Below are 115343 nucleotides of genomic sequence, written 5' to 3' on the forward strand. Positions count from 1 at the left end.
ACGCCGATCACTTAACGGCGGCACCTTATATTAAAGAAAAACTTGGTGGCAAAATCGTTATTGGCGAAGGCATTCGTGAGGTTCAAAAGCACTTTGTCGACAAGCTTAATCTTGATGTCAAAGCCGATGGCAGCCAGTTTGATCTGTTGATGCGTGAGGGCGAAACCTTACCTCTTGGTGAATCAAACTTTAAGGCACACCCTACTCCTGGGCACACTAACGATAGTATGAGCTATGAAATCGAAGGTAATGTCTTTATTGGTGACACTTTCTTCCACCCCGATCTAGGCACTGCTCGCTGTGATTTTCCAGGTGGTAGCGCGGCTAAGCTATTCAAAAGCCTTCAGTTTTTACTTTCTTTCCCTGACGACTATAAACTATGGCTATGCCACGATTACCCAGAAGATCGCGAAGCTGTGGCGTGCACTACGGTTGCGGAGCAAAAGAACAATGTTCACTTTAAAAAGTCCGGTGGCGATCCTGAGGTGTATACCAAAATTCGAACCGAGCGTGATAGCACTCTGAGCGTGCCACGACTTATTTTTCCATCCTTACAGGTCAATATTCGCGCGGGGCAATTCCCCGACGATGAATCAAATGGTCGTAAGTATTTGAAAATGCCTCTTTCCATCAAGAAAAGCTGATTTTCGTTGCGCCCTTTGGCGGTGAGTTGCTAAACTTGCCGCCAACTTCAATTACCAAATTGTGTAGCCTTGTCCTTACCTCAGCTCAATCAACGTCAACAACAAGCACTCCTTAACACATCGGGTCCACTTTTAGTGCTAGCCGGTGCCGGCAGTGGTAAAACAAGTGTAATTACACGCAAAATCGTCTACCTCATTAAAGAGCGAAAAATCCCTGCGCGCAATATTGTCGCGGTAACTTTTACGAATAAAGCCGCGCGCGAAATGAAGCAACGTGTGGGCAAGATCGCTGGTCAGAACGCGACTAAAGGTTTAACGGTTTCGACCTTCCACAACTTTGGTCTTAACTTTATTCGTCGCGAATATAAAACCTTGCAAATGAAGTCCAACTTCACGATTTTCGACGATCAAGACAGTCTCGCACTCCTTAAAGACTTAGGCTTTAAAGAAGCAGAAAGTGATAAAGCATTATTATCACAGTTGCAAAACCAAATTTCGCAATGGAAGAACGATTTGATTCTTCCAGAGCAAGCAATCGCTGAAGCCAATACTCAAGAACTTTTGGTGTTCGCCAAGGTTTACGAAAAGTACGCGCGCAGCATGAAGGCTTATAACGCAGTCGATTTCGACGATCTCATTTTAATTCCAACACTACTGTTACGTGACAATGTTGAAATACGCGAAAAGTGGCAGAGTAAAATTAAGTATTTGCTCGTCGACGAGTATCAAGATACCAACACCAGCCAATATGAGCTGATTAAACATTTAGTCGGCCAGTTCGGTAACTTTACCGTGGTTGGTGATGACGATCAGTCGATATATTCATGGCGTGGCGCGCGACCTGAAAACCTTGATCAGTTAGCCAAAGACTTCCCTAACCTACAAGTCACCAAGCTCGAGCAAAACTACCGTTCTTATGGACGTATTTTGAAAGCGGCTAACGTTCTTATCGATAACAACCCTCACGTTTTTGAAAAGAAGCTTTGGTCAGACAAACCTTATGGCGATCCCTTGCGTGTTGTTACTTGTGCCAACGAAGATGACGAAGCGTTAAAAGTAGTCACCGAAATTATTTCGCGTAAAATCCGCACAAAAAATGGCAAGTATTCTGACTTCGCTATTCTTTACCGCGGAAATCACCAAGCAAAATTATTCGAAAAAGCTTTAATCGCCAACAAAGTTCCTTACAAAATTTCAGGCAGCACCTCCTTTTTTGGTCGTTCAGAAATTAAAGACATTATGGCCTATCTTCGTCTGCTTACTAACGAAGATGATGATAATGCTTTTCTAAGAATCGCTAATACTCCCAGACGCTCAATAGGCCCGACGACCTTAGAGCAGCTCGGCACTTATGCGCAGAAACGCCATATCAGTTTGTATGCGGCGAGTTTTGAGATGGGGCTTGAACAATATTTAACCGGCAAAGGTTTAGATTCGGTGCGCCGATTTACCGACACTATTTCTCGCGCGGCTGACAATGTTAAGCGTGGTGATAGTCTTGGCGTAATCCACGACCTAATTGCGAAAATTGGTTATCACTCTTGGCTACACGAAACATCTAGCACGCCTAAAGCCGCTGAATTTCGTTGGAATAATATCCAAGAACTCTTAGGCTGGGTTGAAAAATACGTTGACGAAAACGAACACGAAGACAACCCATTCGCGGCGGCTGTCGCTAATCTCATGCTTCGCGACATGCTAGATAGGAACGAAGAGGAAGAAGAAGACTCGAATCAAGTTCAATTAATGACCTTACATGCGGCTAAGGGTCTCGAATTTAACCATGTTTATTTAGTGGGCATGGAAGAAGAGTTTTTACCGCATAAATCGAGTATCGAAAATGACGATATCGAAGAAGAACGACGACTCGCCTACGTTGGTATTACCCGCGCACAAAAAACTCTAGTGTTCACTCTGTGTAAAAAGCGTAATAAATTTGGTGAGGTTATTAACTGTGAGCCAAGCCGCTTCTTAGAAGAGATCCCGGCCGAGGATTTAGACTGGGATATTAAAAGAGAACCATTATCGGAAACCGAGCAAGAAGAACTCGCGGACAGTAATTTTTCGATGCTGAAGTCTCTTTTTAACGATTAGCCTAATAATTGTGTTCCATAAATATTACAGCTTTAGTCTTTTTTAACTTTCTTACATTCTAGAACTTGCAAATACTCTATGGTTTTGCAAATAATGCTATTAGATACATTGCACAGGAGGTGGTAAATGTCGTTTTTAGAGTGGATTATCATTAGCATTGCTTGTCTGCTTGTTTTTTTAATTGGCTATGCTGGGGTTACGGGTCGTTCAATATTTTCTTTTAAAGAAGACAAGGATCATCACGGCCGGAAACAATAACCGATTTTTTGAGTAGCAATAAAAAAGACTTCCGAAGAAGCCTTTTTTACTTAATGTGCCTAGAGCTTAATTCAGTCTCTGGAACACGGTTGCGATACCTTGACCTAGACCGATACACATAGTCGCGATACCAAACTCCTTATCCTTGTCTTCCATCAAACGCAACAAAGTTGTTGATATACGAGAACCTGAGCAACCCAGCGGGTGACCTAAAGCAATTGCGCCACCATTTAGGTTGACCTTATCTTCAAAGTTACTACGTAAGCCCAGACCATCCAATACTGCAATCGATTGTGCGGCGAATGCTTCATTCAACTCAAACAAGTCGATATCTTCTATCTTCATGTTGGCTCGTGCCAAAGCTTTTTTCACCGCAGGAACTGGTCCAAAGCCCATGATTGACGGATCACATCCGGCAACGCCCATTGATACGATCTTAGCGATAGGCTCCAAACCTAAGCTCTCAGCTTTCTCTTTAGACATTACAAGCATAGCCGATGCACCGTCTGAGATGGCTGATGATGTTGCCGCTGTCACCGAACCATTTCTTGGATCGAATACTGGACGCAACTTAGCCAAGTCTTCAACCGTCGACTCAGGACGAATAACTTCGTCATAATCAAACAGTTTCAACTGACCTTTTTCATCATGGCCTTCCATCGCTAAAATTTCTTTAGCAAATCGACCTTCAACGGTCGCTTTATGCGCAAGCTGATGCGAGCGGTAACCGAACTCATCCTGCTCTTGGCGTGATACTTTATACATATTGGCGAGCATTTCAGCGGTCAAGCCCATCATGCCAGCGGCTTTAGCTGTGTATTTCGCCAACTCTGGATCAAAGTCGATACCATGGTTCATCGGCACATGCCCCATGTGCTCAACTCCACCAATGATGAAAACATCACCGTCACCGACCATGATCGAGCGTGTTGCTGTGTGTAGCGCTTCCATCGAAGAACCGCATAAACGGTTTACCGTTTGACCAGCGACATGATGCGGTAAATCGGTTTTTAGCATAGCGTTACGCGCAATGTTGAAGCCCTGCTCTAGTGTTTGCTGTACACAACCCCAGATTACGTCTTCAACGTCAGCAGGATCTAACTTGTCATTACGATCCAATAAACCTTGCATTAATCGAGCCGATAATTCTTCTGCTCGTGTATTTCTAAACATTCCGCCTTTCGAGCGACCCATTGGGGTACGAATGGCGTCTACAATAACTACTTCTTTCATCGTTAGCTCCCAGAGGCTCTCTTAAGATAAGTCCGATTGATAAAATTTCTTGCCATCTTTAGCCATGTCCAACATGCCAGCTGTCGGCTCATAAGCCTTGCCTAGGTGTTGGTATTTTTTAGCTAGCTCAACGATGGTGTCGATTCCTTGGCTATCGACGTACTTAAATACGCCACCACGGAATGGCGGGAATCCTAGGCCATAAATTAGCGCCATATCGCCTTCCGCCGGACTATCAATAATGCCTTCTTCTAAACAGCGAATCGTCTCGATAATCATTGGCAACATAGTGCGTGCAATAATCTCCTCATCACTAAAGTCTTTGCTTTCAGCGGCAATTTCTTTAAGTAGCTCATAAGCCTTTGGATCGGCTTCTTTTGTCGTACGGCCTTTCTTATCCTTGCCGTAAACGTAGAAACCGCTTCCTGTTTTTTGACCGTAACGATCGTTTTCAAACATGACGTCGATAGCATCTTTCTCGTCTTTGCTCATACGATCTGGGAAGCCTTCCGCCATCACTTCTGCGGCATGACGGCCTGTATCCATGCCCACCACATCTAGCAAATACGCAGGACCCATCGGCCAGCCAAACTTCTTGCTCATGACTTTATCGACTTGCTGGAAGTCTGCACCATCACGAACCAGTTTGGTGAAACCGCCGAAGTAAGGGAATAACACGCGGTTTACGAAAAAGCCTGGACAGTCATTCACAACCACAGGCGATTTGCCCATTTTGCTGGCATATGCAACTACGCTGGCAATAGTCTCGTCAGAGGTTTTTTCGCCGCGGATAATTTCTACCAATGGCATTTTGTGCACTGGGTTGAAGAAGTGCATGCCACAGAATTTTTCTGGACGCTGTAGCGATTGAGCTAGACGATCGATTGAGATGGTTGAAGTGTTTGAGCAAATAATGGCGTCTTCCGGCATTAAGCTCTCGACTTCTTTTAGTACCGACTCTTTGACTTTCGGATTCTCAACAACCGCTTCGACCACGATATCGGTGTGCTTGATTTCATCGTAGCTTAAGGTTGGTTTGATGCTAGCGATGCCTTTGGCCATTTTCTCGGTTGAGATTTTGCCGTATTTTAAGCCTTTACCAAATAGCTTAATCGCTTCATCCATACCCTGCTCTAGCGCTTCAGGGTTAATATCTTTCATGATTGCAGGTACGCCGCGCGACGCTGACTGGTAAGCGATACCGCCACCCATAATTCCTGCGCCTAAAACCGTTGCGTTTTTAACATCAACATTGGCTGTTTTAGCAGCAATCTTTGCTTTCTTTTTTAACACCTGATCGTTTAAGAACAGCTGAATCAATGACGAGGCTTGCTCGGTTTGAGCCATATCCGCAAATGCTTCGTGTTCAGCTTTAATCGCATCTTCAAGCTTCATGCCCGCGCTGTCTTCGATTAACTGCACGCCTCGAACGGGGGCTGGGTAATGCGGTCCCGCTTGGCTTGCGATATAGCCTTTTGAAGTCATAAACGACATGGTCGCTTCAGTTTTATTGAGTTGTAGCGGCGCTTTCTTTTCAGCGCGACGCGCTTGCCAATCCAACTTACCTTCTACCGCGTCCAATAGCATTTGCTCTGTGCTATCGACTAAGTGCTCAGAATCTACTACAGCGTCTAATACACCTACGGCCAATGCTTTTTCTGGCTTATAAGCCTTACCGGTCGATAACCATTCAAAGGCATTATCCGCACCAATGATTCTTGCTAGACGTACGCTACCACCGAAACCAGGCACTAAACCTAGTTTTGATTCTGGTAGACCAACTTGTGCTTTAGGGCTCGCCACGCGGAAGTCGCAGGTTAAGCACATTTCAAGACCGCCACCTAGCGCCATGCCATCAATCGCTACCGCTGTAGGGTATGGCAAATCTTCAAAACCACTAAAAACTTCATTTGCTTTCACTAACCAGCCCAATAACTCTTCACGGCTAGAAGCGAATAATTCATTAAATTCTGTGATGTCGGCGCCAACAATAAACACTGGCTTGCCACTTGTTGCCATAACGGCTTTGACATCTTTATGATCTCTCAACAGTTCGTTGACTTGTCGCCACTCATTTAAAGTGGCTCGGTCGAATTTATTCACCGACTCGTTTTTATTGTCAAAACATACTTCCGCGACACCTTTGTCACGCAGTCTGCATTGAATCGACTGACCTTCGAAAATCATTCTGTTTCTCCGTGTTGGTTTCAGATGATGGAGTTATACTTCAGACAGATCCGATTAAAGTATAGATTGGGGATTCGTTAATTCCCCAGTGTACTTCAAGGGACCTTCTAGTCTCAACCACATATCTACGGCTTATCTGGTCTGACCAATCATAACGAACTTTGTTCCCAAACAAAAGTTCTCATGCTTTCTTTGTGTTTATCCTTACCTTTTGCTGCAAAAGGATTCTTTCCTTGCTGAACCCAGTCTCGATCTGAAATAATGGTTGCCATTGTTTATTGAATATTATGGTAATTTTATGACTGACGCAGAGCTGAAACCTCTATACTCTGAGCACATTGATACAATTACGAAGCGTTATCAAAACGCCATGCAACGCCACGGCTTTGACCATCTTTTAATCCCAGCGGGTTCATTACACGGTATTTTCCTTGATGATATGTCCTACCCGTTTAAGTCAAACTTCCACTTTAACAGCTTTATCCCGCACGATGACTTGCACGACAGCACGGTAATCATCTCGGCTAAAGGCGATCGCACACTATGCTACTACCAACCTGTTGATTTTTGGCATAAAGTGGCTGGCGATCCGGATGGTTTCTGGGTCGAACACTTCGACATCAAGATGTTACGCAAAAAAGACGAAGTGCGTGCCTTTATGCCATCAAACGGCTCTATCGCCTTTATTGGTGAGATGACTTACCCATTTATGGACGAAGATTTCGATGCCATTAACCCTGGCAACTTGATTAACGAGATCAACTGGCACCGTGCGACTAAAACGGCTTATGAAATCGAGTGTTCTGCTCTAGCCAACAAACGTGCCGCCATGGGTCACATGGCTGCTCGCGATATGTTCTACAACCAAGGCTCTGAGCTTGAAATCCATTTAGCCTACTTATTAGCTAGCGGTCATCACGAAGCGCAACTTCCTTATAACAGTATCGTTGCCCTTAATGAAAATGCTTCGATTTTGCACTATATGCATTACGACGCTGAACGCCCAAGCGAGCACCGTACTTTCCTGATTGATGCAGGCGCGCGCTACAACAGCTACGACGCAGACATCACTCGTACTTACTCTTACGACAAAAACAACGAGTTTGCCGAGTTAATCGACACCATGGAAAAGCTTCACCTAAGTGTGGTCGATCGCGTTAAGCCTGGTCAATCGTACGTTGATTTGCATGTAGATACGCATTTAGAAATCGCTAAGGTATTGAACCAATTCAAGATTTCTAGCATGAGCCCTGAGTCTATGGTGGAAAACGGGGTCACTCGCACCTTCTTCCCGCATGGCCTAGGTCATCAAATCGGTCTACAGGTTCACGACGTGGGCGGCCACCAGTCGAACGCCGATGGCGATCCAGCGCCACCGCCACAAGAGCATCCTTTCTTGCGTAATACGCGCCCGATTGAGCAAAATCAAATTTTGACCATTGAGCCAGGTTTATATTTCATTAAGTCGCTGCTTGCAGATCTTAAAGAGAGCGAGCACAGCTCAAGCATAAATTGGGATCGCATCGAAGAATTCCGTCCTTATGGTGGTATTCGTATCGAAGACGATATCGCGGTTACTGAAACTGGTCATCGCAACCTTACTCGTGCTTATTTAAAATAAACACTCAGCCATGAGTAAATCTACGGCCGCTTACCGTGTTCCTAATCATACGGTAAGCGAGCCTTGTACCTTCGAAGAAATGATTAAGGGTAGCCGCTTCATTACTCGGCTGATCTATAGCCCCACCGTTGAAGACGCCAAATCCTATATAAAGCTCCTGAATACCCAAGAACCCGACGCTACTCACCACTGTTGGGCTTATATCGTTGGCAACCCTGACAGCACAACTTTAATCGCTTGCTCCGATGATGGAGAGCCAAGCGGTACTGCTGGTATGCCAATGCTGAACGTTCTACAGCACTCGGGTTTAGGTGATGTAACCGTTGTCGTGACTCGCTATTATGGTGGCACTAAGCTTGGTACTGGTGGTTTGGCACGCGCTTATAGCGCTGGCGTTAAAGGCGCTATAGAGAATGTAAGCACTCACTCCAAGATTTACACTACCGCTGTTGAGATCACCACGAGTTATGAGCTTCAAAATCAAGTTCGTTACCTTTTAGACGAGCATCAAGCGCTAAACATCACAGAAGATTTTAGCGATAAAGTCGTTATAATGGCCGATATTCCTGATGGAAAACTCGATTCTTTGTTAACATCGATTGAGGCATATCGAAACAAACAACAACTGACAATTAAGGTAGACCATGCAAGCGCTTAAACATATTCACATGACCCTAGCCATAATCACTATCCTTGGCTTTTTATTCCGCTGTGCTTTGTTGTTCAAACAGAGTCCGATGCTACAAAAGAAGTGGTTAAAAATTACTCCTCATATTATCGATACACTTCTTCTAGCGTCCGGTATCACCTTGTGGGTGACATGGTATGGCGCAGTTTCGATGCCATGGCTCAATTTCAAAGTTTTAATGATTATTGCTTATATAGTGTTCGGAATCATTACCTTTAAAACACAGACCAAAGCCTTACGTGGTATAGCTTTCACCCTTGCAATCGGTAGTTTTGCCACCATACTTTATATAGCTAGAACAAAAACGTTGCCTTGGTAACACTATTTAAGGGTATTTTATGATTGATCCGAAAAAGTTAGACGACATCGCAAAAAAGCTTTCTGACGCAGTCCCTGAGCGCGTAAAGTCGGCTAAAGACGAGATGGGCAAGCAGTTTAAACAGGTTCTCCAAACTCAGCTCGGTAAGCTTGACTTGGTTTCACGTGATGAGTTTGATACACAGACACAAGTTTTACTTCGAACTCGCCAAAAACTGGAAGAACTCGAAACAAAGATTTCAGAGTTAGAAAACAAATAGTTTTTAAGGGTGGCTAATGCCACCTTTTCAATCTTAATAGCCTTTACTAACCATCTTGTTGCTTAAAACTCCCTAGTTTCTACCCTTCTTTCTGCTACTTGCCTTTTGACGAAGTTCCTATAATCTGTTGATAAGGGAAAACAACAAAGACAGACTATGTTATTAATTGGCGGCAATCCTCAGCAACAACACATTCAGCTCAATCCCAAAATGGCCAACCGCCATGGTTTGGTAGCCGGTGCGACGGGTACCGGTAAAACCGTTACTCTGCAGATTCTAGCGGAAGGCTTTTCTAAGATGGGGGTTCCTGTCTTTACCGCCGATGTTAAAGGGGACTTATCTGGCGTAGCCACAGCCGCCGGTTCACATCCTAAGATTACTGAGCGTATCGAAAAAATAGGGATTAAAGATTACCAGCCACATGACAATCCCGTTATCTTTTGGGACGTATTCGGCAAACACGGTCATCCCGTGCGAACCACTATTTCTGAAATGGGGCCGATTCTTTTAGCGAACCTTTTAGAGCTTAATGATACCCAAGAAGGTGTCCTACACATTGCTTTTGATATCGCCGACGAACAGGGTCTTTTGTTGTTAGATATCAAAGACTTGCGCTCCATGTTGAATTGGCTTAGTGATAATCGCAAAGAGATTATGCGCGAGTATGGCAACGTTTCCTCACAAAGTGTTGCCGCTATTGTTCGCCGTTTATTGGTTTTAGAGAACTCTGGTGGCGATCAGTTTTTTGGCGAACCGGCGCTTAATATCAAAGATATGATGCGCACCGATACCAACGGGCGTGGCATGATCAATATTCTTCACAGTAAAGAGTTGATGCTTAATCCCCGCATTTACTCGACTTTTTTATTGTGGATGCTGTCTGAACTGTTTGAAGAGCTTGACGAAGTTGGCGATCCAGATAAACCTCGCCTAGTCTTTTTCTTCGATGAAGCGCACTTATTGTTTGAGCACGCACCAAAAGCCCTGCTCGAACGCATTGAGCAAGTGGTTCGACTTATTCGCTCTAAAGGGGTTGGTATTTTCTTTGTGACGCAACACCCTACTGATATTCCGGATGATGTACTTGGTCAACTCGGTAATCGTATTCAACACGCTCTGCGTGCTTTTACACCACGGGATTTCAAAGCGGTTAAAACTGCCGCTGAAACTTTCCGCCCTAACCCTGAGCTAGATACCGAATCTTTAATCACCCAGCTTGGCGTTGGTGAAGCTTTAGTGTCTGTTCTGGATGAAAAAGGTCGTCCTGGTATCGTTGAGCAGACCTTAATCTGTCCACCTGAGTCACGTATTGGCCCGCTTAAACCTAAAGAGCGAGATACAATTTTTAAAGCCTCACCTGTTCATGGTGTCTATGATACTGCTGTTGACCGTAAATCGGCTTACGAAATTCTTTTGGCTAAAGAAGAAAAGCTTAAAGAACGTCAAGAAAAGGAAATGAAGGAAGCAAAAAAGCTTCGTGAAAAAGAAGAAAAGGCTAAAGCTGCTCGGAAAAAAGTGGCTAAGAAAACATCTAGGAAGTCAAATCGACAAGGGATTGGTGAGACGTTTTTAAAAACTATTGCCCGTACCCTAGGTTCAAATCTCGGTAAAAAATTATTGCGCGGAATTCTCGGTTCATTAACCGGCAGTAAGTAGAAGTTTATTGCGGTTTAGGTTATTTTATAATTAAGGTGTCCCCATGGAACACCTTAATCTTTTGTTTCTTTAGTTTAGTCTTTTAGGATAAATGTAACTTTCAAGGTCACGCGGAATCCCACAACTTCACCATTTTCGATGACTGCTTGTTGATCCTTTACCCATGCAGCTTTTACCTGATCTAAGGTTCTGTTGGCTCTGCGCACCCCTTGAACGACTGCGTCTTCAAAGCTTTTTTCAGACTCTACAATAATTTCCGTTACTTTTGCTATTGACATATATTCCCCTTATATAAGTTTTGATTTAATAAGAACCCTTTTCATATTACTTATTTTTATTGTATAAACAAGGAACTAAAACATAAGTTTTGTAAATTATCCCAAAGGAGTTTTATGCTTACCGTCACTGATAGCCCTTACCTTGTGCCTTTTGATCAATCTTTTAGCTTAAGCCAGCACTCCACTGTAGTTGATGATTTACAAAAAAACTCTTTTTATAAAAAGCGTTACAAGGGCAATCGTAAGAAACTTTATAAACAGCAGCAGAAGCTCTACGCCGACAATAAGTTTTCGCTACTGCTCATCTTCCAGGCGATGGATGCCGCCGGCAAGGATAGTACCATTCGTCATGTCTTGCGCGGAGTTAATCCAGCCGGATTTCAAGTTTCTAGCTTTAAACAACCTTCTAAGCGCGAACTTGATCATGATTTCCTGTGGCGCACCACTAAACAGTTGCCTCAGCGCGGTCGTATCGGTGTTTTTAATCGTAGTTATTATGAAGAAGTGTTGGTTGTGAAGGTTCATCCACAATTTCTTAATTCCCAGCAACTCCCTGATATTAATGGTATTTCTCACAATACAGATAGTTTTTGGCAGAATCGCTATCGCTCGATTAATGAGCATGAGCATCACTTAGCGAATAACGGCACCATTATTCGTAAGTTCTTTTTGAATGTGTCTCGAGAAGAGCAACATAGACGATTTAAGAAGCGGATTGAGCAAGCGAGTAAAAACTGGAAGTTTTCGCCAGGTGATCTACGCGAAAGTGAGTTGTGGGATCAGTATATGGACGCCTATGAAGCCTGTCTTAACAACACATCCACCTCATGGGCGCCATGGTACTGTATACCTGCAGATAACAAACCAGCGATGCGTGCAGCCGTTTCAGACATCATTCTAGAAACACTGGAGAGTTTAAATTTAAGCTATCCCTCGCTAGATCCCGATATCCAAGAGAATTTAGTAACCTATAAAAAGCAACTTATCGCATAAATACTTGTTTGATCATTAATAAAGGGGCTTTATAGCCCCTTTTTTATGCAACGTTTAATCAGGTTAAAGATTAAATGTCCAAGTTTGATACCGCAAGCGCGTTACTTTCGATAAACTCGCGTCGTGGCTCAACATGATCACCCATCAGAGTCGTGAATAACTGATCAGCGGCAACCGCATCTTCAATTTTTACCTGCAACATGCGACGCGTCTCAGGATCCATGGTTGTTTCCCATAACTGCTCAGGGTTCATCTCACCAAGACCTTTATAGCGCTGGATTGATTGACCTCTGCGCGCTTCCATCATTAACCAGTCGAGTACTTCGCTAAAGGTTTCGACTTCCTCGATCTTCTCGCTACGTTTCACGAAGGCACCTGGTTCGATTAAGCTTTCCAACTGCTCGCCTAGTGTACTAATTTTCTTGTAGTCTTCTGAAACAAAGAACTCTTTTGAAAGTAAGTACTCACTCTCAACGCCATGATGATACATAGTTAAGTGTGGTAAGTAGATGTTTAGCTCATTATCTTTTCGGATCTTGAATTCATAGCGATGCGAACCACTTTTACGATCTTTGTTTAGCTTTTCTTCCAGATTTTCCATCCAATTCTTCACTTCAGATTCTTTCTCTAAATCTTCAGCTGTTAATGTCTTATGGTAAATCATGCTGTCTAGCATTTCGCGCGGTAGACGTCTTGCTACTCGGTTAATGGTTTTCTTAACTTCTCGGTACTCATTAACCAATGTTTCTAACCTTTCGCCGGTAATTGGTGGCGCATCTTTGCTAGTGAATAACTGAGTATTATTCAGGGCTAACGCCGTTAGAAATGCTTCTAACGCTTCATCATCTTTTAGGTAGGTTTCTTGTTTGCCCTTTTTCACTTTATACAACGGTGGTTGTGCGATATAGATATAACCACGTTCAATCAGCTCTGGCACTTGACGATAGAAGAAGGTTAACAGTAGCGTACGAATGTGCGCACCATCAACATCAGCATCCGTCATGATAATAATGCTGTGATAGCGTGTTTTATCTGCGTCGAATTCCTCACGGCCAATACCACAACCAAGAGCTGTAATTAAGGTTCCTACTTCTTGCGACGATAACATCTTATCGAAACGTGCTTTTTCTACGTTAAGAATTTTACCTTTAAGCGGTAATATCGCCTGGTTTTTTCTATCGCGGCCTTGCTTCGCCGACCCACCCGCCGAGTCACCCTCCACAATGTAGAGTTCTGATAGCGCAGGATCTTTTTCCTGACAGTCGGCTAACTTACCCGGCAAACCCGCAATATCCAAAGCGCCTTTACGACGTGTCATTTCACGTGCCTTTCTCGCCGCTTCACGAGCTCTAGCCGCATCAATCATTTTATTAATAACGGCTTTGGCTTCATTCGGGTTTTCTAGCAAGAAGTCTTTTAAGTGTTCGCCCATTGCCTGCTCAACAGCTGTTTTAACCTCGCTCGAAACCAGTTTATCTTTAGTTTGTGAGCTGAACTTTGGGTCTGGGACCTTGACTGAAACTACTGCTGTAAGCCCTTCTCTGGCGTCATCGCCAGTCGTACCGACCTTACCCTTCTTATTGTATCCTTCGGTATCCATGAAGCTGTTTAGCCCCCTAGTCAATGCTGAACGGAATCCGGCAAGGTGAGTACCGCCGTCACGCTGTGGGATGTTATTGGTAAAGCAGAAAATGCTTTCTTGGAAGCCATCGTTCCATTGCATCGCTACTTCAACGGTAATACCATCCTCTTCACGCTCAGAGGTAAAGTGGAACACGTTTTCATGTACAGGAGTTTTATTTTGGTTCAAGTACTCAACGAAGGCTTGAATACCACCTTCATACTTAAAGTGATCGGATTTACCGCTACGCTCATCAGTCAGTTTAATACTAACCCCTGAGTTTAGGAACGATAGTTCTCGCAATCTTTTTGCTAGAATATCGTACTTAAATTCAATATTGGTAAAGGTTTCGGCGCTTGGTTTAAAGCGTAGTTCGGTACCCGTTCGTTCTGTATCGCCAACTGCTTTTAATGGCTCGACTGGCACACCTAACTTATAGGTTTGCTCATAACGCTTACCAGCACGGCGAATTGTTAAGGTTAACAACTCAGAAAGAGCGTTTACCACCGAAACACCTACGCCGTGTAATCCACCTGATACTTTATAAGAGTTATCATCGAATTTACCACCAGCATGAAGTACTGTAAGGATTACCTCGGCAGCCGAAACCCCTTCTTCTTCGTGGATTTCTGTAGGAATACCACGACCATCATCACTAACAGAAACAGAGTTATCGTCATGTATTGTCACATTAATCTCTGAGCAGTGTCCCGCTAATGCCTCATCAATAGAGTTATCAACGACCTCAAAGACCATATGATGTAAACCTGTGCCATCATCGGTATCACCAATATACATGCCAGGACGTTTGCGCACAGCATCAAGCCCTTTTAGTACTTTAATACTGGAGGAATCGTAATTGTTATTTTCCGACATAGGGTTTCCTTTTAGATTGTTCATGCCTCATTTACTCAAGCTCACTTTTCGTTACTTCTTTAACCACACCATGTTCCACGTGGAACAATTTTAGATCGTCGCATTGACTAATCAGAGGTTTAAGAGGTTCAAGATGAACGCAAGTAATAAATATTTGTTGATTATTTGGCTGTGTAGCCATCAAATCTAGGAGCTGTTGTTGATGCTTTTGATCAAGTTCAGCGCCAATATCGTCTAGCAGAAATACTGGGGCTTGCTGCCCAAATTGCTGCATAACCTTCAGTTGAGCTAATTTAAAAGCTGTAATTAGAAGCTTTTGTTGGCCGCGCGATAAATAATCGCCGGCCAATTTAGAACCGTCAATCAAAAACTTCAAGTCTGCTTTTTGAATACTCGACTGGGTAAAACCTAGTTTTTTATCTTTTTCGAACTGTTCACGGTAGATAGCGCTTAAGCCAACAGAGTGTTTGTCTGTCCACCCAGGAAAAAGATCTAGCTTAATATCAAGCTGGCCTAGAAATTGCCGGCACAGCTTAATAAATAATGGGTTTATTTTATCACAATAAGCCTGTCTAAGTTGAGTAACTTGCTCGGATAAACTGACTAATTGCTTATCCCAGGCAGCAGCTTCGTTATAACCTGCACGTTGCTTTAGGAGCTTATTACGTTGTTGGAGAATCTTGTGAGCCTTTTGCCAAATACTTAATACAGAATGTTCCACGTGGAACACTCCCCAATCAAGTTGTTTACGACGGGCACTCGGGCCCTTTACCAATAAGTCATATTGCTCTGGCGATAGTATCTGAACCGGACAAAGCTTTGCGAGAGTAGATAACCGATTCACAGGTTCAGAGTTCAGTTTAATTGTGGTATCACCACTGCGTTGACGTTTAAAACCAAGTTGGTGATTAATACCAGAGGATTCAACTTTTGCGAAAAGGGTGAAATCTTGGTGCTGCTCACTGATGACTTTGTTGTGTTTAGCAGTACGAAAAGAACGACCGTTACCCAGAATATAAAGAGATTCTAGTATGCTACTTTTGCCAGCGGCATTGGGACCAAAGATAATGTTAAGACGGGGTGAGAAACTTATAGAAGGATTCTGTAAATTTCTCACCTGTGTTATAGATAACTGGTCAACACGCATGTATTACTCAATGGCGCGAACCGGAGATGATATGGTGGTAATGGAAAACCAATGATTAAAGTCTCATTGGCATCACAACGTACATACTTTGACCACCATCCACTTCTTCAATCAAAGTACTGCTGTTTGCATCGATAAAGGTTAATTTCACTTGCTCGGTCTTGATAGTGTTCATAACATCGATCATATAACTGACGTTGAATCCTATCTCTAGATCTGAACCGTTGTAATCGACGCTAAATTCCACTTCTGCTTCTTCTTGCTCAGGGTTGTTAGCATGTAAACGAACTTGCCCATCAGAAAGCATGAAACGGACACCACGGAATTTTTCGTTACACAAAATCGATGCGCGCGATAAGGATTCTTTTAACACTTCCCTATCGGCAATAACAATTTTATCGCCATTACGCGGTAATACCTTTTCGTATTCAGGGAAACGGCCATCGACTAGCTTAGAAGTGAACGAGTAATCACCGTTATGAATTTTAATGTGGTTGGAGCCTAAACTAAGGGTCAGTTCTTCATCACTGTGATCAAGTAGACGCCCCAGCTCGGAAACACCTTTACGCGGAATGATGGCATTTACTCTTTCGTTTAACTCAAGCTTTACAGATTCCCGAGAAAGTGCGAGGCGGTGGCCATCAGTGGCAACAGAAGTTAATGAATCTTCGTCAAATTCAAATAACATACCGTTTAGGTAATAACGGACATCTTGCTGCGCCATGGCAAACTGCGTCTTTTCGATAAGTTCTTTTAAGGTATGTTGAGAAACATTTAAGGAAGCTAAACTCGCCGTTTCTTCTAAACTTGGAAACTCAGAAGCAGGCATGGTTGAAAGATTGAAACGGCTACCTGGCGTGGAAACACGAAGGCGGTTTTCGCCCATCTCAAGTTTGACGTTTTCACCATCACCAAGACTCTTGATAATATCTAAGACTTTACGAGCGGGTACCGTAATTTCACCAGGTTCAAATTCGCCTTCAAGCTCAACTTGCGCCTTTAATTCGATTTCAAGGTCAGTCGCAGTTAGTGAGAGCTTACTATCATCAACAACCATTAATACATTGGATAGTATCGGTAAGGTTTGTCTCTTTTCAACGGCTCCACTCACCAGTTGAAGTGGCGATAATAGCTGATCGCGAGTCATGGTAAATCGCATATAAGTACCCTTATTGAATTCCTAATATTATTACTTTATGTCGATAAAGTTCTTAATAGATTAGAGTAATCTTCTTCAATATCAACACTTTCGTTTTTTAATTCTTCAACTTTACGACAGGCATGCAACACCGTGGTGTGATCGCGACCACCAAAAGCATCCCCAATTTCTGGCAAGCTATGATTCGTTAGCTTTTTGGCTAGCGACATTGCCATTTGACGAGGTCGTGTTATAGAACGACTGCGTCTCTTAGATAATAGATCAGAAACCTTAATCTTGTAATAGCTAGCGACGGTTTTTTGAATATTATCAATAGAAATTAATTTATCCTGAGCCGCTATAAGATCTTTCAAAGCATCTTTGACAAAATCGAGCGTGATAGCACGGCCTGTAAATTGTGCATTAGCAATGACTCGCTTCAAAGCCCCTTCTAATTCACGCACGTTAGAGCGAATACGTTTTGCTATAAAGAAAGCGACTTCATGCGGTAATTCAACGTTCGAGTGATTGGCCTTACTCATTAAGATGGCTACCCGCGTTTCAAGATCCGGCGGCTCGATAGCAACGGTGAGGCCCCAGCCAAAACGCGACTTTAGGCGCTCTTCGAGACCTTCAATTTCTTTAGGATAGCGATCACAGGTGATAATAACCTGTTTATTCTTCTCAATAAGGTTGTTGAAGGTATGGAAAAACTCTTCTTGAGTCCTGCCTTTATTAGCAAAAAACTGAATGTCGTCGATCAACAAAGCATCAACCGAGCGATAATAGTTCTTAAAGGCATCCATACTGTTGTTCTGTAACGCTTTCACCATATTGGCCATAAAACGCTCAGAGTGCAGATAAACAATTTTTGAATCAGGTTTATCTTTTAAAATTAGGTTACCCACAGAATGCATCAGGTGGGTTTTACCAAGACCGACACCGCCATAGATTAAAAGTGGGTTATAGGATACACCTGGATTCTCAGCTACCTGCTCAGCAGCTGCACGTGCAAGTTGGTTAGACTTACCTTCGACAAAGTTATTGAAGGTAAACTTGGTATTCAGGTTATTTTGTGGAAAAGCCGATGAACCAGAATGAGCGTTATAAGTGGGCTTGTTGAAATTACGATGGTTAGCAGGCGACACAGCTTGGCTGGTTTGTGCTATCGCAGCTGCACTAGAACGGTTGTCAGAGTTAGCCTCATTCGAAGCACCCTGTGAGGCAATATCAGCGTGGCCAACGTGTAACGATATATGAAGATTACGGCTATTGTCTTTCGCTGATACAAATTCGGTAATGCGATCGAGGTATTGCTGGCGGATCCAGTCAACAAAGAACGGGTTTGGTGCAAACAAAGCCATTTCTTTATCGGTTTCACGTACCTGCAAGGGTTTAATCCAGGTATTGAATTCAGTAACTGAAAGTTCCGATTGTAGTCGCTGCAGGCAATCGCGCCATAAGCTGCTAGACATAGTAGTAATTCCCAAATCCATAACCTGTTATTAATTGTTTTTTACTTATCGTTAGTAATATCAGTTAACAGGTAACTTTTCGTTGTATCTTTTGTTTTCGGTTAAGTGTTAATGATCACTTATAAGGAATAAACTTTGCTCTGTGTAAAGCTCATAAAAGACAGAGTTATTCACAACAGGAGCTAGTGTAGATCCATCTAAAAGAAATATCCACAAAAATAGTTAAATAAAGCTAGAAAAACTGAATAACTTAAAAAGTAGAAACCGGGGAGCTTTTGCACAATACAGAAGTTAAGCAGTATGAAAAGGATAAGTTGTGACTAAATAAGGTATAAAAACTCATCAAAACTGTGCATAAGCGTTAAAAAACGCCTCTAACGTGACTTATCCATTTTTTAGACACCCTGTTAAAGACACTTTATCAACCTCTTTGTACTTTTTATAAACTATTGAATTTAATGTAGTATAATTACTTATTAACAGCAAAAAGACTCAGTAATAATAATAATAAGATCTTTAAATACTTATTTATAATTATTAGTGACTAACTTTCTGAAAAAAGACAAAACAGATCGAGTAAAGGTCAAAAAATAGAGTTTTAGGGCTGATTCATGAATTTATCTAAGAAATAGAAACTTTTAGTGGATCTTATAGCGCCAAGGTGCTATAAAGTTATCCACAGTTCAAGCTGAGTTCTGTGATTAAAATACTAGATATAGTGGTTAAATAGCTAATTAGATACTAAATATCAGAAAACAATAAAAAATCGCTCCAACCCTTTAAAAAACAAGGCTTAGAGCATTGCAATCACTGGGTAATTACTATAAAATTCCGCGTCCTTGTCCTTAGAGTCGTGTAATAAATAGTTATTATACGAATTAATTAACTGTTGATGGGTTAAGCAGATGAAAAGAACATTTCAACCAAGCGTCATTAAGCGTAAGCGTACACACGGTTTCCGTGCTCGTATGGCAACTAAAAATGGCCGTAAAATTTTAGCTAACCGCCGTGCAAAAGGCCGTAAGCGTCTAAGCGCTTAATAGCGTTAGAAATTGAATTCCTTGATGTGAGCAATAAGGCGGTCTCTAGCGTAAACCTAGATTATGGTTTTCCAAGAAGTCGTCGTTTGCTCACAGCAAAGGACTACAAACAAGTCTTTGATAACAAACCAATCAAACTGGTTTGCCCTCCTTTTACACTATTAGTTATCCCTAACCACTCCGAACAATCTCGTTTAGGATTAATTGTTGCTAAAAAACACGTTAAGTCTGCGGTAAAACGTAATCGACTAAAACGACTATGCCGTCAATCTTTTCGCTTGGCACAGCACGATCTTCCTGCTGTGGATATTGTTTTATTAGCGCGTCGCGGTAGTAGTGATATGACTAATACGGTATTATTCGAACACCTCAACCGGCTTTGGTCACGAGTTCAGAAGAAATGCAGTGGTTACTCATAAAATTGGTCCGCTTGTATCAGTTGGTATTAAGCCCTGTAATGGGCAATCAATGCCGCTTTGCGCCGACCTGTTCCCACTATGCCATTGAAGCTTTAGAACAACACGGTGCTATTCGTGGAAGCTGGTTGACGATAAAAAGACTTGGCCGGTGCCATCCGGGATGTGAAGGCGGACTAGATCCTGTCCCTCATAATAATTCAGTAAAACAAACGAAAGCTGTAAAAGAGTAAATTATGGAATCAATGCGCGGATTTTTTATTCTGGGCCTAGCGGTCTGTACATTCTTATTGTATCAAGCCTGGCAAAAAGACTACGGCCCCCAACCTGCACAGCAGCAGGCTACGATTGAGCAAAATGGTGTCTCTGTTTCTTCGGGGAACACAGCTGCCAACAGCGATCAGTTAATCACTGTAGAAACGGATCTGGTCAGTTATCGCATCGACCCTGTCGGCGGTGATATGGTCTACGCCGAGTTGAAGAATTATAACGTAGAGCTTGATGAGGACGCTAAAAAGGTCGTCTTATTCGATTATCGTAATCGCATGTATCAGGCGAAAAGTGCTTTGCTTGGTCAGGGTGCACCTGATAATCAACTTCCACGCGCAAATTATCAAACGGACAGCAAGTCGTTTGTATTAACGGATGGCATGGAGCAAATAGAGGTTCCATTAACGTGGGTTAATGATAGTGGCGTTAGCTTCACAAAGACCTTCACCTTTACTCGTGGTCAGTACTTGGTCAATATGGAATACCGTATTAATAACCAATCGACCAACGACAGAACTTATAACTTTGTTGCTGAGCTTGCTCGCGATCAAAAACCTACCGGTTTAGAAGAGAAATCGTCTTTCGGAATGAAGCCTTTTATGGGCGTTGCTTATTCACCGGAAGAGAAAAAGTATGAAAAAGTAGATTTTGAAGATTTAGAAGAAGAGCCAATCAAAACTTCTCGTCAAGGTGGTTGGGTTGGCTTCCTACAGCACTACTTTATTTCAGCTTGGATCCCACCGCAAACTGAGCAAGTAACCATTACCAGTTCGATTAAAGCGAATAAAGACACAACCATTCGCTTTGTACAGCCATCGATTTCAGTATTAGCCGGAGAAGAGAAAGTTATCCTAGCTGACCTCTACGTTGGCCCTAAAGATTTAGAGCAATTAGAAGCCGCTGCTCCGGGCTTGGATAAGTCGCTCGATTTGAGTTGGGTTTGGTGGATCGGTCTACCGCTATACAAGTTAATGCAATTCTTCTTCAGTTTCTTAGGAAACTGGGGCTTAGCGATTATCTTAGTCACCATCGTTATCAAAACATTGTTGTACCCGCTATCAGCAGCGCAATATCGCTCGATGGCGAATATGCGTAAACTTCAGCCAAAAATGCAGCGCTTAAAAGAGCGCTATGGCGATGACAAGCAGCGCATGCAGCAAGAAATGATGAAAATGTATAAAGAAGAAGGCGCTAACCCATTCGGTGGTTGTTTACCGATGTTGCTTCAGTTCCCAATCTTTATCGCGCTTTATTATGTATTGTTTGAAGCGATTGAACTGCGCCACGCACCTTTCTTCGGTTGGATTCAGGATTTGTCGGTTGCCGATCCATATTTTGTCTTGCCAATTTTAATGGGCGGCAGTATGTTGTTGATGCAAAGACTTCAGCCTAAATCGCCAACCATGGATCAAATGCAGCAGAAGATCATGAGTTACCTCCCTATCGTATTTGCGGTATTCATGCTGTTCTTCCCTGCTGGTCTGGTCTTATACTGGTTGTGTAACAACTTGATTTCGGTGGCGCAACAACAATACATCACGAAAAAAGTAGAAAACGCGCCAGATAAGCCCAAAAAAGCGCTTAAGAAAAAGTAGCTTTAATATAGGAATCTAGAGTGTCAACCAATAGTACACAAGACACTATCGCAGCAATAGCAACGCCTCCCGGTCGCGGAGGCGTTGGCATTATAAGGGTTTCAGGCAAGCTCGCCGAAGTTGTTGCAGAAAAAATAGTTCGCAAATCACTAAAGGTACGTGAAGCTACCTACCTCCCCTTCATCGATCGGAATGATGATGTTCTTGATGAAGGTATCGCCATATTATTCAAGGCGCCCAACTCCTTTACCGGAGAAGATGTATTAGAACTGCAAGGTCATGGTGGCCCTGTGATTTTAGACCTGTTACTTAAAGAAGTGCTCAATCTCGGAGTTCGCTTGGCGCGCCCCGGTGAATTTTCGGAGCGAGCTTTTTTAAATGATAAGCTCGACTTAGCTCAGGCCGAAGCCATCGCCGACTTGATTGAATCCACCTCGGAGCATGCCGCCCGTTCAGCGGTTCGTTCGCTTCAAGGCGAGTTTTCGCAAAAAGTGCACGGTTTAGTTGAAGAGTTAATTCATCTTAGGATATATGTTGAAGCAGCGATCGATTTCCCTGAAGAAGAAATCGATTTCTTATCAGACGGCAAAGTACTGGCAGATCTGAATAACATCATCGAAGACATTACAAAACTGCAAAGTCAGGCGCAGCAAGGGTCGATTTTACGCGAAGGTATGACCGTAGTAATCGCGGGTAAGCCAAACGCAGGTAAATCGAGCTTGCTCAATGCGTTAGCAGGCAAAGACTCCGCCATCGTTACCGACATACCGGGAACGACGCGAGACGTTTTAAGAGAACACATTCACATCGATGGACTGCCAATCCATATTATTGACACAGCTGGGTTGCGCGAATCCGATGACAAAGTCGAGCAGATAGGGATAGAGCGAGCTTGGAAAGAAATTGAGCAAGCGGATCAAATTATCTTAGTCGCTGATTCGAGTGAAACTCAAGAGTTTACACCCCATGCCATCGATCCGGCCTTCGAGCGCTTCGAGCCGTTTAAAGACAAGCTATTAATCGTCGCCAATAAAATCGATGTGTCGCAGCTCGATACCAAAACCCTAGACTCAGACTATAAAACCATTGCGATTAGCGCTAAAGACGGAACAGGTATAGAGCAGCTTAAAGCCGAATTAAAACAAATTGTCGGATACCAACAGAACACCGAAGGCGCCTTCCTTGCCCGCCGCCGTCACCTCGACGCTATCGAGCGCGCGCTAGCCTTTTGTTATCAAGGAAAAGAGCAACTGATCGATTTTAATGCGGGCGAACTGCTAGCGGACGAATTGCGTCAGGCACAAAACTCCTTATCAGAAATTACCGGTGAATTTACCGCCGACGATTTGCTTGGAAGAATCTTTAGTAGTTTCTGTATTGGCAAGTAAGCGCTTACCAATACAGAATATTATTTAGAAAAAGCGGTGGAAACTGGTAGGGAAAGCTACCGACCTTGTCTGCAATATACCAGATATAGCGGTCTTGGAGTCCGCTAATCCCCGAAATAACCAAAAAGTCGACACTTGCAAAAAAAGAGTAGTAACAATAAGGTGTTATGGACGAATTCGTATAATAAAATGTTAGCTATCGTAGATAGCTATTCCAATTTGGATAGAGGTTATATAAAATTGCTTCTGAACGATGGTGTAAGGGAAAACACACTCCGCAAGGAGAGTATTTGTGAGGTTCGAATCCTCACCGTTAAAGCCTATTCATTGAGTGGGCTTTAACGGTGGTAATTCAAAATGCCTAGAAATCCTTCTAAAATATATAGTCAGCACGTTGCTAATTTACGAGAATTAGAGCTGGCTATAAGCCATACCGGCCGAATGGCCAAGTCAGAAATAGCCTCAAGAGACCCTCAACAGAGCTTAAGATCGCTACTGCGCCTTTACTCATTTTTGATCGGCGCTTGGGCTGAAACGAGGTTAAGAAAACTCCTTCATGAGGAGTTTGGTTTCAACGAAGCAGAAAGAAAGCAAATAACAGATCAGTCATCTCAACTCGATCAGTGGAAAGAAACGATAGACTTAGCCTTTCGGAAACATCACAAAATAACTAAAGCCCCACTTGATGAGCGCTCTTTAGGCGTAGCACATGCGGCCAGAAGAGGTGCGCTTCATGATGTTTTATCAAATGAGCTAAGAGTAATTATAGAAATCAGAAATAAACTTGCTCACGGTCAATGGGTATACCCATTTAACAGTGATGAGACTGCTGTTGAGCCAGATAAATACCAGTTAATAAACAAAGAAAATTATCAATCGTTGCAATTCAAACTGGCACTAATTGGTCATCTTGCAGACGCAATTCATGACCTTGTGGTGAGTCCCGCTACGTTCGAACGTGATTTTGAGAGTCACTTCAAAAAGTTATTTCAAGTTCGAACCAATCTAGTAACTAAAGATTATTCGAAATATGAAAATGGCCTAATAAAAAGTAGGGAGTCAGCGCGTGCCGCAAGAAAATCTAACAAGTAAAGCAACCGGACGGTTTCACCGCCGGTTCTTTAGGCGTTATGGCACAAAGGGAGTTCCAGATGTTTAAATGTATAAAGTTACTACTCTCTATAGATAAACCATAACAAACGCAGGCACAGCAGTACTGTCATGAAGAGAAAACTAGGAAGACTCCTTCGTTTCCGGAAGCGTTTTAGGTAAACTGAGCAAGGTGTCTAGAGGCATAGGGCGAGCAAAGTAAAAGCCCTGCAACAAATCACATTGATAGCGGCTTAGGTCCTTTAACTGCGCCGTCGTTTCGATACCTTCGGCTACAACGCACATATCCATGTGATGAGCCATAGTTATTATGCCCTGAACGATTGCTGCGATACGGTGGTCGTTACCTATATCTTTAATAAAGCTACGATCCAGTTTAACTTTGTGAGTTGGTAGGTCGCGTAAATAACTGAGGCTCGAGTATCCTGTGCCAAAATCATCCAGCGCCACTTGTACCCCCATTTTCTTTAAGTCTTCCAATAGTTCTATGACCTGCCAAGAGCCATCGAGTAATACGCTTTCTGTTATCTCAAGCTCGAGTAACTGTGGCGGCAAGCCAGTTTCAGCTAGGGCTTGCTGTACTTCTTCTAAGAAGCCATCTCGACGAAATTGTAATGAGGAAATATTAACTGCGACTGGAAGCGGTTGTTCTCTATCTGCATTGAAACGAACAATCTCCTTGCAGGCTTGTCTGAGTACCCAGCGACCGAGAGGGACGATCAACCCTGTCTGCTCAGCTAAAGGAATAAACTCTATAGGCGATACAAATCCACGGATCGGGTGGTTCCAACGAACCAGGGCTTCAACACTGGTTATGTGGCCAGTAACGGCATCCACTTGAGGCTGGTAATAAAGCTCTAGCTGGTCTTCGTTCAAAGCGTGGTGCAGATCATGGCGCAAAGTGACACTTTGCAGTTTTGCGGTAGTTTTTGAAATATCTTGATACCATTGCCAGGTGTTGCGTCCTTGGCGTTTAGCTTGTTGAAGAGCCTCATCGGCGTGCTGCATAAGCTCGTAGGGGACATCAACTGAAACTTTATTCGTAGCAATACCAATACTGGTGCTGAGCTGAATATTATTATCCATCACTGTTATCGGTTGGGATAAGCTTTCAAGAATCCGATCAGCCAGCTGCATTATTTTCGACTTACTCTCGCAAGTACTCCAAAGAATGCCGAACTCATCACCGACTAGGCGTGCGATTAAAGCTTCAGCGGGAACGACAGAGTTCAAGCGCTTGGCAATAGTTTTTAAAACCTCGTCACCAACCTTAAGACCGAGATCGTCATTGATGGGTTTGAAGCCATCAAGGTTTAGGCTGAGCACCACAACAAGCTGATCCGCTGTGGCATGCTCAAGCAGTTCAAACAGTTGCTCTACGAACACACTTTGGTTCGGCAAGTCGGTAAGAAGGTCGTGTTTTGTCTGATAATTTATCTTTTCTTCTTGTTCCTTTTGCCAAGTAATATCTTGCAGGCTACCGGTAAAATGGCTGCAGTTACCTTGGCCGTCAAAAACAGGACTGATTCGTAGTTGATTCCAAAATGGTTGGCCATCCTTGCGATAATTAAGCAGGACGACATTCACATCAGTGTGAGCTTTGATGCCGTCGCGGATTTTTTTTATAGTGGCGGGATCGGTGTTAGGCCCTTGCAAAACACGGCAATTACGACCAATAATTTCATCCTGTTGATAACCGGTCATGGCTGTAAATGCCGGATTGGCGTAGACAACTGGTAAATCAGGAGATTGTGCATCAGCCAAAAGGAAGCCGCTTGGGCTTGATTCGATACTTCGCTTAAGTAGCTTAAGCTCTTCATTTTGCTTTTTTTGGTCAGTGATTTCTCGGCAAACGCCGTAAACTCCGACTATCTTATCGTCAATGATTACCGGGAAATTAGTAATTTCCAAATGATAGGGATAACCTTCTGCATGTATGGCGGTTGCCTCGTAGGTATAAGACTCCCCGGCACAGGCCCTGTCAAAGTAAAACTGGGTCACTTTTTTATGTTCAGGTGCTACAACCTCATTAAAATGAATCCCTGTCAGTTGTTCTGCTTGATAACCACTGATTCTTTCGACAGCTGGATTACAGCTTTGAAAAACTCCCTCAAGGTCAAAGGTAAATACAGCTTCGGGGTGATTCTCGAATAAAGCGCGGTGCCACTCGGAGAGGGCTGTATGTGTGCTGATATCGCGGTGGCGCAGTAACGCAAGGGCTACCAAGCTTGCGGCACATTCTATGTTGTAGATATCATCTTCTGAGGGGCGGGTTGGAGTTCGATAGTAAGTCGCAAAGGTACCGAGTAACTCAGAATCTCCGCTAGTGATAGGTAAAGACCAGCAGGCTCTAAGATTTTCTTGAGCTGCAGCTTCAAGGAATGGTTCCCAATTCGGGTCTTGATGAATATCTTCAGTAATAACCAGCTGCTTGTGAAAAGCCGCGCTTCCACAGGTACCAATATTCGGGCCAACCGGTTGGTCCTGCATCAAAGAGACGTATTTAGGGGAGAAGTAGTTACTAGGAACCAGACTTAAGGTTTCGGATTTTGGATCAAAACGCATGATGGAAATTAGCGCATCCGGTAGCATCCGCCCTACCCACTTAGCGATGGTGTTTAGAGTTTCAGGCAAAGGTTGCTGCAGGGCAATTTTTTCAAGAATGGCCTGCTGTGCCTCTAGATGCGACAGTCTGTTCGTCAAGTAAATAACTCCATGCTACCAATCCGTTGCTTCTTATAACTTATGCTTTTATAAACCTATTATCAACAATTTATATTAAATTGATAGGCTAGCAAAGTTACCTTAAGTCGTTAGTATCGCCTGTCCTATGGCGCCAGTATTTAGAGAGCTTATTATAGGTGGTAACTAGATAGAGCCTTGAAATGTATCGCAGCTCGCGAAACTACCAGTATTAGCGCCACGATTAAACCAATCCATGCGCTCTTGAGCTGAGCCATGTGTGAAGTTTTCGCGACGTGGTGGCACACCAGCGCGTTTCATTATGGTGTCATCACCAACAGCTTCCGCGGCGGAGAGTGCTTCTTCTAAATCCCCTGATTCCAAAAACTGAGTGCGCTTCTGTGTATGATTTGCCCAAACACCAGCTAGGCAGTCAGCCTGCAACTCCATTTTTACTTGTAGCGCATTCTGCCCGACTTTGTTTGTCTGGCGCTGTGCTTGGCGAACTTTACTGGAAATACCGGTTACGGTTTGAATATGGTGACCAACTTCATGCGCTAGAACATAAGCTACAGCGAAATCACCGCTCGCTCCCATGCGCTGTAACTCACCCAAAAAACTTAAGTCGAGATAGATTTTTTTATCGGCGGGACAATAAAAAGGCCCTGATGCAGCTTGTCCTGTGCCACAAGCGGTAGGCGTTCTATCGCGATAAATAACTAAAATTGGCTCTGGATAATTGGAGTTTGATTGTTTAAAAAGAGCGCTCCATGTATCTTCGGTATCCGCTAACACGACGCTAACGAAATCATAGATTTCCTGCTCTTCGGCTGAAGCTTGATAGTTACTTTGCTGTGTCGAGCTCGTAGATTGCCCGCCAATAACACCAGATACTACCTGCATCGGATCTTGCTTAAAGACAAAAATAGCAATTAGCGCCATGATAATGCCACCAACACTGAGCTTAGCGCCGGACTTCATGCGTTGCCCGCGACGATCATCAACGTTGCTACTGCGTCTACGATTTCTCCACTTCATATGAATTCCTTTTTTATACAGGTGGCTTAAGAATAGACGAAATAGAGAAAATAAGGCAAGTTTATATGCTATTTATGAAGCAATATTACAAAAGGATGTTAAAGGTAGACCGGTTGGAATAGGTTAATTGGTAAAGGGTACTAAAAAAGCCATAAAAGGATGTGTGAACCCTTTATGGCTTTTTTTAGATGGAACCAATCGTTATTCTTTGGACTCAAGTTCGGCGCGTTTGACAGCTTCAGACTGAACTTCGCGACGCACTTGCAAGTTTTTGATCTCGTTAATTCTAAACGGCATTTCGAGGTAATTACCCGAAGAAATAGTAGTATTAATTCTAACCGTGGAGCCGCTTACAGAGTTTATGCGACCTCTATATTCTTTGCCGCGGTAACTGAAGCGCGCATCGTAACCAATATAAGAGCCTAAATTACTTGGCTCGGTTTGTTGAAGGGTCAACCCTTGCACAAGTGTCAAATTATCGTCCTCAACCTCAACCACTGTATCCAGCGGCGGTAGCTCAGAGCGCGAAGGTGGATTTCCGAACAACTGGCTAACGCGTTTATCGTTTAGGAAAACTCGCAAACTTAACGCATGAACTAAGCGTTGAGGCGACATTCCCATCATATCCATAGTGTTAATAGATTCAGATGGGAAGGTATCGAGTCGAATGCTGCGTGGCTGACGGATGTACTCTTGGTAACTGCTGTAAAACTCGTCGCTAAAGTGTAAATTGTTGTTGTAAAGCACGTGGCGCAGATAGTCCATGTGACGCGAATAATACTGCTCTAGCTCTAATCCTTCGAGCTTTGCACAGTGTTCAAACAGACGCTCCGTGAAAACCGGGTTTAAACTTTCCATGGTAATGGACTTTAGTTTAGGGTTTTGGACTAGGGCGTTTGGATTGATCTGATCGAGTAAAAAGTCGATGTTAAAACTACCTAAGTCACCAGCATTTAAATACATATTCCAGTTTGCTTGGTTGATATGCTTGTCGTAACTGAACTCGGTTGAAAAATCGAGGGTCACTTGCTTATAACCCATGTCGATCAAATCACTCACCTCAAGGTTATCCTTATTATCACAGCCGGCTAAGGTGATCTGAGTGAAGATATCAGGCTCGGTTTTAAAGTCAGACGAAGAGTCCATGCTAGACGTTAATGGGAACTGTAACTGAACCAATTCAGCGCTTACAGTATCAGCTGTACCGAAATATTGCCCCGTTTCGATACCGCGCACCATTTTAAAGGAGTCGAGCAAACTACCTGTGCCAAAACGAAACTCTTTTACGGTAATCTTTTGGGCAGTCCCTGGCATGGTGATTTCGATGCCTGTAGTGACCGATTTTCCGTCTAAGCTTACGTAGGTGGAGTCATAACTGGCCGAGGTTTGCATTTTTATCATCGAAAATGCATCGTCGATCATCTGTTTGTTCTTATACCAAATATAACCGTAGGCCATCCCTGCCAATATCAAAATAATGATCACTAGTCGTGTAAAAAATTTCACCAGCCACTCCTTCTTATAGTGTCAACAATCGTTCGCTTTAAATAAATTATACCAACATCAGAATACTGAGGTTATAACTGGCGTGGCATATAATGGGGTTAAGGATAGAACCACTGCGCTCACGGATGGCCGCAATAAATACCCCCAATACAAAAATAGCAGTTAATCCTACCCAGTAGTTATAATATTCTAGTAGGTGAAAAGCCATAAATACAACTGCGGATAGGAATATTGCCAAATATACACCAAACCGAGCGCGCATAGCATCATAAATCAGACCACGAAAAAGATACTCTTCGAATAAAGGGGCTAACACCACGGTTCCTATTATCAACAGGGCTTGGGCGTAAAAACCGCCGTTCTTAATTAATTCGAAAGTGCTGCTGCGACCGATTTCGGGAGGGTAAAGCTGGCTTAGCTGTAGAGTTACAACGGCCACAGCAAATCCGATAAGTAAAGAAACCAAGAACCATTTTATAGAGGTGGAAAACAGTTCTCGGACTACTTTATAAAGGTATTCTTTGGTTAAAAATAGCAATAACCCATAAGAAAATAAGATGGATATAATGAGGGCTACGATCAGGGTTAAGCCAGATGGTTGTCCAGCGTTGTCGCTAGCGACGTCGGAGTTTAAGGTTTCAACCAGGAATAACGCCAAACTGGTGGTTAGCGATAGTAGAAGTAAGGTTGCAAGCGCAAGCCAAAGGCTATAAATCACGTGGACATTACTGTTATTAGGCTGTTTTTTATCTTTTATCACTAGATATCGTTATTAAATTCCCTAAAGCATTGATTTTAAGGTTAACAGACAAGAAAAGATAGTCAAAAGCTGTTCAAAAGTTATACAAATCAGAGTATGATCTCGCCCCCTATCCTTAGAGGGTTTACAATAGCCTTCTTTGTTTGTGAATTTATTTAAGTAAGAGTTCGATTTATGCGTTATCCAGAAAATTATTCAGTCATTATTATCGGCGGCGGCCATGCGGGAACAGAAGCTGCTTTAGCCTCTGCGCGCATGGGCGTAAAGACGCTGTTATTGACGCATAATATTGATACTTTGGGGCAAATGTCTTGTAACCCAGCGATTGGTGGCATCGGAAAAGGTCATTTGGTCAAAGAAATCGATGCACTAGGCGGTGCTATGGCGCAAGCTATCGATCGCGCGGGTATTCAATTTCGTACGCTTAATGCCAGCAAGGGCCCTGCGGTTCGTGCTACTCGAGCTCAGGCTGATCGCGCGCTGTATAAAGCGGCTATCCGTGAAACCCTGGAAAACCAAGAAAACTTGGATATTTTCCAAAATGCGGTGGTTGATTTAATTGTAGAAAATGAATCGGGTGCTGGCTTAGCGGATCAAAAAGTCGTCGGCGTAAAAACCCAAATGGGCTTAGATTTTTATGCTGAAGCTGTGGTCTTAACCGTCGGTACTTTCTTAGGCGGTAAGATTCATATCGGACTACAAAACCACTCAGGTGGTCGCGCTGGCGATCCGCCATCAGTGGCGCTGGCCGATCGTTTGCGTGAACTGCCCTTCCGCGTCGATCGCCTAAAAACAGGTACGCCGCCACGCATTGACGCTAAATCTGTCGATTTTACACAGCTTGAGCAACAACCAGGTGATAACCCTGTTCCGACCTTCTCTTTCATGGGGGACGTGTCGCAACATCCTGAGCAAGTGCCTTGTTGGATTACGCATACTAGCGAAAAGACTCACGAGATTATTCGTGGTGGACTCGATCGCTCACCAATGTACTCCGGCGAAATTGAAGGTATTGGCCCACGTTACTGCCCATCGATTGAAGACAAGGTGATGCGCTTTAGCGATAAAAACAGTCACCAGATCTTTGTTGAGCCGGAAGGCCTTAACACCCATGAGTTATACCCTAACGGTATTTCCACCAGTTTACCGTTTGACGTGCAAATGAATTTGGTTCGCTCGATCAAAGGCTTTGAAAATGCGCATATCACACGCCCAGGCTATGCCATCGAGTATGATTTCTTCGATCCGCGTGACTTAAAAGCCTCTTTGGAAACAAAGTTTATTCAAGGCTTATACTTTGCCGGACAAATTAACGGCACCACAGGCTATGAAGAAGCTGGCGCACAAGGCTTGATTGCGGGTATGAATGCAGCGCTTCAAGTTCAAGGCAAAGAAAGCTGGTCGCCACGTCGCGACGAAGCTTATATCGGCGTATTGATAGACGACTTAATTACTCGTGGTACGCAAGAGCCTTACCGCATGTTTACCTCGCGCGCCGAATATCGACTGATCCTGCGCGAAGATAATGCTGATTTGCGTTTGACCGAGCGTGGTCGCCAATTAGGGTTGGTCAACGAAGCACGCTGGGTTGCTTTTAATCAGAAGCGTGACGCGATTGATAGCGAATTAAAGCGTATCTCGAAACTGGTGATCACCCCTGAAAGCGAGGCTGCTACAGAGCTTAATAAAGTGCTAGAAAAGCCGCTCAGTCGTGCATATAAAGCGCAAGAACTACTGCGCCGCCCTGATGTGAGTTATGATTTATTGATGTCTCAGCCAGAGCTAGGGCCAAAGGTCGAGGACGTCAAAGTTGCCGATCAAGTTCAGATCCAAACCAAGTACTCAGGTTATATCGAGCGACAAAAAGACGAGATCGAACGTAATTTGCGCAATGAGCATACTGAATTACCAAGCGATATTGATTACACCCAGGTCAAAGGCTTATCCAACGAAGTGGCGCAGAAACTGCAAAACCTAAAACCTGAAACCATTGGCCAAGCCAGCCGTATTTCAGGCGTCACACCAGCCGCCATTTCATTGTTGTTGGTGTATTTGAAGAAACGTAAGCATTTGAAGTCAGCTTAAAGTAACAGGTTACGGAAAATAACCCCGTAAACATTAGCTGAGCGAATTAAAATTATAGAGCGAATTAGGCAGGGATAGCCTAATTCAGTCAAAACGAGACAGGATGTCGAGTTTGACGGCTCGTGATAATTTTAAAGAGAGAAGGTAGCCTTTAGGCCTAATGTTTGGGGCGCCCTTTCTTTTCGCCCTTTTCTTTGGGCGTCAAAGAAAAGGGTAATAACTTATTAAGACCTTTTTAAAGGGATACAAACTATCAAGAGATTGCCGCGGCTTCTAAGAAGCCTCGCAATGACGGCAATGATTTAACAAAAGAGAAAAGTGTGAACCCTCAATTAAAACAACTTCAACCAGAATTTAACCAAGAGTGTGAAAAGCTTGGAATCACGGTAACTGATGAGCAGAGTGAGCAATTACTAACCTATTTGTCGTCGCTGCTAAAGTGGAACAAGGCATTTAACCTGACCGCAATTCGTGATCCGAAGGAGGGTTTATACCTTCATCTGTTGGATTCTGTGGTGGTATCGCCGGCGGTTGCGGAGTTTGATAGCTGTCTCGATGTGGGTACAGGTGGCGGTTTACCGGGTATTCCATTGGCGATACTTAACCCAGAAAAGTCATTTACTCTGCTCGATACTAATAGCAAAAAAACACGCTTTTTAAAGCAAGTGGTGTATGAATTAGGCCTTGAGAATGTCACTGTGGTCAACAAACGGGTGCAAGACTTCAACCATGAATCAGGGTATGCTTGCATACTTTCGCGAGCTTTTGCGTCCTTAAAAGATATGACGGATTGGACACAACACCTTATCGCGCCAGAGGGACAATGGTTGGCAATGAAGGGGTTATATCCGCAGGAAGAGATTGAGGAATTAGACGAATCGCTAAAATTAGTCGATTCCAAGCAAGTAAAGGTTCCCAATTTGGACGCAACACGGTATTTTATTTATCTACAAAAAGCAGGGTGACAGAGCTTTTGTAAAAACAGCCAGCACAATCGACGAGTCTCGCTGGACATCAAAAGTTATTAATAATAAATTTACCAGCTCTTATTATGACCCTGAAATAACAACAACTTGAGGTGACTTGTGGCTTATATTATCGCCATTACCAATCAGAAAGGCGGCGTTGGCAAAACGACCACCAGTGTGAATCTTGCGGCTTCGTTGGTTCAAGAAAAGCAACGTGTGCTGATGATTGATATGGACCCTCAAGGTAACGCCACCATGGGCTCGGGCATCGAAAAGTCCGAATTAGAGTTGTCGACCTACGACTCTCTGATGGAGCCGGAAGAAATAAAGAGCCATATCGTCAGTTCTGATGTGGCTGGCTATGATGTGTTGCCGTCGAACGGTGATTTAACGGCTGCTGAGGTCCATCTGCTCGAGTTTAACGATAAAGAAAAGCGCCTAAAGCAAGCATTACAATTGGTTGATGATTTATACGATTATATTTTAATCGACTGCCCGCCTTCGCTGAATATGCTGACCTTGAACTCGTTGGTAGCCTCTAACTCAGTGATCATTCCGATGCAGTGTGAATATTATGCCTTAGAGGGGTTGTCGGCGCTGTTGAACACCATTCGTCAGGTGCAAGAGCACGTTAACCAAGACTTAGTTATCGAAGGCATTTTGCGCACCATGTATGATCCGCGCAACCGATTATCCTTAGAAGTGTCAAGACAGCTCTTTAGTCACTTTTCGGACAAAGTTTACCGCACCGTTATTCCAAGAAATGTACGACTAGCGGAAGCGCCGAGCCATGGCGTGCCAGTATTGTTCTATGATCGCAGCTCCAGCGGTTCAAAAGCCTATCTAGCATTGGCAGGCGAAATCATTAAGCGTCGAAACGCAGCATAAGCAAAGAATTCAAGTATAGAGGATATCTCATGAGTAAACGTGGTTTGGGCAAAGGATTGGATGCATTACTGGGTAACAGCACCAGTAAATCAAAGGCTCCATCGAAAGAAGTAGGTTCAAACGCTGACTCAGAATCTCTTTTAAACCAAGACGGCGTTTTAAAAGAGATGCCGATTGAGTTTTTACAACCTGGCCAATATCAGCCACGCCGAGTCATGACCGAGGAAGGTCTCGAAGAGTTAACCGACTCGATCCGCGCCCAGGGTATGATTCAGCCGATCGTTGTGCGCCCTATCGCAAAAGAAAAATACGAAATCATTGCGGGAGAACGTCGCTGGCGTGCTGCACAGCGAGCTGAATTACACCAAGTTCCTGTAATCATTAAAGAAGTTCCCGATGAAGCCGCCATAGCGATGGCGCTGATCGAAAATATCCAACGTGAAGATTTAAACGCGATGGAAGAGGCCAATGCGCTACATCGCCTGAAGGAAGAATTTAACTTGTCGCACCAGCAAACCGCAGACGCGGTGGGTAAAAGTCGTACTACAGTGACTAATTTACTGCGTCTAATGCAGCTGACGGAGGCCTGTAAGACGTTACTGGAGCGTGGTGACCTCGAAATGGGTCATGCCAGAGCTCTGCTTGCTCTTGAGGGCGAGAAACAAGCTGAAACTGCGAAAACCGTGGTGCAGAAAGGGTTAACCGTTCGTGAAACGGAAAAGCTTATCCGCAATATTAACGATCCGAAACCAAAACCCAAAAAAGAAGCTAAAGATCACCATATCGTGAGCCTTGAGCAACAGCTGGCCGATAAAATTGGTGCAACGGTTGCCATCAATCATGGCGCCAAAGGTAAAGGCAATTTGGTGATAAATTACCATAGCTTGGATGAGTTGGACGGTATATTACAACATTTGGGTATTGAGTCAGACTAAAACACAAGGTATGGGTGTTGGTCTAAGTTATTGACTATTGTCGAAAAAAAAAACAGCTTTGTGATAGTCGTTTGGTTGATAAAAGGCGGGTAAATCTTTATACTTGCCGCCCGAATTGTGGTGAAACTGGTATAAATGGCATGAGTCAATCATTAGCTCGGAAAGGCCGTATGCAGGCTTATAAAATGGTTCTCGTGCAGCTAATCATCAGTTTTATCTTGTTCCTGATTGGCTTGATGATCTCAGGAACGGTCAGCCTTTCTCTAGGGGTTGGAAGTCTAATTGTAGTTGTGGTGAACTTTATTTTTGCCACAATCGTATTTCGCAAAGCTGGCGCGCAAGCGGCACTAGATATAAAAAAAGCACTAAATTTAGGCGAAAGCTTAAAATTAATGTTGGCTGCAGCGTTAATGGCATTGGCATTTATAGTATTACCGGTGGAAGGCGCCCCACTACTGATTGGATATTCAATCATAGTGCTATCACAGTGGTTTGCACCGTTAATTATTAAAAGTGATTGAAGGGACGCTTTACTTGAGGTACAAAGTAAAGCGTTTTACTTGATTAAAAAGTATAGGGTTTAAGAAGCAATGGCATCTTCAGAAAATCTAGATAGCGTTGGTTATATCAAGCACCACTTGCAAAACCTGCAAGTGTGTAAAACTGATCAAGGTTGGGTGTGGAACCAGTGTCAAGACGCCGGTTTTTGGGCAATCAACGTCGATAGCTTACTTTTTGCATTCCTACTAGGTGCCCTATTTTGCTTTAGCTTCTGGCGTGTCGCTAAAAACGCAAAAATAGAAAACCCAGGCAAATGGCAGTCAATCGTAGAAATGATTGTCGAGTTTGTAGACAAATCCGTTAAAGATACCTTCCACGGCAAAAACCCATTAATTGCACCATTAGCGTTAACCATTTTTATGTGGGTTATCCTGATGAACATGATGGACTGGATCCCTGTAGATCTTCTGCCTTGGGTCGCTGAACAGACTAACGTTCATGTATTAGGCAACGAGCCTCATACCTCATACTTAAAATTCTTGCCGACAGCTGACGTCAATATCACATTCAGCTTATCGATAGGCGTGTTCTTACTAATCCTTTTCTACAGCGTTAAAGTGAAAGGCATTGGTGGCTTCGTCGGTGAACTCACCTTGCACCCGTTCTCAAGTAAGAACAAGTTCGTGCAGGTGCTACTAATCCCAGTTAACTTGTTGATGGAAACTATTGGTCTAATCGCTAAACCGATTTCACTAGGTCTACGTTTATTCGGAAACTTGTATGCAGCCGAGCTGCTATTCATCTTGATCGCGATCTTGATGTCGACTGGTATCGGTGGCTTTGTGGGTGGCTTTATCAGTTACATGGGTTGGGCAATTTTCCACATCCTAGTAATTCCGCTACAAGCATTCATCTTCATGATGTTGACGATTGTTTACTTAAGTCAGGCGCATGAAGATCACTAATCGGAAGTCTTTGATAGCTGAAATTGAGACCCCGTTTAGTAAAGAGTTTTAAGTTTTAAAGTTTAGTTTTTTTATTTTTAGTTTTTAACATTTAACCATTTCTCGATTGGAGGAAAACAATGGAAACTTTGTTCGCGTTCACAGCATTAGGTGTGTTGTTAGTATTAGGTCTTGGTGCTTTAGGTACTGCGATTGGCTTCGGTCTACTAGGTGGTAAATTCCTAGAAGCTTCAGCTCGTCAACCTGAGTTAGCTCCTATGCTACAAACTAAAATGTTCCTAGTTGCTGGTCTTCTGGATGCGGTAACCATGATCGGTATCGGTATCGGCATGTGGTTCACATTCGCAAGCCCATACGTTGGTCAATTGCAGACTTTAGTAGCAGGTTAATAAGTTTGCACGCTGGTATTTATACCAAAACCATGACTAACTACTAGAGAGGGGGAATCAAAGTGAATGTAAACTTGACCCTAATTATCAACATGATTTTCTTCGCGGTCTTCGTGTGGTTCTGCATGAAGTTCGTGTGGCCCTACATTATGGGCGCCATCGAAGAACGTCAGAATAAAATTGCCGAAGGTCTTGCTGCTTCAGAAAGAAGTCAAAAAGACCTAGAGCTTGCTCAAGAAAAAGCAGCTGAGATTTTACGTGAAGCAAAGAGCCAATCTGCTGAGTTAGTAGATTCTGCGAAAAAGCGTCACACTGAGATCGTTGATTCTGCGAAAGATGATGCGCGTGCCGAAGCAGACAAAATTAAGTCTGGTGCACAAGCTGAAATCGAGCAAGAAGTTAACCGTGCGCGTGAACAGCTACGCTCTAAAGTAGCGACTCTTGCAGTTGCTGGTGCTGAGAAAGTTATCGAGCGTAACATCGACGAAGCAGCGAACAATGACATGTTCGATAAGCTAGTCGAAGATTTATAAGGGTTAACTATGGCAGAGCTATCTACTATTGCAAGACCATACGCAAAAGCAGCATTCGAATATGCTCTTGGTTCTCAGACTGTGTCTGAGTGGGCAAGCATGTTAGATTTTGTCGCTCAAGCCGTTAGCAATGACAAAGTTGCAGCATTAATTACTAACCCTGCCCTTTCTTCTGAACAGAAAGGTGATGTGGTGTTAAAAATTGGTGAAGGCCACTTAGTCGATAAAGTACAAAACTTTATTAAACTGCTTGCAAGAAACAATCGCTTAGAAGCATTGCCAGCGATTCGCCAGCGTTTCGACGTATTAAAAGCGAATTACGATAAAACTGTTGATGTAGAAGTTACATCAGCGATGGCGTTAAGCGACGATCAATTGCAGCGACTAACAGACAAGTTGACGACAAAACTTGGTCGTAAGGTTAACATTGAAACACAAGTAGATTCTTCAATGATTGGTGGACTGGTTATCAGAGCCGGAGACATGGTTATTGACGGATCAATACGCGGTAAGCTCAACAAGCTTTCCGAAACGCTAAGAGCTTAGTGAGGAAGAAGCATGAGTGTGCAACTGAATCCATCTGAAATTAGCGAGCTGATCAAAAAGCGTATCGACTCTTTTGAAGTTGTGAGCGAGGCTCGTAATGAAGGTACAATCGTTAGTGTATCTGACGGTATTTTACGAATTCATGGTCTAGAAGAAGTCATGGCTGGTGAGATGATTGAACTCCCTGGCGGTAAATATGGTATGGCTTTGAACCTAGAACGTGACTCTGTCGGTGCGGTAGTACTTGGTGACTACACAGACATCGTCGAAGGTATGACTGCTAAATGTACGGGTCGTATTCTAGAAGTTCCTGTTGGTCGTGGTTTGTTAGGTCGTGTTGTTGACGCCCTAGGTAACCCTATCGATGGTAAAGGTCCAATTGAAAATGACGGTTTCTCTCCAATCGAGAAGATTGCACCTGGTGTAATCGCACGTCAATCGGTTGACCAGCCAGTACAAACTGGTATGAAATCTATCGATGCGATGATTCCAGTAGGTCGTGGTCAGCGTGAGTTGATTATTGGTGACCGTCAGACTGGTAAAACAGCAATCGCAGTAGATGCTATTATCAACCAAAAAGGCACAGGCGTTACTTGTGTATACGTAGCGGTTGGCCAAAAAGCATCAACAGTAAACAACATCGTTCGCAAGCTAGAAGAGCACGGCGCTATGGACCACACTATCGTGGTAGCAGCAACAGCCGCTGATGCAGCTGCATTGCAGTTCATCGCTCCTTTCTCAGGTTGTTCGATGGGTGAATACTTCCGTGACCGCGGTGAAGATAGCTTAATCGTATATGATGATTTAACTAAGCAAGCTTGGGCATATCGTCAGATTTCATTGCTACTTCGTCGTCCTCCAGGTCGTGAAGCATATCCTGGTGACGTATTCTACTTGCACTCGCGCTTACTAGAGCGTGCAGCACGAGTAAATGCGGATCACGTAGAAAAGATTACAAACGGTGAAGTTAAAGGTAAAACAGGTTCATTAACTGCATTACCAATCATCGAAACTCAAGCGGGTGACGTATCTGCTTTCGTACCAACTAACGTAATTTCGATTACTGACGGTCAGATTTTCCTAGAAACTGACTTGTTCAACGCTGGTATCCGTCCTGCGGTAAACGCGGGTCTATCGGTATCGCGTGTAGGTGGTGCGGCACAGACTAAGATAATTAAGAAGCTTGGTGGTGGTGTTCGTCTAGCATTGGCTCAGTATCGTGAACTTGCGGCTTTCGCACAGTTTGCATCTGACCTTGATGACGCAACGCGCGCACAGCTAGAGCACGGTCAGCGTGTTACTGAGTTAATGAAGCAGAAGCAATATGCTCCGTTATCAGTAGCTGAGATGGCTGTATCTTTATACGCCGCTGAAGAGGGTCATTTGAAAGATGTTGAAATCAACAAAATCGGTGACTTTGAAGATGCATTGCTAGACTACTTCAAGAATCAGCAAAGCGACTTGTTGAATGAAATCAATGAAAAATGTGATTACAACGACGAAGTCAAAGCTAAGCTTGAAGAAGCTGTAACTAAGTTTAAGTCTACGCAAACTTGGTAAGAATTGTAATGAAGGGTGCTCTATGCGCCCTTTGCTACTTACCAAACACTAATTTTAGACTGGAAATAGAGTATGTCAGGCGCTAAAGAGATTCGTACAAAAATTGGATCGATTAAGAATACGCAAAAAATTACTTCTGCGATGGAAATGGTTGCAGCAAGTAAAATGCGTAAAGCGCAAGATCGTATGGCATCATCACGTCCTTACGCTGACAAAATCCGTACAGTAATTAAGCATATTGCGCAGGGTACTCCAGAGTATCACCACGCATACATTACTGAGCGTGACGTCAGACGTGTGGGTTATATCGTAATATCAACGGATCGCGGTTTATGTGGTGGCTTAAACATTAACTTGTTTAAAAAAGCCCTAAACAGCATGAAAGAATGGTCTGATCAAGACATCGAAGTTGATATGTGTCTAATCGGCAGCAAGGCTACTGGTTTCTTTAAAAGAGTCGGTGGTTCAGTTGTTGCTAAGACATCAGGTTTAGGTGATACACCTGAAGTTGAAGATCTAATTGGCGCAGTAAAAGTGATGTTGAAAGCCTACGATGAAGGTCGCATCGATCGTTTATTTATCGTAACTAACGAGTTTGTGAACTCGATGACGCAAGAGCCTAAAGTTGAGCAGTTATTGCCTCTTCCAGTAGGACAAGATGATGAATTGCGTCACCATTGGGATTATCTATATGAGCCAGAAGCAAAGCCGCTACTGGACAAATTGATGGTTCGCTTTATTGAGTCACAAGTTTATCAGGCAGTTGTTGAAAACATCGCCTGTGAGCAAGCCGCACGAATGGTAGCGATGAAAGCTGCTTCGGATAACGCGGGTGATCTTATTGATGACCTTGAGCTTGTTTACAACAAAGCACGTCAGGCAGCCATTACTCAAGAATTGGCTGAAATTAGTGCTGGTGCAGCTGCGGTTTAATCCATTGCTTTTGCGTGAATACGTTTGCGTAAAATAGAAAGATAAGTTTTTAGAAGCTTAAGATTGAGGAAATCAATATGAGCACAGGTAACATTGTAGAAATTATCGGCGCGGTTATCGACGTTGAGTTCCCGCGTGATAGTGTTCCTAAAGTTTATGATGCACTTACAGTAACCGATACTGGCTTAACTTTAGAAGTTCAGCAACAGTTAGGTGACGGTGTTGTACGTTGTATCGCGATGGGAGCTTCAGATGGTTTACGTCGTGGGCTTGAAACAACTAATACTGGCGCGCCAATCCAGGTTCCTGTGGGTACTGAAACCCTAGGCCGTATCATGGACGTGCTTGGTAACCCAATCGACGAAAAAGGCCCTATCGGTGAGAAAGAGCGTATGTCTATTCACCGTAAAGCGCCTTCAATTGAAGAGTTAGCACCAGCTAACGAACTTCTTGAGACAGGTATTAAAGTTATTGACTTGGTTTGCCCATTTGCGAAGGGTGGTAAAGTTGGTCTGTTCGGTGGTGCTGGTGTAGGTAAAACCGTAAACATGATGGAACTTATCCGTAACATCGCGATTGAGCACTCAGGTTTCTCAGTATTCGCTGGTGTTGGTGAGCGTACTCGTGAGGGTAACGACTTCTACCACGAAATGACTGACTCTAACGTAATCGACAAAGTATCACTAGTATACGGTCAGATGAACGAACCACCGGGTAACCGTCTGCGTGTTGCTTTGACTGGTTTGACGATGGCGGAAAAATTCCGTGATGAAGGTCGTGACGTACTATTGTTCGTTGATAACATCTATCGTTATACACTAGCAGGTACTGAGGTATCGGCACTACTAGGTCGTATGCCATCAGCGGTAGGTTACCAGCCTACTCTAGCTGAAGAAATGGGTGTTCTACAGGAGCGTATTACTTCAACTAAGACTGGTTCGATTACTTCGATTCAGGCGGTATACGTACCTGCGGATGACTTAACTGACCCATCTCCAGCAACGACGTTCGCACACTTAGATGCAACGGTTGTACTTTCTCGTCAGATCGCCGAGCTAGGTATTTACCCTGCGGTTGACCCACTTGACTCAACTTCACGTCAGCTTGATCCATTAGTAATCGGTAACGAGCATTATGACGTAGCACGTGGTGTTCAAGGTGTATTGCAGCGTTATAAAGAGCTTAAAGATATTATCGCGATTCTTGGTATGGATGAGCTTTCTGAAGAAGATAAGCAAACTGTATCTCGTGCGCGTAAAATCCAGCGTTTCTTATCACAGCCATTCTTCGTAGCAGAAGTATTTACTGGTGCTCCTGGTAAATATGTATCATTGAAAGATACTATTTCTGGCTTTAAAGGCATTCTTAACGGTGAGTATGATCACCTGCCTGAGCAAGCGTTCTACATGGTTGGCTCGATCGAAGAAGCGGTTGAGAAAGCGAAAAACCTTTAACCAGCCCTGCTTAATTGTAAAGACTAATTGTTAAGAGGGGGGAGACCCAATGGCAATGACTGTACATTTGGATATCGTTAGCGCAGAAAGCTCAATTTTCTCGGGAATTGTAGAGCGTTTAGTTGCGACAGGTGATTTGGGTGAGCTAGGTATTGAGCCTGGCCACGCTCCCCTGCTAACGTCCCTAAACCCAGGCCCAGTTAAAGTAACTTTGCCAGGTGGAGAGGTTGAACTGTTCTTCGTTTCAGGTGGAATGTTAGAAGTTCAACCACACATGGTAACGGTTTTGGCTGATACAGCGGTACGTGCGGAAGATGTCGACGAAGCGAAAGCTTTAGAAGCAGAAAAAGATGCGCGTGAAGCTTTGGCTGATCAAAGTTCTGAAATTGAGTACTCAAAAGCTGCTGCTGAATTAGCAGAAGCGGTTGCTCAGTTACGCACATTACGTGCCATTAAAAAGAAAGCTGGTAAGTAATTCTTTTTAATGCAGAGTGATTTAAAAAAGGTGGCTTAGGCCACCTTTTTTATTAGCTATAAGAAGTATAAATTAAACTGGAAATGCTTAAGAGTTCGTACTGTTTATTTATTAAAACAACAAAAACAGTTCAAATGTAAAAAAAGCGAAGTGTTGCGAAATTTGATAGGCAAAGAAAGCAAAAAGAAACACTAAGTGTTAAAATAAGCGCTTAACTTCAACGAATTAGAATAATTATGGCACTCAGTGTAGTCATTTTAGCTGCGGGAAAAGGAACTCGCATGCGCTCTAACCTACCTAAAGTATTGCACCCTATTGCTGGCCGCTCTATGTTGGAGCATGTGATAAGTACAGCCCAGGAGTTACAACCTCACAAAATTGTTGTTGTGGCTGGCCATGGTATCGAGCAAGTCGAAAAGCAACTAAAAGAAATACCGGTAACAATTGTGGAGCAAGCACAGCAGCTAGGTACCGGTCACGCCGTAGATCAAGCGTTACCAGTGATCGACGACAAAGACCAAGTATTAGTACTGTATGGCGATGTTCCATTGATTAAGGGCGAGACATTAAAAGCACTAACACAGGCGCAACCAGAAAACGGTATAGGTTTATTGACTGTAAAGCTTGATGATCCTATCGGCTATGGCCGCATTATCCGAGACAGTGAAGATAACGTGGTTGCAATTGTTGAACAAAAAGATGCTAACGATGAACAGCTTAAAGTTAATGAAGTGAATACAGGTATCCTTTGTGCAAACGGTGGGCAGCTAAAAGAATGGTTGTCTAACATCGACAATAATAATGCCCAGGGGGAGTATTACTTAACAGACTGTATTGCTATGGCGGCTGAATCAGCCTTAGAAGCGAGCGGTGTTGTCGCTTGTCATCCAGAATCAGCGATAGAAGTAGAGGGTGTTAATAGTCGCGTTCAATTAGCACAACTTGAAAGACGCTACCAAGAAGCTAAGGCGCAAGCTCTATTAGAGCAAGGCGTAACCCTAATTGATCCAGCTCGATTAGACATTCGCGGTGAACTTAACTGTGCTAGCGATGTCTTGATTGATGTTAATGTGATTATAGAAGGTAATGTCACTATCGAAAGCGGTGCGACAATTGGTGCCAACGTTATTTTAAGCGACTGTACGATCGGTGCGCACACCACAGTTAAGCCAAACAGCATGGTAGAAGGCGCAACTATCGGCAAGAGTTGCCAAGTAGGTCCTTTTGCTAGAATAAGGCCTGGCACCCTTCTAGAAGACGAAGCGTTTATAGGCAACTTTGTTGAAACCAAGAAAACAACGCTCGGCAAAGGTAGCAAAGCCAGTCACCTGACCTATCTTGGCGACGCTAATATTGGTGAAGGAGTTAATGTTGGAGCCGGTGTGATTACCTGTAACTATGATGGCGCTAACAAGTTTGTAACCACCATAGAAGATGGTGCTTTTATTGGTTCAGACAGTCAACTTGTAGCTCCTGTGACAATTGGTAAAAATGCCACAGTTGGAGCTGGTACTACCGTAACCAAAGATGTTGCGGCGGAAGAATTATGTATAAGTCGTGTAGCCCAAAAAAGTATTTCGGGTTGGCAAAGGCCAGTAAAAAACACGAATAAAAGCAAAAAGAACGAGGAATAAAGATAATGTGTGGAATTGTTGGTGCTATTGCGCAGCGTGACGTTAGCGATATTTTAGTTGAAGGACTAAAGCGACTTGAGTACCGAGGTTATGACTCTGCTGGTGTTGCCATTTATCATGATGGGCAGGTTGAGCGTATCCGTCGTGCAGGAAAAGTATCAGAGTTAAAAGATGCGTTAGCTAATAGCCCTATAGCGGGCGGTCTTGGCATTGCACATACGCGCTGGGCGACCCACGGTGAACCTACCGAGAAGAACGCACACCCGCATATGTCCAAAGACAATATCGCGCTGGTACATAATGGCATTATTGAAAATCATGAAGAGTTGCGCGAAGAATTAAAGTCGAAAGGATACGTATTTAAATCAGATACTGATACAGAAGTGATCGCGCATTGCTTGCATGAAGAACTAAAAAAACACGAAACCTTATTGGCTGCCTTACTAGCGACCACCAAAAAACTTAAAGGTGCTTATGGTACCGTCGCTATTGACGCAAACCAGCCTGACAAGATGGTTGTGGCACGCTCTGGCAGCCCGCTCGTTATAGGTAAGGGTATTGGAGAATACTTTGTAGCCTCAGATCAATTAGCATTGCTACCAGTAACTCGTGACTTCTTGTATTTAGAAGAAGGTGAAGTAGCTGAAGTAAGACGTGACGGCATAACACTACTCAACAGTGATGGTGAGCAAGTAGAACGTGAATTTGAAACATCAAATATTCAGCACGATGCTGTTGATAAAGGCAACTTCCGTCACTTTATGCTTAAAGAAATTTTTGAACAGCCTTCAGTCGTGGCGGACACTTTAGAAGGTCGTATTGTCGATAATCAAGTGTATATTGAAACTCTTGGTGACAATGCAGCGAAAGTCTTTGAGCAAACCGAAGCACTACAGATTATAGCTTGCGGCACTAGTTATAATGCGGCTTTAGTTGCTAAATACTGGGTTGAGCATTACCTTAATATTCCATGCTTAGTAGAAATAGCGAGCGAGTATCGCTATAGAACAACGGCGACTATCCCGAATAGCTTATTCATCACCATTTCACAATCTGGTGAAACAGCCGATACTTTAGCAGCTCTAAGCAAGGCTAAGAACGAAGGCTATTTGGCGAGTTTAACAGTATGTAACTCCCCTGCTTCTTCAATGGTTCGTGAGTCTGACTTTACCCTACTAACTCGAGCTGGTACAGAGATCGGTGTCGCTTCGACTAAAGCATTTACCGCCCAGTTGGTATCATTGTTGTTACTCACAATATCTATCGGTAAAGCAAAAGGCTTAGCTAAAGAGACTGAGCACGATATCGTAAAAGCGTTGGAGCATTTGCCAAGTGAGATCCAAAAAGCATTAGATCAAGCTGATGATATTGATAAATTATCAGAAGCTTTTTCAGAAAAACACCACACCCTATTCTTAGGGCGTGGCCAGCAATACCCTATTGCGATGGAAGCAGCGTTAAAGCTGAAAGAAGTGTCTTATATCCACGCCGAAGCGTATGCGGCGGGCGAGTTAAAGCATGGTCCTTTGGCCCTGATTGATAAAGATATGCCGACAGTCGTTGTCGCACCAAACGATAACCTGTTAGAAAAATTAAAATCCAACATCGAAGAAGTCCGCTCGAGAGGCGGTAGTTTATTTGTTTTTGCAGATAAGTCAGCTAAGATTCAGGATTCAGACGGTATAACGGTGTTCCCTGTAGATAGTAGCTACAGTGTGACGGCCCCAATAGTCTATACGGTTCCATTACAACTGTTGTCCTATTACGTCGCTGTGATAAAAGGAACGGATGTGGATCAGCCGAGAAACCTCGCAAAATCAGTAACGGTCGAGTAACTAGGAGTTATTAATGAATTTGAAAGCAATTACAACAGGCTTAATGGCAGTGGCGTTATTTGCGCTAACGGCTTGTAATAACGAGGGTGCGGATAAAACTAAAGCCGCAAGTGAAACAAAATCTCAAACCAAAGAAGAAGTTACAGTTAACCAAAAGGAAGACAAAAAACCTGTAAAGAGTGAACCTGTAAAGGGTGAGCCAGTTAAGGTCGAGCTTAAAGAAGGCGTTGACTACATCGAGTATACCAACCTAGAGGCGAGCGAAGAGCCGCTGGTTTATGAGTTCTTTTCATACACCTGCCCTCATTGTTATAACCTTGAGCCAGTAATGATCGAGTGGAAACGTAATTACAAAGCTGAAGAAGTAACATTTAGACAAATACCCGTATTCTTGCCACAAGTACCTCACCTTACCTATGGGTTTTATACTGCTGAAGAGTTAGGTGTGCTCGAAGAGTTTCACTTAACCATGTTTGCAGAGTGGCATGAAAACAATAATCGTATTATTGATAAAAATGGCTTAGTTCCTTTGTTTGAGAGCATTGGTGTAAGCAAAGAAAAGTTTGAACAAGCCTACACTTCGGAAAGCGTTGAGAAGAAAGTTGAAGAAGCAAAAGCCTTAATGGCTAAGTTCCAAGTAACAAGCTTCCCGTTGTTAATAATCAACGAAAAGTACAAAGTAAATTCTTACGAGAATTTACAGCGACTACTAGGTAGTTTCGCAATAACAAATACTAAAGAATCTTAATTTAGAAGCATTTAGAGAGGATGTTTATGAAGGTAAAATATATTTTAACGCTAGCACTAGCATCAGCCTTAGCGTTTGGCGCCACCTCAGTTAGCGCCGCAGTAAAAGAAGGTCAAGACTATAAAGTGTTGAGTGGCGCTGAAGCAAGCTCAAAGCCCATTGTGCACGAGTTTTTCTCGTATCACTGTGGTGCTTGTTATTCTTTTGAGCCAATGATTCAAAAGTGGAAAAAGAACGATCGACCAGAAGGCGTTAAGTTTGAACAAGTACCTTTATACATGAGCCGAGCGCCGCACCTAACTTATGCTTTCTATGTTGCAGAAGCGTTAGACGTCAGTGATAAAGTACATCCTGCGATTTTCCATGAATGGCATGCTGAGAAAAATGTTCTTTCAACAAAAGACTCACTAATTCCAATCTTTAAAAAAGCTGGAGTGAGCGAAGAAGATTTTGAAAAAGCTTATACATCGTTTGGTGTAAACAGCAAGGTTCAGTACGCGAAGAAACTTGCTCGTGATTTAAAAATCATTAAAACGCCTACGGTTATCGTTAATAAAAAATACGAGGTAACAAGTTATAACAACTTGAATGAATTGTTGGGTACTTTCGCTTTAGAAAATACCAAATAATTTAGGCGCCTTTAGTAAGTAGAAAATGCCAGTGTTCACTGGCATTTTTTATGGGTATACTATTGTTAATAAAAATAATAAGCGTTGAATAGTTTTAACATTATCTCAATTTATAGTTGTGTGCCGAAGTATGACAAATCCCACTGATAAAAAACAAAGCAAAGGTAAGGTTGTAGAGTCGAAACCTATAAAGGTAAAGATAATCTGTGCAATCATCGGGCTTTTTGCCAATATGCCTGAATTTATCGGCAGGGTATTTGCCTGGATCTTTGCACAGTGTTCAAGACTCTTTAAAACCAGAGGCTATCGCACAACTATTACCAATCTCGAACTTTGCATGCCAGAACTTGATCAGAAGGCGCGTAAGCTGTTGGCTTATAAAAGTTTGAAGCACACTGGGCGTTTGTTTATTGAGGCCGCTAAAATTTGGCGTAAGTGTCAGGGCGAGCGCTATATTGGCAACATTTACGGTGATGCAGAAGTAAAAGCTAGTCTAGCTCAAGGTAAAGGTGTGTTGTTTACAGGTTCTCATATCGGCAACTGGGAAGTAGCGCTCTATTACTTGGGTAGCAATTATACATTCCACTGTATGTACCGCCCTCCTCGTCAGCAAGAGATGGATGAAGTAATTAGTAGCGGTCGTTGTCAAAACAGTACCGCTATGGTGCGTGGCGACAGTCGTGGAGTGATGCACCTGATTAAAATATTAAAAGCCGGTGAGGTAGCTGCCGTACTTAGTGATCAAGAGCCGGGTCGTGGCGCAGGGGTTTTTGTACCTTTTTGCGGCAAAAAAGCTTTGACCATGACGTTAGTACAAAAGATCCAACAGAAAAGTAATGCTAATTTGTTTGAGATTGCGGCTATTAAGAATGCAAATGGTCAGTACGATGTTCATTTAAAACCACTTGAAATAGACCAAGATTTGGATGAGCTGGAGTATGCAACTGAAGTGAATAAGTGCTTAGAGCAAACCATCCGACGTTATCCTGAGCAGTATCAATGGTCTTATAAACGATTTAAAACCACTGAAAACGGCGAGCCTAACCCCTACCGCTAGATTATTTGCGCCAGAAATAAGGTGTGAATAATACCAATAGCGTGAAGATTTCTAAACGTCCCAATAACATCGCGAAACTAAGAACGTACTTGGTAAGATCGTTCAGCGAACTGTAGTTTTGTGCAACCTCGCCTAATCCAGGGCCTAAGTTATTCATACTGGCCGCAACCGCTGAGAAAGCTGTAACCTGATCGAGACCTTGCGACAGTAAAATAAACATTAAAATGACAAAGAACATGATGTAAGTGGCGAAGAATCCCCAGACGGAATTAACCACTTTGTCATTCACAGACTCTTTGCCGAGTTTAATAATAAAAACCCCGTTAGGGTGAATTAAGCGTTTAATCTCACGAAAACCCTGCTTAAACAGCAGTACGATTCGTATAACCTTCATACCGCCAGAGGTTGAGCCAGCGCTACCGCCTGGGAAGCTGACAAAAATTAGAAGCACCGATACAGCCAGTGGCCAAGCATAATATTCCGCAGTGGCAAAGCCAGAGGATGTGGCAAACGATACCGTATGGAAAAGTGTGTGTAAAAATGCTTCGTAGAAAGAGCTGTAATTATAGTCAATTAGTAAAATGATGGCGCCAATTAAGCCCACCGTTAATAGAATCAAGGTGTACACACGAAATTCTGTGTCCTTTAAATAGGGCGTCATACTCAATTTTCGCACAGCGAAAAAATGCAGTGAAAAATTAATGCCGCCGAGGAACATAAAGAGAATACAGATCATTTCGATAGTATCGTTTTGGAAAAAGCCAATACTGTCGTTATGAGTGGAGAATCCGCCAGTAGCGACAGTACTGAAACTGTGACCAATCGCATCGAACGCCGACATACCCGCTAACCAATAGGAGAAGGCACAAGCAATGGTTAATCCAACGTAGATATACCACAGAGATTTAGCCGTTCCTGCGATACGAGGAGTCAGTTTTGAATCTTTCATGGGCCCCGGAATTTCAGCACGATAAAGCTGCATTCCCCCAATGCCGAGCATAGGCAAGATGGCAACTGCTAAAATGATGATACCCATACCGCCTAGCCACTGAAGCTGTTGGCGATAAAAAAGGACCGAGTGCGGTAATTCATCAATATTGACGATGACGGTAGCACCTGTGGTGGTGATACCGGAGAAAGACTCAAACACAGCGTCAGCAAAAGATAAGGAATATTCGCCAATAAGAAGGAATGGAATAGCGCCGATAAGGCTTAGTACCGTCCAAAACAAAGACACGATAAGGAAACCGTCGCGTATCTTTAGTTCATTTTTAGCTTGTCGCTTTGAGAGGAAGATGAAAAAGCCGCTGATGAGGGCTAAAACAAAAGTCGCAAAAAACGCACTACCGCCACCATCTTTATAAATCAAGGCAACTATACTCGGCGGGATCATGGTCAAGCTAAAGATCATGATCAATAGGCCTAAAGTACGGGTGATAGTGGCAAACTGCATTATAAGATTCCCAAAACTCTTAGACGCACTTAAAAATAAGTCACATTAACTTGGAATAACCGCTCGACGTCTTGGATGTAATCCTTATCAATCATGAACAACACCACATGGTCGTCTTTGCGAATAATGACGCTATCGTGTGCAATAATCACCTCTTCGCCACGCACCACAGCGCCAATCGAGGTTCCTGGTGGCAGGGCAATTTCACTAATAGCGCGACCAACCACCAGCGAGGTCTGCTCGTTACCTTTGGCAACGGCTTCAATCGCTTCGGCAGCACCGCGTCGCAATGAGTAAACACTCGATACGTGTCCACGCCGAATGTGGGTTAATAAGCTACCAATAGTGACCTGCTGTGGTGAAATAGCGATATCAATCTCATGGCCAGGAATTAAGTCAACATAAGCGGTGCGGTTAATCAACACCATGGTTTTACGCACGCCCAGTCGCTTGGCTAACAACGCTGACATAATATTGGCGTCATCGTCGTTGGTGACCGCAATAAACAAATCGAACTCGCTGATATTCTCATCATTGAGCAAATCTTCATCGGACACGTCGCCGTGTAATACCAAGGTATCTTCGAGATTGTTGGCTAGCTCTTCTGCCCTTTGCGCATCACGCTCAATGATTTTAACCAGCATCTTTTTTTCCAGACGCTTAGCCAAACCCTGTCCAATGTTGCCGCCACCGGCGATGATGACCCTTTGATAGGGTTTTTCTAGGCGTTGTAACTCACTCATAACCGAACGTATATGTTTTTTAGCGGCAAGGAAAAACACCTCGTCATCAGCCTCGATAACCGTATGCCCTGTGGGCACAATCGGTTTACCACGTCTGAAAATAGCCGCGACTCGAGTATCTACGTTTGGCAAATGCTGTTTTATTTCAGCCAGCGCATTGCCGACCAGTGGGCCGCCATAATAGGCTTTTACCGCAACCAAACGGACTAAACCATTGGCGAAATCCAACACCTGGAAAGCACCAGGATTATCCACCAGCCGCTCGATATACTCAGTGACAAGCTTCTCTGGGCTAATAACAACATCGACAGGAATATGGTTATTAGTGAAAATTTCGGACTTGTCGTGATAGTTGCTGGAACGAATACGAGCGATTTTACTAGGAGTTTGATAGAGGCTGTGTGCAATCTGACATGCGATCATGTTGACTTCATCGCTACTGGTCACGGCGACCAACATATCGGTATCGTCGATCCCTGCTTTTTCCAAGACATCAGGATGTGCGGCGTGGCCAACGATAGTGCGCAAATCCAAGTGATCTTGGATATATGCCAATCGCTTTGGATCCGAATCAATTAAAGTAATGTCGTTATCCTCACCCTCGAGGCTGAGCGCGAGACTGGTACCGACTTGGCCAGCGCCTAATATGATAATTTTCATAACGACAAATAATAAGCCTTCTTATTAGTATCTGATGCTTATGCTAACGCTAACTGCTTGTGATCGGAAGGGGTTTTTAAGCTTTATGCGTTTAATTATCAATTATTTAACATGATTTTGATGATTTGATCTTAAGATCTAAAGTTTTAGGTCTTTGCACTAAGAGTTCTTCTGCAACAAGGCATAGTAGAAACCATCCATATCATCGGTGCCTGGTAAGATCTGGCAGCCGATCTCTATCTGACTAATTTGTTGAATCTCTGAGGGTAATTCAAGCAGAGTTGAATTGTCGAACTTGCTCTTAAATTCCGTGATTTGTAAGCTATTTTCCTCTAAAAGTATTGAACAAGTTGCGTATAGCAGTTTTCCACCTGGCTTTAGGGCATCCCAAGCGGCGACTAGCAGCTGCTGTTGGATCTGCACCAACTCATCAATATCTTCATCACGACGCAATAGCTTGATATCTGGGTGGCGACGAATAACGCCGGTGGCGCTACAAGGCACGTCCAACAAAATCGCGTCGTATTCGGCCTCTTTGCCTTGCATAAAGTTCAAGGCATCTTCTGCGTGAATGTTTGCCCCCAGCTCTAAACGCTCCATATTTTCTTGAATACGCGCACATCGTTTGGGATCAATGTCTACCGCATCTAACAGTAAAGAATTATTGCTTTGCTCAAGTAGATGGGCCGTTTTTCCACCTGGTGCAGCGCAAGCATCCAACACCTTTTGCCCTTCGCTTGGAGCCAGCAGTCTCGCGGCTAATTGCGCCGCAACGTCTTGTACCGAGCAATGACCTTCATCAAAACCAGGGATAGAATGCACAGGAACGGCCTGCTCTAAGACCACAGCACTCTCGACCAAAGGGTGTTTGCGGTAACCCAAGCCAACCTCATCGAGCCTAGCGCAAAATTCATCGCGACTAATCTTCATAAGATTAACGCGTAGGGACATTGGTGCTTGTTGGTTGGATTCTGTGAGTATTTCCTCAACTTGGCCCTTATAGTGCGGTTTTATGCGGTTAATGAGCCACACAGGGAAGCTGAATTTAGTTTCCCAATCGTTATCAAGCTTTTGATTTAATTGCTCTTTTTGGCGCGAATATGTGCGAAGCACACCATTAATTAACTTTGTCGCCCAGTCTTTTTTCAGCATACGACAGGCATCGACTGTTTCGCTGATTGCGGCGTGATCGGGAACGCGACTATATTCGAGCTGATAAAGGCCGACGATTAACAAACACAAAAGATCTTGGTCTTTCGGCTTAAATTTTTTCTTTAGTAAAGAATGGGTTAAGGCATCCAAGCGCTCAAAGTAACGACAACAGCCAAGCACTATAGCCTTAAAAAGAGATGTATCGCTGGGGTTTTCAAACTCAACTTGAGATAAAACATCGCTAGCGGACTGGCCTTCAAAGGCAATCAGCTCAAGAGATTTTGCCGCTTGGCTACGTATGTGCGTCGAGTTTAATAGTGCCAAAAGAGATACCTTCTAAGGTTATATGGAGACAGTTTTAAGAAAATTGAGCGCCATTGGCCAATAATTCTTGGTTTTTAGGAGCATTTAACAGATCTTTAACCGACATTTTACGCGAACCCGGTAGTTGAAGCTCAGTTAATAGCAGATGGTTTTCACCACAGGCGACAAGAACACCACTTTTATCTGCGCTAATGATAGTACCAGCAGACTGCGAGCTCTCAGCTTCAACTACCTCTGAGGCCCAAACACGGATCACCTTATCCTCAAGTTTGCTTTGCGCCACAGGCCAGCTGTTGAAGGCGCGAACAGTGCGCTCGATTTGATGTGCGCTTTGGTTCCAATCGATAAAGGCTTCTTGTTTGCTCAGTTTGTGCGCATAAGTGGCTAGCGAATCATCCTGCGACTCGGCGCTAAAGTTATCGCTCGCAATATTGTCCATGGTTGAAACCAATAGTGTGGCGCCTTGAGCTGCTAATTTGTCATGAAGCGATGCGCCTGTGTCATCGGCCGTGATCGGCGTTACCGCTTTGCTAATCATTGGCCCTGTGTCTAAGCCAGCCTCCATTTGCATAATGGTAATGCCACTTTCGCTATCCCCCGCCTCAATAGCGCGTTGAATTGGGGCTGCACCGCGCCACCTTGGTAATAAGGAGCCGTGCACATTGATACACCCCAAGCGAGGAATATCGAGAACCGTTTGTGGTAGCAATAGTCCGTACGCGACAACCACCATAATATCGGCGTTATAGCTTGCTAGCTGTTGTTGAGCTTCTTCTGCTTTTAAGCTGGTGGGTTGTTCGACAGGGATGTCGTGTTGTAACGCCAGCTCTTTGACGGGGCTCATGCTGATCTTTTTACCACGACCAGACTGGCGATCTGGTTGTGTATAAACAGCCACAACATTATGTTTTGAGTCCAAAAGCGCCTGTAGGCTGGAAGCCGCAAAGTCAGGGGTTCCAGCAAAAATTACGTTTAAAGAACGACTCATGGAGTGGTTACTCACTTACTTTGACGCTGTTGTTTTTCAAGCATCTTACGAATTCGATTGCGCTTAAGTGGTGATAGGTAATCAACAAAAAGCTTGCCTTCTATATGATCGTATTCGTGCTGAATACATACCGCTAACAAATCGCCGGTATCAATTTCGAATTCTTCACCATGGCGATCTTGGGCCTTAACCACAACTTCATTTGCGCGTTGAACCTTGGCGTAAACACCCGGAAAAGACAAACAGCCTTCTTCCATCTCTTCGATGCCACGTTTTTCGATGAACTCTGGGTTAGCGAAAACCAAAGGCTCGCTTTTGTCTTCGGAAACATCAATCACGAACAGGCGCTTGTGATAATCAACCTGAGCACCAGCTAAACCAATACCAGGCGCAGCGTACATAGTCTCGAACATATCGTCGACTTGTTGCTGAAATTCATCGCCAAAGTCGGTAACAGGCTCTGCTTTTGTGCGTAAACGGGTGTCTGGAAACTCTAAAATTTCTAATTTTGCCATGTAAATAATATTTTATCGGTTAAAAGGGGTAGCTACCTAGCTATATGGGGGCGATCATAATCAATTCGACCCAGAATGACCATTTTTTGGGCGAAAAAACTGCCTAAAACGGTGAAAATAATGATTAGACTGTGATTAAGTTGTAGTAATGTGCTAAGAAATGTTGATAAGATGATGATCCTTATAGGGTTTAGAGATTCTACGTTTGGGGTTTGGCTGTTTCCTTTTGCCTGTTTTCAAATTATATGCTTTGCAGTATATTGGAATCAGAGATAAGAGGATCCGACTATCAGTAAATTACAAAGGATAGCCATGAAAAAGTTAGTTTTAGCAGCAGCTGCAACGGCAGCGCTATTATTGGGGAGCATTGCGCAGTCAGCAGAACTACGCGAAGACCATCCAGATACTTACGTTGTCAAAAAAGGTGATACCTTATGGGACATCTCGGGGCGCTTTTTAACGAAGCCTTGGAATTGGCCTGAAATTTGGCACGTAAATCCGCAAGTTGAAAACCCGCACTTAATTTATCCTGGCGATATTTTGAAGCTGGTTTATATCGACGGCAAACCATATTTAGTGAAAGCATCTAACGGCACTATTAAGTTGCGCCCTAAAGCGCGTGTGCTTTCGGAAGGCGATGCTATCACAACGATTCCGCTTGATCTGATTCGACCGTTCTTAATCGATGAAATGGTGGTTGATCCATCGTTGTTCGAAACCGCACCATACGTTGTTGCTTTAGGCGATGAGCGTGTCATTAGCGGCGGCTTTGGAGATCGCTTATACCTCCGTGGCCTAGACGCTGAAGCGGGTGCTTCTTACGGTGTTTATCGTAAAGGTAAAGAATATCGCGATCCTGAAACTAACGAGCTATTAGGTGTTGAAGCACGCTACCTAGCGAATGGTTCTATCGAAAAAGCTGGCGACCCGGCAACATTAGCGGTTAAGAAATCCAAGCTTGAAGTGTTAAAGGGTGATGTGGCGTTACCGCGCAACGAAGATCCTCTACCACCAGTGTATGCACCACGCGCGCCGGAGCAAGAGATTAAAGCACAACTGATTTCGGTCTACGATGGCGTGACTCAAATTGGCCAATATAACGTTGTGACCTTAAACAAAGGTCAGCGCGATGGCTTAGAAGAAGGTCACGTACTAACGGTTTATCAGCGCGGCAAGCGAGTGCACGATAAAGTCGCTGAAGAGCGTGGTGCCGAGGATCCATACGTAACGTTACCAGAAGAGCGCGCAGGTACCTTAATGGTCTTCCGCACTTATGAAAAAGTAAGCTTAGCGTTAATCATGGATGCAGTACGTCCTATTCACTTAATGGATGTTGCGCGCAACCCATACTAAGCATCGCTTATAAAGTGTCAGCTAACCATTGGCTAAACACTGAGCAAAAAATAGAACTGGTCTTGTTGCAAAGCAAGGCCAGTTTTTTATGGAACACTATGAAAAATACATTTTCACGATTAAAGGATTAATCATGACTAAGACAAACACCCTCGATACAGCAGAATTCCGTGCATGGCTTGCGCTATCACACATCAATATTAGTCGCGCGAAACTACAGCACTTCTTAGAGCACTACTCTTCGATTGAGCAAATTTTTGAATTATCGGAAAAGCAGTTAATACAGCTAGGCTTTAGAGAGGGCTTAAAAAAACGTTTAGAGGCGATCGATGACTCGCTGATTGAGCAGGATCTGACCTGGTTTGATAGCGATGACAAACACCTTATACCCTTTACCAGCGATGACTATCCGGGACTATTACGGGAAATTGACTCAGCACCTAAACTGCTGTTTGTCCATGGCAAAAAAGAACTCTTGCAGCATCATCAAATTGCCATCGTCGGTAGTCGAAATCCAACACCTCAGGGCAAAGATAACGCAATAGAGTTCTCGCGAACCTTAGGTAAAGCAGGAGTGGTTATCACTAGCGGATTAGCTTTGGGTGTGGATGGTTTTGCGCATAAAGCAGTATTAGATCAGGGTTTGCCGACCATTGCGGTGGCTGGTACTGGCTTAGACAGAGTATATCCAGCGAGACATAAAGAGCTAGCCCAGAGAATTGTTGAAAATGGTGCATTAGTCTCAGAGTTTGCGCTTGGCACTGGCGTTCGCGCGACCCACTTCCCCGCTCGAAATCGAATTATCTCAGGCATGAGCCTTGGCACCTTGGTGGTGGAAGCCGCCGTCAAAAGCGGCTCGTTAATTACGGCGAGACTGGCTATGGAGCAAGGTCGTGAGGTTTTCGCGATTCCTGGCTCGATCCATAATCCACTAGCGCGCGGTTGTCATTTATTGATAAAGCAAGGCGTGAAGCTGGTGGAAACGGCGGAAGAAATCATCGAAGAGCTTGGCGCACTAGCAACTTGGCAAACTGAGTCCCTAGGAGAAAATAAATCTGACCAAGCCTCAGAGCCTGCTGAGTTTGAGTTAGATCAGGAGTATCAAGAGCTTATCGAACAAATCGACTATGAACCAACCTCGATGGATAAAATACTTGAGCGCACAGGGCTTGAAATAGATGTGGTCAGCCACATGTTATTACTGTTAGAATTAAATGACCATATTGTGAGTGTCGCTGGCGGATACCAACGCCGCAAAAGCTAAAGAAGCGATCCCTTTAACGACGCAATCTATTAGCAACGCTTAGCAAGTGGCAAAGTGGCTTTAACGGCGTTTCATACGCCTAACCGATGAGAGTCCAATGAAAGAAGACGTACTAGACGTACTACTTTATATCTTTGAAAACTTCCAAGACGAAGACAGCAGCCATATTCTCGCTAACGACAACCTCGTAGAAGCGCTAGAGGACGTCGGTTTTACTGATGGCGAAATTAAAGGCGCGATCGATTGGTTAGATGGTTTGGTTTTAGCAACCTCTGAAACCTTTAAGCCAAGCGCAGAAGCCGATCAGTCGATTCGATTATTCTCAGCTCACGAGCAACTGGTGCTTTCGCCGGCGGTACAAGGTGCGATTATGTACTTTGAGCAGCGCGGTATTTTAGATGCCCACGCCCGAGAGATGGTGATCGATCGCATGACTGCCTTAGGTCAGCAAGAAGACGAAGAAGTAGCATTAGAACGCCTACGCTGGGTGGTGATGATGGTGCTCTTTAACATGCAAGATCGCGATGCTGAATTTGCTTGGGTAGAAAATCTCGAAGGTGGTGCTCGAGCGCATTAGTGACAGGTAATTATAGACTAGCTCACTGGTGCTTGGGGCCATAACTACAGCGGCAATAAGCCGTCTATTAAAACCAGCCTATTAACTAGGGCTTAAGACCTAGTTATATAACTCCCCCCTCTTCTTTATGTAAACTTACCGCGATTTACGCAACTTTACACAAATTTAGCTCTATTTAGCGATTATTTGACGTACAATTCGTTACACATTGAATTGAAATGTTCATTCAGCGTAACGAGTGCATAAATTAGCGTGTTAACAATTTCCATAGGCCCCTTGAGCCTTCCTTTTGATCGATTTTTAATCCTAATAAGTTTTGCCATAGCAATGCTTGTGGGCTATATCGCCAGTCGAAAGAATAATGAACCGGAAAGCAAAAGTGTCGATGGTCAGCTAGCCAGCGTTTTTATCATCGCTATGATAGTGGCTCGTCTAATTTTTGTGGTGCAGTACTGGCAAGAGTATAGCGCAAACTGGCTTTCTATCATCGACATTCGAGACGGTGGATTTAACGTGTGGGCCGGCTTGATTGCATTATTGCTGATGATTGTTTGGTACAGCTGGCGCGAACCGAAAACGCGAAAGCCTTTTCTTGGCGGTGCGGTCGCTGGCTTTTTAGTCTGGTCGCTCGTTAGCGTGGGTCTTTGGGCGATAGAAGACACCTCGCAGCGATTGCCAAAACTGGTCGTGTCGGAATTAAACGGCCAATCTATCGAATTGAATGACATCGAAGCGGGTATACCTCGAGTGATTAATCTTTGGGCCACCTGGTGCCCGCCTTGCCGTCGCGAAATGCCGGTGTTACAGCAGGCACAACAGGAAAACCCAGATACGGGAATCATCTTTGTTAATCAAGGCGAGCACCCTGCGGTGGTAGAGCAATATCTACAAAAAGAATCATTAAATCTGAACAATACAGTGATGGATACTAAAGCCATGCTAGGGCAATTAGTGGGCAGTCGAGCGTTACCGACCACACTATTTATCAATGCAAAAGGTGAGCTAGTAGACGCACACTTAGGTGAGTTGTCTCGCGCATCGCTAGCGGCAAAACTCGAACGACTGAAACAGTCGGAAATAAAAAATCAATAAGGTACTAAGTAATGAAGTTTATAAAGTTGATCAGCGCATTAGCATTAGTCGCATTAAGCGCCTGCTCCAATGAAAAAGAAGAAAAAGGGACAGAAAAAGCGATTAAAGCCAACCAAGAACAAGGCGCATTAGAGCGCGCGAAACAATATCCGGCGCCTGTCGAAAGCATTATCGATCAGGGCGTTGAAATCATAGATACCTTCGATGCACCAGCGGGCATGATGGGCTACGCGGGTATGATGCGTGGTCAACCGTTAGCAATCTACGTCACCGAAGACAAGAAATACGCCATTGTAGGCTCTTTAATCGATGCCGAAGGGAATAATTTAACGGTTGAAACTATGGATAGCCTAGTTGAAGGGCCGCGTATGGAGCGAGCGTGGAAAGAACTCGAAAATAGCGCCTGGGTGGCCGATGGTAGTGATGATGCGCCAGTCATTATTTATACCTTTACCGATACCAACTGCCCTTACTGTCATAAATTCCGTGAAGCCGCTGATCCTTGGATTAAAGCAGGCAAAGTCCAATTCCGCCATATCGTCGTCGCCATTCTCCGTAAAAGTAGCATGGACAAAGGCGCCACAATCTTAGGTAGCGAAGATCCAGAAGCCATGATGGATAAACACAACAAGCAGTTTTCGCAAGGCGGCATCGAAGTTGACCAAGAAGCTGTAGAAAAAGGCCAAGTTAGAGTCCAGCTCAATACCAACATGATGCAACGCCTAGGTTTCGGCGCAACCCCGACGTCCTTCTACAAAGATAAAGACGGCAAAATCCAAAGCGTACAAGGAATGCCACAAGGTGAAGTCTTAGAGAAAATGATGGGAAGTCCTAAGCCGGAATAGGTTTGGTGTAGGACTGCTCTAATATTGATGAAAGTTGGGGGAAAGGATAACCCCAACATTATTAATCTTTTCTAGGTCGTCTTGCTTAATTTAACCTTGTTAATAATAAGCAATGATAAATTGATCTACTCTGAGCCATTTGCTAGAGGGCATCTGCGACTTCCCAGCCTTTATTTGTGAGCTCGAACACTTCTCCTTTGAAACCTCTAGCTGTTACAAGCCCAAGGTTTAAAAGTTCGTCTAAGGCAGCTTCCCATTTAGCTGCTTCGCGGCCGCGTTCGCCACCGAATGACTCGCCACCAGCCTGTATTACTCGCCCACCAATGTAAGCCATTTTAAGTATTGTTCCATCATCACGGCTGGAGGCCGATCTCAAAAGAGTTTTGGCCTCTTGGCTTAATCGGTATTGTTCATTCTGCTGTGAACTTTGATCAGAGTTGGGTGTAACTTCATCTTTTGTAGCAGATACCAAGCCGCGTAAGTATTCATTTTTAGAAAGGCAAAGCTGGAGTTGTTTTGAGAGTTTTTTCTGGAACTCTTCAAGGTTGTCATAGGTTTCTATCAGTCCCTGAGGCATCCATTTTTGTTTGATTTCTTGGACTTTAGCAAACTGCTCAGTGTCAATGCTCTGGGGTGCTACAGGCTTGGAAGAAAAATAAATCATCGCGGGCTTTCCAGCTGCGACATGCTCTTCAATTTCTTCGACGGTACCACTTGAAGATTTTCCTGTTGGCGTACCTAAACGAGTCCAAAACACACCGATGAGTAAATCACAGTTTTTAAGTATGCGTTTATTGATTAGCTCTTGAGGCCTAGCCCCCAGCTCTGGGGACGAATGAGTTTCCCAGCCAATTCCAGAAAGCATAACATTAGAATTTTCGGCATTTACATCATTCCAATCATGAATAATATTTCGTATGAGTTCTCGTTCCTCTGCCACATCGCCTGGTGAGGCGATCATCACTGGAATTACAGTAGCTTGATATGCCATTAAACTCTCCTATGCTCTCTAGCATAAAAATACCCGAACTCGCTTGTAACGTATTAATTTAGCTTAGGTTAAATTTAAATACCCAAAAGTGTTTAATACCCTAGCAAGGGCGTTTCTAAAGTGGGGTATTGTTATCGTGTTCGATAATAAATTTCGATCCTTTAAGTACTAAACGGCAATTTTCCTACAAGCTAATCCGTGTTTTCTTATTCTTTATTTAATAATTGTTCTCTAAGATTACTGTAGGTCTTTCATATAGTCAAAGAAGCAGCGTAAGAGCGTTCTAAATACTTAGGCGATGTGTTGCTAAAGTGGCGGATTACAAGGTTAATTAAGCGAAAAAGCCTTGCATTTTAACGCTGAGGTGGCTTAACTTAAGCGCTAACCTTTACTACTCAAAAAAGATGAATCAATTGGCCTACGTTAACGATTTTCAGATCAAACGTGCCGTCAACCTGATGGAACAAGACGGTGTTATCGCCTATCCGACTGAGGCGGTATTTGGTTTAGGTTGCCTTCCCTTCTCGACCGACGCTATCGAGCGTATATTGCAGATTAAAAATCGTCCTTGGCATAAAGGTTTAATCCTTGTGGCGAGCGATATTACGCAAATAGAACCTTTCGTCGATGAAAACTACCATGATTTACTAGCGTGTTTTGAAGAGGTGCCTTTTTCTGATGAGAGTCATCTAAGTGATCCTGATCAGCCGGTAACTTGGCTTCTGCCTAAAAGTGATATCGTGTTGCCATTGGTTTGCGGCGATCATGAGAAAATCGCGATTCGTTTGTGTAAGCACCCTATCGTCCAGGCTTTGTGTGACGAAGCGCAGTCAGTCATTGTTTCAACTAGCGCTAATCGTGCGGGCTATCCTGAAATGAAGCGGACGGAAGAGGTGCGCAATAAGATGTCGCAACAACTGGATATGGTGGTATCTGGTGCGGTTGGCGGTTATGATCGTCCATCTAAGATTATTGATGCGCAAACTCAGCAAGTGTTGCGAGCTTAAGCGTAAAAGCGGTAATCAATCCAGTTAGCTAATACAACTCGATGACGCAAAAAGAGGTGGTATGCAAACCATTGATATTGAAGCAGTTAAATCCTATCTGCTTGGTTTACAAGAAGATATTTGTCGCGAATTAGCCAAAGAAGACGGCGAAAAAGATTTTATTAAAGACGAGTGGCAGCGCGCACAAGGTGGTGGCGGTTTAACCCGAGTTATGGAAAATGGCGCAGTCATCGAAAAAGGCGGCGTCAATTATTCTTATGTCGAGGGCACTAACATGCCTGCTTCTGCTACGGCTCATCGACCTGAGTTAGCTGGCCGAAGCTTTAAGGCCATGGGCGTATCGCTGGTGATTCACCCGAAAAACCCTCATGTGCCAACTTCACACATGAATGTTCGCTTTTTTGTCGCCGAAAAAGAAGGTGCTGAGCCGATTTGGTGGTTTGGTGGTGGTTTTGACTTAACGCCTTATTACGCCAATAAAGAAGACTGTCAGTTTTGGCATCAGGTAGCAAAAGATGCCTGCGACCCCTTTGGTGCCGAGTGTTATCCAAAATATAAGAAGTGGTGCGATGATTATTTTTATATCAAACACCGTGATGAACACCGTGGTATTGGTGGTTTGTTTTTTGATGATGTAAATACTGATAGTACAGATTGGGATTTCGAGCAGTGTTTTGCTTTTATGCGCTCGGTGGGCGATCATTACATCAAGGCTTATCAGCCGATACTCAATAAACGTAAGGGTTTGCCTTACACCGAAGAGGAGCGTGACTTTCAGCTCTATCGCCGCGGGCGTTATGTGGAGTTTAACTTGGTTTGGGACAGAGGCACTTTGTTTGGCCTACAAACCGGCGGACGTACCGAGTCAATATTGATGTCTTTGCCGACTACGGTGAACTGGCGCTATAACTGGCAGCCAGAAGCAGGCACGCGTGAGGCTGAATTAACCGAGTATTATTTAAAACCTCAAGACTGGGTTAATGGATAATGAAACTGTGTTGGGCATTGTTGTTTCTAGTGTTCAGCGCTGCTTTGTGGCTAACTTTTTATTATTATCCCTTATCAGGGGTGTACACCATTGTCGCGCCAGCAAAGCTGTTTGATTTATTGGGTGCAAATTTAGTTACAGAGCCAAGGAGTGAAGCAGATAGAGCTCAGGTTGTGGTGGGCAATCACTTTTATTATTACATTATCCCCTTCTGGGTGTGTGTAAATGGTGTGGTTGCGTGGTTACTATCGAAACTTATCGTTGGGCAATTTAATAAGCGTAAAAAGGTTACATATGAATAGTGGTTTTTTCCCAAGCCGTCGTTTACGACGCATTCGTGCACAAGCTTTTAGCCGTGATTTAGTTCGTGAGTCGAGCTTGTCGGCGAAGGATTTTATTTATCCAGTTTTTGTGCTTGAAGGCGAGAATAAAAAAGAAGCGGTCGCTTCGATGCCTGGCGTTGAGCGTAAGACTTTGGATTTACTGTTAGAAGAGTGTGCCGAGGTGGTTGAGCTTGGCATTCCTGCAATTGCGCTTTTCCCTGTGGTTGGCCAAGATAAAAAATCGCTAGATGCCGAGGAAGCTTATAATCCAGAAGGTTTAGTGCCAACGGTGGTGAAAGCGATTAAGGCGGAGTTCCCACAACTCGGCGTAATGACCGATGTGGCGCTCGATCCTTATACCTCGCACGGCCAAGACGGGATCGTTGATGATGAGGGTTATATCCTTAATGACATTACCAAAGATGTGCTAGTCAAACAGGCGCTTTGTCATGCCAATGCTGGCGCTGATATGGTGGCGCCATCGGATATGATGGATGGCCGAGTCGGTGCTATTCGTGAAGCTTTAGAAGCTGGCGAGTTCGTCAACACCATGATCATGTCTTATGCCGCGAAATATGCTTCTAACTATTACGGACCATTCCGCGACGCAGTCGGTTCGGCAGGGGCTTTGGGTAAGGCTGATAAAAAGACTTATCAAATGGATCCCGGCAATACAGACGAGGCGTTACACGAAATTGCGCTGGATATCGAAGAAGGAGCTGATATGGTTATGGTTAAGCCTGGTCAGCCTTACTTGGATATTGTGCGTCGAGTAAAAGACGAATTTAAGATGCCGACCTTTGCTTATCAAGTCAGTGGCGAATACGCCATGATTAAAGCTGCGGCGCAAAACGGTTGGCTTGATGAAAAGGCCATCGTTTTAGAGTCGCTACTGGGCTTTAAGCGCGCGGGCTGCGACGGCATCCTAACCTATTTCGCTAAAGATGCTTGCCGTTATTTAAAGGAATCAAGCTAGAGATTTGTACTTAAATGCTATAGAAGGCTAAGAGAGAAACTTTGACCGTCATATTAAACGCTATTATACCTGTCGCCCTGGTCGTGTTGATTGGTGTAGTGTTGGTGAAATGGCGGTTAGTTCGAGCAGAGTTTTTTGACGATCTCTCGAAAGTGGTTTTCAAGGCTTTTATCCCCGTTTTCCTATTCGTGAATGTTTATGAGACGGGTTTAGAAGATATTGGAACCACCCTCTTCGCCTACTTCACGCCAGTTTTAATCGTTTTTGTGATTTTGGCGTTGACCATGAGTCACCGCATCGCTTTAACCTCGACTTTTTCGAATAATGTTCTAGTCGGCATCCCCGTTATACTGTCAGTCACTGGGCAAAAAGGCTTGGTGATTAGTTTAGCGGTAATTTCGGGGCACAGTTTAATCCTCTTCAGCACCTTCTTTTTGTTCTCGACCCGCGTTAACGTTACGCCATCGAAATTTAAAGCGACCCTTGGAATTTTCAGTAACCCCGTCATCCTAGGTGTGGTTTTAGGATTGCTTTTTAACCTGTTCGAAATTCCCATCCCGACTCAGCTCTTCACGCCGTTACAGATGGTGTCGGACGCTGCCTTGCCACTTGCTTTAATTATATTAGGGAGTTCATTGGCCAACATTCGAACCATAAGTCGCTCAGTGATTAAGAAAACGGTTTTAGTCTCTTCTATCAAACTACTGCTGATCCCCTTGGTGGTGTTTGGCTTTGGTTACTGGGTTATGGGGCTTAATGAAACCTACTTATTATCGCTGACGATACTGGCAGCTTGCCCTACTGGCATCAGTATTATGCCTTTTGTTGAGGCGGTGGAAAGTGATCGTAAGGTTGCGCACAACACCATAGCGTTAACGACTCTATTGTCGGTTATTACAATTCCGACTACGATATGGATAGTACAAACGCTGCATTAAGCTGAGATACTGATGAGAAGTGACTCAGCAGGCAAAACTTTAGCAGACCGAGGTATCGCATGAAGATTATAAAAATCGCAATAACCACAGTATTAGCGGCATTGGTTTTAACCAGCTGTAAAACCACAGACATTAACCGCGTGTTAGAAGGCTTAGGCGGCAATCAACAGCTATCCAACGAAACGGTGGTGGCTGGATTAAAGCAGGCGCTCGAAGTCGGCACTAAAAATAGTGTCAACAGCACCAATAAACCTGGTGGTTTTAGTAATAATCCATTGATTAAAATCGCGGTTCCTGACGAACTGGATAATGTTGCTGGGGCCTTGCGTAAAGTGGGCTTGGGCAGTTATGTGAATAATTTTGAGCGCCAAATGAATCGTGCCGCAGAAAAAGCATCGGGTGAGGCTAAAGATGTCTTTATTGGTGCCATTAGTTCGATGTCGATTTCGGATGCTTGGGGTATCTTGCGCGGTGATGATAATGCTGCGACTAACTATTTCCGCGAAAAAACTCAAGCAAGCTTAGAGCGCCGTTTCCAACCGATTATTACCAATAATATGGAAAAAGTTGGCTTTTATAATGATTATAAACAATTGCTAGGGGCCTACCAAAAGCTGCCGTTCACAGAAAAGCCTAACATGAACATTGAAGATTATGTCATGGACGAAACTCTGGATGGCCTTTTCACCCTAGTCGCTCAGGAAGAGAAAAAGATACGTGACAACCCCGTCGCCAGAACCACAGAGCTACTACAAAAAGTCTTTTCTCAGCAGTGATTACAGGCATAGCTTGATAGCGAAAGGTCACTGGTCTGGCCTTTCGCGCAAAAATAAGGTATCAATAGAGCCCTACAACAATAATTAAGGTGTTTCTGTGAATTACCATGTCTCTACGATCAGCTTTGAAGCGGCCGACGGCTTTGAGTTAGCTGCTTGTGTCTATACACCGCTAGCGAAGACTGCTAACAAGAAAGTTTTATTGATAGGATCTGCTTTTGGCGTGCCTTATCAGTATTACAAGCATTTTGCAGGTTATCTGGCGGAGCAAGGGATTACAGTGGTCAGTTTCGACTACCGAGGTATTAGCCACTCGCAGCAAGGGAATATGCCCACCGAAGAAATCTTGATGCAGCACTGGGGAGAGCTAGATCTAGAAGCTGCAATTCAGTTTATTAAAAGCACCTACTCGCCTGAACAGCTGTACTATATGGGGCATAGTGCCGGTGGACAGATAATAGGCTTGTCGCCTTCAAGTCTCGAATTCGATAAAGTCATCATTGCCGCTAGCGGCGTGGGTTCCTGGCGCTTGTGGCCCGGCCTTCAAAAGTACGGATTAGCTGCAATTTGGTACCTGGTGTTCCCTGCGGTGATGTCTGTGCAGTTTGGAGACTTTTTTAAATCGCGCTTTCTTGGGCCAACGCCAGTACCGAAAAATGCGGTGAAACAATGGCTGCGTTGGGCGCGTTCGCGCGAATATTTATTCACGCCAGAGCACGGTATCGATACACAGGGCTACCGGAATATAGATGCAGATATCTTAGCGCTAACCATTAGTGACGACTGGTATGCTCCGTCGCAAGCAAGGGATGGACTGCTAAAACATTACCCGAAGTGTAAGCAAACCATCCTCAATATTACTCCCGCTTCGATCGGGGTGAAAAAAATTGGACACTTTGGTTTGTTTAAGAAAAAGCAGGAAATCGAACAAGGAATATGGCAACCTATAGCTAATTTTTTAAATCAAAAGGAAGGGCTTTGATGTCTGAACGCGAGAAAAAAACCTCGGAAGCAATAGAAACATGGAACTTTGTTTTTCCAAACCAAAGCAACCCTTATGGCAATATGTTCGGTGGAGAGCTGCTCGCCATTATGGACTCCACCGCTGCCTTAGCCGCGATTCGATACTCAGGACGCACAGTGTCGACAGCTTCAGTAGAGCGAGTTATCTTTAAGCGACCAATTTTTGTTGGCGATAGAATTAAAACCGTCGCCAAGGTGGTGCTAGTTGGCAGAACCTCGATGATGGTACGCACAGATGTATTTGTCGATAAAGGTGGAGAGGAAGGTGATGTTTTAAGTACTACTGCACACTTCACATTAGTGGCTTTTGACGAAGAACGAAATACCGTTGAGATTCCAGAATTGATTATCGAAACTGACAAAGAGCGCAAACACTTCGAACTTGCAGAGCAGATCAAGTCGCATGTAGGGCGCCGCGAAGGACGAATTAAAAACGTCGTGGAGAAATGGAAATGATAAAAAAGATAGGGTTATTCATTGTATTACTTGGGTTAACTAGTTTTACTGCAGCGAAAGAAGTCACTATTGGTGATGTGACTATAAACTTACCTCTGCAAGAAGGGTTTGTTGAGCTCCCTGAAACACATTTCTACACAGAGTTTATGCAGGACTTTACGCCACAAACGAATGAGTTGTTGGTGATACAGGCTCCTAAAGATGAGCTAACGCAAACTTTGGAGATGAAAGCTGAACAGTTTAGTAAAAGCATCGTGTTTCAAACTTTTAAAGGCACTAAATACCGCCAAGTTTCGAAAGCAGAGTTTGGTCAAATTAAAGACTTCATGAAACAAAACTTTGAGCAAATCAGTGAAACACTAAGACAGAGAATTAATAACGAAATGGATGCCTCGTCAAGCAAGGTATCCAATAAATACGATGTCGATGTGGCTTTATCGATTACGGATATGGTGCCATTGGAAATTTTCGCTGAAACAGAAAATCATTACGGCTCAACTTACTTGATGAAAAGTAGTGTGGCTGTCGATGGTGAAGCAGCAGATAATGATAATATATTAATGGCAATTAACGTAATGCTAGTAAAAGGAAAAATTATATATTTGTATGTGTATAGCGCTGATGAAAATGAAGAGAGTCATCAGCAGTTAGTAAACTTAGCGAAACTAACAGCCGGGAGAGTTAAGGAAAGCAATAAAAACTAACTGGGAAAGTGAGAGATGCTTAATAAAACAAGTAGTTTTTACAGAAATTTGCATAATATTGAAGTTGCAAAATTGATGTTTAATATGCGATGCGACATGCTAACAAGACAAACTATTAAGATTTGAGGTGTGGAGTATGAAGAAAATAATTAGCTTAATTATAATTTCAGTCTTTGTTGCAAACTCAACCGGTTGCGGGACTATTTTACATCCAGAGCGTAAGGGTCAAGTTGACGGTCGAATCGATCCTTCAATTGCAGTGCTTGATGGTATTGGACTATTGTTTTTTCTTATTCCTGGCGTTATCGCTTTTGCAGTTGACTTTAGTAACGGAACAATATATTTACCTGGAACTCAAGGGAGTTTAGACATGAACTCTGGGGTTAGGGAGATTCACTTTGAAGGTAAATTGGATGTCCAGAAACTGCAAGACATTTTAGAGCGCGAGACAGGAAAAGAGGTTAAAGTCACTGCGCCGGAGGCTTATGCAATCAAAGCCAAAAGTTTGGAAGAAGCCAAAATAAGAGTTGCGGTGTCTAATAAGGTTTTAGATGTAATGGTTGCAGCTAAATAAGTTCCTTTCATCAAGAAACTTGAAGAAAGTTTAGTAAAGGAAATGAAGTCTTTAAGAAGTTAATAAAAAAGGTCGCACGTGCGACCTTTTTTATTAACTAGCAAGAACTATCTTGAAGGAGGCGCCATTCCACTTCTTTTCATTCTTTCTACTTCTTCTCTATCACGCTGCTGTTTTAGTGCGTATTCTTCTTTAGTCCAGCACTGCAATTTTTTGAAGTTTGTACCAACGCGGTGGGTTTTTTGACAAATAACCTTAGGTTTATCATCCTCTTTGTCCGCAACTTGTTTTGTTGGCTCGCTGGCTGTAGATGCAGTTTGAGAGTTTGTAGAGGCGCAACCGAAGATTATTAGTGAAGCTCCTAACATTATTAACAACTTATGCATAGATATTTTCCCTTTGCTTAACATTGAAAATTCACACTATCAAACTGTTAAATAAATTCAAATTGAGACTTGTTAAAATTTGTTTTATGTGAGCTAGTTCACACTGTGGCGGCGAAAAGAAAATTGATTTTATGAGGCCGCAGGAGCGACCCCATAATACTAATGCTTCGATTGACGTCTTTGTGTGGGGTGGCGTCGCTTTTGTTTAATTGGTATCGATGGTTTTAGATCTGCAAGATATTCAGGCTTTATGTCGAGTTTAGGTAACTCATGGCCTATGTATTCTTCAATTGCAGTAAGGTTCATGGCGAAGTCTTCGCCTGCAAAACTTACGGCATCACCCTCTGCGCCGGCTCGAGCTGTCCGACCAATACGGTGTACATAATCTTCCGGATCGTCTGGCAAATGATAATTAAAGACGTGCGTAACATCGTCAATATGCAAACCACGTGCAGCAACATCGGTGCACACAAGCACATTAACCGTGTTATTTTTAAGGTCATCAAGGAGTTTTAAGCGTTTCTTCTGATGCACGTCCCCAGTCAAAAGACCAGCTTCGATATCATTGCCCCTTAAGCAGGCCCAAACATGCTCCGCTGCGCGCTTAGTGTTGGTGAAGACGATAGTACGAGGTGGTGAAAGTCGCTGCATTAACCCGACCAGCAGCGGCAAGGCTTCATCACGGCTTGGGTAAAATAAAGCTTCACGGATTTTCTTCGCGGTGACTTGCTCGGCTGCAACCTGGATATGTTGCGGGTTATGCATATGCTCGTAAGCCAGCTCTTGGACGCGATGAGATAGGGTTGCTGAGAACAGCATATTCAAGCGATCATTTGCAGGCGGCATGCGACGGAACATATAGCGAATATCTTTGATAAAGCCTAAGTCAAACATGCGATCCGCTTCGTCTAAAACGACACTATCAATAGCTTCGAGGCCATAAGCATTCTGCTTTAAATAGTCAATTAAGCGGCCTGTGGTGCCGATCAAAATATCCACGCCTTTTTCCAGTTGAAGGCGTTGTTTTTGATGATCTTCACCCCCATATACTACTCGAATCTTGAATTTTGTATGCTTAGCAAGCTTCAGAGCATCTTTAGCAATTTGTACGGCCAGCTCGCGAGTTGGCGCCATGATGATAGAGCGAGGTTCGTTAGCACGACGACCATCGATTTCAGGTAAGGTCAACATGTCGTTCATGACCCCCAATAGAAATGCGATGGTTTTACCGGTACCGGTTTGCGCTTGCCCAGCAACATTCTGCCCTTTTAGCAATAATGGCAGTGTTTTCGCCTGAATTGGCGTGCAGTACTGGAAACCAAGGTCATTAATTGCCGAAAGTAGTTTCGGATGTAAGCCTAGGTCGCTAAAACGTATGTCGGATAAATGTGATTTGTCCATCTATTATAACTTTTTACCATTGGATGCTTGCAAAATTGCAAGTCATTGTATCAAATAGAGCCATTGTGCGTCTGATAGCTACTGAGCGCAAGTGAATTAGCAGGAGAAAATTGAATGAGTGACAAAATTGTATACCTTAGCGATGCGACTTTTGAAGAAGAAGTCTTAAAGTCAGATGGCCCAGTGTTGGTTGATTATTGGGCTGAATGGTGTGGTCCTTGTAAGATGATTGCACCTATCTTAGACGAAATCGCTGAGTCTTATGAAGGCAAAGTAAAAGTTGCTAAGTTAAACATCGATGAAAACAACGAAACGCCGCCAAAATATGGTATCCGCGGTATCCCAACATTAATGTTATTTAAAGACGGCAATGTTGAAGCGACTAAAGTAGGTGCTGTTTCGAAATCACAGCTAATGGCGTTTATCGACAGCAACATCTAAGCTGAGATCGAGTAGTAACGACATAAAAAGAGGCTTCGGCCTCTTTTTTGTACAATAGATGCAAAATTAACCACTTCAAGCGCTAGACAGCACTAACATCAAGTGCTACATTTAACCTTGCTGAATACAGCGTCCAAAAAAAGCCCCCGGGCAACTCCGTTTCTATTCCAAACACTAATTTCATGGGAACATGTAGCATTGCCTATCAATGCGTCAATAAATAATCTTTCACATTATGAATTTAACAGAATTAAAGCAGAAATCAGCTCAAGAACTGTCTGAAATGGCTAAAGCCGTTGGTCTTGAGCACATGGCGCGTATGCGCAAACAGGACATTATCTTTGGCCTACTCAAGAATCATGCCAAAAGTGGTGAAGATATTTTTGGTGGTGGAGTTTTAGAAATCTTGCCGGACGGTTTTGGATTTTTACGCTCAGCAGAAGGCTCATATCTAGCTGGTCCAGACGATATTTACGTCTCGCCAAGCCAAATTAGACGCTTCAACTTGCGCACGGGCGATACAATCGTCGGCAAAATACGCCCACCTAAAGATCAGGAACGCTATTTTGCCCTACTTAAAGTCGCAGAAATCAACTACGACAGCCCAGAAAACTCCCGCCGCAAACTCTTATTCGAAAACTTAACACCGCTACACCCAGACGACCGCATGCGCATGGAGCGTGGTAACGGCTCGACTGAAGATATTACGGCGCGTGTTATTGATTTAGCAGCTCCAATCGGTAAAGGTCAGCGTGCCCTAATCGTGTCGCCGCCAAAAGCCGGTAAAACAATGATGTTGCAGAACATCGCGCAATCGATTACCTACAATCACCCAGAATGTATGTTAATCGTATTGCTAATCGACGAACGTCCAGAAGAAGTAACCGAAATGGAACGTTCAGTAAAAGGCGAAGTTGTAGCTTCGACCTTCGATGAACCAGCAGCGCGTCACGTCCAAGTAGCAGAAATGGTTATCGAAAAAGCGAAACGCTTAGTCGAGCACAAAAAAGACGTTGTAATCCTACTCGATTCGATTACCCGACTCGCTCGTGCTTACAACACCGTAGTGCCATCGTCAGGTAAAGTATTAACAGGTGGTGTTGACGCTAACGCCCTACAACGCCCAAAACGATTCTTCGGTGCCGCTCGAAATATCGAACACGGTGGCAGCTTAACCATTATCGCCACAGCGCTAGTCGATACAGGCTCAAAGATGGACGAAGTTATCTACGAAGAGTTCAAAGGCACCGGTAACATGGAATTACACCTTTCTCGCAAAATCGCAGAAAAACGTGTGTTCCCAGCCATCGACTTCAACCGCTCAGGTTCTCGTAAAGAAGACCTACTAACGACTCAAGAAGAACTCCAGAAAATGTGGATTTTACGCAAAATCCTACATCCAATGGATGAGTTAGACGCGATTGAATTCTTGATCGATAAAATGGCGATGACAAAAACTAATGATGAGTTCTTCACCTCGATGAAAAAATAACCTAGAAAACGTCTTTTTAGGTTTTTACTTTGTTAGTCTCTTGCTCGCTCGGTTACGTATTACTATACGCGCCCTCGCTGTGCGAGAGACTGCCTCGCAAAAACGACTAAAAATACACTTTTCTAGTGATATTTTACTGAGTAAAAATTATCCTTTTGCGAAATAACTTTGTTGGTTTTGTGCTCATGTCTGTCACGTATTTGATATATGCTCCCTCTTTGTGCGCAAAACCTCCTCGTTCTTTCATCAAAAGTCTTAATTTTAAATATAGTGGTAAAGACTATCTCGCAAAACGACTAAAAATCCATTTTTCTAGGAATGTTTTTAGTTTAGATCTTGAAATAGGCTTTTAAAATTAGAACCTAGGCTCAATCTTCATAAGGATTTATATAGGTATTCTATAGTGTCTAAATTTGATAAATGGATTTTATTTTCAATAGCTATTCCTGTAGGGCTACTTTTCTGTTTTTCGCTTTCTCACGACTTTGTGCCATCTAAGTGGTGGACCAAATTCTCTTTTTATCTGTCCATTATATTTGGGGCTCTACTAACGATTACGGTTTATCGTTATCAGTACCGTGTTTGGATACTTAAGAACAAGATAAAAAAATACTCATTTAAGTGGATTTTAAATATATTTTTAGTATATTTTGGAGCTCCGCTAATGGGAACTCTTGCCAGTTTCTGTGCACTATCAGTGGGGGTTGGTAAGATTGAGAACCAATTATTTTCTGAAACGGAGATTGCTTTAATCTATCAATCAGCAATTTATAAAAGTACAAATAGTCGTTCATGGTGTAATCAATATTTAGAACCAAAAGCATATAGCTCTCGAATGATGAATTATAAGTTTTGTATAGAAAACGTGAATATCTCTCCAATAGTAAAATCTGTAAATATTAGAGTTTTAGAAAGTGTTTCGAGTTTAGGCAGAAGAGCTAAATCTTGGGAGCTAGTTGATGTTGAGTTGAAAGCTGAAAAGTAGCTGATTCCCCCATAAAAGTTAGCTGAGCTCTTCAAAATTATAGGGCAAATTGGGCAGGGATAGCCCAATTTAGCAAAGACGAAACAGGAGGTTTCGTGGTGACTGAAAGGAATGCCCGTGGTGCGCCGCGTAAATAATATTGAAGAATGAAGGTAGTTCGAAGAACCTAACTTTTGGGGCGAGTTTTTTGGTTCGTTTTTTGCTCGTCAAAAAATGAACGTTAGAAATACTATCGTTTTGATAGAGTGAGCAATAAAATCCTGCATTAGATATAGAATTATAAACCAATCTGCTAAAATACCCCCAAACATCAAATACCCCCAAATCCCATGCAATACAAAGATCTTCGTGATTTTATCGAAAAACTAGAGTCGATGGGCGAGCTTAAGCGCGTGTCGATGGAGGTTGATCCCAATCTTGAAATGACGGAGATTTGCGATCGTACCTTGCGCGCTGGTGGCCCGGCGATTCTTTTTGAAAATGTAAAAGGACATTCGGTGCCGGTGTTAGGAAATTTATTCGGTACGACGCGTCGTGTTGCGCTGGCTATGGGTAAAGAAGACTTGAAGGAATTGCGCGAGCTGGGTGAGTTATTGGCTTTCTTGAAGGAACCTACGCCACCTTCGGGCTTTAAGGATGCTTGGCAACAGTTGCCGGTCTTTAAAAAAGTCATGAATATGTCGCCTAAGCAGGTGAAAAAAGCGCCGTGCCAAGAAATTGTGATTGAGGGCAATGCGGTGGATTTAACCAGCATTCCTGTGCAAACCTGCTGGCCGGGAGATGCTGCACCTTTAATGACTTGGGGTTTGACGGTTACTAAAGGCCCTCATAAAAAACGTCAAAATTTAGGCATATATCGCCAACAAGTGATCGCGAAAAACAAACTGATTATGCGTTGGTTAGCCCACCGTGGTGGTGCGTTAGACTTTAAAGAGTGGTGTGAAAAACACCCAGGCGAACGCTTCCCTGTGTCGGTTGCTTTTGGTGCCGATCCGGCAACGATTTTGGGTGCTGTAACACCAGTTCCTGATAGCTTAAGTGAATACGCTTTTGCTGGATTATTGCGCGGTCAGAAAACCGAAGTGGTTAAATCTATCGGTAATGATCTGCAGGTGCCCTCTTCTGCCGAGTTTGTCTTGGAAGGTTATATTGAGCCGGGTGAAATGGCGGATGAAGGTCCTTATGGCGATCACACTGGCTATTATAATGAGGTGGATAGCTTCCCTGTTTTTACCGTTGAGCGAATCACTCAACGCACCAACCCTATTTATCATTCGACTTATACTGGCCGTCCGCCGGATGAGCCTGCAATTTTAGGAGAAGCATTGAATGAAGTGTTTGTGCCTATTTTGCAGAAGCAGTTCCCTGAAATTACAGACTTTTATCTACCTCCAGAAGGCTGCTCATACCGTCTCGCTGTGGTTTCGATGAAGAAGCAGTACCCAGGCCACGCTAAGCGGGTGATGATGGGCGTTTGGTCATTCTTGCGTCAGTTTATGTATACCAAGTTTGTGATTGTGGTGGATGACGATATTAATACTCGCGATTGGAAGGATGTCATTTGGGCCATGACAACGCGTGTTGATCCGACCCGTGATTGCACTTTGGTCGATAATACGCCGATTGATTATTTGGATTTTGCGTCGCCTGTGTCGGGCTTAGGCTCGAAACTGGGTATCGATGCGACCAATAAGTGGCCTGGTGAAACCGATCGCGAATGGGGCGAGCCCATCGTCATGGATCAAGCGGTTAAAGATAAAGTTGATAGCATGTGGGACGAGCTTGGGCTTGAACCTGAAGCGAATGACTAGCACTATAAGAAAAGAACAGAGGATTTATGTCTGAGCAGAGCCAAGCACAATTTGTCGAATGTCAAGTATCGTTAGTGCGCCGTGTTGGGCGCGATGTTTATTGGGTCGAACTTGAGCCAGTAAATGGTGGGCTGCCGAGTTATAAGGCTGGTCAGTACTTAATGTTAGAGCTAGAAGATGGTTCGTTACGCCCTTTCTCTATCGCTAGCTCGCCACTACAAGATATTTTAGAGTTGCATATTCGTCGGCTACCAGGCCACGATGAAGCGGACATGATCGTCAACCAATTGAAACATCAGAAAAAAGTTAGGGTGCAACTACCACATGGCGATTGCTTGCTGACTGATAGTGAACGTCCGGCAGTTTTTATTGCCGGCGGTACTGGCTTCGCACCATTTCACTCGATTATAAAAACAGCATTAAGAAGCAAAAACCCACGGCAACTGACCCTGTATTGGGGAGCGCAAACCTCGCCTGATTTGTACCTTCACCGTGAACCGTTGGAGTGGGAAAAGAAGTATTCGAATTTCAAGTATGTGCCGGTTCTTTCAGGGCTCGACGAAGAGTGGCAAGGTCGAAAAGGCTTTGTGCACCATGCCTTTATGCTCGACCATGATGATATTACAGATATGGATATTTATGTTGGCGGATCTGAGCCAATGGTCATGTCGGTCTATCAAGATCTACTCGACCGTGGCGTAAACAAAAGCTCGATCCATTCCGATATTCTAGATATCAAACGCCAAATGGGCTTGTTAGACTAGTAGAGTTAACTCAAGCTAACTCTACTTTATTATAATTTAATTTGTTTCAGTTCTTATGAAAATTGCATCATCAATTTTGTTAAAGGCATTTTGATAAATCTTAGGATCTAAGATCGGCTCATCGTTTTGATTTTGTTGCCCATAAGCACTACTACCCTTCGAAATTTGAACAAAGTTTAGTCTTACTTTAGTATATTTAGGTCGAAGCTCTTCTACAAAGGCCGTTGCTTTTGTTGTTTGGGTAGATGAGTAGCCACCTAAAGCTTGAAAGAAATTTGTATCGCTTTTAGTCGCGCTTTTTGCAGTAATAAATCCAGTCTCATGATCTGCACTCTCAACAATATAACCAAGGTCCTGAAAAACACTAACTACTGATCTAAACACTAGGCTTTTGTCATTCTCAAAATGTTTGGACTGAATTGACTGTAACTCTAGAGGGCTCATAGTTGAACGTTTTGGGCCACAGCCAAAAATTGTGAAAAGACTTATGATTATAAAAAAATTCTTTACCATTTTATTATTTCCTATATCCATTAAAAATTACTTGCTCTGCTTTTGAAGTCATCAACGATTTTATCGTCATTAAACTTAATGATTAAAGTAATGGTTCGCGAAGATTGTTCAAAACCACTTGAACTGTTTCTCCCTCCAACTAGAAGTATATTCCAATAACCTGAAGAAGATTGGCTTTGTGAGACTGTTGCGTGTCTTTGGTATGTCCAAACTTCTCTACCAGAGCCATCAATAGTTGTAATATTTGGCGCCCCAAAAGCTTCTAAAACATCTGCTTGGGTTGTCTGACCAACCTTAAGATTGAGTTGTACATTGCCATGAGTGAGTTGATTATTTTGGTTGCTAACAGGTTGAGTTGTTTTGCAACCAGTTGAACTTAGTATGGCCAAAGAAAAAAATATTAAAGAAATTACCAGCTTCATTATCTGTCCTTGTTTATTTATTCGAAATTTGAAAAATCATACTAAAAGGATTAAAAATTAGCAATGACTTGCTTAACCTTGCCTTGAGTCACCATGTCTTGGATTGCAGCTTGCAAATCTTTTAGCTGCTGCTCCTTGACGGACTTTTTGCTGAACATAAAAGCAACGCTCTCGCTTGGGATGTGGACATTAGAGGCTTTGATTTGGTCACCCAGGCGTTTACGTTTGATAATGTAATGGCCTTCAACTGGATCTGCCAAGACGCCATCGATTTCACTGTATAGAATGTTGAAGAAACTTTGCTCACCTGACTTTGAATCAATGAAGAGACTAGAGTATTGCGGGTGGTTCATTAAAGCGTAAACTTCTTCGCCGTAAAAGTAGTCGCTAGTGATACCTACTTTTTGACTGCGGCTTAAAAAACCGGTCAGGGTGTTGCCGTCGTAATTACTGCTAGAGCGGATAAAAAGTGTAAAAGATTCGTCACGATAAGGCGCTGAGAAGCTGGCGAAACTTTCGCGTGCTGGAGTTACAGTTGCACCTGCTAAAACATCAACTTCCCCTTTTTCTAGATCAGTTAATAATTCTGCCCAAGTCTTTTCTACAAAGCTAACATCGCAATTTACTTTATCGGCTGCTTGTTTAAAGATCTGAACATCAATACCGGTAATTTCACCGTTTCGTTCATATTGATAGGGCGCACGAGATTCCCAGCCCATTGTGAGATTACAGTCTCGTTTAGCGTTGTTGACTGCTTGTTCTTGTTCTGAATTATCTTCACTTCCGCACGCAACTAATAGGAAAAGTGCAGAGCAGGAAATCAGTTTAGAAAAATTCATCGATTGGCCTCCCCGGTACAAAGTATATTTATTCTTTGGTCTGACCATACTGCTACGAAATGTGAACTGGATCAAGTATTAAGACGCTGTTTAGACGATATTTTGTACTAAAAGTGTCAAATATTTATACATTTGAAAGAAATAGAGTGACAAAAGAGGTTACAGCGTTGAATCGTTGAGTTGAACGGAGGTGTGTCAATCCTGAGAATCTTTGTTCTGCTAAGTCATTAATTAATGCTTAGGTAATAAAAAAGCAGGCGTTTAGCCTGCTTTTATGGGTAACGCTATCAGATCCGCTTAATTAATGGCGTTTCTGATTTTGTTCATAGCATTTTTCTCTAACTGGCGAATACGCTCAGCAGAAATGCCGTATTTATCCGCTAGTTCGTGCAAAGTAGCTTTTTGATCACTCAACCAACGCTGTTGCAGGATATCTTGGCTACGATCATCAAGCGCTTTAAGAGCATACATCAGCTTCTCTTCACGCTGACCTTGCCATTGCTGTTGCTCCACAGCATCAGCAGGATCGGCATCCGTCGCTTCGAGATAATGAACTGGAGCGTATGCTGCGCTATCATCATCTTCCTGGGCTGGTGCATCAAACGACGCGTCGCGTGCGTTTAAGCGCCCTTCCATTCGACGAACTTCTTCGGGTTTAACGCCGAGATCCTCAGCTACCGCCTTAACTTCTTCGTTATTTAACCAGTTAAGCGACTTTTTCTTAGAGCGTAAGTTAAAGAATAGTTTACGTTGCGCCTTGGTTGTCGCAACTTTAACGATTCTCCAGTTACGTAATACGTACTCGTGTATTTCAGCTTTAATCCAGTGCACGGCGAAGGAAACAAGACGTACGCCGACGGTCGGATCGAAGCGCTTAACAGCCTTCATCAGACCGATATTACCTTCTTGAATAAGGTCTGCTTGAGGTAAGCCGTAACCGCTATAACTTCTCGCAATGTGTACAACAAAGCGTAAGTGAGCCATTACTAACTGGCGTGCAGCCTCAAGGTCGTTTTCGTCCTGGAAGCGGTGCGCTAATGCCTGTTCGTCTTCTACGGAGAGAACAGGTATTGCGTTGACTGTACTGATGTAGCCATCAATACTGCCTGTAGGTACCGCTAGCGCCATGTTCATTGGGATATTGCTCATACATCCCCTCCTTAAAATTAGTGATTAAACCTGATATTAGCACTCTTTTTCTGAGAGTGCTAACTTTTTAGCACTGTGATTATAAGAGTGCTAATTATAACAAAAGTTCCAGCTTTGTAGGTAAAGAATTGTCAATGATTACGGGGGCTAGATCATAATTCGTTACTAGTCCCAATAAGGCGAGGCCAAGGGAGTTTTGGCCTCTGAAGATCAATTACTTAGCTGATGCTTCGACTTCAATAATGATTTCAACATCGTCACCAACAGCAGGCACACCGTAAGTCATGCCCCACTCAGAACGCTTAATTTTGCCAGTTGCAGAAAAACCAACGTGCTGTTGCTCTGACATTGGGTGAATGCCCGCCTTGTTAAGCGTTAAATCTAAAGTGATTGGCTTTGTAGTATCTAAAATCGTTAATTCACCGTGCAAGACACCGGTGTTATCGCCTGTTTTCTCGAGCTTAGTGCTCTTAAAAGTCATTTTGCTGTACTTCTCAACATCAAAGAAGTCGGCGCTTTTCATGTGATCATTCCATTTCTTGTTTTCCAAGTTAATAGAACCAGCTTTGACTTCAACCGTGGTTGAGGAGTTTGACCAATCATCCTGATCAAAGGTTAATGCGCCGCGAAATGTAGGGAATTTACCGTAAGAATGTGAAAAACCTAGGTGATCAACTTTAAATAGAATCTGGCTGTGAACCGTATCGAATTCATACTCGACTGGCTTTGCGGTAGAAGTAGCAGAAAATACTAAAGCACTTGAGGCCAAAATGCCCGTTAAAAGATGTTTCATTAGGTGTCCTTAAACTAGTTTTCAATGAACATATTTGTAACAAGGATAAGGTTATGAATCAAATGCATTATCTCAATACTGACTATCAGCCTAGTAAATACTGCATAGATTATAGCTGATTAGGGTTTATTGAGGATTGATGTCCTTAAGATGCTTGCGCACAGATACCCAAGCGCCAATTAAACCTAATAAAGAACCTATGACCAACAAGCTTAGGGTAAAACTTGGGGCTAATCCGAGTAGAGAAAACTCACTGCTATATAACTGCGCCAGTTGGCTGGTGGATTGTTTTAATAGGACGAAGACAATATTGACCATTAGCGCGGCCAAAAGAGCGGCAATTAATCCGTACCATAAGCCGGTATATAAAAAGGGACGTCGAATAAAGGCATCGGTAGCGCCGACCAATTTAATCACTTGAATCTCATCGCGGCGATTTAAAATGGCCAATCGAATGGTATTTCCGACGATCAAGAGAACGCCAAGTGCTAGCATTAAGCTGACAAAAGTCGCTATCTGCTCCGAAATGGTCAATATAGAGTTGTACTTCTTAATCCAGTCGCTATCAAGTTTGGCTTTATCGACAAGAGCTAAAGAGGTTAGTTCTTGTGCCAATGATTCGAGCGATTTGGGATCGGCGAAAGAAGACGTCGGGGTTAGAGTAATCGCAAAGGGTAGCGGGTTTTTATCTAGATAAGAGATAGCATCCCCTATACCTGAGTATTCTTTAAACTCACTGAGAGCATCGTCTTTACTAACAAAAGTGACCTGCTCAAATTGTGGCCGTAAATTAAGTTGCGTCAGCAGTTCTTGGGCTTGCTTCTCGGTTGCATCATCCTGCAGGTAAACCGAGATTTTAACGCCACCATCCCACGATTGTGAAACCGCTTTAGCGTTGGTCATGAATAAGTAAAAAGCCGATGGCAGCGCTAAAGCAATGGCCAAAACCAATATCGTCATCAAGCTGTTGGTCGGTTGCCGAAGTATGTCGAGCAGGGTCTGTAAGCTGTTTTCTTTGTGCAGTTTTAACGCGGTATTAAAACGATCTCGAAAGCTAATCTTATAACTCGTTGCACTCGAACGCTTCGTTTTGCTTTTAACCTCACTCATGCGAAATCCACCTCCGCAAGCTCGTTACGGATAGTGCGGCCTTCTTTTAAGGCAATCACAGGGTGTTTCATGCGTGCGATTAAGCCAAGGTCGTGGGAAGCGATAAGGACGCTAACGCCAACCTGGTTGAACTGCGCAAACAAATTCATAATGTCTTCGGACAGTTCAGGGTCTAAATTACCTGTAGGCTCATCGGCTAATAATAACGGCGGTTTATTGACTACGGCTCGAGCAATACCAACGCGCTGTTGCTCACCGCCGGAAAGTTGAATCGGCAACTGACGTTCTTTGTTGAGTAAGCCCACTTTATCTAGTGCAGCGCGGACTCGCTTTGGAATATCACGATCAGACACGCCGGCGATAATGAGTGGCAATGCGACGTTGTCGTAAACACTGCGATCATAAAGTAAACGGTGATCCTGAAATATCATGCCAATTTTGCGGCGATGATAAGGGATCTGGCGATCTTTGACGTTAGAAATGTCGATATCATCAAGAATGATTTGCCCACGGGTTGGGCGCTCCATCAGTGCTATAAGTTTTAGAAGAGTACTTTTTCCAGCGCCACTATGGCCAGTTAAAAAAGCCATTTCACCACGAGGAAGGCCAAAGCTAACACCTTTTAAAGCCTCATGGCCACCTTCGTAACGTTTAAAAACCTGATGGAATTCAATCATTTATAATTATATCAATCCTGTTTGTTTATTCTTGTTGGTGGGATTCAGAGCTAAACAATGCCTCAATAAAATCGTTAGCATCGAATTCTCGTAAGTCGTCAATCCCTTCGCCGACACCAATGAAACGAATTGGAATTTGTAACTTATCGGCTAATGCAAAGATAATACCACCTTTTGCCGTTCCATCCAGTTTTGTGATAGTAATGCCGGTTAAGTTAACTGATTTATGGAAGTGCTCGGCCTGGTTTAGAGCATTTTGACCAGTACCTGCATCGACCACTAGCATGACCTCATGAGGAGCGCTCGGGTCAAGCTTTTGCATCACACGCTTCACTTTTGCCAATTCTTCCATCAGGTTAGATTTGGTATGAAGTCGTCCCGCAGTATCCGCAATAAGAATATCAATATCGCGGCGCTGGGCAGATTGCAACGCATCGTAAATGACTGAGGCGCTATCAGCGCCAGTATGCTGTGCCGTGACATGAATATTGTTTCGCTCGCCCCAGACTTGAAGCTGCTCAACCGCCGCTGCACGGAAGGTATCACCGGCAGCTAGCATGACTGACTTACCTTCTTGCTGATATTTCTTAGCGAGCTTACCAATAGTGGTGGTTTTACCAACACCGTTGACGCCCACCATTAAAATAACATGAGGTTTATGATCGATTGTGAGCGGGGCATTGCAAGGTGCAAGAATCTCAGAAAGCAGTTCTCGCAGTCGATTCATTAACGCATCGGCATCTTTTAGCTCTTTACGATCAGACTTTTCAGTCAGATCGTCAATGATGCGGCGAGTTGCTTCGACACCAACGTCCGCCATTAATAACTGAGTTTCGATCTCTTCAAGCAATTCATCATCGATCTGCTTACTACCCAATACCAAATCAGCAATACTGCTGGTTAGCTGGCTACGCGTTTTGCTTAAGCCAGACTTCAAGCGGGCGAAAAAGCCTTTTTTACTAGGCTTTTCTTGAGTTTCCTCAACTACTTCTGTTTCATCACTTAAAGAGGCAGACTCTAAAGGTTCATCGGCTTGGTGCGCTCTATCTTCGAGATCAGGTTCTGGTTCAGAATCATGCGCCGGAGACTCATACACCGGAGCACTAACGACTTCTGAAGAAGAGTCGGCAAGGGAGTCTGCTTGTTTGAGCGGCTCTTCAGCTTGGTTATCACGATCAGCTAAAGAGGCATCTTTAGAGGGTGTATCCTCGTCAGGACTAGTGTCAGCACCTGTTTCAGGATTAGTTTCAGGAGCGACCATAGCGTCATCGCTTAATTGCTCCGCTAAATCCTGCTCGATCGCCTGCTCCATAGCATCTTCAACCTGCTCAAGCTTTTCCTCAATATTTTCTGGTGAGGCGTTCTCTTGAGTTTCAACAGACTCTTCTTTCTTACCAAACCAGCCAAAAAGGCCTTTTTTCTTAGATTTTTTATCGCTCATGAACCGATTAATCCGTAAAATATTTATTCAAAACAGTAAAAGCGCTATCCTACCATTTTAGACGAGTAAGCGTCAGCTTTTTACCAAGCGCGAGGAGAACCAATGGCCAATCGCGAAAAATTCTTCGAGCAAAATCGAAGAAGCAACAAAAGTAATAACAAAAGTGGTCAATTCAGAATCATCGGCGGGCTATGGAAGGGTCGAAAACTCAAGTTTTTTGAGGTCGAAGGGCTGCGGCCGAGTCTTGATAGAATTAGAGAAACGCTCTTTAACTGGCTACAAACGGACATTAGAGGCGCACGCTGCTTGGACTTATTCGCCGGCTCTGGCGCTATTGGCATCGAAGCTCTATCGCGTGGCGCGGCTAGCGTCGATTTCGTGGAACTGAATAAAAAAGCAGCCCGACAATTGGAGTCCAATATAGGACTGCTGCAAGCAGATGACGGTAATCTGCATCATCAAGACGCCAAGCAGTTTTTATCACAAGAACACCAACCCTATGATGTCGTCTTTTTAGACCCACCGTTCCACAAGGGCTTGGCACAAGAGATTGTAGGTCAGTTAGCGCAAACTAACTTGCTGGCAGAGGGTGCCTTGGTATATTTAGAAATCGAACAAAATCTGGAAATCGACATTCCCGACAACTGGGAACTGCTAAAGGATAAAAAAGCAGGTCAGTTACAGTATCGGCTTTACCGAGTTTAAAGAGTCTTAATTCGTATAAAGTACACGGATAAGATGGTAGCCGAAGCGAGTTTTGACAGGGCCGATAACACTTTTCTCATCGCTGTCTTTGGTGAATACAGCCTGATCAAAAGGTTTCACCATGGCGCCTTTTCTAAATTCGCCAAGGTCACCGCCTTGTTTTTTTGACGGGCACATAGAGTGTTTTTTGGCTAGCGTTGCGAAGTCCGCGCCCTTCTCTATTTTATCTTTTAAGGCTTTGGCTTCTGCTTCGGTTTTAACCAGTATGTGTAAGGCGGCTGCAGTTTTCATGGCGATTTAATCATTATTACTAGAATGTGGGTGATGATAGCACATAAACATCAAATCGATTGCCTTTGCTTTCGATGCTCATAGAGGGTTTTTGCTCATTCAAAAAAGGCGCATAGCTTGGGCGCTTCACTACAACACGATACTTAGCGTTTGCTAGAGCAACCGGTAGTAAATCATCCGCATCAGGGTCAGTGCCGACTAGTAGCTTCACCAGACGCATTTCTTTTTTTACGGCGGCACTATTGTTGCGTGGCGGAAACATGGGGTCGAGGTAGATAATATCCGGCTGCTGCTCGTGGCTTAGTTTTTCTATTAATTGCACAGACTGGCCTTGGTGCAGCTCAAAGCCCTGTTGGAATAACTCAGCACCAGAATCTTTAGCGCGTAAAATGGCGTCTTCAAGCAAGCTCGCGACATAAGGCGAGCGTTCTATCATGCGCAAGGAACATCCAAGATTACGCAGTTCGGCCGCATCCCGCCCTAACCCTGCTGTGCCATCGAGAATGCTAGGATTCCAGTTATGCTTTAAGCCACAAGCTTTGGCGATGTGTTGCTTGCGCCCTCCTCCATGTTGGCGACGATAAGCGATAGTGCCTGAGGTTAAATCTAGATTAAAGCTCGCAACTTTACCGTCTAACTGAGCAGCAAAGCTTAAACAGGGGGCATTATCGTTATACTGATAGCTGAAATAGCCGTCATACTCTTCGACATCTTTTTGGTCCGTGACAGCAGGCAAGTCCCTGAGTAGACTAGGGGCCTCTGGTGCTTGAGATGTAGCGAGAAAAGCAAACTTTGCTGGCACGAATAGATCCTAAGATAAAAAGTGAAAAGTATAAATAAATCAATATGATAGATACTGACTCATCAATTATAGAAATACAGGTCTCGGTGACATCGTCTGATCAAAACCCGCTAGAATTATTAGCTTCTGAAAGCGGTTTGTCAAAGCAGAAAATAAAAGATGCCATGACCAAAGGCGCCGTCTGGCTATCTAAAAACAAAGAAAAAACTGGCGCAGCCCGCCCTATTCGCCGAAAAAACAGTAAAGTTAAAGAGGGTAATGTGCTGTTTTTATATTATAACCCTGAAGTTTTAGCGGAAACTGTGACGCTGCCTAAGTTAGTCGCTGACGAGGGTGATTATTCAGTATGGAATAAGCCTTATGGCGTCTGGTCGCAAGGCTCGAAATGGGGTGACCATTGCTCAATCGGGCGTTTAATCGAGCAATATTTTGACCATAACCGGCAAACTTTTGTCGTGCATCGGCTCGATCGCGCCGCCAGTGGTTTAATCGTACTGGCACATAATAAAAAATCTGCCGCCGCCCTATCGCAGATGTTCGCCAAGCGCCAAGTCGAAAAAGTCTATCAGGCTAAGATCATAGGTCGCCTGCCACATGAGCAAGTGACGGTGGAAAAGCCGATAGATGACAAGCCAGCGATAAGCCATTTTAATGAGCTAAGCTCTGATGAAGCTACTAGCATGGTGGAAGTTAGAATTGAAACAGGACGGAAACACCAAATAAGACGCCATTTAGCGAGTTTAGGCTGTCCTATTGTTGGCGACAGGTTGCATGGAAGTGCTGCGGAAGGCGACGAGGATTTACAGCTGACGTCCTGTGAATTGAGTTTTGTATGCCCAATTTCTGGGGAGATGCGCCACTATACTTTGTAGTGTGGAAAGATAGTGGCGAAAAAAAACGGAGAAGGATAGTGGCGCATTGTTGGCGCTAAGTTTTACTAAACCACTTCTACAGTTTCAGGCTTGCGTAAGAACACTATCGCTAAAAACAGTAGGTAGATTGGGAAAATAATAATCGACGCAATGCTAAAAATAACGCTTATCTCAAACAACCCTAAAAGTATTGAAATGGCGGCTAAAATGGTTAGATATGTAGGTAATTGTTTGCTATGTGCCAGCAAAACAACGCCAATAACTATATCCAGTATGCCGAAAATAACCATACAAATAACGCTGAAAATGTGTACGCCAGCGGTAGTCCAGCCGTGCGCTAATCCATAATAAGAAAGTACATCTGCAATAAATACGCCAGTGAAAAAGATGGCTGAATTGATGATTAATAAAGTCAAAAGAACGTCAATAGCCTTAAAGTTCAGCTGATCGTGCAAAATCTTTTTGAAGTAGGCATATAGGTAGATAGAAATTGCACCAATCACTAAGAATAGCCAACTATAAATATCTAACTTGGATTCAATAAGCCCCGCCCAGTTGGCGACTTGATCTAGTCGGGAATTGAACATCAGCACCCAATAAACAGGGAATATAATGGCAAGGGATATCGCTACGATACCCGGTAATAAATAGTCACGCTTCATTGTGGTCTCCATATTGTGTTAGTCCGTTACAGTCGAGTCGGTATCGACATATTCGAGAATATCGCCGGGTTGGCATGACAATTCTTTGCATATAGCTTCTAGGGTCGAGAAACGTATGGCTTTGACCTTACCGTTCTTCAGCAAAGATAAGTTAGTCATGGATATACCGATGTTTTGTGATAGTTCTTTGAGTGACATTTTGTTTTTTGCCATCTCAACATCAAGGTTAATTTGTATTTTCATGGTTTGAGAATATAGTCACAATTAATGTATGTCAATATATATTTTACGATAAACGTAAAATAATAAATGTTAATCATATTTTATGCTATGCCGCGTAGCACCATTTGGTATCAACTAAATTAGTTGTTACGATTAGATAATTAACCCAACTAATTGGTACAAAGCAGGCAACCTATGGAAGAAAAACAAAAGTTAATTGACGAGGTTTTATCCTGCACTATTTGTGATGACTTGCCATTGGGGCCAAAACCTATTTTGCAGTTTCATCCCGACGCTAAGATACTAATCGCAGGACAAGCCCCAGGCCAAGTAACTCATGCAAAGGGACGCCCTTTTGATGACGCCAGTGGGGTGCGCCTTAGGCAGTGGCTCGGCGTGGATGAAGAAACTTTTTATGATCCGCAACAGTTTGCGATATTACCTATGGGTTTTTGCTACCCAGGCAAAGGAAAATCAGGTGATCTCCCTCCTCGCCCTATTTGTGCTAAAACATGGCAAAATAAGTTGCTGAGTCAGTTAAAACAATTGGAATTGGTGGTGGTGATTGGCCAATACGCCCTACAGTGGCATCTTGGAATTAAAAAATCACAAGCTATCACGCCAGTCGTTAAAAGTTGGCAAAAGTTTCAAAGCAACCATGATAATCAGTTAATTGACATTAACGTCGATAAAAATCATAAGCTTTTTCTGATGGACAGCGTCAGTTACTTTCCTCTGCCCCACCCTAGCCCACGCAATAATATATGGCTGAAGAAAAACCCTTGGTTTGAAGCAGAGTTGCTTCCCGATTTACAAAAGAAAGTTGCAACTGTATTAAAATAATGTTCGCTTAACACTTATTGTTTGAACGACCTTCTCAAGATATCTTTAAATTCCGTAACACCTTTCTCGCGTGCCAAATTAACATTGTTGTCCGTAATAGACTCAGGATCGTCATAGTTTTCTAGGGCACGATCTAGGCTGGCTTCCCTGAGAATGTGCAGCATTGGGTAGGGCGATCGGTTGGTGTAATTCGCTGGATCGTCTTGCTCCAACCCATCAAAGCAGTAGTCAGGATGAAAAGTCGCTATTTGGTAGATACCGCTATATTCCAAGCGTCCTAACAATTGGTTGCTGTAATCGACTAAGTCGAGATAATCATCAAACGATTCAAAGCCTTGTGGCAAGATAATCAAACTGGTTTCAATGGTACTTTTTTCATCAAGCTTTTTAAGTTCATCAACCAGCTCATAGAGCACAGGTTCGATGCTATTCGACGAAGATACGGTATATTCAATGGTGTTTTTAACAAATTCACGACGCGCGAATGGACAAAAGTTATAACCGATAACGGTTTGCGAGAGCCAATAACGTACGCTTGCGATGATGTTGTCTTTAGGAAGATCGACCATTAGTTTGCTGCTTGATTTGAGTTACCCCGATTGTAGCAGTCCAGTTAAAAGAAGTCTTTGTGAAGCTTTAAAGAGTTTTATTGGCAGAGCTGCAGCGTAAATGACTATGAATCAGTGGCGTTTACTGCTCTAAATATGGCTTTAAATCCTCAGGAATTGGCATGGGCTTAAAGGGAGATACATTCGCGCCGCCTGTGTTGCCGACAGGGTATTGTCCAAACAATGAGCCCACAGAGCCGAAAATACGAATAATTTGACCGACTATTTCACGAAACTGAGCTTTTTTGATGCCAACTCGAAGCATCCAATAATGGCTTCGTACATGGCGAAAATAGTGGGGCTGGCCGAGAATGTGGGCGCGTTCAAAGTGGTAAAAAGCGGGAAAATAGTCTTTATTATCAAACAGTTGCTTTCCTTGCTCCAACTCTTCTAAATACTTTTCTTTGAGGCTCAACTTAGTCATAAGCAGGGGGCGAAAATTTTGTTTTGGTTGTTTGACAGACTAGTTGGTTTGTTATTAAATAGCAACTCATTTTAATGACTGATCAGAGCTCTTTATGTCGCTTTTACCTCGTTGTAAGCGTCGGCTTTAAAGAGAAAGGGTATATCATGTCAAAGCAAGCTCAATCCGATGAAAGTCGATCGTCAAAAGACGTGACAAAAACCATCAAATTCGCGCGTTTCGTTGTAAATTATCCATGGCTGGTACTGTTGGCATCCATCGCCTTATTATTAGGGGCGCTTTATGGTGCGAAGTTTTTAGAGATAAAGCCTGATTATAGGGTGTTTTTCGAAGAAGATAACGCCCAGTTAATAGCATTTGATCACATTCAAGATACCTATAATAAAGCCGATAATGTGATGATGGTGTTGACGCCTAAAGAGGGCAGGGTGTTCGATAAAAGCACCCTTAAAACGGGGCAGTGGCTGACAGAAGAGGCATGGCAAACCCCTTACTCCACACGTGTCGATTCGATAACCAACTATCAACACACCTGGGTCACGCCAGAAGACGAAGATTATATGTTGGTTGGTGCTTTGCTCTGCGTGCCTGCAAAGTCAGCTGACTTTGATAGTACTTGTGAGCACCAGTCCGTTACAGCTGACATGATCGATGGCCTAAGCGAGAAACAACTTAAGCGTCTAGAAAATATTGTGGTCAACGAGCCACAAGTGGTTAATCGGATGATTAACCCAGAGGGCACAGTAACGGCGGTAAACATCACGGTACAGATGCCGGATGATAAAGATCTCGAAGGTTTGGAAGGCGAAGCCTGGAAAGAGAAGAAACTTGAGATCCTGACCGCAACGAAAAAGGTCGCTGATCATGTGCGCCAGTTACAAAAGCAGGTGGAAGAGCGCAACCCTAACTTAGAAGTTCGTCTAACTGGCGTGGTGATGATGAACACCGCATTTGCCGAGACAGGACTTGGCGACATGATGACATTAACGCCGATCATGTTGCTTTTGGTGATACCTCTGGCGCTGTTTTTTATGGTGCGCAGTGTCAGCGGTACCATTGGCAGTGTCTTGGTTATCATTTTTTCAATTGCAGGCGCCATGGGCGTGGAAGGCTGGCTTGGGATTTTCCTCACCGCACCAGTGTTCTCTGTACCGACGGTGGTGGCCACAATGGCAGTGGCGGACTCAGTGCACTTGCTTGTGACCTATATGCAAAACCTGCGTAACGGCATGGGCAAAAAGGACGCTATGGTCGAGAGTATTCGTATCAATATGATGCCGATTTTCTTAACCAGTATTACCACGGTGATTGGTTTCTTGACCATGAATTTTAGCGATGTGCCACCGCTACAAGATCTCGGTAACGTTGTTGCGGTTGGGGTGATATTTGCATTTATCTTCTCCATTACATTCTTGCCAGCATTTACCATACTAATGCCAACAAAGGTCACTCCTGGCCGCTCGACCAAGCATGAAAAAATGGATCAGTTTGCAAACTTTGTGGTGGCTAAGCGTAAGTTGTTATTACCATTAATGACGGTAATTTGTATTGGCATCATAGCATTCTTGCCAAAGAATGAACTGAACGATGAGTTCGTAAAATACTTCGATGAAACTATAGATTTCCGCGTAGACTCGGATTACACCACTGAACACTTAACTGGTCTCTACACGATGTTTTATAGTGTGCAGAGTGGCTCTGAGAATGGCATCCATGAACCGAAATTTATGGCAACACTACAGGACTTTGTGGAGTATGCCGAGGCGCAGCCGGAAGTGATTCATGTGCAAAGTTACACCGATGTCATGAAGCGTCTGAACAAAAGTATGAATGCCGATCGTGATGAGTGTTATGCCTTGCCCGAAAAAAGTTTGAGTGAAAACTGTAATGAGGTGCTTAAAGAGCCGGAAGAGGGCGTTGACCTTAATACGCGGATCCGTGAGTTGACCGCACAGTTTACGCTAATGTACGAAATGTCGTTACCAAAAGGAATGGACTTAACCAATCAGGTGAGCAGTGATAAAGCTGGAACGCGGGTACAGATTGCGTTACACAACTTATCGAGCCTAGAAGTATTAGAACTTGAAGAGCGTTTCGCCACCTGGTTCGAGCAGAATGCACCAGATTACGAAGTACTAGGGTCAAGTCCTGGGGTCATGTTCGCCCACGTTGGGCAAAATAATATTTATTCCATGCTAAAAGGGACTGCTTGGGCGTTGGTGCTAATTTCATTGCTACTCATGATTGCATTAAAGTCCTTTAAGCTAGGACTCCTGAGCTTAATCCCAAATATTATTCCCATGGCCGTTGCATTCGGAATTTGGGGCATCTTCCAAGGCCAAGTTGGCATGGGCTTGTCGGTAGTGACAGGCATGACGCTGGGTATTGTGGTCGATGATACGGTGCATTTTTTGAGTAAGTATTTGCGTGCGCGGCGTGAGAAAGGCCTAGACTCGCATCAAGCTGTAAAATACGCCTTCCAAACAGTGGGTATGGCACTAACCGTTACAACAATTGTCTTAGTGTTAGGCTTCCTAGTCTTGGGCATGTCACATTATGTGATGAACAGCCACATGGGTATTTTGACTGCCATAACCTTGGCGGCAGCATTAATTATTGATTTCTTGCTATTACCGCCGCTACTGATGCTGACTGATAGAAAGAATCGAAGCAAAAAAGTTTAAATTGAAACAATCAATAAGGAGTTATTGGTGAAAAGTAAAGTAATACAAAGTCTATTAATCACGGCTAGCGTTTTGTTAGCCAGTAGCAACGTTCAGGCAGGCGAGGCGAATAAGCGCATCGCAGAAATCAGCGAACCACAACAAAAAGGCCTAGCCATCGCACAAGAAATGAAGGCTCATAATACCGGCTGGGGCGATAGCGAAGCAAAGATGATCATGACATTGCGCGACAAGGGCGGTAGTGAAACAGACCGCAAAGTACGCGTGAAAAGCTTAGAAGTCGAGGGCGATGGCGATAAAGGGCTGAGTATTTTTGATGAACCAAGAGATGTCGAAGGAACTGCATTTTTAACCTATTCGCACATCAAAGGTAATGATGACCAGTGGCTATACTTGCCAGCGCTAAAGCGTGTGAAGCGCATTTCTTCGTCAAACAAATCAGGGCCTTGGATGGGTAGTGAATTTGCCTATGAAGATTTGTCATCGTTCGAAGTGGAAAAGTATGACTATAAATTTGTACGCGAAGACGAGCTCAATGGAGAGAAAGTGTATGTTGTTGAATCATACCCAAAGTATGATAACTCGGGTTATAGCAAGACCATTACCTGGGTCGATCAAGAGCATTTTAGGGTTCATCGCATCGAGTTCTTCGACCAGAAGGGCGACGCGCTTAAAACCATGAACGTGTCTGATTATAAGCTTTATCTAGACAAGTTCTGGCGTGGTCACAAACAAGTGATGACAAATCACCAAACGGGCAAAAGTACCGTAGTGACATGGTCGGACTATCAGTTTAACACTGGACTGGATGAAAAAGACTTTAACAAAAGCAGTTTAAAAAGAGCGCGATAATGACTGTGGATGTAAACAAGATAGCGTGTGACACTATCGACAAAAGTGCTGACAAGCTCAGCACTAGGAATGCCGATGTAACGCGTCAGAAAATACTTGATACAGCCTTTGAGGAGATTCTTCTTAAGGGCTATCAAGGTCTCCGTGTAGACGGAGTTTTGAAGAAAACCGGACTGACGAAGGGCGCATTCTATCATCACTTCGTAAGCAAAAAAGAGCTTGGCCACGCGGTTATTGACGAAGTATTGAGGCCTTGGATTTATGAGCGTTGGATAACGCCGTTACAAAATATCGATCACTCAATTGACGGCTTAATCGAACTGCTAAAAGAAGCTCGCGACGAAATGACGGCCTGTGAACTGCATACAGGGTGTCCACTAAACAACCTAACACAAGAAATGTCGCCGCTTGATGAATCTTTCAGAACACGAATTGTTGCAATCTGGGATGAATGGCATCAAGCACTCGCTGAGCTTTTAGAGCGAGGGCAACGACTTGAACAGGTTAAGTCTTCATTAAAACCAAAAAATGTAGCCCGGTTCTTAATCGCCACAATGGAAGGCATTATAGGACAATGTAAATGCTACATGAGTGATGAAGCGTTTTATGACGCTGGAGAATGCCTGCAAGACTATTTAGAAAGCCTTAGAGCCTAAGCAAACACAAATAATACTACCAATCCGTTCCTTTCTCTTGCTTAAGCTCTTGAATTTTCTGCTGTACCTCAATGGGTTTCAGCTCAACCCCAGCCGCTTCCTGCTCATCAAACCAAACGAAAAGCTCCTTAGTGACACCACGAGCGCCTTTGTGGCAGTAGCTTGGATGCTTGACATAAACCGGAGGGCTGAACATATTGCTGCCAGTATAATGAAAGCAATAACTATAGTTATGCTTGTCAAGTTGATGATTAATGATTGGCCACATAATGAAGCTGCTGATAAGGGCTAATAAAGCAAATATGACGAAAGTTAACCCTAGCTTACGACCTAAAGATTTTTTTAGCTGATTAATGACTAAAAGCACAGAAGAGATAGTTAGAGAAAGTAATGCTGGTATCCCCAAAATTAAAAAAAGACCAAATTTGGTAGCTTCAACATAGTAGCTACCATTGTAAATACGATTGAAAAGCCCTGTCGTGAAAGGCTCAATATAATACAATGCAAAGAACATCAAAGACAAACACGATAAAATGTTTATATAAGATGCAACCTTAAGTTCTTTTGATTTACTGTCAATATAACCAGACTTGTTATTTGTCACTTAAAAAGATTCCTTGTGTCTGGAACACCAAATACACGATGAAAGAAACCCTGAGGATCTTTATGAGAATATCTTAAGTTTTGTGGAAGCTCATTCTTAGCTTGTTTTATATCTAAGGTAAGTTGGGTTAAAGTATTCTCTAATGATACTTTGCCAAAGTTGCTTGCTAACAAAATAACTTTTCCAGCAGATAGTGGTTTAATTTTTAGATAGTCTTCAATAGACTTTAAGCTATCAGAAAATAGTTTTGATAACTTCTTAGAGAATAAAAAACTTAATCCGAGACTTGCAGCCGTGCCTACGAATAAAACTGCAGCAAGAGGGCCTATCACTACACCTAAAGCAGCAAGTCCAACAACCGCTGCCCATGTTATACCCGCTGCAGCAGCTGCAATAACAACATCGGCTGCTAAGCCACCGACAAAATGATGCCAGGTCAGTTCATCATACATTAACTGATCCATGCCATGGAAGAATACTGAAAATACTACAGTAACGACTCCGCCGCCACGAATAGCTTTATTAGCGCCCTTTTGGCCTAGCCCCATGCTGACTACTTTAGGGTTATTGGCTAAATACCGAGTTCCAGTGAGGTGCTGGCGGAGGCGATGGTTGCCCTCGAGAATAATGTAACTCGTGCCGGCAGTGTTTTGGATGCGAAAATTGCTCCAAAGGTTTCTACCTCGCTTTAAATCATAAGCTAGGATGGAGAGAGCTTTGGCATCGGCTATAGTAGGGAGAAAGCCTCCTGCGGTTTTTATGTTATCCCGGTTTTCTTCCCAGTCTTCTTGAATCCGCTTTGCATCACTATGACCTTTAGCCACTAACTTTGCAATAACCAACAACACGATATCATTATCGCTTAAGCCCTTCTTTTTATAGTACCTTACAAAGAAGTCCAAGAACTCATCGGGAGTCATAACCACCAGCGTATGTTGGTTTTTCTTTAACAGAACATCTACTGGCAGTGGGGAATAAGGCTTAGGCTTATTGCGGTTAAGGTATTCCTTAGTCTTGATATTTTGTCGCATTCGAATCCATTCATTATCATTTCCTTTTAATTAATCGCACTTCGCGCAGGATGCTAACCCAAAATAGGCACAAACCCAACTGTCAAGATAAATATTTGTGTATTTTAAGGTATATTTAAGAAAAGTATCACACTTCTGGTTTTTTTTATGCTTGTTGAAGTGTTATTATTCTGCAGTTAGTAAAAATACACAGGGATAACAGTGGGTTCAGGGCCTTGAATAAGAATAATGACAATAAAGTTTTGCTGCAAAAATCTGAGATAAAGAAGGCTCCTGGTCGTTCGTACGATGATTATGAGGGGCAAGCCCCAGTGGATGATTGGGCGAAAATAGAGACGCAACTGCAAATCTTGGTTTTACAAATTGATAAGAAAATCAATCAATTAGTAAACGCCATCATTCACCATCCTAGGTTTCAGGAACTAGAGGCAAACTGGCGGGGATTATATTTTCTTTGTAGCGAACGATCGTTAGCAAAATCAGCGCGTTCGACAAAAATTAAAGTTTTGGATATCAGTCTTGCTCAGTTGGGGAAGGATTTGTCCCGAGCGATTGATTTTGATCAAAGTGAGATATTCAAGAAGGTTTACGCTGACGAATACGATAACCCTGGTGGTGAGCCGTACTCTATATTGCTCGGTTGTTACCGTGTACGACTAAAACCACGGCCAGAAGTTGGCATCACTGATTTAGAGGTATTGCAGTTGATGTCGGGGGTTGCTGCGGCGGCTTTTGCGCCATTTTTTTGTAGCGTTGAACCAAGCTTCTTTGGGGTCGATCAATATCGTGAGTTGTCGCCTTTAATGCAGGTGGCGGACATGATGAAACAGAGTGAGTACCGCGCGTGGAACAGTCTACGGGAAAGTGATGACTCTCGCTTTATTGGTGTGGTGTTGCCAGATGTATTAATGCGCAAACAGTATCAAGACGATGGCAGTCGCTGTGATGGCTTTGTGTTTAAAGAACAAATTAATAATACCAGCGATAGATTATGGGGTAATGCGGTCTTTGCGTTTGCTACTACCGTGATGCGGGCTTTTTCTGAGTACGGCTGGTTCGCTTCGATTCGTGGTGTCACCCGTGGCCAGATTGGTGGCGGTGTTGTGACTGATTTGCCGGTGGAATTATCACCAGTAGATCAAGCCACAGAGATAGCACCCCTAGCGGTACAAATAACGGATAGTTTAGAGCAACAGCTGCATTCTAATGGATTTATACCAGCGATGGCGATACCACGGACACCTTATATCGCCTTTTATGGCAACAACTCATTGCAGCGACCACCAAGTTATAGCGATACGGTGGCGACGACTAACGCCGCCATGTCGAGCATGATGCAGTACACCTTATGTGTGTCGCGATTCGCGCATTACATCAAGGTAATCTGTCGTGAAAAGGTGGGAACTTTTGCCAATGAGAGTGAGTGTGAAGATTTTTTACAGCAATGGTTGTTGAAATACACCACTGCGAATGACGATGCATCGGTTGAACTTAAAGCAAAATATCCGTTGCGCGAAGCTAGAGTAACTGTGGCCGAGCGACCGGATAAGCCTGGTTATATGTTGTGTGATATCCATATACGGCCACACTTCCAACTAGATAACTTAACGTCAAGTATTCAATTAACAACGGAAATTGTCCAAAGTAAAAGAGGAAATTAGGAATGGAAAGCTTTTCAGCAAAGTACAGTGAAGGGGATATAAAAGGGTGTATCGATGAGCTCGTAGAGGCAATAAAGGAGAACCCTGATCAGCATTACAAACGTATGCTATTTGGACAAATGTTATGCGTAGCTGGTGATTATGAGCGAGCAGATAAGCAACTGGACTTGCTCTCCACGCTTGAGCCAAAGTTTGTGATGGAAGTGGCGAATTGGCGCAATCTAATTCGTGCTGCGCAGCATCGTAAGGACTTCTATGAGGAAGGACGTCCACCGAAAGTTGTCGGTGAATTATCGCCACTAATGGAAAAGCATATTACTGCGATAGCAGCACTTCGCGAAGGCGATACCGAATCATTCTCTAAAGCATTAGAGGAAGCAGAAACGGCGAGAAAAGCGGTTAAAGGAACCTGGAATGACGAGAATAAGTCGTTTGATGACTTTAGAGATTTAGATGACTTGAATGGTGGATTCTTGGAGGTTTTAGCGCCAAATGGAAACTATTATTGGGTTGCAAATGGGTCGATATCATCAATCGTATTTGAGGAAACCAAGCAACCAATCGATTACTTATGGCGTAAAGCCGATCTGATTTTAAACGATGGAACCCAAGGCGAAGTTTATATTCCAGTGACTTATATCACCACAGAGTCGGATCAGCACCGCTTAGCAAGAGTCACAGAATGGCAAGAGTATGAAAATACAGAGGCAATGCGTGGTTACGGCCAAAAATCATATCTTGTAGGAGATGAAGCTGTTTCAATTCTAGAAATAAACAGTATTGAATTTAATCACTAAATATAATGAACCCAGTAACGGGAATTAACATGAGAGTATTTCTATTAGCATTAGTAGCAGTCGTATCTTTATCCGGATGCCAGTTTTTAAAGGAAACATTTTCGTTTGGGCCAATGACGGAAGAAGAGCGTTATCTGGCGAAAAAACGAAAGTCTGAGGCCAGCAAAACTTTTGTCTATCAAAAGGAAGTCGTGTCTGCTGAAGAATATATGAAGATTATTGATAGCTCATTCTATCGCAACTTCATTAATGAAGAGCAGATCCAGGTTATACGCTATGCGGATTCTGAGTTTTATGATGTCACGCTCCGCTTAAAAGGAAAAGATGTCTTTAGAACAGATAGCGAAGTGTTAACCAGTAACGCGAAAGACCTACTCGATAGAATCTCAAGTCTACTGAATGTGTATGACAAAAGTACCGTCACTGTGGTTGGTTTTACCGATAACGTCGGTTCAGCAAAATACAACTTAAAGCTCTCGAAAAATAGAGCAGAAAGCGTTTTGTCTAATTTGGTGTTACGCGGCATTGATATCGAGCGACTAAAAGCTTGCGGTTTGGGTGAGAAAAAACCTATCGCTAGTAATGCCACTGCGGAAGGTCGCGCAAAAAACCGTAGAGTTGAATTACACATTAGTACTTATTTTGATGGTAGAGAGTGTTTACAACCGTGATAAAGCCAGGCGATATCCCAGAATTGCGGGGCTCATTATTTGATGTGTTAGTGGATGACGAAGTAAAAAGTCACTACTATGATCCCTATGAGCATTACAAGAAAATGGTATGTCGTGATATCGAAGCTTTGCTGAACACTAAGTTAGACTGGAACAGGTTTGATGGCTCTCTGAATGAATTAAAAGTGTCATCGGTGAACTATGGGTTGGCGGACTTTTCGACCAAAAATCTAACCTACCCAGGTGACAAAGATATTTTGTGTTATGAGATACGAGATTTAATAGAGCAATTTGAACCACGGCTTGAAAAAGTCAAAGTACGGATACTGGATAACAGCGACCCAATCGATAGAGTTGTGCGATTAATGATCACGGCGAATTTAATTCTAGAAGAAGAAAAAGAACGGCTATCGTTCCAAACAAAATTAAACCCAGTGGATCATTTGTTTAGCGTGAAGGAATTAGAGCATGAAGGATAATCTGCTGAGCTACTACAATAAGGAACTATCTTACTTCAGGAGTTACTCTAAGGAATTTGCCAAAAAACATCCTAAAGTGGCTGGTAATTTAGGCTTAAGCGAAACAAATATAGAAGACCCTCATGTCGCTAGGTTGATCGAGGCAGTGTCCTTTTTAACTGCTCGAGTGCAACAAAATATTGATGCTGGCTTACCACAATTGACGCAGTCGATTTTCAGTGTCTTGTACCCTGATTATTTTGCACCATTGCCAGCAACAGGGGTTTTTTCCTTCCGTCTTAAAGAGGGAACAGATAAACCTTACATCATTGAGCGTGGCACTCGCTTTAGGGCTATACAAAGTGGCATGACTGAATGTCGCTTCAGAACTTGCTATGAAACAACGCTGTATCCTGTGACTATCGATAAAGTTTCTTACAGTGGCTTACCGTTTGAGTTCCCAGAATTACCGAATAGACGCATTAAAGTTCAATCCCGTCTAAAAATAGATGTAGTCGCTACCAGCAACAATCTCGACGACGAAGGTTTTGTGATGCCGCGCTTGCGTTGCTTTTTGAAGGGGCAACAGGAATATACAGCGAAGCTGTTTGAACTTATTCATAATGATTGTGTGCTGTTGACGATTGCTGATAAGAGCGATCCGCAAAACAAAAAAGTGTTGAGCAAAAGCAGTATCAAGCAGGTGGGATTTGCAGATGAAGAGAGCGTAATTCCCTATGACAAAAAAAGCTTTTCGGGTTATCGAGTTCTCTCAGAGTTTTACCATACTCCGGATAAATTCTTATTTTTTGAAATAGAGGGGTTCGACCAAAGGTTTGCTCAAGGTGGAACTGAGAAAGAAATAACGCTCTATTGCCGTGAACATTACGCCGAGCTTGAGCAATATCTGACACCTAAAAACTTTGTATTGGGTGCTAGCGCAGCCATAAATCTGTTTGAGCATACGCCAGAACTTATTGACGTGGAAGCTGCGATTAATGACTATAAAGTGCGACCTTCGGCAGGGCAACCAGACAGCTATGAAGTGCACCATATTAAACAGGTCAATAGTATTGATGAAAAGGGTGATAAAGAAACCTTGCTACCCATCTACAAGCCCAATAACGATAAGCAACAGTCATGGGTTTGGAATTTTCATCGAGAAACGGCGACAATGGCGGGGGGTAAAGTCTCTGCTGGACTCGATACGATTATAACGCTAATTGGGCAAGGCAAAGAGCATCAACCACGCCCAAAATTCTTACAGCTTGTGACTGAGTGCAGTAACCGAAACTTACCGAATAAACTACGCTTATCGGAAGGCGGCTGCCAAATATTATTTGCCAAGCCCACACCAACTATCGATCAAATAAAACTGGAATCAAGTCTAACAAAGCCAAAGCGACCACAGATCAACGATCAATCAAGATGGCAACTGGCACGTCATATTAACTTAAGCTATTTATCAGAGCAGGGTGTTGATGGCTTAAAAGAGTTGTTAAGTCTTTATAACTTTTTTGGATTGCCAGAAGTCGAAAATATGATTGATGGGATCCAGCAGTTAACGATTGAACCCAGTGTGTCGCGCGCAGTTATTGGAGGTCATTCCGGCGTCATCCACGGTAATGATATTACATTAGTGTGCGATGATGAGTACTACACCGGAACTAGCGTTTATTTCTTTGGGTGTGTTCTAAATGTTTTTTTATCGCAGCTGTGCCAGGTCAATTCGTACGTAAAGCTCGCGATTAGATTACAGGGGCATACCGACAAAGTGTATCAATGGCCTGTCCTTAATGGGAAGGTGAAATTGTTATGAGTGATTTAAGCCTCTCCTTAACTCACGCTGTCGATAGCTCACAGCCGTTTGCAGCAGTGTTTGCCATTGAGCAGCAGCTTTTTAGAAAGTGTCAAAGCAAAGTCCTAAATTCGCTAGAGAAGGGGGCTATTCTCTTTAGCTCGCAGCAGTCATTTGAGCCTATGGCCGCTAGTATAGATTCGATAAGTGAAGCCAAAGACGGTAAGCATTACACCATTAATGGGGGCTTGCTAAATCTAACTGGGCCTAATGGAATATTGCCTTGCCATTATTCCGAAACAGTCGCGAAAACCCTGCGAGATAAGAATACGGTCTTAAAAGATTTCATAGACATTTTTAATCATCGGGCGAACAGCCTGATGTACCGTAGTTGGGCTAAATATCGCCTAGATACCGATAAAGCCTACCAAGCTAATGTAGAGCAGTACCAGTCTGCGCTTGATCTGATGTTGTCAGCACTATCAGGCGAACCCTATCCCGACGCTGAGCAATCGAACTTTTACTTTGGCGGATTAACCTATGCCCAAACAGTTTCAGCTCAAAAGTTAGAACACATGATTCAAAGTATCAGCAATTTGCCTGTGAGAATTAACCAGTTTAAGGGCAAGTGGATTGAACTAGCTGAAGAACAGCTTAGTCGAATGAGTTCTTTTAATAAGGGTGAAAGCTTTAATCAACTTGGCGTTAATACCATGCTTGGGCGACGTTGTTGGGATCTAAACTCTGGTTTTGAAGTGGAAATAGAGATCAAGGATGCTGAGTCATTCGAGCGGCTAACGCCAAATGGTGATCTGTACAAAACATTGAAAAGAATGATCAAGAAGAAAGTAGGCTCTGCCTACGATTTTAATTTTAAATTAAAAGTAAAAGAAGCTCATTGTAAAAGAGTAAGGCTTCATAAAGGTGATGGTGCGACAAAACTTGGAGCAAGCGCTTGGATGGGAAGTAACACCGATCATGGAAAAACAATCAATTATTACTGTTAAAGATTAAGTTAGGAGAAAACTGTGTCAAATAATGAACTCAGAATGCTTGTAGGTAAGCTAAATGGATTTTGTAAAACCAGTCTAGAGGGCTCTGCTGGTTTGTGTCTTTCAAGAAGTCACTTTTACGTCGAAATAGAACACTGGTTTCTAAAGATCTTAGAAAGCAGTGATATGGATTTCGACCTTATTCTTAAATACTTTGGAATCAATGTTGAGAAAGTAAAGCGCGATTTAAATAAGTCCTTAGAGCGCTTAAAAACAGGAAACGATCATCCGCCTGCATTATCAACCTATTTGGTAAGCTTGATTAAGCAATCATGGCTACAAGCATCAATCGAGCAGTCCGATGCTAAGGTTCGTACAGGTCACTTGCTATTAGCATTACTCAAAGATGATAGTTTGTCGATGTTAACTGGTGGTATTTCACCAGAGCTCGAAAAAATTAATTATGAACAGTTGTCGGTAGAGTTCGATGTTATTACTCAAGCAAGTGGTGAAGCTGGACAGTCTGAGAGTTCATCAGAAACTCCAGCCTCAAAGGGTATGCCAGCATTAGAGCAGTACACTGTTGATTTAACACAGCAGGCAAGAGATGGACAGTTAGATCCTGTCTTAGGGCGAGAAGAAGAAATCCGCCAATTAACAGATATATTAACCCGTCGTCGCCAGAATAACCCAATTTTAACGGGTGAAGCAGGCGTTGGTAAAACGTCAGTAATCGAAGGGTTCGCTAGCAAAATTGTGGCCAACGAAGTACCAGAGGTGTTACGCGATGTCTCAGTTCGCGTCTTGGATATGGGCTTGTTGCAAGCAGGTGCTGGCGTTAAAGGCGAGTTTGAGAATCGTCTTAAAAACGTTATCGATGAAGTGAAAGGCTCGGTGCAACCGATTATCTTGTTCATCGATGAGGCGCATACCATGATTGGCGCTGGCGGGGCAGCTGGGCAGAATGATGCTGCCAATCTATTAAAGCCAGCATTAGCGCGCGGTGAGCTCAGAGTTATTGCAGCCACAACGTGGGCTGAGTATAAAAAATATTTTGAAAAGGATGCTGCTTTAACGCGTCGCTTCCAGGTAGTCAAAGTGGAAGAGCCAGATACAGAAACAGCGATTGCCATTATGAGAGGTCTGACCGACGTTATGGAAGCGCATCATCAAGTCCGAATATTGGATGAAGCCTTAGTCGATAGTGTGAAATTATCACAACGCTATATCGCTGGGCGACAGCTTCCTGATAAGTCAGTCAGTCTTTTAGATACGGCTTGTGCAAGGGTGAATCTGAGCCAAAATTCGAAACCACGTCAGGTAGAGCAATTAGAGAAAAAGCTTGAAGAAACGCTACGTGAAGTAGAAATATTAGGCAAAGAAGCTGATCGAGAAAGTTCGCATTCCGAGCGACTAACTGAGCTAGAGCAACAGCAACAAGCACTGCATGAAGAGCTTGATACAGTCGCAGGGCGTTGGCAACAAGAGAAAGAATTGGTCGACAAAATTAATACTTTGATCTCACAACAAGTTAGCGCTGTCTGCGAAGCTGAGGAAGAAGAAGTTGACATGGCTCATTCTGATGAGTCAGAAGAGGTGTCTTCTTCGGATTTGCTACAGGAACTTGCTGAATATCGCTATAAATTAGAAAAACTGCAGGGTGAGTCACCCATGGTTTATGCCGAAGTTGATTCGAGAGTGGTGGCTGAAGTGGTTTCGGACTGGACCGGAATTCCAGTGGGTAAAATGCAGAAAAGCTCTATTGGAGTATCGTTAAAGCTTGAAGATACCTTGCGCAAGCGAGTTGTCGGACAAGACGCTGCTTTAAAAGGGATTGCTAAAGCCATGAAAACGTCTTCAGCTAAACTGATGGATCCGACTAAACCTATCGGTGTCTTTTTATTGGCAGGCCCAAGTGGTGTCGGTAAAACTGAAACCGCTATGGCTTTGGCTGAGCAGATGTATGGCAGTGAGCAAAATATGACTGTCATTAATATGTCTGAGTTCAAAGAAGAGCACAAAGTATCACTGCTGATGGGCTCTCCTCCAGGCTATGTCGGTTATGGTGAAGGTGGCGTATTAACGGAAGCTGTGAGACGTAAGCCATACTCGGTAGTGCTACTGGATGAAATAGAAAAGGCTCACCCAGGAGTGCAAGATATCTTTTACCAAGTCTTTGATAAGGGCATGTTAAAGGATGGTGAAGGCCGTGATATTGATTTTAAAAACACTTTAATCATTATGACCTCTAACGCGGGAACTGACACCATCATGAAGCTCGCTGAGGATCCAGAGACCATGCCTGAAGGTGATGCTTTAAATAAATTAATTCACGAAGATTTGTTAAAAGCCTTCAAACCAGCGTTTCTCGGCAGAGCAACACTACTGCCCTATATGCCGCTCGGCGAGGAAGTGCTTGAAGAGATTTCTCGTATTCAACTTAGAAAAGTCGCATCAAGAATCGAGGATTCGTACAAAGTTAATTGTGAGTTTGATCATAGTGTTGTATCTAGCATTGTATCTCGATGTACTGAGGTGGACTCTGGTGCTCGCAACATCCAAAAGATTATTAATCAAAGCTTGCTGCCGGAGTTATCCGAATATTTCCTGAATGCCATGGTTAACGAGCAAGAAATTAAGGATATGAAAATATCAGCAGAAAACAGTAAATTCATATTTAACGGGATCTAGCAGATCATTATCTGGTCAAACAAGTTGGATAAGATCAAGTGTTTTTTGAGCAGTTTGAGAAAGAATTTTAGTTTCTATGAATCAGTTCTACTTTTTACAAATAAAACCGTAAATAAGTTGAAATATTTGAATTGATTAGTAATATCTGATTGTGAATCTATTTTCACGCAAGATATATCTTGAATTCAATCAGTTAGCATGAACTGACATATGGACGGTAAAAGGAGAAAATTTCATGTCTATATTTATGAACTACGACAACATTAAAGGCGAAGCGACAGCAAAGGGTCACGAAGACTGGATCGACTTGCTATCTTTAGACTGGGGCGTACAACGTGGTATTACTGCGCGTGTAGGTACTAGCAAAGATCGTGAAGCGACTTCAGCTGACGTGAGCGAGCTTCGTATCACTAAGTACATGGACAACACTACACCATACTTATTCAAAGAAGCATGTGTGGGTAAAGGTAAGCCTGTAAAGCTACACTTAACAAAAACAGGCGATACATTAGAAAACTATATGGAATATTCTTTAAAGGATTGCATGATCAGTGGTTACCGTGTGAACACTGATGGCGAGCGCCCTATCGAAGAAATTACATTAAGCTTCACTCGCATCGAACAGAAGTACACTCCTTACGATGATGATCACAAAGCTTCTAGCCCAATCAGCAATGGTTACGACGTGGCTAAAGCATCAATGATCTAATATCGTCAGATGTTTGATTAGAAACACGAGGGAGGTTACAGCCTCCCTTTTGTGTCTCTAAAGGTTTTACAAAAAGTAATAGAAACACCAATCGGTAAAGTGACGTAGGAAGGAACGCGCGATGGGAATATTTGAGACATACACACAAGGAAACCGCTTACTGCAAATCGACAGCCCGTTGGGTAGTAATACGCTATTGCTGACCAAGATTGAGGGCAGTGATTCGTTATCGAGTCCGTTTGAGTTTACCCTCACCTGTCTGTCTGAAGAGCCGAGCTTGCCTGCCCAAGAGTTGGTCGGCCAGGCCCTTGATTTTGGGTTTGAGCTCAACAACGGTGTCACTCGTTATTTCAACGGCTATGTCAGCCGCCTGGTTAGCCTTGGCACTGCTTCCGAATACCTCTACCGTTACCAACTGACGGTGGTTCCTAAGCTTTGGTTCTTAAGCCGTAAAGTCAATTTACGCATCTTCCAGCACCAAACCTTGCCACAAATCGTTGAGCAGCTATTGGGTGAGCATGAGGTGGTGTTCGAAAACCGCCTGACAGCTTCCTACAACCGACACGATTATTGCGTGCAATACCGCGAAAGCGACCTCGCTTTCATCAGTCGCCTGCTAGAAGAAAGCGGTATCTTCTATTACTTTGAGCACAATCAAGGTGAGCACAAGCTTATCCTAGCCGACAACAAATCCAGTTATCCCGCCTGCGCCCAGCCACTAGTGGCACAAAGCTACGGCAGTTTGGATGACGAGCATATTCACGACTGGCAGAAGGAAGTGGTCTTCCCGCACGGCCAGTACAGTGCGCGCAGCTACAACTTCGAAAGCCCTAATGATGACCTTGGCACCAACAGCCAGGCGCAAAGTGGCTTCCCCAATATAGAGCCCTATGAAATCTACGACTACCCGGGCGAGTATTACGATTCTGGCGCCGGTGAGCCTGAAGCGCAGGTCAGAATGCAGGAAGCCGAGCAGTATCATGAAGTAGTTAACGCCAGCAGCAGCTGTCGTGGCTTATCCGTCGGTGGCACTTTCACCGTCAGTATCCATGACGACCGCGCCGAGATGGGCCAAAGCTACCTCATCACCGCGATGAACTATACCGCAGAGGATGACACCTATCTCAACAACGACGACCCTAAGCAGGAGGTCAGCAACACATTCACCTGTATCCCTAAAGCGGTACAGTTCCGCCCTACACGTCGCCATCAAAAGCCGAGCGTCAAAGGGGTGCAAAGCGCCATCGTGACGGGCCCTAAGGGCGAAGAGATTTACACCGACGAATACGGCCGAGTCAAAGTCCAGTTCCACTGGGACCGCGAAGGTCAGCATGATGAAAACAGCTCCTGCTGGGTACGCGTCTCACAGCAATGGGCAGGTGCCGGTTTTGGTGGCATCAACATCCCACGCATCGGCCACGAAGTGCTTATCGAGTTTGAGGACGGAGACCCCGACCGTCCTATCATCACGGGACGCGTCTATAACGGCAACAACCCCGTGCCCTATAACCTGCCGAGCAACAAAACCCAAAGCGGCTGGATGTCGCGCTCGACGCCTGAAGGCAGTGTCGACAACTGCAACCAAATCCGCTTTGAAGACCGCAAAGGGGCCGAGCAGTTATTAATTCATGCGGAGAAGAATCAAGACATCGAAGTTGAAAACGACGAAAGCCACTGGGTGGGAAACAACCGCAGCAAAGTCATCGACAATGACGAAACCAGCAACATCAAGCATGACCGTAAGAAAACCGTCAGCAACGATGAAACGGTTGAGATAGGCAACGACCGCAAAACCAAGATTGGCAACGACGTCGAACTTAAGGTCGGTCGCAACTCACAGGTGGAAATCACCAAAGACCTACTCGAAAACGTCAACAACCACCGCAAGGAATACACCTACGCCAACCACTGGGAAGAAGTCGGTGGGCATTATGAACACAAAGTAAAAGGCAAGTATGACCTTGAAGTGGTCGAGAAGATCTTTAGTCGTACCACAGAGCACACACTGCATGCATCAGATAAAGTCATCATAGCAGGACCTGGTGGTTCAATAACTATTGATAGCGGAGGCATTACCCTCGAAGGTAAAGAAATTAATATTAAAGGTAGTGCTATTAACATGGGTAGTGGATCAGCACCTCAGATTGAAGCACTTCAAGGAGCTGCTAACGAAGGGCTACCTTTCTGTGAGGAGTGTGTGACTAGAAAGGATGATGAATAAGAGTAAAAACAAGCTTTCCAAAGCGGCAATAAGAAGGCTTGAGGAGTTATTATTTACTAATAAAGAGTTAAATACCTATGCCATTATTGATGCAGCAAAAAAGGGCTCTATTCCGTACTTTTTAGAGGGCATGAAAGCGACTTTTGCATCGTTGCTACAAGGTGACGACGCAAAAAAGCTAGCCGAAGTCGCGCCTTACATTGTGCTACTAGAAAAAGGTTCGGACGTAAGCCAATGGTATATGGAAAAGCTATATGGAAATAGCGTAGGGTTTGCGTTAAAAACGAACTTGGGAATCGAAGGGCTTATTCAATTCTGGGCAAGGAAAGTCAAAACAAGGATTCCAGGCACAGAAGAAAAAGGATTTTTTAGATACTATGATCCAAGTGTATTAAGAGAATACTTACCCATTTTAGAAGAAGACAATGAGCTTATAGAATTTATGGGGACCACAAACAGTATTCTGGTGGAAGCCCAAAAACCAGAGCAACTATTCGTATACACCCAGAAAGAAACGGATGATGGGCTGACTGTAGCAAGTGACATCATGAAGTTAGCTGGAAATAAAGAGAACTTAGCAGAGGAATAATTATGAAGCCAATAGCATTACTAGGGCATACGCATACTTGTAAAGGGACAAAAAGTAGTGAGCACAAGAATGGGCCAATTATAAGTGGGCAGGCTAAGGTTACAGTAAATGGCATCCCTGTGGCGGTAGTAGGAGATAAACTTCAGTGTGACGATACAACGGATGTTATTGTCAAAGGTTCAAGCGTTGTAAAAATAAATGGCAAACCTGTCGCAAGAAAAGGAGATAAAACTGCTATTGGTGGATTTATAGATAAAGGTGAATCATTAGTAAAAATTGAATAAAGGATGATAAATGTCTGATAACGCCAAAAAGAAAATTCAAAAGCTATTTGTTAACAACAATTACAAAAAGTTTTTACTAGAATGTCGACAGGAGATAGCAATTAAGTACTCAGGCTTTTGGGAAGGATTCTCGGAGCAAGAACAGTTAACCTGGCTAGACCAAGTAGTAATAGATGCCAAGAAACTCGGTTTTGGCAACCAATATTTGATAAAAGGATATTTAGATATCGTGTGTAAAATTGGAAAGGACTTCCTCACCTCGCCAGAAATAAAAGATAACCTAGTTCGGTTTATTACGGATTCTAATTTCTCTACCTACGTTCGTGTTCGCGATGCCAATCGATGGATCGATAAAAACACCCCCAAAATCACCATGCCACAAAAGGACTAAACATGATGTATAGATTATTACTAGTAATAACACTCGCATTATTCAGCCAAATTACACTAGCAGAAAATAGTTCTAACCAATCTAGCACCAGTGAGCAAGTAGAAAGCGATCCTTACCAAAATTATTTGATTCATACGCAGGGAGTAATTAACAAAAGATTCCCAGGCTTCTTTTCGGATCTGAGCCATAAAGATCAGCTTAAGTGGATAGATTATGTAGGTAATCAAGGAGTGAAATATGGTTATGAGAATATGAACCTAAGACAACAGTTTACCTTGATTGCATGCTACCTTGGAAAAGATTTTATGGCTAACGATGAGGTTGATAAGGATATTAAGCGCTTCTTACAGGATGATCGTTTCTCGAAATATGTTCGTGTTAGGGATATGAGACGATACCTTAAAAGAAAAGGTTATACCGCAACACCTCCTAACTTAGATTAACAAATGTAAATTAACTTATGCTAAATAATAAACTTACCACTAAAAGCCCGTGGAAAAACTAGATAGAGCTGAAATAAGAAAGGAAGAAAAACGATGAAAAAAATAATAGTAACAGCGCTGTGTGCCTTTGTATTAGCTGGTTGCTCAGCTATGCAGAAAAAAGCAGATGGGCGTTATTTTGACATAGCTTCAAATAATAATTCAGAAGCTAGTATATTTCTAGAAAAAATTGTGATTGATGGAGATTGGAGCTCTGGTGCGACAGGTATAAAAGGATGTGGTGGGAGCAATATAAACGGAGGGGGAGGTGTAGCAAGTCCATCTTATAATACTCCTGCACCCAATAAGGCTATTTATTTGGAATGGTATGCGTGGGGAGAGAATTCTAGAATGAAGGCGGATATAAATTTACCAGGAGAAATTATTAATGAAATATTATTAAATCCTCCTTGGGCAAATAATAGTAAAGGGGAAGTTCATAAATCAGTATTTATTATCGACTTTCGTAATAGTAATAAAGTTTGGGTCAAGTTAGCAAAAAATATAAATCCTAAATCACAAGATGAAGTTATGATTCTTGCTGAGGGGCAGGGGCGTAGAGTTAACGAGTCTACAGATCGTTATGAAGGATATAAACAGGGTAAGAGCTATACTTTAGACTGTGCCTCTAAGAGAGAAAGATATAAGAAAATAGGTGCCTATACGGCTCCATTAATTGTTTATGACAAGTGGTATCCTGGAGCAAAGCAAGATAAGGAGGAGAGGGATGAGTAATAGCCGTACTAGCCCTAATCAAATTCCACAAAAGTGCCCCTGGGTCATGAGGGTTGGTGTGTTTTTCGATGGAACTGGGAATAATAAAGAAAATGATCGTGCGTCTAAAAAGATGTCGAATATTGCAAAACTATCTGATACTTACAAAGATATGATAGATGAGGAAAATTTAAAGCAATATACTTGGTTTTATAAAAATGGTGTTGGCACGGTTAACAATAAAAGTAACGTTCTAAGCGGTTTAGCATTGGGTGAAGGCGGAATAGAGAGAGTACACGAAGCTATAAAGCAAGTGGCCACATTTTTTGACGGTAGACCCTGTTCTAAAGAGTTTATTGTTGATGTTTTTGGTTTCAGCCGTGGTGCTGCGCAAGCTAGGCACTTTATAAATGAGTTACACGATCGTGCTGCTGGACCGAATGTTAAGGTTGGATTCGTTGGAATTTATGACACAGTGGCATCCTTTGCTGGAGGTTGGATAGGAGCGTTGGACCCTACCGATTTAATATCGGATGATGAGGCTGGCGACAATATTAATCGATATAAAATCTCGGAATATCAAGGACAAAGGAGAGTCAGAAGAGGTCGACGAATTGTAGAGGCTCCATATTACAAAGATATTATCAAAGATTTTAACTTCCATTTAAGTTCTGCTTCTGCTGATTACATAGAACATTTTGTAGCAAGAGATGAAGTTCGGAAAAATTTTCCATTAAGTAGTTTAGAACCAAACGATGGTGGTTTCTTAAATCAAAAGACCTATATAGGTGTTCATTCTGACATTGGTGGGGGATATGCTGAAGATGAGGGGGAAATCGAAAATAAATTAGACTGGATTGCAGAGTATAAAGAGGTCCCCGGTGCGAGAATTGGTGGCTATGATAGAGCCTATCCGCACTTAAGTGATCAATATCGAAAAGTTGAACGATATTCAGAGGCTGAGGTTGAGGAAATTAGGCAAGCATATTGGAAACTAGGTTATAACATTAGTGAAGAAAGGTTAGGGAGAAAAGTTTGGTTAGTTGGAAAGAAAAATGTTACTAATACTCTGTCTAACGTATATTTAAAATTAATGCATAAGAAAGCGGTATCATTTGACGTACCATTTGATGACCTACCAAGAGGAAAGGAATACGATATCCCTTCAGAGCTCAAAGATTACTGGGAATCAGTATCAAACGGTAATATCTATCCCGCTTCAAGAGAACGTGATATATATGCAAATTTTGTACATCAATCTGATATTGACGCAGAAGATAGGGCGCCAATATATAAACCTACGAAATACTTTTCTGATTTAGCTAATGAGCCCGATGTCGGGGAAATTAGAACTATTTTCCCCAATGACCCTACGTTTGCAGTGCAGCCTGACGAAAATGATAATATGTATGCAAATGGTGCGGAAATTAATACAGACAATTTAGCTAGTCGCCGAGAAGGAAAAAACACTTGATGAAATAAGTGGAGTTAAAAAATTGTAATAGAAATATTCGATTAGAAAACTAAGCTTATGGACTAGGGAGTTATATTGAAATTGGGTACTGCAGGAACGCAGAAAGAAAAAAGAAGTTATTAACTAAAAAAATGTAAGCTCTTATAAAGCGGTTTCAATCGGTTATAGACTTTCTTGTAAATATCCTGCTGAATTTTTTCGTAAATTTTCGAGTTTTCAGGGTTAGGTAGGAATACTTTTCCATGACGGCACATAGATTCAATTGCTTCATCATAGCTTGCATAAATACCAATACCAACAGCAGCATTTATGGCGGCCCCTAGAGCTGAGGTTTCATAGGTGTGTGGGCGTGTCGCGGGCATATTAAAAATATCAGCTGTTAGCTGCATGCTGGTGTCGCTTTGTGAGCCGCCGCCTGAAACTATTAGCTCGGTAATCGGCTGCTTGGTTTTCTTCTGAATCGTTTCCATACCTTCGCGTAAGCTATAAGCGATTCCTTCTAAAATAGCGCGGTAGACATGAGCCTTGGTGTGAGTATCTTTAAACCCAATAATAGCACCACGGGCTTCCGGCCCTGGGGTTTTCACACCAGGCGACCAGTAGGGCTGGAGGATTAAGCCATCAGAGCCTGGTGCAATGTCTTTTATCGTTTCTTCTAACAATTGCTCTGCGGAAACACCAAGCTCTTTAGAAAGCTGCTGTTCTGCGTGTGCAAACTCTTGTTTAAACCAGTTGACCATCCAGTAGCCACGGTGGACTTGAAACTCGAGTGTATAGTTGCCAGAAACTGAAGATGGGTAGGGTGGTATAAAACGAATGGGTTCTAGGTATTTCTCACTGGTAACGTTGATCGTTGCTGTGGTGCCATAGCTTATACAGGCTTGATGCTGATGCAGGCACCCTGAGCCGAGTACTTCTGATGCTTTATCGGCGCCAGCAGCAATTACGGGAAGCCCTTCAGGGAGTCCAGTTTGCAAAGACGCCGTAGAGTGAAGATTTCCAACTAGCTCTCCCGGTTTGACGAGATCGGGTAGTTGCTCAAGTTCTAATGGAGCGACCTGCCACTTCCAGTCCGAGGATTTTGCCCATTGATGACGCTTATAATCGAACGGGATATAGCTTACTTGCGACGCTGTTGAGTCTTTGTAAGTACCAGTAAGGCGATAATTTAGATAGCCAGAGAGTAATAAGTATTTAGAGGTTTTTGCCCAAATATCGGGCTGATGATGTGCTATCCAAGCAGCTTGGCAACTGGACTGGAAGTTCTTTAAAGTAGATGTTAAACCTGCAATTTTGAAAAGATAGTTCCAATAGCCTTTGAGTGGTTTGGTCTGTTCGAGCTTACGCTGATCACTCCATATTATTGCAGGTCTTAAAGGTTTACCATGCTCATCTAAATTAACCACTGTATTTCTGAGTGTGGTCACTGAAATAGCTTTTATGCGTTTAAAAGCTTCAGGACTATCCGCTTTTAACTTATGGCAAGCCATACATAGAGTGTCCCAGAAATACTGGGGATTTTGCTCATACCAACCCGGATGCTCTGAAATATAATCGTTAATGGGTATTTGGCATTTGCTAAGGATATTGCCGTGTAGGTCAAAAATAATGGCACGCAAGCTCTGCGTACCATTATCGATGGTTAATAACGTCGGCTCGCTCAATTACTGTCCTATACCAGAATGGCGCAATAGTGCATCTGGAGAAGGTTCGCGACCACGGAATGCTTTGAATAATTCATCAGGCTCTGCTGAACCACCTTTTTGTAGGATATGATGTAAGAAGTCTTGCCCCGTTTTTGGGTTAAAAATGCCTTCTTCTTCAAAGCGCGAAAATGCATCGGCAGATAACACTTCGGCCCATTTGTAACTGTAATACCCTGCAGCATAACCACCCGCGAAAATATGTCCAAAACTGTGTTGGAAGCGATTAAACTCGGGCGGTGTAATGACGGAGACTTCTGCTCGAACTTGGTCTAGTTGTTGTTGGATCTGATCGGGGTTATTTGGATCAAATTCACTGTGAATCTTGAAGTCGAACATTGAGAACTCAAGCTGGCGCACCATTTGCATGGCCGACTGGAAGTTTTTAGCCGCGAGTAAGCGCTCTAGCTTTTCTTTTGGCAGAGGTTCGCCACTTTCGTAGTGCTTAGCGATCTTTGCTAGACCTTCTTCTTCCCAACAAAAGTTTTCAAGGAACTGGCTAGGAAGCTCTACTGCATCCCAAGGAACTCCAGAAATACCAGCAACCGACGCATGATTAATTTGCGTCAGCATGTGATGCAAGCCGTGGCCAAACTCATGGAACAAGGTAGTCACTTCGTCATGAGTAAATAGTGCCGGCGTATCACCCACTGGGCCATTAAAGTTACAAGTTAAGAATGCAACAGGCTTTTGAATACCTTGTTTGGTTTCGCGTCGTCCGATACAGTCCGCCATCCAGGCGCCGCCACGCTTATTTCGGCGCGCATATAAGTCGAGGTAGAAACTTGCGATATAGTTGTCTGCAAGATCATAGATATCAAAAAAGCGTACGTCCTCATGCCAAGTTTCGACGTCATCACGCTCTTGGAATTTGATGTTAAATAAAGTGCCAGTGATTTCGAACATGCCTTTGATCACTTGGTCTTCTGGGAACCAGGGGCGTAATTCTTCTTGAGAAATGCTGTAACGCTCGTTTTTCAGTTTTTCACTGTAGTAAGCCAAATCCCATGCTTCGAGTTTGTCTACGCCATGCTTTTCTTTGGCGTAGTCCGTAAGTTCTTGCAAATCCTTTTCAGCTTGTGGTTTCGATTTAGCAGCAAGTTCGCTCAGGAAAGCCATAACTTCAGAAGTGGATTTAGCCATCTTGGTGGCAAGAGAAAGTTCGCCGTAATGCTCAAAATCGAGTAACTGTGCAAGCTCATGACGCAGCGCCAGTATCTCAGGCATAATGGCGCTGTTGTCAAACTCGCCTGCATTAGGGCCTTTATCGGAAGCACGCGTTGAGAAGGCGGTATACACTTCTTTGCGCAGTTCGCGATCGTTGGCGTGCATCATTACTGGTAAGTACGATGGAAAATCTAAGGTAATTCGATATCCATCGACATCATTAGTTTCTGCTGCCTGCTTAGCCGCAGCGATAGCCGACTCAGGTAAGCCATCGAGAGCTTTTGCTGACTCGAAATCTTTATGCCATGCCATAGTGGCATCCAGCAGGTTTTGCTCAAACTTAGAGGTGAGTTCCGATAAGCGCTTTTGAATCTCACCATAGCGCTTTTGCTTTTCTGGGCTCAGCGCTACACCTGATAGTTTAAAGTCACGCAAGTCATCTTGAAGAATCTTGCGTTGGACTTTATCAAGACCAAGCTCTTCAGCTTTAGCATCGAGAGCTTTCACAGCGTTATAAAGCCCTTTGTGCTGGCCCATCTCGGTGCCGTAATCAGAAAGAAGTGGTAAGCATGCATTGTAAGCATCGCGGACCTCGTCCGAGTTAGCGACTGAATTGATATGGCTAATAGGAGCCCAAGCGCGATCAAGGCGATCGTTAATATCTTCTAATGGCTTAACGAAGTTGTCCCAACTGATGTTATCTTCGGTGACGCTTTCTGTGAGCTCGTTAATCGCTTGGCGACTGTCGTTAATGATGGTTTCGATGGCTTCAACCATGTGTGATGGTTGTATTTTCTTAAATGGAGGTAGCCCGGTTACATTAAATAAAGGATTAGACATAATTACCTGCTAAGACGATTTATTGAATTCGTATAATTTTGCTTCTTTGGATAAAGCATAATATGCGGCTAAATGTGAAAAAATAAAGCCCCGCAGTCCCGAGAAGCAGTAGCGATAGACTAGGTAGTTGCGAATAAACTCTAGTGGGTAGATAAGTAATAGCTTCAATGCAGAGGCTTTCTTCCCTTTTAAATACTTTTCTTTGGCTTTAAGAGAAGAGTATTTATTATATTTATCAGTAAGTTGTGCTATATCAGCGTAGCCATAATGATTAAAGGCGACAGAAGTTTGTTTGGTTTTGCCGTGAATATCAGGGCCTTCGTGAACTAAATCCTCTACTCGGTAAGCGACTTTGTCCTTCTTAAAAAAACGAGTATTAGTCGGTAGGCGAGTCAGCGTTGAGAAAAATTTCCCAATAAACAAGTCGTTGCGACGACATTTTAAAGCGACATAGTCATGCTCAGCGCTGACAAACTGTTTAACCTCATCAATAAATTGCGGTGTTAATTCTTCATCGGCGTCTAAGTTGAGCACCCATTCATGCTGACACAGATCTTTAGCGTACTGTTTTTGCTTGGCGTAACCAGGCCAATCATGATGTATAACTTTGGCGCCTTTGGATTGGGCGATGGACTTGGTTTGATCGGTGCTACCACTATCCACCACTATGATTTCATCAAACGCTTGGCAGCTATCTAAAACCCGTCCAATATGCTGCTCTTCATCTTGTGCGACTATAAAAACACTTACTGGGATTTTGCTCATAATGCTTCTTAGACGTTAAGTGGATTGTTTGGGCTGTGAATGTCTCACCACTTCAATAATTTCGGTAGTGGAGACTGACGGCGTTCGAGGCAGGTACTTAACTTGGCATAAATCGGATAAATAATCGAACTTACCCTGCCAGTCATCGCCCATGACTAAAATATCCGCTTCATACTTTTTGATGTACTCGGCTTTAAGCTCTAAAGATTCTTCTGAGAACACATAGTCTACACAAGCTAAGGCGCTAATAATGTGCCTGCGATCTTCTTCGGAATAAATGGGGTAGCGATTTTTCTTAGAGTAGTTAAGCTGATCTGAAGAAACGCCAACATAAAGCTCTGTGCCAAAAGAGCGAGCACGCTCAAGGATGTTGACATGACCCACATGAAAAACATCGAATGTACCAAAAGTGATAACGCGCATAATTTATCCTGAGCTTAATAAATATTGTGCGACCCGCTGCGAACTGTTGCCGTCGATGGTGCCGACGACTTCTTCAGTGATGCTTTTACGAGCAGCCTGATGGAGCGAGCGCTGATTAATGTTAGATTCTACCGCATCCTGCAACTCACGGTAATGGTCGATATTAGTGCCCATTGATTGGAACAGTTGGTAGTCATCAGACAGTCGCTTATTGAGCCTAAATTTGAGTAGGCCACGGTATCCCCAGCGTAATTTAAGGAAGTGACAAATGATAACCGGCTTATCTAAGGCAATAAACTCAAATAGCGCAGACGAGGTTTCACTGATCATCAAATCAGCTGTAGCCATAAAGGGCACAAGGTTTTGTTCGCTTTCTTTAGCCAAATAGACGTTTGGAAATGTTGCCCAATGCTGTAGTAGTGCTCTTTGTTTTTTATAAGCAGACTTAATTAGCGATAAATAATGGGGCTTTAGCAATATATTGTAGTGCTTAAAATCTTGTGGCCAATCTTTTGGGAAGTTCTCGATAGTGCTTGGGTAAAAAGTTGGCGAATACAATAGAGTAGGTTTATCCGGATCGAGTCCCAGCGCGGATAGATCCATTTTTATGGAGTTGTCGTTTACTATCGGGTCGAGCTTGGTGTAGCCCGTCGTTATAAATGTCTTATCTGGATAGAGTGCTTGTAATCGAACTCGACGCGTTTCAGACTCAACAAATCGATACTGAATGGGGGCGCTTGAGGCATTGTAATAAGTGGATTTTGGCCCCAACCCGTGCAAAATAAGCGCTGTTTTAGAAACATCGTTGAGCTGCTCTGCAATGTCGGCAGCGTGGCCAAAAATTATCCAGTTAGGTTTTTGCTGCTGATAAAAGGCCAGTCTTT

Annotated in this window: 114 protein-coding genes (2 of these 114 only partly in view); 73 read left to right on the top strand and 41 right to left on the bottom strand. The window is 43.3% G+C overall.

Features of this window, described 5'->3' with window-relative positions:
- Both DL796_RS03895 and rep read left to right on the top strand, forming a co-directional pair.
- Window positions 1-644, top strand: partial view of an MBL fold metallo-hydrolase gene (locus DL796_RS03895; RefSeq protein ID WP_227592959.1) — the 3' portion only. Its footprint begins 235 nt before the window's first position; the window shows 644 of its 879 coding nt (coding positions 236-879); its start codon lies off the left edge, out of view; its stop codon occupies window positions 642-644.
- 69 nt (window positions 645-713) lie between these two features.
- On the top strand, window positions 714-2738 hold the full coding sequence (gene rep / locus DL796_RS03900; protein WP_110200170.1) for a DNA helicase Rep: 2025 nt from the start codon (window positions 714-716) through the stop codon (window positions 2736-2738).
- A 324-nt stretch (window positions 2739-3062) separates the two neighbouring features.
- On the opposite strand, the gene fadA is transcribed toward rep, so the two are convergent.
- The 3 genes from fadA to DL796_RS11760 form a co-directional block, all read right to left on the bottom strand.
- Window positions 3063-4229, bottom strand: a complete 1167-nt coding sequence (gene fadA / locus DL796_RS03905; RefSeq protein ID WP_110200172.1) for an acetyl-CoA C-acyltransferase FadA — start codon at window positions 4227-4229, stop codon at window positions 3063-3065.
- Window positions 4230-4250: 21 nt separating this feature from the next.
- Window positions 4251-6416, bottom strand: coding sequence for a fatty acid oxidation complex subunit alpha FadB (gene fadB, locus DL796_RS03910; RefSeq protein ID WP_110200174.1), 2166 nt, complete (start codon window positions 6414-6416; stop codon window positions 4251-4253).
- 149 nt (window positions 6417-6565) lie between these two features.
- Entirely contained in the window at window positions 6566-6688 is a 123-nt protein-coding gene (locus DL796_RS11760; RefSeq protein ID WP_265090346.1) for a hypothetical protein, read from the bottom strand.
- 26 nt (window positions 6689-6714) lie between these two features.
- On the opposite strand from DL796_RS11760, the gene pepQ reads away from it, so the two are divergent.
- From pepQ to DL796_RS03935, 5 genes are all read left to right on the top strand, one after another.
- Window positions 6715-8037: a Xaa-Pro dipeptidase gene (pepQ, locus tag DL796_RS03915; RefSeq protein ID WP_110200176.1), complete on the top strand. Its 1323-nt coding sequence runs from the start codon at window positions 6715-6717 to the stop codon at window positions 8035-8037.
- Window positions 8038-8047: 10 nt separating this feature from the next.
- The gene (locus tag DL796_RS03920) at window positions 8048-8695 is read left to right on the top strand and encodes a YigZ family protein (RefSeq protein WP_110200178.1); all 648 of its coding nucleotides are present in this window, start codon (window positions 8048-8050) and stop codon (window positions 8693-8695) included.
- Window positions 8682-9044 (top strand): SirB2 family protein, encoded by a 363-nt coding sequence (locus DL796_RS03925; protein WP_110200180.1) that lies wholly within the window; start codon window positions 8682-8684, stop codon window positions 9042-9044. Before DL796_RS03920 ends, DL796_RS03925 begins: the two co-directional genes overlap by 14 nt.
- A gap of 19 nt (window positions 9045-9063) precedes the next feature.
- Window positions 9064-9303 (top strand): ubiquinone biosynthesis accessory factor UbiK, encoded by a 240-nt coding sequence (gene ubiK, locus DL796_RS03930; protein WP_110200182.1) that lies wholly within the window; start codon window positions 9064-9066, stop codon window positions 9301-9303.
- A gap of 156 nt (window positions 9304-9459) precedes the next feature.
- Window positions 9460-10959: a helicase HerA-like C-terminal domain-containing protein gene (locus DL796_RS03935; RefSeq protein ID WP_110200184.1), complete on the top strand. Its 1500-nt coding sequence runs from the start codon at window positions 9460-9462 to the stop codon at window positions 10957-10959.
- A 74-nt stretch (window positions 10960-11033) separates the two neighbouring features.
- Here DL796_RS03935 and DL796_RS03940 read toward each other — a convergent pair whose 3' ends face one another.
- A complete protein-coding gene (locus DL796_RS03940) occupies window positions 11034-11237 on the bottom strand; it encodes a dodecin family protein (RefSeq protein WP_110200186.1) in 204 nt (67 codons plus the stop codon).
- 114 nt (window positions 11238-11351) lie between these two features.
- On the opposite strand from DL796_RS03940, the gene DL796_RS03945 reads away from it, so the two are divergent.
- On the top strand, window positions 11352-12230 hold the full coding sequence (locus DL796_RS03945) for a polyphosphate kinase 2 family protein (RefSeq protein WP_110200188.1): 879 nt from the start codon (window positions 11352-11354) through the stop codon (window positions 12228-12230).
- A gap of 70 nt (window positions 12231-12300) precedes the next feature.
- Here DL796_RS03945 and gyrB read toward each other — a convergent pair whose 3' ends face one another.
- Genes gyrB through dnaA form a run of 4 tightly spaced genes read right to left on the bottom strand, consistent with a single transcriptional unit; the run spans window position 12301 to window position 18487 of the window.
- The gene (gene gyrB / locus DL796_RS03950) at window positions 12301-14727 is read right to left on the bottom strand and encodes a DNA topoisomerase (ATP-hydrolyzing) subunit B (protein ID WP_110200190.1); all 2427 of its coding nucleotides are present in this window, start codon (window positions 14725-14727) and stop codon (window positions 12301-12303) included.
- 31 nt (window positions 14728-14758) lie between these two features.
- Entirely contained in the window at window positions 14759-15874 is a 1116-nt protein-coding gene (recF, locus tag DL796_RS03955; protein ID WP_110200192.1) for a DNA replication/repair protein RecF, read from the bottom strand.
- A 55-nt stretch (window positions 15875-15929) separates the two neighbouring features.
- A complete protein-coding gene (dnaN, locus tag DL796_RS03960; protein ID WP_110200194.1) occupies window positions 15930-17033 on the bottom strand; it encodes a DNA polymerase III subunit beta in 1104 nt (367 codons plus the stop codon).
- Between the two features lie 35 nt (window positions 17034-17068).
- Window positions 17069-18487, bottom strand: coding sequence for a chromosomal replication initiator protein DnaA (dnaA, locus tag DL796_RS03965; RefSeq protein ID WP_110200196.1), 1419 nt, complete (start codon window positions 18485-18487; stop codon window positions 17069-17071).
- 905 nt (window positions 18488-19392) lie between these two features.
- On the opposite strand from dnaA, the gene rpmH reads away from it, so the two are divergent.
- From rpmH to DL796_RS03995, 6 genes are all read left to right on the top strand, one after another.
- Window positions 19393-19527, top strand: a complete 135-nt coding sequence (rpmH, locus tag DL796_RS03970) for a 50S ribosomal protein L34 (RefSeq protein WP_110200198.1) — start codon at window positions 19393-19395, stop codon at window positions 19525-19527.
- Window positions 19528-19553: 26 nt separating this feature from the next.
- Window positions 19554-19946, top strand: coding sequence for a ribonuclease P protein component (gene rnpA / locus DL796_RS03975; protein ID WP_110200200.1), 393 nt, complete (start codon window positions 19554-19556; stop codon window positions 19944-19946).
- 38 nt (window positions 19947-19984) lie between these two features.
- The gene (gene yidD, locus DL796_RS03980; protein WP_406946419.1) at window positions 19985-20176 is read left to right on the top strand and encodes a membrane protein insertion efficiency factor YidD; all 192 of its coding nucleotides are present in this window, start codon (window positions 19985-19987) and stop codon (window positions 20174-20176) included.
- A gap of 3 nt (window positions 20177-20179) precedes the next feature.
- Window positions 20180-21808 (top strand): membrane protein insertase YidC, encoded by a 1629-nt coding sequence (gene yidC / locus DL796_RS03985; RefSeq protein ID WP_110200204.1) that lies wholly within the window; start codon window positions 20180-20182, stop codon window positions 21806-21808.
- Between the two features lie 20 nt (window positions 21809-21828).
- Complete coding sequence (mnmE, locus tag DL796_RS03990; RefSeq protein ID WP_110200206.1) at window positions 21829-23196, top strand: tRNA uridine-5-carboxymethylaminomethyl(34) synthesis GTPase MnmE; 1368 nt, start codon at window positions 21829-21831, stop codon at window positions 23194-23196.
- Window positions 23197-23553: 357 nt separating this feature from the next.
- The gene (locus tag DL796_RS03995) at window positions 23554-24288 is read left to right on the top strand and encodes a hypothetical protein (RefSeq protein ID WP_110200208.1); all 735 of its coding nucleotides are present in this window, start codon (window positions 23554-23556) and stop codon (window positions 24286-24288) included.
- Window positions 24289-24429: 141 nt separating this feature from the next.
- On the opposite strand, the gene DL796_RS04000 is transcribed toward DL796_RS03995, so the two are convergent.
- From DL796_RS04000 to DL796_RS04015, 4 genes are all read right to left on the bottom strand, one after another.
- The gene (locus DL796_RS04000; protein ID WP_110200210.1) at window positions 24430-27009 is read right to left on the bottom strand and encodes an EAL domain-containing protein; all 2580 of its coding nucleotides are present in this window, start codon (window positions 27007-27009) and stop codon (window positions 24430-24432) included.
- Window positions 27010-27174: 165 nt separating this feature from the next.
- Window positions 27175-28026 (bottom strand): KPN_02809 family neutral zinc metallopeptidase, encoded by an 852-nt coding sequence (ypfJ, locus tag DL796_RS04005; protein WP_110200212.1) that lies wholly within the window; start codon window positions 28024-28026, stop codon window positions 27175-27177.
- A gap of 201 nt (window positions 28027-28227) precedes the next feature.
- Window positions 28228-29532 (bottom strand): hypothetical protein, encoded by a 1305-nt coding sequence (locus DL796_RS04010; RefSeq protein WP_110200214.1) that lies wholly within the window; start codon window positions 29530-29532, stop codon window positions 28228-28230.
- 46 nt (window positions 29533-29578) lie between these two features.
- Window positions 29579-30292 carry a CPBP family intramembrane glutamic endopeptidase gene (locus DL796_RS04015; protein WP_110200216.1) on the bottom strand — a complete coding sequence of 238 codons (714 nt, stop codon included), beginning with the start codon at window positions 30290-30292 and terminating at the stop codon, window positions 29579-29581.
- A 174-nt stretch (window positions 30293-30466) separates the two neighbouring features.
- Between DL796_RS04015 and mnmG the strand changes: the two genes are divergently transcribed.
- The 18 genes from mnmG to DL796_RS04105 all read left to right on the top strand — a co-directional run bounded on the left by mnmG (window position 30467) and on the right by DL796_RS04105 (window position 48427).
- Window positions 30467-32377, top strand: coding sequence for a tRNA uridine-5-carboxymethylaminomethyl(34) synthesis enzyme MnmG (gene mnmG / locus DL796_RS04020; protein WP_110200218.1), 1911 nt, complete (start codon window positions 30467-30469; stop codon window positions 32375-32377).
- A gap of 320 nt (window positions 32378-32697) precedes the next feature.
- A complete protein-coding gene (gene rsmG / locus DL796_RS04025; protein ID WP_110200220.1) occupies window positions 32698-33342 on the top strand; it encodes a 16S rRNA (guanine(527)-N(7))-methyltransferase RsmG in 645 nt (214 codons plus the stop codon).
- A 120-nt stretch (window positions 33343-33462) separates the two neighbouring features.
- Window positions 33463-34233, top strand: a complete 771-nt coding sequence (locus tag DL796_RS04030) for a ParA family protein (RefSeq protein ID WP_110200222.1) — start codon at window positions 33463-33465, stop codon at window positions 34231-34233.
- A gap of 29 nt (window positions 34234-34262) precedes the next feature.
- Window positions 34263-35168, top strand: a complete 906-nt coding sequence (locus tag DL796_RS04035; RefSeq protein ID WP_110200224.1) for a ParB/RepB/Spo0J family partition protein — start codon at window positions 34263-34265, stop codon at window positions 35166-35168.
- Window positions 35169-35308: 140 nt separating this feature from the next.
- Window positions 35309-35689: an ATP synthase subunit I gene (locus tag DL796_RS04040; RefSeq protein ID WP_110200226.1), complete on the top strand. Its 381-nt coding sequence runs from the start codon at window positions 35309-35311 to the stop codon at window positions 35687-35689.
- Between the two features lie 69 nt (window positions 35690-35758).
- Window positions 35759-36634 carry a F0F1 ATP synthase subunit A gene (atpB, locus tag DL796_RS04045; RefSeq protein ID WP_110200228.1) on the top strand — a complete coding sequence of 292 codons (876 nt, stop codon included), beginning with the start codon at window positions 35759-35761 and terminating at the stop codon, window positions 36632-36634.
- Between the two features lie 119 nt (window positions 36635-36753).
- Complete coding sequence (gene atpE / locus DL796_RS04050) at window positions 36754-37023, top strand: F0F1 ATP synthase subunit C (protein ID WP_110200230.1); 270 nt, start codon at window positions 36754-36756, stop codon at window positions 37021-37023.
- Window positions 37024-37085: 62 nt separating this feature from the next.
- The gene (locus DL796_RS04055) at window positions 37086-37556 is read left to right on the top strand and encodes a F0F1 ATP synthase subunit B (RefSeq protein ID WP_110200232.1); all 471 of its coding nucleotides are present in this window, start codon (window positions 37086-37088) and stop codon (window positions 37554-37556) included.
- Between the two features lie 9 nt (window positions 37557-37565).
- Complete coding sequence (locus DL796_RS04060; protein WP_110200234.1) at window positions 37566-38102, top strand: F0F1 ATP synthase subunit delta; 537 nt, start codon at window positions 37566-37568, stop codon at window positions 38100-38102.
- Between the two features lie 12 nt (window positions 38103-38114).
- Window positions 38115-39662: a F0F1 ATP synthase subunit alpha gene (atpA, locus tag DL796_RS04065; protein ID WP_110200236.1), complete on the top strand. Its 1548-nt coding sequence runs from the start codon at window positions 38115-38117 to the stop codon at window positions 39660-39662.
- A gap of 72 nt (window positions 39663-39734) precedes the next feature.
- Window positions 39735-40595: a F0F1 ATP synthase subunit gamma gene (gene atpG / locus DL796_RS04070; protein WP_110200238.1), complete on the top strand. Its 861-nt coding sequence runs from the start codon at window positions 39735-39737 to the stop codon at window positions 40593-40595.
- A gap of 77 nt (window positions 40596-40672) precedes the next feature.
- Window positions 40673-42049, top strand: coding sequence for a F0F1 ATP synthase subunit beta (gene atpD / locus DL796_RS04075; RefSeq protein ID WP_110200240.1), 1377 nt, complete (start codon window positions 40673-40675; stop codon window positions 42047-42049).
- 49 nt (window positions 42050-42098) lie between these two features.
- Window positions 42099-42524 carry a F0F1 ATP synthase subunit epsilon gene (locus tag DL796_RS04080; RefSeq protein WP_110200242.1) on the top strand — a complete coding sequence of 142 codons (426 nt, stop codon included), beginning with the start codon at window positions 42099-42101 and terminating at the stop codon, window positions 42522-42524.
- Between the two features lie 236 nt (window positions 42525-42760).
- Window positions 42761-44158 carry a bifunctional UDP-N-acetylglucosamine diphosphorylase/glucosamine-1-phosphate N-acetyltransferase GlmU gene (gene glmU, locus DL796_RS04085; protein WP_110200244.1) on the top strand — a complete coding sequence of 466 codons (1398 nt, stop codon included), beginning with the start codon at window positions 42761-42763 and terminating at the stop codon, window positions 44156-44158.
- Window positions 44159-44163: 5 nt separating this feature from the next.
- A complete protein-coding gene (gene glmS / locus DL796_RS04090; protein WP_110200246.1) occupies window positions 44164-45993 on the top strand; it encodes a glutamine--fructose-6-phosphate transaminase (isomerizing) in 1830 nt (609 codons plus the stop codon).
- A 13-nt stretch (window positions 45994-46006) separates the two neighbouring features.
- Complete coding sequence (locus tag DL796_RS04095; protein WP_110200248.1) at window positions 46007-46741, top strand: thiol:disulfide interchange protein DsbA/DsbL; 735 nt, start codon at window positions 46007-46009, stop codon at window positions 46739-46741.
- Between the two features lie 26 nt (window positions 46742-46767).
- Window positions 46768-47370, top strand: coding sequence for a thiol:disulfide interchange protein DsbA/DsbL (locus DL796_RS04100; protein ID WP_110200250.1), 603 nt, complete (start codon window positions 46768-46770; stop codon window positions 47368-47370).
- A 130-nt stretch (window positions 47371-47500) separates the two neighbouring features.
- Complete coding sequence (locus DL796_RS04105; protein ID WP_110200252.1) at window positions 47501-48427, top strand: lysophospholipid acyltransferase family protein; 927 nt, start codon at window positions 47501-47503, stop codon at window positions 48425-48427.
- A 1-nt stretch (window position 48428) separates the two neighbouring features.
- Here the strand turns inward: DL796_RS04105 and DL796_RS04110 are convergent, their stop codons facing one another.
- The 5 genes from DL796_RS04110 to def all read right to left on the bottom strand — a co-directional run bounded on the left by DL796_RS04110 (window position 48429) and on the right by def (window position 54262).
- Window positions 48429-49880: a TrkH family potassium uptake protein gene (locus DL796_RS04110; protein ID WP_110200254.1), complete on the bottom strand. Its 1452-nt coding sequence runs from the start codon at window positions 49878-49880 to the stop codon at window positions 48429-48431.
- A gap of 29 nt (window positions 49881-49909) precedes the next feature.
- Window positions 49910-51283, bottom strand: a complete 1374-nt coding sequence (gene trkA / locus DL796_RS04115) for a Trk system potassium transporter TrkA (protein WP_110200256.1) — start codon at window positions 51281-51283, stop codon at window positions 49910-49912.
- A gap of 159 nt (window positions 51284-51442) precedes the next feature.
- The gene (gene rsmB / locus DL796_RS04120; protein ID WP_110200258.1) at window positions 51443-52759 is read right to left on the bottom strand and encodes a 16S rRNA (cytosine(967)-C(5))-methyltransferase RsmB; all 1317 of its coding nucleotides are present in this window, start codon (window positions 52757-52759) and stop codon (window positions 51443-51445) included.
- Between the two features lie 34 nt (window positions 52760-52793).
- Entirely contained in the window at window positions 52794-53747 is a 954-nt protein-coding gene (gene fmt / locus DL796_RS04125; protein WP_110200260.1) for a methionyl-tRNA formyltransferase, read from the bottom strand.
- A gap of 11 nt (window positions 53748-53758) precedes the next feature.
- Window positions 53759-54262, bottom strand: coding sequence for a peptide deformylase (gene def / locus DL796_RS04130; protein WP_110200262.1), 504 nt, complete (start codon window positions 54260-54262; stop codon window positions 53759-53761).
- A 312-nt stretch (window positions 54263-54574) separates the two neighbouring features.
- On the opposite strand from def, the gene DL796_RS04135 reads away from it, so the two are divergent.
- The 5 genes from DL796_RS04135 (at window position 54575) to dsbG (ending at window position 59393) form a co-directional block, all read left to right on the top strand.
- Complete coding sequence (locus tag DL796_RS04135) at window positions 54575-55615, top strand: LysM peptidoglycan-binding domain-containing protein (protein WP_110200264.1); 1041 nt, start codon at window positions 54575-54577, stop codon at window positions 55613-55615.
- Between the two features lie 133 nt (window positions 55616-55748).
- On the top strand, window positions 55749-56879 hold the full coding sequence (dprA, locus tag DL796_RS04140; RefSeq protein WP_110200715.1) for a DNA-processing protein DprA: 1131 nt from the start codon (window positions 55749-55751) through the stop codon (window positions 56877-56879).
- A gap of 97 nt (window positions 56880-56976) precedes the next feature.
- Window positions 56977-57456: a DUF494 family protein gene (locus DL796_RS04145; RefSeq protein ID WP_110200266.1), complete on the top strand. Its 480-nt coding sequence runs from the start codon at window positions 56977-56979 to the stop codon at window positions 57454-57456.
- Between the two features lie 252 nt (window positions 57457-57708).
- Window positions 57709-58548 carry a TlpA disulfide reductase family protein gene (locus tag DL796_RS04150; protein WP_110200268.1) on the top strand — a complete coding sequence of 280 codons (840 nt, stop codon included), beginning with the start codon at window positions 57709-57711 and terminating at the stop codon, window positions 58546-58548.
- Window positions 58549-58559: 11 nt separating this feature from the next.
- Window positions 58560-59393, top strand: a complete 834-nt coding sequence (gene dsbG / locus DL796_RS04155; RefSeq protein ID WP_110200270.1) for a thiol:disulfide interchange protein DsbG — start codon at window positions 58560-58562, stop codon at window positions 59391-59393.
- A 142-nt stretch (window positions 59394-59535) separates the two neighbouring features.
- Here the strand turns inward: dsbG and DL796_RS04160 are convergent, their stop codons facing one another.
- Window positions 59536-60384, bottom strand: a complete 849-nt coding sequence (locus tag DL796_RS04160) for a hypothetical protein (protein WP_110200272.1) — start codon at window positions 60382-60384, stop codon at window positions 59536-59538.
- A gap of 404 nt (window positions 60385-60788) precedes the next feature.
- Here DL796_RS04160 and DL796_RS04165 point away from each other — a divergent pair, with 404 nt between their 5' ends.
- From DL796_RS04165 to DL796_RS04210, 10 genes are all read left to right on the top strand, one after another.
- Complete coding sequence (locus tag DL796_RS04165) at window positions 60789-61391, top strand: L-threonylcarbamoyladenylate synthase (protein ID WP_227592960.1); 603 nt, start codon at window positions 60789-60791, stop codon at window positions 61389-61391.
- Between the two features lie 61 nt (window positions 61392-61452).
- On the top strand, window positions 61453-62379 hold the full coding sequence (gene hemF, locus DL796_RS04170) for an oxygen-dependent coproporphyrinogen oxidase (RefSeq protein ID WP_110200274.1): 927 nt from the start codon (window positions 61453-61455) through the stop codon (window positions 62377-62379).
- The gene (locus DL796_RS04175; RefSeq protein WP_110200276.1) at window positions 62379-62681 is read left to right on the top strand and encodes a hypothetical protein; all 303 of its coding nucleotides are present in this window, start codon (window positions 62379-62381) and stop codon (window positions 62679-62681) included. Before hemF ends, DL796_RS04175 begins: the two co-directional genes overlap by 1 nt.
- Complete coding sequence (hemB, locus tag DL796_RS04180; protein WP_110200278.1) at window positions 62674-63678, top strand: porphobilinogen synthase; 1005 nt, start codon at window positions 62674-62676, stop codon at window positions 63676-63678. The genes DL796_RS04175 and hemB overlap by 8 nt, the downstream gene beginning before the upstream one ends.
- A 41-nt stretch (window positions 63679-63719) precedes the next feature.
- Window positions 63720-64616, top strand: a complete 897-nt coding sequence (locus DL796_RS04185; protein ID WP_110200280.1) for an AEC family transporter — start codon at window positions 63720-63722, stop codon at window positions 64614-64616.
- 59 nt (window positions 64617-64675) lie between these two features.
- Window positions 64676-65392 (top strand): DUF4197 domain-containing protein, encoded by a 717-nt coding sequence (locus tag DL796_RS04190; protein WP_110200282.1) that lies wholly within the window; start codon window positions 64676-64678, stop codon window positions 65390-65392.
- A gap of 97 nt (window positions 65393-65489) precedes the next feature.
- Entirely contained in the window at window positions 65490-66374 is an 885-nt protein-coding gene (locus tag DL796_RS04195; protein ID WP_110200284.1) for an alpha/beta hydrolase family protein, read from the top strand.
- Window positions 66374-66871 carry an acyl-CoA thioesterase gene (locus DL796_RS04200; RefSeq protein WP_110200286.1) on the top strand — a complete coding sequence of 166 codons (498 nt, stop codon included), beginning with the start codon at window positions 66374-66376 and terminating at the stop codon, window positions 66869-66871. The genes DL796_RS04195 and DL796_RS04200 overlap by 1 nt, the downstream gene beginning before the upstream one ends.
- Window positions 66868-67575 (top strand): hypothetical protein, encoded by a 708-nt coding sequence (locus DL796_RS04205; protein WP_110200288.1) that lies wholly within the window; start codon window positions 66868-66870, stop codon window positions 67573-67575. Before DL796_RS04200 ends, DL796_RS04205 begins: the two co-directional genes overlap by 4 nt.
- Window positions 67576-67711: 136 nt before the next feature.
- Window positions 67712-68149: a hypothetical protein gene (locus tag DL796_RS04210; protein ID WP_110200290.1), complete on the top strand. Its 438-nt coding sequence runs from the start codon at window positions 67712-67714 to the stop codon at window positions 68147-68149.
- Between the two features lie 107 nt (window positions 68150-68256).
- Here DL796_RS04210 and DL796_RS04215 read toward each other — a convergent pair whose 3' ends face one another.
- Both DL796_RS04215 and rhlB read right to left on the bottom strand, forming a co-directional pair.
- Window positions 68257-68535 carry a hypothetical protein gene (locus tag DL796_RS04215; protein WP_110200292.1) on the bottom strand — a complete coding sequence of 93 codons (279 nt, stop codon included), beginning with the start codon at window positions 68533-68535 and terminating at the stop codon, window positions 68257-68259.
- Window positions 68536-68694: 159 nt separating this feature from the next.
- Window positions 68695-69936: an ATP-dependent RNA helicase RhlB gene (gene rhlB, locus DL796_RS04220; protein WP_110200294.1), complete on the bottom strand. Its 1242-nt coding sequence runs from the start codon at window positions 69934-69936 to the stop codon at window positions 68695-68697.
- A gap of 114 nt (window positions 69937-70050) precedes the next feature.
- Here rhlB and trxA point away from each other — a divergent pair, with 114 nt between their 5' ends.
- The 5 genes from trxA to DL796_RS04245 all read left to right on the top strand — a co-directional run bounded on the left by trxA (window position 70051) and on the right by DL796_RS04245 (window position 75429).
- Window positions 70051-70377 carry a thioredoxin TrxA gene (gene trxA / locus DL796_RS04225; protein WP_110200296.1) on the top strand — a complete coding sequence of 109 codons (327 nt, stop codon included), beginning with the start codon at window positions 70051-70053 and terminating at the stop codon, window positions 70375-70377.
- Between the two features lie 235 nt (window positions 70378-70612).
- On the top strand, window positions 70613-71869 hold the full coding sequence (gene rho / locus DL796_RS04230; protein ID WP_110200298.1) for a transcription termination factor Rho: 1257 nt from the start codon (window positions 70613-70615) through the stop codon (window positions 71867-71869).
- Between the two features lie 403 nt (window positions 71870-72272).
- Window positions 72273-72854, top strand: coding sequence for a hypothetical protein (locus tag DL796_RS04235; protein WP_110200300.1), 582 nt, complete (start codon window positions 72273-72275; stop codon window positions 72852-72854).
- A gap of 329 nt (window positions 72855-73183) precedes the next feature.
- Window positions 73184-74665 (top strand): 4-hydroxy-3-polyprenylbenzoate decarboxylase, encoded by a 1482-nt coding sequence (gene ubiD / locus DL796_RS04240; RefSeq protein WP_110200302.1) that lies wholly within the window; start codon window positions 73184-73186, stop codon window positions 74663-74665.
- Between the two features lie 26 nt (window positions 74666-74691).
- Window positions 74692-75429: an NAD(P)H-flavin reductase gene (locus tag DL796_RS04245; RefSeq protein WP_110200304.1), complete on the top strand. Its 738-nt coding sequence runs from the start codon at window positions 74692-74694 to the stop codon at window positions 75427-75429.
- A 36-nt stretch (window positions 75430-75465) separates the two neighbouring features.
- Here the strand turns inward: DL796_RS04245 and DL796_RS04250 are convergent, their stop codons facing one another.
- The 8 genes from DL796_RS04250 to ftsY all read right to left on the bottom strand — a co-directional run bounded on the left by DL796_RS04250 (window position 75466) and on the right by ftsY (window position 82373).
- On the bottom strand, window positions 75466-75963 hold the full coding sequence (locus DL796_RS04250; protein WP_110200306.1) for a hypothetical protein: 498 nt from the start codon (window positions 75961-75963) through the stop codon (window positions 75466-75468).
- Window positions 75963-76364 carry a hypothetical protein gene (locus DL796_RS04255; RefSeq protein WP_110200308.1) on the bottom strand — a complete coding sequence of 134 codons (402 nt, stop codon included), beginning with the start codon at window positions 76362-76364 and terminating at the stop codon, window positions 75963-75965. The genes DL796_RS04250 and DL796_RS04255 overlap by 1 nt, the downstream gene beginning before the upstream one ends.
- Window positions 76365-76414: 50 nt before the next feature.
- The gene (locus tag DL796_RS04260) at window positions 76415-77203 is read right to left on the bottom strand and encodes a substrate-binding periplasmic protein (RefSeq protein ID WP_110200310.1); all 789 of its coding nucleotides are present in this window, start codon (window positions 77201-77203) and stop codon (window positions 76415-76417) included.
- A gap of 297 nt (window positions 77204-77500) precedes the next feature.
- Complete coding sequence (gene rpoH, locus DL796_RS04265) at window positions 77501-78352, bottom strand: RNA polymerase sigma factor RpoH (RefSeq protein WP_110200312.1); 852 nt, start codon at window positions 78350-78352, stop codon at window positions 77501-77503.
- Between the two features lie 214 nt (window positions 78353-78566).
- Window positions 78567-79145 (bottom strand): YceI family protein, encoded by a 579-nt coding sequence (locus DL796_RS04270; RefSeq protein ID WP_110200314.1) that lies wholly within the window; start codon window positions 79143-79145, stop codon window positions 78567-78569.
- A gap of 126 nt (window positions 79146-79271) precedes the next feature.
- Window positions 79272-80255 (bottom strand): permease-like cell division protein FtsX, encoded by a 984-nt coding sequence (gene ftsX / locus DL796_RS04275; protein ID WP_110200316.1) that lies wholly within the window; start codon window positions 80253-80255, stop codon window positions 79272-79274.
- Window positions 80252-80932, bottom strand: a complete 681-nt coding sequence (gene ftsE / locus DL796_RS04280; protein WP_110200318.1) for a cell division ATP-binding protein FtsE — start codon at window positions 80930-80932, stop codon at window positions 80252-80254. Before ftsE ends, ftsX begins: the two co-directional genes overlap by 4 nt.
- Before the next feature lie 25 nt (window positions 80933-80957).
- Entirely contained in the window at window positions 80958-82373 is a 1416-nt protein-coding gene (gene ftsY, locus DL796_RS04285; protein ID WP_110200320.1) for a signal recognition particle-docking protein FtsY, read from the bottom strand.
- A 102-nt stretch (window positions 82374-82475) separates the two neighbouring features.
- On the opposite strand from ftsY, the gene rsmD reads away from it, so the two are divergent.
- Window positions 82476-83078: a 16S rRNA (guanine(966)-N(2))-methyltransferase RsmD gene (rsmD, locus tag DL796_RS04290; RefSeq protein WP_110200322.1), complete on the top strand. Its 603-nt coding sequence runs from the start codon at window positions 82476-82478 to the stop codon at window positions 83076-83078.
- A 6-nt stretch (window positions 83079-83084) separates the two neighbouring features.
- On the opposite strand, the gene DL796_RS04295 is transcribed toward rsmD, so the two are convergent.
- Together DL796_RS04295 and DL796_RS04300 are read right to left on the bottom strand one after the other, a co-directional pair.
- On the bottom strand, window positions 83085-83369 hold the full coding sequence (locus tag DL796_RS04295; RefSeq protein ID WP_110200324.1) for a peptidylprolyl isomerase: 285 nt from the start codon (window positions 83367-83369) through the stop codon (window positions 83085-83087).
- 19 nt (window positions 83370-83388) lie between these two features.
- A complete protein-coding gene (locus tag DL796_RS04300) occupies window positions 83389-84171 on the bottom strand; it encodes a class I SAM-dependent methyltransferase (RefSeq protein ID WP_110200326.1) in 783 nt (260 codons plus the stop codon).
- A gap of 44 nt (window positions 84172-84215) precedes the next feature.
- Here DL796_RS04300 and DL796_RS04305 point away from each other — a divergent pair, with 44 nt between their 5' ends.
- On the top strand, window positions 84216-85043 hold the full coding sequence (locus DL796_RS04305; RefSeq protein ID WP_110200328.1) for an RluA family pseudouridine synthase: 828 nt from the start codon (window positions 84216-84218) through the stop codon (window positions 85041-85043).
- Between the two features lie 65 nt (window positions 85044-85108).
- Here the strand turns inward: DL796_RS04305 and DL796_RS04310 are convergent, their stop codons facing one another.
- Window positions 85109-85705 (bottom strand): hypothetical protein, encoded by a 597-nt coding sequence (locus DL796_RS04310; protein WP_110200330.1) that lies wholly within the window; start codon window positions 85703-85705, stop codon window positions 85109-85111.
- A gap of 18 nt (window positions 85706-85723) precedes the next feature.
- Window positions 85724-85948 carry a helix-turn-helix domain-containing protein gene (locus DL796_RS04315; RefSeq protein ID WP_110200332.1) on the bottom strand — a complete coding sequence of 75 codons (225 nt, stop codon included), beginning with the start codon at window positions 85946-85948 and terminating at the stop codon, window positions 85724-85726.
- Between the two features lie 174 nt (window positions 85949-86122).
- On the opposite strand from DL796_RS04315, the gene DL796_RS04320 reads away from it, so the two are divergent.
- Entirely contained in the window at window positions 86123-86770 is a 648-nt protein-coding gene (locus tag DL796_RS04320; protein WP_110200334.1) for a uracil-DNA glycosylase family protein, read from the top strand.
- A 14-nt stretch (window positions 86771-86784) separates the two neighbouring features.
- Here the strand turns inward: DL796_RS04320 and DL796_RS04325 are convergent, their stop codons facing one another.
- Both DL796_RS04325 and DL796_RS04330 read right to left on the bottom strand, forming a co-directional pair.
- A complete protein-coding gene (locus DL796_RS04325) occupies window positions 86785-87339 on the bottom strand; it encodes a DUF1415 domain-containing protein (protein WP_110200336.1) in 555 nt (184 codons plus the stop codon).
- A 121-nt stretch (window positions 87340-87460) separates the two neighbouring features.
- A complete protein-coding gene (locus tag DL796_RS04330; RefSeq protein WP_110200338.1) occupies window positions 87461-87802 on the bottom strand; it encodes a DUF3703 domain-containing protein in 342 nt (113 codons plus the stop codon).
- 146 nt (window positions 87803-87948) lie between these two features.
- Here DL796_RS04330 and DL796_RS04335 point away from each other — a divergent pair, with 146 nt between their 5' ends.
- Genes DL796_RS04335 through DL796_RS04345 form a run of 3 tightly spaced genes read left to right on the top strand, consistent with a single transcriptional unit; the run spans window position 87949 to window position 91994 of the window.
- Window positions 87949-90486, top strand: a complete 2538-nt coding sequence (locus tag DL796_RS04335; protein ID WP_110200717.1) for an efflux RND transporter permease subunit — start codon at window positions 87949-87951, stop codon at window positions 90484-90486.
- 24 nt (window positions 90487-90510) lie between these two features.
- Window positions 90511-91338: an outer membrane lipoprotein-sorting protein gene (locus tag DL796_RS04340; RefSeq protein ID WP_406946416.1), complete on the top strand. Its 828-nt coding sequence runs from the start codon at window positions 90511-90513 to the stop codon at window positions 91336-91338.
- Entirely contained in the window at window positions 91338-91994 is a 657-nt protein-coding gene (locus DL796_RS04345) for a TetR/AcrR family transcriptional regulator (protein WP_110200340.1), read from the top strand. Before DL796_RS04340 ends, DL796_RS04345 begins: the two co-directional genes overlap by 1 nt.
- A 16-nt stretch (window positions 91995-92010) precedes the next feature.
- On the opposite strand, the gene DL796_RS04350 is transcribed toward DL796_RS04345, so the two are convergent.
- Together DL796_RS04350 and DL796_RS04355 are read right to left on the bottom strand one after the other, a co-directional pair.
- Window positions 92011-92598, bottom strand: coding sequence for a DUF1240 domain-containing protein (locus tag DL796_RS04350; RefSeq protein ID WP_110200342.1), 588 nt, complete (start codon window positions 92596-92598; stop codon window positions 92011-92013).
- Complete coding sequence (locus DL796_RS04355; RefSeq protein WP_110200344.1) at window positions 92595-93629, bottom strand: hypothetical protein; 1035 nt, start codon at window positions 93627-93629, stop codon at window positions 92595-92597. The genes DL796_RS04350 and DL796_RS04355 overlap by 4 nt, the downstream gene beginning before the upstream one ends.
- Window positions 93630-93844: 215 nt before the next feature.
- Here DL796_RS04355 and tssC point away from each other — a divergent pair, with 215 nt between their 5' ends.
- The 15 genes from tssC to DL796_RS04430 all read left to right on the top strand — a co-directional run bounded on the left by tssC (window position 93845) and on the right by DL796_RS04430 (window position 109561).
- Window positions 93845-95290, top strand: a complete 1446-nt coding sequence (gene tssC / locus DL796_RS04360; protein ID WP_170114209.1) for a type VI secretion system contractile sheath large subunit — start codon at window positions 93845-93847, stop codon at window positions 95288-95290.
- 2 nt (window positions 95291-95292) lie between these two features.
- The gene (locus DL796_RS04365) at window positions 95293-96087 is read left to right on the top strand and encodes a type VI secretion system accessory protein TagJ (RefSeq protein ID WP_110200348.1); all 795 of its coding nucleotides are present in this window, start codon (window positions 95293-95295) and stop codon (window positions 96085-96087) included.
- Between the two features lie 29 nt (window positions 96088-96116).
- A complete protein-coding gene (locus tag DL796_RS04370; RefSeq protein WP_170114210.1) occupies window positions 96117-96758 on the top strand; it encodes an OmpA family protein in 642 nt (213 codons plus the stop codon).
- Window positions 96743-97237, top strand: coding sequence for a type VI secretion system baseplate subunit TssE (tssE, locus tag DL796_RS04375; protein ID WP_110200352.1), 495 nt, complete (start codon window positions 96743-96745; stop codon window positions 97235-97237). Before DL796_RS04370 ends, tssE begins: the two co-directional genes overlap by 16 nt.
- Window positions 97227-99035 (top strand): type VI secretion system baseplate subunit TssF, encoded by a 1809-nt coding sequence (gene tssF, locus DL796_RS04380; protein WP_110200354.1) that lies wholly within the window; start codon window positions 97227-97229, stop codon window positions 99033-99035. The genes tssE and tssF overlap by 11 nt, the downstream gene beginning before the upstream one ends.
- Window positions 99032-100021, top strand: coding sequence for a type VI secretion system baseplate subunit TssG (tssG, locus tag DL796_RS04385; protein WP_110200356.1), 990 nt, complete (start codon window positions 99032-99034; stop codon window positions 100019-100021). The genes tssF and tssG overlap by 4 nt, the downstream gene beginning before the upstream one ends.
- Before the next feature lie 21 nt (window positions 100022-100042).
- Window positions 100043-102697 (top strand): type VI secretion system ATPase TssH, encoded by a 2655-nt coding sequence (tssH, locus tag DL796_RS04390; RefSeq protein WP_227592962.1) that lies wholly within the window; start codon window positions 100043-100045, stop codon window positions 102695-102697.
- Window positions 102698-102932: 235 nt separating this feature from the next.
- On the top strand, window positions 102933-103406 hold the full coding sequence (locus DL796_RS04395) for an Hcp family type VI secretion system effector (RefSeq protein ID WP_110200360.1): 474 nt from the start codon (window positions 102933-102935) through the stop codon (window positions 103404-103406).
- Window positions 103407-103527: 121 nt separating this feature from the next.
- A complete protein-coding gene (locus DL796_RS04400) occupies window positions 103528-105627 on the top strand; it encodes a type VI secretion system Vgr family protein (protein ID WP_110200362.1) in 2100 nt (699 codons plus the stop codon).
- A complete protein-coding gene (locus DL796_RS04405; protein ID WP_110200364.1) occupies window positions 105617-106216 on the top strand; it encodes a DUF4123 domain-containing protein in 600 nt (199 codons plus the stop codon). The genes DL796_RS04400 and DL796_RS04405 overlap by 11 nt, the downstream gene beginning before the upstream one ends.
- Window positions 106217-106218: 2 nt before the next feature.
- Complete coding sequence (locus DL796_RS04410; protein WP_196597949.1) at window positions 106219-106500, top strand: PAAR domain-containing protein; 282 nt, start codon at window positions 106219-106221, stop codon at window positions 106498-106500.
- 10 nt (window positions 106501-106510) lie between these two features.
- Window positions 106511-106891 (top strand): hypothetical protein, encoded by a 381-nt coding sequence (locus DL796_RS04415; protein ID WP_110200368.1) that lies wholly within the window; start codon window positions 106511-106513, stop codon window positions 106889-106891.
- A 2-nt stretch (window positions 106892-106893) separates the two neighbouring features.
- A complete protein-coding gene (locus DL796_RS04420) occupies window positions 106894-107334 on the top strand; it encodes a hypothetical protein (RefSeq protein ID WP_110200370.1) in 441 nt (146 codons plus the stop codon).
- Window positions 107335-107427: 93 nt separating this feature from the next.
- Window positions 107428-108108, top strand: a complete 681-nt coding sequence (locus DL796_RS04425; protein WP_110200372.1) for a membrane lipoprotein lipid attachment site-containing protein — start codon at window positions 107428-107430, stop codon at window positions 108106-108108.
- Entirely contained in the window at window positions 108101-109561 is a 1461-nt protein-coding gene (locus tag DL796_RS04430; RefSeq protein ID WP_170114211.1) for a T6SS phospholipase effector Tle1-like catalytic domain-containing protein, read from the top strand. The genes DL796_RS04425 and DL796_RS04430 overlap by 8 nt, the downstream gene beginning before the upstream one ends.
- Window positions 109562-109680: 119 nt before the next feature.
- On the opposite strand, the gene DL796_RS04435 is transcribed toward DL796_RS04430, so the two are convergent.
- The 5 genes in view from DL796_RS04435 to DL796_RS04455 are tightly spaced (at most 15 nt apart) and all read right to left on the bottom strand, a layout consistent with a single transcriptional unit that may run on beyond the window.
- A complete protein-coding gene (locus DL796_RS04435) occupies window positions 109681-111225 on the bottom strand; it encodes an FGGY-family carbohydrate kinase (RefSeq protein WP_110200376.1) in 1545 nt (514 codons plus the stop codon).
- Entirely contained in the window at window positions 111226-113271 is a 2046-nt protein-coding gene (gene prlC, locus DL796_RS04440; protein WP_110200378.1) for an oligopeptidase A, read from the bottom strand. It abuts the gene before it with no gap.
- Window positions 113272-113280: 9 nt separating this feature from the next.
- Window positions 113281-114036: a glycosyltransferase family 2 protein gene (locus DL796_RS04445; RefSeq protein WP_110200380.1), complete on the bottom strand. Its 756-nt coding sequence runs from the start codon at window positions 114034-114036 to the stop codon at window positions 113281-113283.
- A 15-nt stretch (window positions 114037-114051) separates the two neighbouring features.
- Window positions 114052-114459: an adenylyltransferase/cytidyltransferase family protein gene (locus tag DL796_RS04450; RefSeq protein WP_110200382.1), complete on the bottom strand. Its 408-nt coding sequence runs from the start codon at window positions 114457-114459 to the stop codon at window positions 114052-114054.
- 3 nt (window positions 114460-114462) lie between these two features.
- Window positions 114463-115343, bottom strand: the 3' portion of a protein-coding gene (locus DL796_RS04455) for a CDP-glycerol glycerophosphotransferase family protein (RefSeq protein WP_110200384.1). The gene runs 190 nt beyond the window's last position; only the last 881 of its 1071 coding nucleotides appear in the window; its start codon lies beyond the right edge, outside the window; its stop codon occupies window positions 114463-114465.

The sequence above is a fragment of the Kangiella spongicola genome (genome assembly GCF_003194565.2).
In the GTDB taxonomy this organism is placed as follows: Bacteria; Pseudomonadota; Gammaproteobacteria; order Enterobacterales; family Kangiellaceae; genus Kangiella; species Kangiella spongicola.

Excerpts from the sequence above, each read along its gene's own strand:
- fadA (WP_110200172.1), bottom strand. The coding sequence starts at position 4,229 with ATGAAAGAAGTAGTTATTGTAGACGCCATTCGTACCCCAATGGGTCGC.
- fadB (WP_110200174.1), bottom strand. The coding sequence starts at position 6,416 with ATGATTTTCGAAGGTCAGTCGATTCAATGCAGACTGCGTGACAAAGGT.
- DL796_RS11760 (WP_265090346.1), bottom strand. The coding sequence starts at position 6,688 with ATGGCAACCATTATTTCAGATCGAGACTGGGTTCAGCAAGGAAAGAAT.
- pepQ (WP_110200176.1), top strand. The coding sequence starts at position 6,715 with ATGACTGACGCAGAGCTGAAACCTCTATACTCTGAGCACATTGATACA.
- DL796_RS03920 (WP_110200178.1), top strand. The coding sequence starts at position 8,048 with ATGAGTAAATCTACGGCCGCTTACCGTGTTCCTAATCATACGGTAAGC.
- DL796_RS03925 (WP_110200180.1), top strand. The coding sequence starts at position 8,682 with ATGCAAGCGCTTAAACATATTCACATGACCCTAGCCATAATCACTATC.
- ubiK (WP_110200182.1), top strand. The coding sequence starts at position 9,064 with ATGATTGATCCGAAAAAGTTAGACGACATCGCAAAAAAGCTTTCTGAC.
- DL796_RS03935 (WP_110200184.1), top strand. The coding sequence starts at position 9,460 with ATGTTATTAATTGGCGGCAATCCTCAGCAACAACACATTCAGCTCAAT.
- DL796_RS03940 (WP_110200186.1), bottom strand. The coding sequence starts at position 11,237 with ATGTCAATAGCAAAAGTAACGGAAATTATTGTAGAGTCTGAAAAAAGC.
- DL796_RS03945 (WP_110200188.1), top strand. The coding sequence starts at position 11,352 with ATGCTTACCGTCACTGATAGCCCTTACCTTGTGCCTTTTGATCAATCT.
- gyrB (WP_110200190.1), bottom strand. The coding sequence starts at position 14,727 with ATGTCGGAAAATAACAATTACGATTCCTCCAGTATTAAAGTACTAAAA.
- recF (WP_110200192.1), bottom strand. The coding sequence starts at position 15,874 with ATGCGTGTTGACCAGTTATCTATAACACAGGTGAGAAATTTACAGAAT.
- dnaN (WP_110200194.1), bottom strand. The coding sequence starts at position 17,033 with ATGCGATTTACCATGACTCGCGATCAGCTATTATCGCCACTTCAACTG.
- dnaA (WP_110200196.1), bottom strand. The coding sequence starts at position 18,487 with ATGTCTAGCAGCTTATGGCGCGATTGCCTGCAGCGACTACAATCGGAA.
- rpmH (WP_110200198.1), top strand. The coding sequence starts at position 19,393 with ATGAAAAGAACATTTCAACCAAGCGTCATTAAGCGTAAGCGTACACAC.
- yidD (WP_406946419.1), top strand. The coding sequence starts at position 19,985 with ATGGGCAATCAATGCCGCTTTGCGCCGACCTGTTCCCACTATGCCATT.
- yidC (WP_110200204.1), top strand. The coding sequence starts at position 20,180 with ATGGAATCAATGCGCGGATTTTTTATTCTGGGCCTAGCGGTCTGTACA.
- DL796_RS03995 (WP_110200208.1), top strand. The coding sequence starts at position 23,554 with ATGCCTAGAAATCCTTCTAAAATATATAGTCAGCACGTTGCTAATTTA.
- ypfJ (WP_110200212.1), bottom strand. The coding sequence starts at position 28,026 with ATGAAGTGGAGAAATCGTAGACGCAGTAGCAACGTTGATGATCGTCGC.
- mnmG (WP_110200218.1), top strand. The coding sequence starts at position 30,467 with ATGCGTTATCCAGAAAATTATTCAGTCATTATTATCGGCGGCGGCCAT.
- DL796_RS04035 (WP_110200224.1), top strand. The coding sequence starts at position 34,263 with ATGAGTAAACGTGGTTTGGGCAAAGGATTGGATGCATTACTGGGTAAC.
- DL796_RS04040 (WP_110200226.1), top strand. The coding sequence starts at position 35,309 with ATGAGTCAATCATTAGCTCGGAAAGGCCGTATGCAGGCTTATAAAATG.
- atpB (WP_110200228.1), top strand. The coding sequence starts at position 35,759 with ATGGCATCTTCAGAAAATCTAGATAGCGTTGGTTATATCAAGCACCAC.
- atpE (WP_110200230.1), top strand. The coding sequence starts at position 36,754 with ATGGAAACTTTGTTCGCGTTCACAGCATTAGGTGTGTTGTTAGTATTA.
- DL796_RS04060 (WP_110200234.1), top strand. The coding sequence starts at position 37,566 with ATGGCAGAGCTATCTACTATTGCAAGACCATACGCAAAAGCAGCATTC.
- atpA (WP_110200236.1), top strand. The coding sequence starts at position 38,115 with ATGAGTGTGCAACTGAATCCATCTGAAATTAGCGAGCTGATCAAAAAG.
- atpG (WP_110200238.1), top strand. The coding sequence starts at position 39,735 with ATGTCAGGCGCTAAAGAGATTCGTACAAAAATTGGATCGATTAAGAAT.
- atpD (WP_110200240.1), top strand. The coding sequence starts at position 40,673 with ATGAGCACAGGTAACATTGTAGAAATTATCGGCGCGGTTATCGACGTT.
- DL796_RS04080 (WP_110200242.1), top strand. The coding sequence starts at position 42,099 with ATGGCAATGACTGTACATTTGGATATCGTTAGCGCAGAAAGCTCAATT.
- glmU (WP_110200244.1), top strand. The coding sequence starts at position 42,761 with ATGGCACTCAGTGTAGTCATTTTAGCTGCGGGAAAAGGAACTCGCATG.
- glmS (WP_110200246.1), top strand. The coding sequence starts at position 44,164 with ATGTGTGGAATTGTTGGTGCTATTGCGCAGCGTGACGTTAGCGATATT.
- DL796_RS04095 (WP_110200248.1), top strand. The coding sequence starts at position 46,007 with ATGAATTTGAAAGCAATTACAACAGGCTTAATGGCAGTGGCGTTATTT.
- DL796_RS04100 (WP_110200250.1), top strand. The coding sequence starts at position 46,768 with ATGAAGGTAAAATATATTTTAACGCTAGCACTAGCATCAGCCTTAGCG.
- DL796_RS04105 (WP_110200252.1), top strand. The coding sequence starts at position 47,501 with ATGACAAATCCCACTGATAAAAAACAAAGCAAAGGTAAGGTTGTAGAG.
- DL796_RS04110 (WP_110200254.1), bottom strand. The coding sequence starts at position 49,880 with ATGCAGTTTGCCACTATCACCCGTACTTTAGGCCTATTGATCATGATC.
- trkA (WP_110200256.1), bottom strand. The coding sequence starts at position 51,283 with ATGAAAATTATCATATTAGGCGCTGGCCAAGTCGGTACCAGTCTCGCG.
- fmt (WP_110200260.1), bottom strand. The coding sequence starts at position 53,747 with ATGAGTCGTTCTTTAAACGTAATTTTTGCTGGAACCCCTGACTTTGCG.
- def (WP_110200262.1), bottom strand. The coding sequence starts at position 54,262 with ATGGCAAAATTAGAAATTTTAGAGTTTCCAGACACCCGTTTACGCACA.
- DL796_RS04135 (WP_110200264.1), top strand. The coding sequence starts at position 54,575 with ATGAAAAAGTTAGTTTTAGCAGCAGCTGCAACGGCAGCGCTATTATTG.
- dprA (WP_110200715.1), top strand. The coding sequence starts at position 55,749 with ATGACTAAGACAAACACCCTCGATACAGCAGAATTCCGTGCATGGCTT.
- DL796_RS04145 (WP_110200266.1), top strand. The coding sequence starts at position 56,977 with ATGAAAGAAGACGTACTAGACGTACTACTTTATATCTTTGAAAACTTC.
- dsbG (WP_110200270.1), top strand. The coding sequence starts at position 58,560 with ATGAAGTTTATAAAGTTGATCAGCGCATTAGCATTAGTCGCATTAAGC.
- DL796_RS04160 (WP_110200272.1), bottom strand. The coding sequence starts at position 60,384 with ATGGCATATCAAGCTACTGTAATTCCAGTGATGATCGCCTCACCAGGC.
- DL796_RS04165 (WP_227592960.1), top strand. The coding sequence starts at position 60,789 with ATGAATCAATTGGCCTACGTTAACGATTTTCAGATCAAACGTGCCGTC.
- hemF (WP_110200274.1), top strand. The coding sequence starts at position 61,453 with ATGCAAACCATTGATATTGAAGCAGTTAAATCCTATCTGCTTGGTTTA.
- DL796_RS04175 (WP_110200276.1), top strand. The coding sequence starts at position 62,379 with ATGAAACTGTGTTGGGCATTGTTGTTTCTAGTGTTCAGCGCTGCTTTG.
- hemB (WP_110200278.1), top strand. The coding sequence starts at position 62,674 with ATGAATAGTGGTTTTTTCCCAAGCCGTCGTTTACGACGCATTCGTGCA.
- DL796_RS04190 (WP_110200282.1), top strand. The coding sequence starts at position 64,676 with ATGAAGATTATAAAAATCGCAATAACCACAGTATTAGCGGCATTGGTT.
- DL796_RS04200 (WP_110200286.1), top strand. The coding sequence starts at position 66,374 with ATGTCTGAACGCGAGAAAAAAACCTCGGAAGCAATAGAAACATGGAAC.
- DL796_RS04205 (WP_110200288.1), top strand. The coding sequence starts at position 66,868 with ATGATAAAAAAGATAGGGTTATTCATTGTATTACTTGGGTTAACTAGT.
- DL796_RS04210 (WP_110200290.1), top strand. The coding sequence starts at position 67,712 with ATGAAGAAAATAATTAGCTTAATTATAATTTCAGTCTTTGTTGCAAAC.
- DL796_RS04215 (WP_110200292.1), bottom strand. The coding sequence starts at position 68,535 with ATGCATAAGTTGTTAATAATGTTAGGAGCTTCACTAATAATCTTCGGT.
- rhlB (WP_110200294.1), bottom strand. The coding sequence starts at position 69,936 with ATGGACAAATCACATTTATCCGACATACGTTTTAGCGACCTAGGCTTA.
- trxA (WP_110200296.1), top strand. The coding sequence starts at position 70,051 with ATGAGTGACAAAATTGTATACCTTAGCGATGCGACTTTTGAAGAAGAA.
- rho (WP_110200298.1), top strand. The coding sequence starts at position 70,613 with ATGAATTTAACAGAATTAAAGCAGAAATCAGCTCAAGAACTGTCTGAA.
- ubiD (WP_110200302.1), top strand. The coding sequence starts at position 73,184 with ATGCAATACAAAGATCTTCGTGATTTTATCGAAAAACTAGAGTCGATG.
- DL796_RS04245 (WP_110200304.1), top strand. The coding sequence starts at position 74,692 with ATGTCTGAGCAGAGCCAAGCACAATTTGTCGAATGTCAAGTATCGTTA.
- DL796_RS04250 (WP_110200306.1), bottom strand. The coding sequence starts at position 75,963 with ATGGATATAGGAAATAATAAAATGGTAAAGAATTTTTTTATAATCATA.
- DL796_RS04255 (WP_110200308.1), bottom strand. The coding sequence starts at position 76,364 with ATGAAGCTGGTAATTTCTTTAATATTTTTTTCTTTGGCCATACTAAGT.
- DL796_RS04260 (WP_110200310.1), bottom strand. The coding sequence starts at position 77,203 with ATGAATTTTTCTAAACTGATTTCCTGCTCTGCACTTTTCCTATTAGTT.
- rpoH (WP_110200312.1), bottom strand. The coding sequence starts at position 78,352 with ATGAGCAATATCCCAATGAACATGGCGCTAGCGGTACCTACAGGCAGT.
- DL796_RS04270 (WP_110200314.1), bottom strand. The coding sequence starts at position 79,145 with ATGAAACATCTTTTAACGGGCATTTTGGCCTCAAGTGCTTTAGTATTT.
- ftsX (WP_110200316.1), bottom strand. The coding sequence starts at position 80,255 with ATGAGTGAGGTTAAAAGCAAAACGAAGCGTTCGAGTGCAACGAGTTAT.
- ftsE (WP_110200318.1), bottom strand. The coding sequence starts at position 80,932 with ATGATTGAATTCCATCAGGTTTTTAAACGTTACGAAGGTGGCCATGAG.
- ftsY (WP_110200320.1), bottom strand. The coding sequence starts at position 82,373 with ATGAGCGATAAAAAATCTAAGAAAAAAGGCCTTTTTGGCTGGTTTGGT.
- rsmD (WP_110200322.1), top strand. The coding sequence starts at position 82,476 with ATGGCCAATCGCGAAAAATTCTTCGAGCAAAATCGAAGAAGCAACAAA.
- DL796_RS04295 (WP_110200324.1), bottom strand. The coding sequence starts at position 83,369 with ATGAAAACTGCAGCCGCCTTACACATACTGGTTAAAACCGAAGCAGAA.
- DL796_RS04305 (WP_110200328.1), top strand. The coding sequence starts at position 84,216 with ATGATAGATACTGACTCATCAATTATAGAAATACAGGTCTCGGTGACA.
- DL796_RS04310 (WP_110200330.1), bottom strand. The coding sequence starts at position 85,705 with ATGAAGCGTGACTATTTATTACCGGGTATCGTAGCGATATCCCTTGCC.
- DL796_RS04315 (WP_110200332.1), bottom strand. The coding sequence starts at position 85,948 with ATGAAAATACAAATTAACCTTGATGTTGAGATGGCAAAAAACAAAATG.
- DL796_RS04320 (WP_110200334.1), top strand. The coding sequence starts at position 86,123 with ATGGAAGAAAAACAAAAGTTAATTGACGAGGTTTTATCCTGCACTATT.
- DL796_RS04325 (WP_110200336.1), bottom strand. The coding sequence starts at position 87,339 with ATGGTCGATCTTCCTAAAGACAACATCATCGCAAGCGTACGTTATTGG.
- DL796_RS04330 (WP_110200338.1), bottom strand. The coding sequence starts at position 87,802 with ATGACTAAGTTGAGCCTCAAAGAAAAGTATTTAGAAGAGTTGGAGCAA.
- DL796_RS04335 (WP_110200717.1), top strand. The coding sequence starts at position 87,949 with ATGTCAAAGCAAGCTCAATCCGATGAAAGTCGATCGTCAAAAGACGTG.
- DL796_RS04345 (WP_110200340.1), top strand. The coding sequence starts at position 91,338 with ATGACTGTGGATGTAAACAAGATAGCGTGTGACACTATCGACAAAAGT.
- DL796_RS04355 (WP_110200344.1), bottom strand. The coding sequence starts at position 93,629 with ATGCGACAAAATATCAAGACTAAGGAATACCTTAACCGCAATAAGCCT.
- DL796_RS04365 (WP_110200348.1), top strand. The coding sequence starts at position 95,293 with ATGGAAAGCTTTTCAGCAAAGTACAGTGAAGGGGATATAAAAGGGTGT.
- DL796_RS04370 (WP_170114210.1), top strand. The coding sequence starts at position 96,117 with ATGAGAGTATTTCTATTAGCATTAGTAGCAGTCGTATCTTTATCCGGA.
- tssF (WP_110200354.1), top strand. The coding sequence starts at position 97,227 with ATGAAGGATAATCTGCTGAGCTACTACAATAAGGAACTATCTTACTTC.
- tssG (WP_110200356.1), top strand. The coding sequence starts at position 99,032 with ATGAGTGATTTAAGCCTCTCCTTAACTCACGCTGTCGATAGCTCACAG.
- DL796_RS04395 (WP_110200360.1), top strand. The coding sequence starts at position 102,933 with ATGTCTATATTTATGAACTACGACAACATTAAAGGCGAAGCGACAGCA.
- DL796_RS04400 (WP_110200362.1), top strand. The coding sequence starts at position 103,528 with ATGGGAATATTTGAGACATACACACAAGGAAACCGCTTACTGCAAATC.
- DL796_RS04405 (WP_110200364.1), top strand. The coding sequence starts at position 105,617 with ATGATGAATAAGAGTAAAAACAAGCTTTCCAAAGCGGCAATAAGAAGG.
- DL796_RS04410 (WP_196597949.1), top strand. The coding sequence starts at position 106,219 with ATGAAGCCAATAGCATTACTAGGGCATACGCATACTTGTAAAGGGACA.
- DL796_RS04415 (WP_110200368.1), top strand. The coding sequence starts at position 106,511 with ATGTCTGATAACGCCAAAAAGAAAATTCAAAAGCTATTTGTTAACAAC.
- DL796_RS04420 (WP_110200370.1), top strand. The coding sequence starts at position 106,894 with ATGATGTATAGATTATTACTAGTAATAACACTCGCATTATTCAGCCAA.
- DL796_RS04425 (WP_110200372.1), top strand. The coding sequence starts at position 107,428 with ATGAAAAAAATAATAGTAACAGCGCTGTGTGCCTTTGTATTAGCTGGT.
- DL796_RS04430 (WP_170114211.1), top strand. The coding sequence starts at position 108,101 with ATGAGTAATAGCCGTACTAGCCCTAATCAAATTCCACAAAAGTGCCCC.
- prlC (WP_110200378.1), bottom strand. The coding sequence starts at position 113,271 with ATGTCTAATCCTTTATTTAATGTAACCGGGCTACCTCCATTTAAGAAA.
- DL796_RS04445 (WP_110200380.1), bottom strand. The coding sequence starts at position 114,036 with ATGAGCAAAATCCCAGTAAGTGTTTTTATAGTCGCACAAGATGAAGAG.
- DL796_RS04450 (WP_110200382.1), bottom strand. The coding sequence starts at position 114,459 with ATGCGCGTTATCACTTTTGGTACATTCGATGTTTTTCATGTGGGTCAT.